Source organism: Alteromonas mediterranea DE (genome assembly GCF_000020585.3).
GTDB classification, from domain to species: Bacteria; Pseudomonadota; Gammaproteobacteria; order Enterobacterales; family Alteromonadaceae; genus Alteromonas; species Alteromonas mediterranea.
On sequence record NC_011138.3, the window covers coordinates 3,399,799 to 3,515,141 of the forward strand.

General features: G+C 45.5%; 104 protein-coding genes and 1 pseudogene (2 of these 105 only partly in view). 64 read left to right on the plus strand and 41 right to left on the minus strand.

The genetic code is table 11. The features are described from left to right. The 4 genes from MADE_RS15055 to ruvX form a co-directional block, all read left to right on the plus strand. A protein-coding gene (locus MADE_RS15055; RefSeq protein ID WP_012519487.1) for a 16S rRNA (uracil(1498)-N(3))-methyltransferase crosses the window boundary here: on the plus strand, window positions 1-137 show its 3' end. It extends 592 nt beyond the left edge of the window; the window shows 137 of its 729 coding nt (coding positions 593-729); its start codon lies beyond the left edge, outside the window; its stop codon occupies window positions 135-137. Window positions 138-356: 219 nt separating this feature from the next. Beyond that, window positions 357-1,307 carry a glutathione synthase gene (gshB, locus tag MADE_RS15060; protein ID WP_012519488.1) on the plus strand — a complete coding sequence of 317 codons (951 nt, stop codon included), beginning with the start codon at window positions 357-359 and terminating at the stop codon, window positions 1,305-1,307. A 111-nt stretch (window positions 1,308-1,418) separates the two neighbouring features. After that, a complete protein-coding gene (locus MADE_RS15065; protein ID WP_041912945.1) occupies window positions 1,419-1,985 on the plus strand; it encodes a YqgE/AlgH family protein in 567 nt (188 codons plus the stop codon). Next, window positions 1,978-2,409: a Holliday junction resolvase RuvX gene (ruvX, locus tag MADE_RS15070; RefSeq protein ID WP_012519490.1), complete on the plus strand. Its 432-nt coding sequence runs from the start codon at window positions 1,978-1,980 to the stop codon at window positions 2,407-2,409. The genes MADE_RS15065 and ruvX overlap by 8 nt, the downstream gene beginning before the upstream one ends. An 89-nt stretch (window positions 2,410-2,498) precedes the next feature. Here ruvX and MADE_RS15075 read toward each other — a convergent pair whose 3' ends face one another. Genes MADE_RS15075 through MADE_RS15085 form a run of 3 tightly spaced genes read right to left on the minus strand, consistent with a single transcriptional unit; the run spans window position 2,499 to window position 5,015 of the window. Further along, the gene (locus MADE_RS15075) at window positions 2,499-2,825 is read right to left on the minus strand and encodes a putative signal transducing protein (protein WP_012519491.1); all 327 of its coding nucleotides are present in this window, start codon (window positions 2,823-2,825) and stop codon (window positions 2,499-2,501) included. 25 nt (window positions 2,826-2,850) lie between these two features. After that, a complete protein-coding gene (locus MADE_RS15080) occupies window positions 2,851-3,963 on the minus strand; it encodes a PilT/PilU family type 4a pilus ATPase (protein WP_012519492.1) in 1,113 nt (370 codons plus the stop codon). An 8-nt stretch (window positions 3,964-3,971) separates the two neighbouring features. After that, entirely contained in the window at window positions 3,972-5,015 is a 1,044-nt protein-coding gene (locus MADE_RS15085) for a type IV pilus twitching motility protein PilT (RefSeq protein ID WP_012519493.1), read from the minus strand. A 27-nt stretch (window positions 5,016-5,042) separates the two neighbouring features. Here MADE_RS15085 and MADE_RS15090 point away from each other — a divergent pair, with 27 nt between their 5' ends. The 5 genes from MADE_RS15090 (at window position 5,043) to MADE_RS15110 (ending at window position 10,025) form a co-directional block, all read left to right on the plus strand. Beyond that, the gene (locus tag MADE_RS15090) at window positions 5,043-5,741 is read left to right on the plus strand and encodes a YggS family pyridoxal phosphate-dependent enzyme (RefSeq protein ID WP_012519494.1); all 699 of its coding nucleotides are present in this window, start codon (window positions 5,043-5,045) and stop codon (window positions 5,739-5,741) included. A gap of 51 nt (window positions 5,742-5,792) precedes the next feature. Then, complete coding sequence (gene proC, locus MADE_RS15095) at window positions 5,793-6,614, plus strand: pyrroline-5-carboxylate reductase (protein WP_012519495.1); 822 nt, start codon at window positions 5,793-5,795, stop codon at window positions 6,612-6,614. Between the two features lie 20 nt (window positions 6,615-6,634). After that, on the plus strand, window positions 6,635-7,171 hold the full coding sequence (locus MADE_RS15100; RefSeq protein WP_012519496.1) for a YggT family protein: 537 nt from the start codon (window positions 6,635-6,637) through the stop codon (window positions 7,169-7,171). An 84-nt stretch (window positions 7,172-7,255) separates the two neighbouring features. Next, the gene (locus tag MADE_RS15105) at window positions 7,256-7,696 is read left to right on the plus strand and encodes a DUF4426 domain-containing protein (RefSeq protein ID WP_015067845.1); all 441 of its coding nucleotides are present in this window, start codon (window positions 7,256-7,258) and stop codon (window positions 7,694-7,696) included. Window positions 7,697-7,982: 286 nt separating this feature from the next. After that, a complete protein-coding gene (locus MADE_RS15110) occupies window positions 7,983-10,025 on the plus strand; it encodes an NADPH-dependent 2,4-dienoyl-CoA reductase (protein WP_012519498.1) in 2,043 nt (680 codons plus the stop codon). Here MADE_RS15110 and MADE_RS15115 read toward each other — a convergent pair. From MADE_RS15115 to MADE_RS15125, 3 genes are all read right to left on the minus strand, one after another. After that, window positions 10,022-10,357: a VOC family protein gene (locus tag MADE_RS15115; protein WP_012519499.1), complete on the minus strand. Its 336-nt coding sequence runs from the start codon at window positions 10,355-10,357 to the stop codon at window positions 10,022-10,024. The genes MADE_RS15110 and MADE_RS15115 overlap by 4 nt on opposite strands. A gap of 158 nt (window positions 10,358-10,515) precedes the next feature. Next, the gene (locus MADE_RS15120; protein WP_012519500.1) at window positions 10,516-12,351 is read right to left on the minus strand and encodes a DUF885 domain-containing protein; all 1,836 of its coding nucleotides are present in this window, start codon (window positions 12,349-12,351) and stop codon (window positions 10,516-10,518) included. A 77-nt stretch (window positions 12,352-12,428) separates the two neighbouring features. Then, complete coding sequence (locus MADE_RS15125) at window positions 12,429-13,061, minus strand: glutathione S-transferase family protein (protein WP_012519501.1); 633 nt, start codon at window positions 13,059-13,061, stop codon at window positions 12,429-12,431. A gap of 355 nt (window positions 13,062-13,416) precedes the next feature. On the opposite strand from MADE_RS15125, the gene sodC reads away from it, so the two are divergent. After that, entirely contained in the window at window positions 13,417-13,962 is a 546-nt protein-coding gene (sodC, locus tag MADE_RS15130) for a superoxide dismutase family protein (protein ID WP_012519502.1), read from the plus strand. Between the two features lie 218 nt (window positions 13,963-14,180). On the opposite strand, the gene MADE_RS15135 is transcribed toward sodC, so the two are convergent. Beyond that, window positions 14,181-14,615 (minus strand): OsmC family protein, encoded by a 435-nt coding sequence (locus MADE_RS15135; RefSeq protein WP_012519503.1) that lies wholly within the window; start codon window positions 14,613-14,615, stop codon window positions 14,181-14,183. Window positions 14,616-15,068: 453 nt separating this feature from the next. On the opposite strand from MADE_RS15135, the pseudogene MADE_RS15140 reads away from it, so the two are divergent. After that, window positions 15,069-15,383: pseudogene (locus MADE_RS15140) on the plus strand (peptide-methionine (S)-S-oxide reductase); the annotation flags it as partial. A gap of 110 nt (window positions 15,384-15,493) precedes the next feature. Further along, on the plus strand, window positions 15,494-16,006 hold the full coding sequence (locus tag MADE_RS15145) for a DUF421 domain-containing protein (RefSeq protein ID WP_012519505.1): 513 nt from the start codon (window positions 15,494-15,496) through the stop codon (window positions 16,004-16,006). 39 nt (window positions 16,007-16,045) lie between these two features. Here MADE_RS15145 and MADE_RS15150 read toward each other — a convergent pair whose 3' ends face one another. From MADE_RS15150 to MADE_RS15160, 3 genes are read right to left on the minus strand one after another with little or no spacing between them, the layout of a single operon-like run. Then, on the minus strand, window positions 16,046-16,393 hold the full coding sequence (locus tag MADE_RS15150) for an AzlD domain-containing protein (protein ID WP_012519506.1): 348 nt from the start codon (window positions 16,391-16,393) through the stop codon (window positions 16,046-16,048). Next, complete coding sequence (locus MADE_RS15155) at window positions 16,383-17,105, minus strand: AzlC family ABC transporter permease (protein WP_012519507.1); 723 nt, start codon at window positions 17,103-17,105, stop codon at window positions 16,383-16,385. The genes MADE_RS15150 and MADE_RS15155 overlap by 11 nt, the downstream gene beginning before the upstream one ends. Beyond that, a complete protein-coding gene (locus tag MADE_RS15160) occupies window positions 17,102-17,629 on the minus strand; it encodes a helix-turn-helix domain-containing protein (protein WP_012519508.1) in 528 nt (175 codons plus the stop codon). The genes MADE_RS15155 and MADE_RS15160 overlap by 4 nt, the downstream gene beginning before the upstream one ends. A gap of 543 nt (window positions 17,630-18,172) precedes the next feature. Between MADE_RS15160 and MADE_RS15165 the strand changes: the two genes are divergently transcribed. Further along, window positions 18,173-19,432 (plus strand): MFS transporter, encoded by a 1,260-nt coding sequence (locus MADE_RS15165; protein ID WP_012519509.1) that lies wholly within the window; start codon window positions 18,173-18,175, stop codon window positions 19,430-19,432. Window positions 19,433-19,489: 57 nt separating this feature from the next. Here MADE_RS15165 and MADE_RS15170 read toward each other — a convergent pair whose 3' ends face one another. After that, on the minus strand, window positions 19,490-19,843 hold the full coding sequence (locus MADE_RS15170) for an RNA recognition motif domain-containing protein (protein WP_012519510.1): 354 nt from the start codon (window positions 19,841-19,843) through the stop codon (window positions 19,490-19,492). 283 nt (window positions 19,844-20,126) lie between these two features. Then, window positions 20,127-20,906 carry a peroxide stress protein YaaA gene (gene yaaA / locus MADE_RS15175; protein ID WP_012519511.1) on the minus strand — a complete coding sequence of 260 codons (780 nt, stop codon included), beginning with the start codon at window positions 20,904-20,906 and terminating at the stop codon, window positions 20,127-20,129. A gap of 649 nt (window positions 20,907-21,555) precedes the next feature. Between yaaA and tal the strand changes: the two genes are divergently transcribed. The 3 genes from tal (at window position 21,556) to MADE_RS20350 (ending at window position 24,720) form a co-directional block, all read left to right on the plus strand. Then, entirely contained in the window at window positions 21,556-22,515 is a 960-nt protein-coding gene (gene tal / locus MADE_RS15185; protein WP_012519514.1) for a transaldolase, read from the plus strand. Window positions 22,516-22,529: 14 nt separating this feature from the next. Then, a complete protein-coding gene (pgi, locus tag MADE_RS15190) occupies window positions 22,530-24,179 on the plus strand; it encodes a glucose-6-phosphate isomerase (protein ID WP_012519515.1) in 1,650 nt (549 codons plus the stop codon). A 364-nt stretch (window positions 24,180-24,543) separates the two neighbouring features. Beyond that, window positions 24,544-24,720, plus strand: a complete 177-nt coding sequence (locus MADE_RS20350) for a DUF3545 family protein (RefSeq protein WP_012519516.1) — start codon at window positions 24,544-24,546, stop codon at window positions 24,718-24,720. A gap of 253 nt (window positions 24,721-24,973) precedes the next feature. On the opposite strand, the gene ung is transcribed toward MADE_RS20350, so the two are convergent. The 6 genes from ung to MADE_RS15220 all read right to left on the minus strand — a co-directional run bounded on the left by ung (window position 24,974) and on the right by MADE_RS15220 (window position 34,539). After that, complete coding sequence (gene ung, locus MADE_RS15195) at window positions 24,974-25,639, minus strand: uracil-DNA glycosylase (RefSeq protein ID WP_012519517.1); 666 nt, start codon at window positions 25,637-25,639, stop codon at window positions 24,974-24,976. Then, window positions 25,639-26,922 carry a threonine synthase gene (gene thrC, locus MADE_RS15200; protein WP_012519518.1) on the minus strand — a complete coding sequence of 428 codons (1,284 nt, stop codon included), beginning with the start codon at window positions 26,920-26,922 and terminating at the stop codon, window positions 25,639-25,641. Before thrC ends, ung begins: the two co-directional genes overlap by 1 nt. Window positions 26,923-27,083: 161 nt before the next feature. Continuing rightward, window positions 27,084-28,031, minus strand: coding sequence for a homoserine kinase (thrB, locus tag MADE_RS15205; RefSeq protein WP_012519519.1), 948 nt, complete (start codon window positions 28,029-28,031; stop codon window positions 27,084-27,086). 125 nt (window positions 28,032-28,156) lie between these two features. Further along, window positions 28,157-30,622 (minus strand): bifunctional aspartate kinase/homoserine dehydrogenase I, encoded by a 2,466-nt coding sequence (gene thrA, locus MADE_RS15210; protein ID WP_012519520.1) that lies wholly within the window; start codon window positions 30,620-30,622, stop codon window positions 28,157-28,159. A 412-nt stretch (window positions 30,623-31,034) separates the two neighbouring features. Beyond that, window positions 31,035-33,539 carry an excinuclease ABC subunit UvrA gene (locus tag MADE_RS15215; RefSeq protein WP_012519521.1) on the minus strand — a complete coding sequence of 835 codons (2,505 nt, stop codon included), beginning with the start codon at window positions 33,537-33,539 and terminating at the stop codon, window positions 31,035-31,037. A gap of 121 nt (window positions 33,540-33,660) precedes the next feature. Beyond that, entirely contained in the window at window positions 33,661-34,539 is an 879-nt protein-coding gene (locus tag MADE_RS15220; RefSeq protein WP_012519522.1) for a LysR substrate-binding domain-containing protein, read from the minus strand. Window positions 34,540-34,730: 191 nt separating this feature from the next. On the opposite strand from MADE_RS15220, the gene MADE_RS15225 reads away from it, so the two are divergent. The 6 genes from MADE_RS15225 to arsB all read left to right on the plus strand — a co-directional run bounded on the left by MADE_RS15225 (window position 34,731) and on the right by arsB (window position 39,666). Then, window positions 34,731-35,888: an S-(hydroxymethyl)glutathione dehydrogenase/class III alcohol dehydrogenase gene (locus MADE_RS15225; protein ID WP_012519523.1), complete on the plus strand. Its 1,158-nt coding sequence runs from the start codon at window positions 34,731-34,733 to the stop codon at window positions 35,886-35,888. A 223-nt stretch (window positions 35,889-36,111) separates the two neighbouring features. After that, window positions 36,112-36,798: a protein-tyrosine phosphatase family protein gene (locus MADE_RS15230; RefSeq protein ID WP_012519524.1), complete on the plus strand. Its 687-nt coding sequence runs from the start codon at window positions 36,112-36,114 to the stop codon at window positions 36,796-36,798. Between the two features lie 138 nt (window positions 36,799-36,936). Then, window positions 36,937-37,269 (plus strand): metalloregulator ArsR/SmtB family transcription factor, encoded by a 333-nt coding sequence (locus tag MADE_RS15235; protein WP_012519525.1) that lies wholly within the window; start codon window positions 36,937-36,939, stop codon window positions 37,267-37,269. A gap of 115 nt (window positions 37,270-37,384) precedes the next feature. Beyond that, complete coding sequence (locus tag MADE_RS15240; protein ID WP_023559869.1) at window positions 37,385-37,852, plus strand: arsenate reductase ArsC; 468 nt, start codon at window positions 37,385-37,387, stop codon at window positions 37,850-37,852. A gap of 62 nt (window positions 37,853-37,914) precedes the next feature. Further along, complete coding sequence (gene arsH / locus MADE_RS15245; protein ID WP_232363126.1) at window positions 37,915-38,598, plus strand: arsenical resistance protein ArsH; 684 nt, start codon at window positions 37,915-37,917, stop codon at window positions 38,596-38,598. Window positions 38,599-38,610: 12 nt separating this feature from the next. Further along, window positions 38,611-39,666 carry an ACR3 family arsenite efflux transporter gene (gene arsB / locus MADE_RS15250; protein WP_012519528.1) on the plus strand — a complete coding sequence of 352 codons (1,056 nt, stop codon included), beginning with the start codon at window positions 38,611-38,613 and terminating at the stop codon, window positions 39,664-39,666. Between the two features lie 146 nt (window positions 39,667-39,812). Here the strand turns inward: arsB and MADE_RS15255 are convergent, their stop codons facing one another. Further along, window positions 39,813-40,211 carry a response regulator gene (locus tag MADE_RS15255; RefSeq protein WP_012519529.1) on the minus strand — a complete coding sequence of 133 codons (399 nt, stop codon included), beginning with the start codon at window positions 40,209-40,211 and terminating at the stop codon, window positions 39,813-39,815. 178 nt (window positions 40,212-40,389) lie between these two features. Here MADE_RS15255 and aceK point away from each other — a divergent pair, with 178 nt between their 5' ends. From aceK to MADE_RS15270, 3 genes are all read left to right on the plus strand, one after another. Continuing rightward, window positions 40,390-42,123 carry a bifunctional isocitrate dehydrogenase kinase/phosphatase gene (gene aceK, locus MADE_RS15260; protein ID WP_012519530.1) on the plus strand — a complete coding sequence of 578 codons (1,734 nt, stop codon included), beginning with the start codon at window positions 40,390-40,392 and terminating at the stop codon, window positions 42,121-42,123. 219 nt (window positions 42,124-42,342) lie between these two features. Then, window positions 42,343-43,023, plus strand: a complete 681-nt coding sequence (locus tag MADE_RS15265; protein WP_012519531.1) for a response regulator transcription factor — start codon at window positions 42,343-42,345, stop codon at window positions 43,021-43,023. After that, on the plus strand, window positions 43,020-44,426 hold the full coding sequence (locus tag MADE_RS15270; RefSeq protein ID WP_012519532.1) for a HAMP domain-containing sensor histidine kinase: 1,407 nt from the start codon (window positions 43,020-43,022) through the stop codon (window positions 44,424-44,426). The genes MADE_RS15265 and MADE_RS15270 overlap by 4 nt, the downstream gene beginning before the upstream one ends. Before the next feature lie 13 nt (window positions 44,427-44,439). Here the strand turns inward: MADE_RS15270 and MADE_RS15275 are convergent, their stop codons facing one another. Together MADE_RS15275 and MADE_RS15280 are read right to left on the minus strand one after the other, a co-directional pair. Beyond that, window positions 44,440-44,997, minus strand: a complete 558-nt coding sequence (locus MADE_RS15275; protein WP_012519533.1) for a DUF3833 domain-containing protein — start codon at window positions 44,995-44,997, stop codon at window positions 44,440-44,442. A gap of 57 nt (window positions 44,998-45,054) precedes the next feature. Further along, window positions 45,055-45,615, minus strand: a complete 561-nt coding sequence (locus MADE_RS15280) for a chalcone isomerase family protein (RefSeq protein ID WP_023559871.1) — start codon at window positions 45,613-45,615, stop codon at window positions 45,055-45,057. A 107-nt stretch (window positions 45,616-45,722) separates the two neighbouring features. Here MADE_RS15280 and MADE_RS15285 point away from each other — a divergent pair, with 107 nt between their 5' ends. Both MADE_RS15285 and MADE_RS15290 read left to right on the plus strand, forming a co-directional pair. Next, window positions 45,723-46,646 carry a 1-aminocyclopropane-1-carboxylate deaminase/D-cysteine desulfhydrase gene (locus tag MADE_RS15285; RefSeq protein WP_012519536.1) on the plus strand — a complete coding sequence of 308 codons (924 nt, stop codon included), beginning with the start codon at window positions 45,723-45,725 and terminating at the stop codon, window positions 46,644-46,646. 173 nt (window positions 46,647-46,819) lie between these two features. Then, window positions 46,820-47,065, plus strand: a complete 246-nt coding sequence (locus MADE_RS15290; protein WP_012519537.1) for a DUF4282 domain-containing protein — start codon at window positions 46,820-46,822, stop codon at window positions 47,063-47,065. Window positions 47,066-47,134: 69 nt separating this feature from the next. Here MADE_RS15290 and add read toward each other — a convergent pair whose 3' ends face one another. From add to MADE_RS20955, 3 genes are all read right to left on the minus strand, one after another. After that, the gene (add, locus tag MADE_RS15295; protein ID WP_012519538.1) at window positions 47,135-48,148 is read right to left on the minus strand and encodes an adenosine deaminase; all 1,014 of its coding nucleotides are present in this window, start codon (window positions 48,146-48,148) and stop codon (window positions 47,135-47,137) included. 287 nt (window positions 48,149-48,435) lie between these two features. After that, window positions 48,436-49,248, minus strand: coding sequence for a sterol desaturase family protein (locus tag MADE_RS15300; protein ID WP_012519539.1), 813 nt, complete (start codon window positions 49,246-49,248; stop codon window positions 48,436-48,438). Continuing rightward, window positions 49,235-49,465: an SRPBCC family protein gene (locus tag MADE_RS20955; RefSeq protein ID WP_012519540.1), complete on the minus strand. Its 231-nt coding sequence runs from the start codon at window positions 49,463-49,465 to the stop codon at window positions 49,235-49,237. Before MADE_RS20955 ends, MADE_RS15300 begins: the two co-directional genes overlap by 14 nt. A 312-nt stretch (window positions 49,466-49,777) precedes the next feature. Between MADE_RS20955 and MADE_RS15310 the strand changes: the two genes are divergently transcribed. From MADE_RS15310 to nspC, 4 genes are all read left to right on the plus strand, one after another. Next, window positions 49,778-50,794, plus strand: coding sequence for an AraC family transcriptional regulator (locus MADE_RS15310; protein ID WP_232363065.1), 1,017 nt, complete (start codon window positions 49,778-49,780; stop codon window positions 50,792-50,794). A gap of 248 nt (window positions 50,795-51,042) precedes the next feature. Then, window positions 51,043-51,453 carry a hypothetical protein gene (locus tag MADE_RS15315; RefSeq protein WP_012519543.1) on the plus strand — a complete coding sequence of 137 codons (411 nt, stop codon included), beginning with the start codon at window positions 51,043-51,045 and terminating at the stop codon, window positions 51,451-51,453. A gap of 140 nt (window positions 51,454-51,593) precedes the next feature. After that, window positions 51,594-52,796 carry a saccharopine dehydrogenase family protein gene (locus tag MADE_RS15320; protein WP_012519544.1) on the plus strand — a complete coding sequence of 401 codons (1,203 nt, stop codon included), beginning with the start codon at window positions 51,594-51,596 and terminating at the stop codon, window positions 52,794-52,796. Window positions 52,797-52,948: 152 nt separating this feature from the next. Then, window positions 52,949-54,079 (plus strand): carboxynorspermidine decarboxylase, encoded by a 1,131-nt coding sequence (gene nspC / locus MADE_RS15325; protein ID WP_012519545.1) that lies wholly within the window; start codon window positions 52,949-52,951, stop codon window positions 54,077-54,079. Window positions 54,080-54,137: 58 nt separating this feature from the next. On the opposite strand, the gene MADE_RS15330 is transcribed toward nspC, so the two are convergent. Together MADE_RS15330 and rsmI are read right to left on the minus strand one after the other, a co-directional pair. After that, window positions 54,138-54,401 carry a hypothetical protein gene (locus MADE_RS15330; protein WP_012519546.1) on the minus strand — a complete coding sequence of 88 codons (264 nt, stop codon included), beginning with the start codon at window positions 54,399-54,401 and terminating at the stop codon, window positions 54,138-54,140. Between the two features lie 106 nt (window positions 54,402-54,507). Beyond that, on the minus strand, window positions 54,508-55,344 hold the full coding sequence (rsmI, locus tag MADE_RS15335) for a 16S rRNA (cytidine(1402)-2'-O)-methyltransferase (protein ID WP_041912949.1): 837 nt from the start codon (window positions 55,342-55,344) through the stop codon (window positions 54,508-54,510). Window positions 55,345-55,485: 141 nt separating this feature from the next. Here rsmI and MADE_RS15340 point away from each other — a divergent pair, with 141 nt between their 5' ends. From MADE_RS15340 to MADE_RS15385, 10 genes are all read left to right on the plus strand, one after another. Continuing rightward, window positions 55,486-57,486 (plus strand): penicillin-binding protein activator, encoded by a 2,001-nt coding sequence (locus tag MADE_RS15340; RefSeq protein WP_012519548.1) that lies wholly within the window; start codon window positions 55,486-55,488, stop codon window positions 57,484-57,486. A 4-nt stretch (window positions 57,487-57,490) separates the two neighbouring features. Then, the gene (locus MADE_RS15345) at window positions 57,491-57,832 is read left to right on the plus strand and encodes a YraN family protein (RefSeq protein ID WP_012519549.1); all 342 of its coding nucleotides are present in this window, start codon (window positions 57,491-57,493) and stop codon (window positions 57,830-57,832) included. A 180-nt stretch (window positions 57,833-58,012) separates the two neighbouring features. Next, window positions 58,013-59,101 (plus strand): glycosyltransferase family 4 protein, encoded by a 1,089-nt coding sequence (locus MADE_RS15350; protein WP_012519551.1) that lies wholly within the window; start codon window positions 58,013-58,015, stop codon window positions 59,099-59,101. A 178-nt stretch (window positions 59,102-59,279) separates the two neighbouring features. Continuing rightward, a complete protein-coding gene (locus MADE_RS15355; protein ID WP_012519552.1) occupies window positions 59,280-59,876 on the plus strand; it encodes a phosphoheptose isomerase in 597 nt (198 codons plus the stop codon). Window positions 59,877-59,899: 23 nt separating this feature from the next. Next, entirely contained in the window at window positions 59,900-60,475 is a 576-nt protein-coding gene (locus MADE_RS15360) for a BON domain-containing protein (RefSeq protein ID WP_020744167.1), read from the plus strand. Window positions 60,476-60,515: 40 nt separating this feature from the next. Next, window positions 60,516-61,880: an MFS transporter gene (locus tag MADE_RS15365; protein ID WP_012519554.1), complete on the plus strand. Its 1,365-nt coding sequence runs from the start codon at window positions 60,516-60,518 to the stop codon at window positions 61,878-61,880. A 189-nt stretch (window positions 61,881-62,069) separates the two neighbouring features. Continuing rightward, entirely contained in the window at window positions 62,070-62,693 is a 624-nt protein-coding gene (locus MADE_RS15370; protein WP_012519555.1) for a DUF7010 family protein, read from the plus strand. Window positions 62,694-62,750: 57 nt separating this feature from the next. Next, window positions 62,751-63,080: a DMT family transporter gene (locus MADE_RS15375; RefSeq protein ID WP_012519556.1), complete on the plus strand. Its 330-nt coding sequence runs from the start codon at window positions 62,751-62,753 to the stop codon at window positions 63,078-63,080. Window positions 63,081-63,096: 16 nt separating this feature from the next. Next, window positions 63,097-64,335: a sensor histidine kinase gene (locus tag MADE_RS15380; RefSeq protein WP_012519557.1), complete on the plus strand. Its 1,239-nt coding sequence runs from the start codon at window positions 63,097-63,099 to the stop codon at window positions 64,333-64,335. Continuing rightward, window positions 64,332-64,949 carry a response regulator transcription factor gene (locus MADE_RS15385; RefSeq protein WP_012519558.1) on the plus strand — a complete coding sequence of 206 codons (618 nt, stop codon included), beginning with the start codon at window positions 64,332-64,334 and terminating at the stop codon, window positions 64,947-64,949. Before MADE_RS15380 ends, MADE_RS15385 begins: the two co-directional genes overlap by 4 nt. Before the next feature lie 21 nt (window positions 64,950-64,970). Here the strand turns inward: MADE_RS15385 and MADE_RS15390 are convergent, their stop codons facing one another. From MADE_RS15390 to MADE_RS15400, 3 genes are all read right to left on the minus strand, one after another. Beyond that, window positions 64,971-65,303, minus strand: a complete 333-nt coding sequence (locus tag MADE_RS15390) for a hypothetical protein (RefSeq protein ID WP_012519559.1) — start codon at window positions 65,301-65,303, stop codon at window positions 64,971-64,973. Between the two features lie 45 nt (window positions 65,304-65,348). Further along, window positions 65,349-65,624 (minus strand): hypothetical protein, encoded by a 276-nt coding sequence (locus tag MADE_RS15395; protein WP_012519560.1) that lies wholly within the window; start codon window positions 65,622-65,624, stop codon window positions 65,349-65,351. Window positions 65,625-65,750: 126 nt separating this feature from the next. Further along, the gene (locus tag MADE_RS15400) at window positions 65,751-68,015 is read right to left on the minus strand and encodes a TonB-dependent receptor (RefSeq protein ID WP_012519561.1); all 2,265 of its coding nucleotides are present in this window, start codon (window positions 68,013-68,015) and stop codon (window positions 65,751-65,753) included. A 796-nt stretch (window positions 68,016-68,811) separates the two neighbouring features. Between MADE_RS15400 and MADE_RS15405 the strand changes: the two genes are divergently transcribed. The 6 genes from MADE_RS15405 to MADE_RS15430 all read left to right on the plus strand — a co-directional run bounded on the left by MADE_RS15405 (window position 68,812) and on the right by MADE_RS15430 (window position 77,221). Then, the gene (locus MADE_RS15405) at window positions 68,812-69,474 is read left to right on the plus strand and encodes a GntR family transcriptional regulator (protein WP_012519562.1); all 663 of its coding nucleotides are present in this window, start codon (window positions 68,812-68,814) and stop codon (window positions 69,472-69,474) included. A 65-nt stretch (window positions 69,475-69,539) separates the two neighbouring features. Continuing rightward, the gene (gene prpB, locus MADE_RS15410; RefSeq protein WP_012519563.1) at window positions 69,540-70,415 is read left to right on the plus strand and encodes a methylisocitrate lyase; all 876 of its coding nucleotides are present in this window, start codon (window positions 69,540-69,542) and stop codon (window positions 70,413-70,415) included. A gap of 237 nt (window positions 70,416-70,652) precedes the next feature. Next, the gene (gene prpC / locus MADE_RS15415; protein WP_012519565.1) at window positions 70,653-71,774 is read left to right on the plus strand and encodes a bifunctional 2-methylcitrate synthase/citrate synthase; all 1,122 of its coding nucleotides are present in this window, start codon (window positions 70,653-70,655) and stop codon (window positions 71,772-71,774) included. Window positions 71,775-71,789: 15 nt separating this feature from the next. After that, window positions 71,790-74,381, plus strand: coding sequence for a Fe/S-dependent 2-methylisocitrate dehydratase AcnD (gene acnD / locus MADE_RS15420; RefSeq protein WP_012519566.1), 2,592 nt, complete (start codon window positions 71,790-71,792; stop codon window positions 74,379-74,381). Window positions 74,382-74,658: 277 nt separating this feature from the next. Continuing rightward, a complete protein-coding gene (prpF, locus tag MADE_RS15425; protein ID WP_012519567.1) occupies window positions 74,659-75,840 on the plus strand; it encodes a 2-methylaconitate cis-trans isomerase PrpF in 1,182 nt (393 codons plus the stop codon). A gap of 121 nt (window positions 75,841-75,961) precedes the next feature. Continuing rightward, a complete protein-coding gene (locus MADE_RS15430) occupies window positions 75,962-77,221 on the plus strand; it encodes a response regulator (protein WP_012519568.1) in 1,260 nt (419 codons plus the stop codon). Between the two features lie 5 nt (window positions 77,222-77,226). On the opposite strand, the gene MADE_RS15435 is transcribed toward MADE_RS15430, so the two are convergent. The 4 genes from MADE_RS15435 to MADE_RS15450 all read right to left on the minus strand — a co-directional run bounded on the left by MADE_RS15435 (window position 77,227) and on the right by MADE_RS15450 (window position 83,825). Then, window positions 77,227-78,390 carry an ROK family transcriptional regulator gene (locus MADE_RS15435; protein WP_232363066.1) on the minus strand — a complete coding sequence of 388 codons (1,164 nt, stop codon included), beginning with the start codon at window positions 78,388-78,390 and terminating at the stop codon, window positions 77,227-77,229. A gap of 62 nt (window positions 78,391-78,452) precedes the next feature. Next, a complete protein-coding gene (locus MADE_RS15440; RefSeq protein WP_015067887.1) occupies window positions 78,453-79,682 on the minus strand; it encodes a glycerate kinase type-2 family protein in 1,230 nt (409 codons plus the stop codon). 35 nt (window positions 79,683-79,717) lie between these two features. After that, window positions 79,718-81,289 carry a sodium:solute symporter family protein gene (locus MADE_RS15445; RefSeq protein WP_015067888.1) on the minus strand — a complete coding sequence of 524 codons (1,572 nt, stop codon included), beginning with the start codon at window positions 81,287-81,289 and terminating at the stop codon, window positions 79,718-79,720. Between the two features lie 85 nt (window positions 81,290-81,374). Then, on the minus strand, window positions 81,375-83,825 hold the full coding sequence (locus tag MADE_RS15450; protein ID WP_020744814.1) for a TonB-dependent receptor: 2,451 nt from the start codon (window positions 83,823-83,825) through the stop codon (window positions 81,375-81,377). 192 nt (window positions 83,826-84,017) lie between these two features. On the opposite strand from MADE_RS15450, the gene MADE_RS15455 reads away from it, so the two are divergent. Beyond that, the gene (locus tag MADE_RS15455) at window positions 84,018-85,319 is read left to right on the plus strand and encodes an MGH1-like glycoside hydrolase domain-containing protein (RefSeq protein ID WP_012519574.1); all 1,302 of its coding nucleotides are present in this window, start codon (window positions 84,018-84,020) and stop codon (window positions 85,317-85,319) included. 12 nt (window positions 85,320-85,331) lie between these two features. Next, window positions 85,332-86,537: an AGE family epimerase/isomerase gene (locus tag MADE_RS15460; protein ID WP_012519575.1), complete on the plus strand. Its 1,206-nt coding sequence runs from the start codon at window positions 85,332-85,334 to the stop codon at window positions 86,535-86,537. A 64-nt stretch (window positions 86,538-86,601) separates the two neighbouring features. Here the strand turns inward: MADE_RS15460 and MADE_RS15465 are convergent, their stop codons facing one another. From MADE_RS15465 to MADE_RS15480, 4 genes are all read right to left on the minus strand, one after another. Further along, window positions 86,602-88,230 carry a PH domain-containing protein gene (locus MADE_RS15465; RefSeq protein ID WP_012519576.1) on the minus strand — a complete coding sequence of 543 codons (1,629 nt, stop codon included), beginning with the start codon at window positions 88,228-88,230 and terminating at the stop codon, window positions 86,602-86,604. Further along, window positions 88,230-88,793 (minus strand): PH domain-containing protein, encoded by a 564-nt coding sequence (locus MADE_RS15470; protein ID WP_012519577.1) that lies wholly within the window; start codon window positions 88,791-88,793, stop codon window positions 88,230-88,232. Before MADE_RS15470 ends, MADE_RS15465 begins: the two co-directional genes overlap by 1 nt. A gap of 123 nt (window positions 88,794-88,916) precedes the next feature. Then, window positions 88,917-91,271: an aerobic respiration two-component sensor histidine kinase ArcB gene (gene arcB / locus MADE_RS15475; RefSeq protein ID WP_012519578.1), complete on the minus strand. Its 2,355-nt coding sequence runs from the start codon at window positions 91,269-91,271 to the stop codon at window positions 88,917-88,919. Window positions 91,272-91,368: 97 nt separating this feature from the next. After that, the gene (locus MADE_RS15480) at window positions 91,369-92,316 is read right to left on the minus strand and encodes an N-acetylmuramoyl-L-alanine amidase (protein WP_012519579.1); all 948 of its coding nucleotides are present in this window, start codon (window positions 92,314-92,316) and stop codon (window positions 91,369-91,371) included. A 674-nt stretch (window positions 92,317-92,990) separates the two neighbouring features. On the opposite strand from MADE_RS15480, the gene gltB reads away from it, so the two are divergent. The 11 genes from gltB to MADE_RS15535 all read left to right on the plus strand — a co-directional run bounded on the left by gltB (window position 92,991) and on the right by MADE_RS15535 (window position 106,256). Beyond that, on the plus strand, window positions 92,991-97,457 hold the full coding sequence (gene gltB / locus MADE_RS15485) for a glutamate synthase large subunit (RefSeq protein WP_015067891.1): 4,467 nt from the start codon (window positions 92,991-92,993) through the stop codon (window positions 97,455-97,457). A gap of 13 nt (window positions 97,458-97,470) precedes the next feature. Next, window positions 97,471-98,886, plus strand: a complete 1,416-nt coding sequence (locus MADE_RS15490) for an FAD-dependent oxidoreductase (protein ID WP_012519580.1) — start codon at window positions 97,471-97,473, stop codon at window positions 98,884-98,886. Between the two features lie 194 nt (window positions 98,887-99,080). Further along, window positions 99,081-99,521, plus strand: coding sequence for a hypothetical protein (locus MADE_RS15495; protein ID WP_012519581.1), 441 nt, complete (start codon window positions 99,081-99,083; stop codon window positions 99,519-99,521). Between the two features lie 211 nt (window positions 99,522-99,732). Then, complete coding sequence (locus MADE_RS15500) at window positions 99,733-100,320, plus strand: DUF2726 domain-containing protein (RefSeq protein WP_012519582.1); 588 nt, start codon at window positions 99,733-99,735, stop codon at window positions 100,318-100,320. Between the two features lie 164 nt (window positions 100,321-100,484). Then, window positions 100,485-101,186, plus strand: a complete 702-nt coding sequence (locus MADE_RS15505; RefSeq protein WP_012519583.1) for a 5'-methylthioadenosine/adenosylhomocysteine nucleosidase — start codon at window positions 100,485-100,487, stop codon at window positions 101,184-101,186. Window position 101,187: 1 nt separating this feature from the next. Further along, complete coding sequence (locus tag MADE_RS15510; RefSeq protein ID WP_012519584.1) at window positions 101,188-102,132, plus strand: cobalamin biosynthesis protein CobD/CbiB; 945 nt, start codon at window positions 101,188-101,190, stop codon at window positions 102,130-102,132. Window positions 102,133-102,207: 75 nt separating this feature from the next. Next, a complete protein-coding gene (locus tag MADE_RS15515; protein ID WP_012519585.1) occupies window positions 102,208-103,134 on the plus strand; it encodes a cobalamin-binding protein in 927 nt (308 codons plus the stop codon). A gap of 163 nt (window positions 103,135-103,297) precedes the next feature. Beyond that, the gene (locus MADE_RS15520) at window positions 103,298-103,708 is read left to right on the plus strand and encodes a rhodanese-like domain-containing protein (protein WP_012519586.1); all 411 of its coding nucleotides are present in this window, start codon (window positions 103,298-103,300) and stop codon (window positions 103,706-103,708) included. Between the two features lie 154 nt (window positions 103,709-103,862). Beyond that, complete coding sequence (locus tag MADE_RS15525; RefSeq protein ID WP_012519587.1) at window positions 103,863-104,264, plus strand: DUF2721 domain-containing protein; 402 nt, start codon at window positions 103,863-103,865, stop codon at window positions 104,262-104,264. A gap of 7 nt (window positions 104,265-104,271) precedes the next feature. Next, window positions 104,272-104,871 (plus strand): GNAT family N-acetyltransferase, encoded by a 600-nt coding sequence (locus tag MADE_RS15530; RefSeq protein WP_012519588.1) that lies wholly within the window; start codon window positions 104,272-104,274, stop codon window positions 104,869-104,871. 26 nt (window positions 104,872-104,897) lie between these two features. Next, complete coding sequence (locus MADE_RS15535) at window positions 104,898-106,256, plus strand: NAD(P)/FAD-dependent oxidoreductase (RefSeq protein ID WP_012519589.1); 1,359 nt, start codon at window positions 104,898-104,900, stop codon at window positions 106,254-106,256. A 179-nt stretch (window positions 106,257-106,435) separates the two neighbouring features. On the opposite strand, the gene tyrS is transcribed toward MADE_RS15535, so the two are convergent. Both tyrS and MADE_RS15545 read right to left on the minus strand, forming a co-directional pair. Continuing rightward, window positions 106,436-107,635: a tyrosine--tRNA ligase gene (tyrS, locus tag MADE_RS15540; RefSeq protein WP_012519590.1), complete on the minus strand. Its 1,200-nt coding sequence runs from the start codon at window positions 107,633-107,635 to the stop codon at window positions 106,436-106,438. Window positions 107,636-107,704: 69 nt separating this feature from the next. Continuing rightward, a complete protein-coding gene (locus MADE_RS15545; RefSeq protein WP_012519591.1) occupies window positions 107,705-107,932 on the minus strand; it encodes a hypothetical protein in 228 nt (75 codons plus the stop codon). 131 nt (window positions 107,933-108,063) lie between these two features. On the opposite strand from MADE_RS15545, the gene MADE_RS15550 reads away from it, so the two are divergent. Then, window positions 108,064-109,389 (plus strand): OapA family protein, encoded by a 1,326-nt coding sequence (locus tag MADE_RS15550; protein ID WP_012519592.1) that lies wholly within the window; start codon window positions 108,064-108,066, stop codon window positions 109,387-109,389. Window positions 109,390-109,396: 7 nt separating this feature from the next. Next, entirely contained in the window at window positions 109,397-110,599 is a 1,203-nt protein-coding gene (locus tag MADE_RS15555; protein ID WP_020744816.1) for an anhydro-N-acetylmuramic acid kinase, read from the plus strand. Window positions 110,600-110,649: 50 nt separating this feature from the next. Here the strand turns inward: MADE_RS15555 and fucP are convergent, their stop codons facing one another. After that, on the minus strand, window positions 110,650-111,987 hold the full coding sequence (gene fucP, locus MADE_RS15560) for an L-fucose:H+ symporter permease (protein WP_023559872.1): 1,338 nt from the start codon (window positions 111,985-111,987) through the stop codon (window positions 110,650-110,652). 501 nt (window positions 111,988-112,488) lie between these two features. Here fucP and MADE_RS15565 point away from each other — a divergent pair. Both MADE_RS15565 and MADE_RS15570 read left to right on the plus strand, forming a co-directional pair. After that, entirely contained in the window at window positions 112,489-113,808 is a 1,320-nt protein-coding gene (locus MADE_RS15565) for a carbohydrate porin (RefSeq protein ID WP_012519595.1), read from the plus strand. 270 nt (window positions 113,809-114,078) lie between these two features. After that, window positions 114,079-115,200, plus strand: a complete 1,122-nt coding sequence (locus MADE_RS15570) for an alkene reductase (RefSeq protein WP_012519596.1) — start codon at window positions 114,079-114,081, stop codon at window positions 115,198-115,200. A gap of 103 nt (window positions 115,201-115,303) precedes the next feature. Here MADE_RS15570 and MADE_RS15575 read toward each other — a convergent pair whose 3' ends face one another. Continuing rightward, window positions 115,304-115,343, minus strand: the 3' portion of a protein-coding gene (locus MADE_RS15575) for an SRPBCC family protein (protein ID WP_012519597.1). 407 nt of this gene lie beyond the right edge of the window; only the last 40 of its 447 coding nucleotides appear in the window; the start codon falls outside the window, past its right edge; the stop codon is at window positions 115,304-115,306.

The window sequence follows — 115,343 nt, forward strand, 5'->3', positions numbered from 1 at the left end:
GGTTATCAGACACGGAAATACATCAAGCCAACGAAAATGGGTACCAATCTGTTAGTTTGGGACCGCGTATTTTGCGAACTGAAACCGCGGCCATAACAAGTTTAAGCATACTTCAAGCGCAGCACGGCGATTTTTAGTTCCCACTATTAGACTGGTGCCCTATCAAGTAAAATAGGGCTTACTCCGTGTTATAAAGAGTGCTATTTTCAACAACTTGATATTTGTTGCTAAGGTACAAAGCGCCCTAACCTTTAGGCGTCACGTATCTTGAAGAATTCAGCTACGTCCCAATATTAACAATCTATCAGATAAGCCCTGTGTGCAGGCACTTTATAAACATTCAAGGTGAAAACATTATGCAATATACCGTTGGCGTAATCATGGACCCCATTGCGAACATTAAGCCACATAAAGATACGAGCTTCGCGATGATGCTTGAAGCACAGCGCCGCGGTGCAAAGGTTGTTTATTTTGAATTGAAAGACTTGTATTTAGACAATGGTAAGCCGATGGGTCTGGCTAAAACCGTATTGGTGAAAGACCAAGCAACCGACTTCTACACCATTGAAGATGAGTCTACCGTTCATTTGGGCGACATTGATGTGCTGCTTATGCGCAAGGATCCGCCGTTTGACAGTGAATTTTTATATGCCACTCAGGTACTCTCATTAGCGCAAGATGCAGGTGCGCTGGTGGTGAATAATCCGCAGGCTCTTCGCGATTACAACGAGAAGTTGTTTACTTCGTATTTTCCAGAGCATATCCCCCATACCATGGTGTCGAACAATCAAGCGTTAATTCGCGAGTTCCACGCTAAGCACCAAGATATTATTTGTAAACCGCTAGATGGCATGGGCGGCGCCTCTATCTTTCGCGTGAAGCCTGATGGCAATAACCTAGGTGTTATTATTGAGACGCTAACTCAGTTGGGCACGCGATATATGATGGTGCAGGAATACTTGCCAGAAATTAAAGATGGCGACAAGCGCGTGCTAATTGTCGATGGCGAAGTGATGCCCTACTGCCTAGCACGCCTGCCCACCAAAGGGGAAACCCGAGGAAACTTGGCCGCAGGGGGTACGGGACGTCCACAGCCAATTTCAGACTCGGATAAAGCGTTAGCAGAAGCGATTGCGCCCACCTTGAAAGAAAACAACATTCTTTTTGTGGGGCTTGATGTTATTGGCAATAAGATTACCGAAATAAACATAACCAGCCCAACGTGCGTAAGAGAAATAGAAGCAGCCTACGACGTTAATATAATGGGTGCATTATTTGACGCCATTGAAAAGCGCTTAGCTAAGTAATAGGTATAAAACTAGTGTCCAGTTGCCACTGCTTATAACGCATAACGAAACATGAGTGTACAAAATGCAGCCGCTATTAATTGGCAGCGAAAGACAAATGAAAGAAGATTTATGACGGAATTGAAAAGCTTACAAAACCACTTTTTAGTCGCGATGCCCAGTTTGGACGATCCGTACTTTTCTCGTTCACTTATTTATGTATGCGAGCACAACGCAGAAGGCGCAATGGGCATAGTGGTAAACCAACCTTCTACGATGAACGTTAAGCAGCTTTTAGAGCAAACAGACAAAGCGCTTATGGTATCTGATGATAAAGCTGAGCAAATAGTGTTAGCCGGCGGCCCGGTAAACCAAGAGCGAGGGTTTGTGCTTCATTCATCCCAAAAAGAATGGGCATCTAGCCTTAAGCTTGCGCCTGGGGTCATGGTGACTACGTCGAAGGACATACTTACCGCTATTGCCAATGACGAAGGCCCAGATGATGTTTTAATTGCCCTTGGGTACGCAGGGTGGACAGCCGGTCAGCTAGAAAAGGAAATGCAGGAGAACGCATGGCTCACCATCGAGGCCGATGAAGAAATCCTCTTTAATACGCCTATGCACAAAAAATGGCAGGCCACTGTGAATAAACTCGGTGTGGATGTTTGGCAGCTAGCACCAGGAGCCGGTCATGCCTGAGTTAGGCAGTCGTACTGTATTAGCGTTCGACTTTGGCACTAAGAGTATTGGTGTGGCAGTTGGCCAAGAAATTACCGGTACAGCCTCACCTCTTCCCGCGTTAAAAGCTCGCGACGGTATTCCAGACTGGAATGTAATTGAAAAGCTTTACGAAGAGTGGCAGCCTCACGTGGTAGTGGTAGGCTTGCCCCTTAATATGGACGGCACCGAACAGGAAATGACGCAGCGTGCGCGAAAGTTCGCTAACCGCCTTCACGGGCGTTTTCGCGTTGCAGTAGAAACGTGTGATGAGCGCCTCACCACAACTGACGCCAAATCTATGCTATTTGAATTAGGTGGGTACAAAAAACTGACAAAAGACAAAGTCGATAGCGTGTCGGCCTGCGTTATTTTCGCCAGTTGGAATGAAAGCCAATACGAGTAGCGTTTAACGCAGCAAAGTTTCACTGCGACATTTCCCTTTTAGCCTTGTAGGCTCACCGGGTATAAACCCTATAACGAATTAGGCCAGAACTATTCAGGCCGCGTTCCCGCATGGCATTGCCAGCAGAGCTCGAACGCGCCGCCGTTTTCCTCACCGCACTGTTGGCAGCGCCAGTCCGATTGGATATCCGCTTTGTCGCTCGTTCGCCCTATCAATGCCTCTACTACTTTTGATGCTCTCGTATACCAAGTATCGTCAACAAGCCATACCTCTTGTTGCGAGTCCTGCCAAGGTAATTCGCCTATTGCCCCACTGGCAAACTCATTTTTTACCATATAAGGAATAGACAACGCATCTAATTCGCTGCGAACAGCTTGTAATTCAAAAGCATCTTGCGAAGAGAACAGTTTTTTCAAAGGCTATATCCACGCTCTACAACCATTAATCGTCCATATCAATCGACACGTTAGACAGCGTACCTAGGCTTGAGCCATCGCTGGTATCCAGCTTAATCATTAAGCGTAAATCATTCGGAGAGTCAGCATGATGCAGCGCCTGATCCATGTCAATTCGGCCGGCCTTGTAAAGGTCGTAGAGCGCCATATCAAAACTTTGCATGCCCTGCTCTTTGCCCTTTTTCATGGCTTCTTTCAACGCGCCTATTTCATTGCGCTGAATAAGGTCACGCACTAATGGTGAATTAAGCAGTATCTCGATGGCAGCCACACGCCCTTTACCGTCTGGCGTCGGCACCAGTTGCTGGGCAACAATAGCACGAATGTTCAAGCTTAAATCAAAGCGCAGCTTGTCGTGCTGATCTTTAGGCGCTAAGTGCATAATACGCTCTATGGCTTGGTTCGCGTTGTTCGCATGCAGCGTTGCCACACACAGGTGGCCCGTATCGGCGAACGACATGGCATATTCCATGGTTTCCATAGACCGAATCTCACCAATTAGAATAACGTCTGGCGCTTGTCGTAACGAGCTCTTAAGCGCATCGTCGAATGACTGGGTATCAATACCCACCTCACGCTGTGTAATCACACAGTTTTTATGCTCGTGTACAAATTCAATAGGGTCCTCAATGGTCAGTATATGCCCGTGAGAGTTTTCATTCCTATGCCCAATAAGTGCAGCTAGCGAGGTTGATTTACCCGTACCTGTCCCACCTACGAATAGAACAAGACCGCGCTTAGACATGATAATTTCTTTTAATACTCGGGGCAGACCCAAGTCATCGGCTTTCGGTATTTGCGTCACAATACGACGGATAACCATACCCGCTTGGTCTCGCTGCCAAAATGCAGAACAGCGAAAACGACCAATGCCATCACGCACGATAGCAAAGTTGCATTCCTTCGACGTATGAAACTCGTCACGCTGCTTATCGGTCATGGCTTCATGAACCAGCGCGAGTGATGCCTCTTCTGACGTTGCGCTATCAGTGACAGGGGTAAGTTTACCGTTTATTTTAGCGCTAACCGGAAAGCCCGCAGTGACAAATAAATCTGACGCGTTGGTATCAACCATTTTTTGAAGTAGTGAATCTAGCATAACGGCCTCTAGAAATTGTTCATCGACTGTTTATCCACTGACTTTGCAGCCGCGTCTTCTTTACTTATAACTCCCATGGCGACCAGGCGCTGTAAGCACTGATCCATGGTTTGCATACCGTGGGCCTGACCGGTTTGGATAACCGAATACATCTGAGGCACTTTATCTTCGCGAATGAGGTTACGAATAGCTGGGATACCTACCATGATTTCGTGAGCCGCCACTCGGCCTCCCCCTACTTTCTTTAGCAGTGTTTGAGAAATAACCGCGCGTAAAGACTCAGATAACATAGAGCGCACCATGGCTTTTTCTTCTGCAGGAAAAACGTCAATAATCCGGTCAATAGTTTTAGGCGCTGAGTTAGTATGTAGCGTACCAAATACTAAGTGACCTGTTTCCGCGGCCGAGATAGCAAGGCGAATGGTTTCGAGGTCACGCAGCTCACCGACAAGAATAACGTCTGGGTCTTCACGTAACGCGGAACGCAATGCATTGTTAAAAGAGTGGGTATCGCGATGCACTTCACGCTGGTTTACCAAACTGAGCTTATTGTCGTGCACGAATTCGATGGGGTCTTCAATGGTCAGAATATGTTCGCGTTTGTGCGTATTAATATGGTCGACCATGGCCGCCAAGGTAGTACTTTTACCCGAACCTGTGGCACCGGTTACCAGCACAATACCTGTAGGCTGATTGATGATCTCTTTAAATATTTCCGGGGCACCAAGGTCGTCTAACGTTAATACTTTGCTGGGGATAGTACGCAGAACAGCGGCGGCACCGCGGTTCTGAACAAAGGCATTGACACGAAAACGAGATAACCCATTCACTTCAAAAGAAAAATCGGTTTCTAAGTTTTCTTCGTATTCTTTGCGCTGCATGTCGTTCATAATCTCGTAAACGAGACTATGTACTTGCTTGTGATCGAGGGCAGGCACGTTCAGTTTACGCATCTCGCCATCTACACGAATAATTGGTGGTAGGCCCGCTGATAAGTGTAAATCTGAGGCGTTATTCTTAACACTGAAAGCCAAAAGTTCGGTAATATCCACAACCACTTCTCCAAAACAAGGTGAATAATGCAAACAATAGCAGAAAGACTAAATTCCGCACGAAAAGGAATAGACCAAGCCGCTAATAGTGCACATCGTCCACCAAATTCCGTTAAATTGCTAGCGGTTAGCAAAACAAAACCCGTATCAGATATCATTGAAGCGTATGAAGCGGGACAACGAATGTTTGGTGAAAACTACGTGCAGGAAGGTGTTGAAAAGGTTCAGGAACTTTCCAACCTCGACAATATCGAGTGGCATATGATTGGCCCTATTCAGTCGAATAAAACTAAAGTAGTAGCCGAACATTTCGATTGGGTACAATCGGTAGACAGAGAAAAGATTGCGCGAAGATTAAATGAACAGCGCCCAGAATCACTGCCGCCCTTAAACGTGTGCATACAGGTTAATGTCGATGACGAAGACAGTAAGTCGGGTGTTTCGCTTAGTGAATTAGCTTCGCTAGTTGAGTTTGTTTCATCGCAAGAGCGCCTTTGTCTGCGAGGGTTGATGGCTATTCCAAAGGCAAACCCTGACGATGAGCAACAGCGTCAAACCCTATCTAAGCTCAAAGAATTATTTGACCACTACCATACATCACTGAGCAATTTTGATACCCTATCCGTAGGAATGAGTAGTGATATGGTAGAGGCCATCCACCATGGGTCGACTATGGTAAGAGTTGGGACGGCTATTTTTGGTAAGCGAGATTACCCAAACCGGTAGCGTAAACTCGTCACTACACAAACTAAAACGCAACCAACAAATAGGATTTACATGCAACAGAAAAAATTAGCATTTATTGGCGCGGGCAATATGAGCCGCAGCATCATCAGTGGTCTTATCAAATCTGGATATGCAAAGGAAAATATTCTTGCTGCCAACCCATCAACGCCCAAGCTTGATGGCTTAAAAGCCGAGTTTGGTATTCACACCACACAGTCAAACGATGAAGCCTGCCAATTCGCTGATGCCATTGTGCTTGCGGTAAAACCACAAATTATGGGTGATATGTGCGGCGAACTGCAAAAGAATAACGATCTATCGGGTAAGTTATTCTTAAGCATTGCAGCCGGTCTACCCGTTGCACGATTGCAAGAAATGCTGGGCGGTGAATACCCTGTTGTTCGCATTATGCCAAATACACCAAGTTTGCTAGGTAAAGGCATGTCGGGTATGTATGCCGATAGCACAGTTTCTGAAGCAGACAGACAATATGTTGACGATGTGATGAACAGCGTTGGCGAAACCGTTTGGGTAAATGAAGAAGCGGGCATTAATGGTGTGATTGCCGCAGCGGGCAGTAGCCCAGCGTATTTCTTCTTGTTCTTACAAAACATGCAAGAAGAAGCCATGAACATGGGCTTTGACAAAGAGCAATCGCGCTTAATGGTGCAGCAAGCGATGCTCGGTGCAGCCGAAATGGTTTGTAACAACCCAGACCTTGAATTAAGCGAGCTTCGCGCCCAAGTTACGTCAAAGGGCGGCACGACAGCAGAAGCCGTCAACACTTTCATTAATGAAGGGTTAAAAGACATTGTCAGCAAGTCAATGCGCGCAGCAGTTGCACGTGCTGACGAAATGGCAAAACAGCTATAACGTTTTAGGAACAACTTAACATGAACGCAACGGTATTTTTGGTTGATACCTTATTCAACCTTTATTTGATGGTGGTTATTCTGCGCCTTTGGTTACAAATGGTACAGGCAGACTTTTATAACCCGCTGAGTCAATTTGTAGTAAAAGCAACCCACCCTATTGTGGGGCCGTTGCGCCGCATCATTCCTTCAATCGGCAGGTTTGACACTGCCACCTTTGTACTTGCCGTAGCTGTTTGCGCGTTAAAATTAGTTACGCTCGGGCTTATGTTTGGTGGTAGTCTTAACCCCATCGGCATTGCTATTTTGTCGGTCATTGGCGTAGTGAAAGAAACCTTGTCTCTGATGTTTTGGGTTTTGCTATTACGCGCCATTTTAAGCTGGGTTTCACAAGGCCAGTCGCCTGTGGACTATGTGCTTTATCAACTTACTGAGCCTTTTTTAGCTCCTATTCGAAAAATCATCCCACCTCTTGGCGGGTTAGATTTATCAGTGCTCATTGCCATTATCGCATTACAGTTTTTACAGCTTCTGATCCAAGACACCTTCCCCATGTAACTAATGGCAAAGGTTATATTCGACAGTACATTAAGCGGTAAAAATTTACGCTTGAATAATGGTAAACGTACAATAGGTTTTATTATGAGTAAGTTGAAATTAGGCTTGGTTGCGCTGCTAGCGGGTATATTATCTGCCCTAAGCGCCTCTGCGTTCGCTGAACAAAAGCAAACGCTTGGAGAGTGGGACGTGCACTACATGGTGGTAAGTACGCCCTTTTTAACACCGGAAGTGGCAGCAAACTACGGCATTGTAAGAAGTAAGTTTAACGCACTGGTTAACATTTCTGTGCTAGACAAAGTTTCAGGGGCGGCCCAGCGCGCTGACGTGACGGGTACGGCGAAGAACTTAATAGGTAACGCCCGTAAGCTCACCTTTAAAAAGGTAGAGGAAGGCGATGCTATTTACTATTTAGCTGTATTGCCGTTTCGCGACCAGGAAACCTTCAGGTTTGAAATTGATGTTCAAAAAGGCTCGAGTAAACAAACCTTAAAATTCCAACAAAAAATGTACGTTGATGAGTAGCCCTTTATTGGCCTTGTGTTACTAACATAGCAACACAAGTCGCAACGTTTAGCGCAAGGATTTGGCGCGTTAATAAGAAAAACCAAACTAAAATAGATAAGCGAGATAACCGTTAAGTGGGTGTCTCGCTTTTTTATTATGTTAAAAATTTGCCAGCTTTGCTTTACCAATTCGTTACAGTAGTAAATAATCAAAACAACTGGTCGGGCAAGTTCACCTACTCACGCGCCATAATAAAACGTTGTGCGCCAACTGCCCTCATAACCAATAACAACAGAGAATAATTATGAGCACGCCCTCACCGCAGCCTTCGCCTTTTTACCCTAACTTATTAGCCCCGCTAGACTTGGGCTTCACCACACTGAAAAACCGCACGCTAATGGGCTCTATGCACTTGGGTCTGGAAGAAGAAAAAGGCGGGTTTGACAAGCTTGCGGCGTTTTACGCCGAGCGAGCTAAAGGAGGCGCAGGTCTTATCGTAACCGGTGGGATAAGCCCTAACATTTCAGGCTGGGTAGCCCCTTTTGCCGGCAGAATGACCCGCTCTCGTCATGCTAAAAAGCACCGCGTAATTACCGATGCCGTGCACCAAGAAGACGGTAAAATCTGTATGCAAATACTGCATTCAGGTCGCTACGGCTATCACCCTTTAGCGGTTTCTGCTTCGCCTATGAAATCGCCTATCACGCCATTTAAACCTCGTGAGCTTTCCTCTCGCGGCGTAAGAGGCACCATTAAAGATTACATTAAGTGCTCAAGCCTTGCGCAAAAGGCGGGGTACGATGGCGTTGAGATCATGGGTTCTGAAGGCTACCTCATTAACCAGTTTTTTTGTGAGCGCACCAACCACAGAAACGATGAGTGGGGCGGCAGTTTAGAAAATCGTGCGCGTTTAGCCCTAGAGATAGTAAAAGGCGTTCGTGAAAAAGTGGGCACTAACTTCATTATAATCTATCGCTTGTCTATGCTGGATTTGGTTGAAGGCGGGGCAAAGTGGGATGAGGTGGTCTACTTAGCCAAAGAAATTGAAAAGGCAGGGGCAACGCTTATTAATACCGGCATTGGCTGGCATGAAGCGCGAGTGCCAACAATTTCGACTTCCGTACCGCGCGCAGCGTTTACCTGGATCACCCAGCGTATGAAAAAGGAAGTGTCTATTCCCCTTGTTACCACTAACCGAATTAATACTCCAGAGGTAGCAGAGTCGGTGTTGGCTGAAGGCCATGCTGACATGGTGTCGATGGCACGACCATTTCTTGCCGATGCACATTTCGTTGCCAAGGCCATGCGCAATGAATCTAAGCTTATCAACACGTGTATTGCATGTAATCAGGCGTGCCTAGACCATGCATTTGAACAAAAACGTGCTAGTTGCCTGGTAAACCCTCAGGCCTGCTATGAAACCGAACTGACCTTTACGCCTACCCAAGCCAAGAAAAAGCTAGCGGTTGTAGGAGCTGGCCCTGCTGGGTTGGCGTTTTCTATGTATGCCGCCGACCGTGGGCACGAGGTACACCTATTTGATAAAGCGAGTGAAATTGGCGGCCAGTTTAATTATGCAAAACAAGTACCTGGCAAAGAAGAGTTTTACGAAACTCTACGCTATTTCGATAACCAGCTAGCTCGCGTTGGCGTGACGATTCATCTTAACCACGAGGTTAATGCTGAAAGCCTTTTAAATATGGGCTTTGATGAAGTTGTGTTGGCAACAGGTATAAACCCACGCAAGCTGACAATTGAAGGGCACGATCACCGAAAAGTAATGAGTTACTTGGATGTGCTTCGCGACCATAAACCGGTTGGAAAAAAAGTCGCAATTATTGGTGCGGGCGGCATAGGCTTTGATGTGGCCGAGTTCTTAGTTGAACATGAGCACTTGGCACAAGACAAGGAAAAATGGCTGGACCATTGGGGAATCGATAAAGGTTATTCAGCGCCTGGCGCGCTAAAAGAAAAAGCCATAGAGCCCTCTGAGCGTGAAGTGTATTTACTACAACGTAAGACCTCAAAAGTCGGAAAAGGACTTGGCAAAACAACGGGCTGGATCCATCGTCAGTCATTGAAACATCACAATGTTCAAATGATAAATGGCGTGAGCTACGAAAAGGTGGACGATGAAGGTCTACACGTCTTTATTAACGACGCGCCGAAGGTGTTGCCTGTAGACAATATTATCGTGTGTGCAGGGCAAGAGCCCTTTAAGCCACTACAGCAACCGCTTGAAGAGGCTGGCGTAAGTGTTCACATTATTGGCGGTGCCGACGTAGCGGCTGAACTCGACGCTAAACGGGCTATTCGCCAAGGCGCTGAGCTAGCAGCCCGAATCTAGAACTGATCGAACATGATAGCGTTGCCGTCTGGGTCTTTGACAATTAAATGCCCAGGGCCGCTATCACCTTTTACAGGAACTTCTAGGGCTAGCCCCTGCTCCACTAAGTTAGCTTGAAGGGCTCTCACGTCATTGGGATTAAAAGTCATGATGTTGTCTTCAAACATCCCCTCAAACAAGCCAATCATGGTAGACCCGTTTTTCATCATTAACCATTTATCTTCAATAGATCCACAGGAGGGCATGGCTTCGAAACCCAGTGCTTCATAAAATGTTTTCGATTTACTGATATCCTTAACGGCCAAACTCAACGAAAAAAGCCCTAATTCCACGTTTTCTCTCCATTACTTTTAGTAAAAAACTGTCTACTAATTACTCTAGTGAAGGGATGCAACAAGATCACTGCCATTGGTCGCAAAAACTAAAAAGCCAGTAAGGTCTATACTTACTGGCTTTAAGATGTTTTAAGATTTACTTATTTTCTCGTTATTTACGCGCTTTTTTGACTCGCGATCCATCGGTCAATTTTCTGCTCTAAAATAGCCAGTGGAATACCGCCTGTGTTGAGCACTTGGGCGTGGAATTCACGAATATCGAAATCATCGCCAAGGGCTTTTTCAGCACGAGCGCGCAGCTCTTGAATCTTAAGTGCGCCAACTTTATAAGACAGCGCTTGCGAAGGAATAGCGATATAACGCTCTACTTCTGCTACCACTTCCGTACGCGTCATACCTGAGTTATCAAGCATGAAGTCGATGGCTTGTTCACGGGTCCAACCTTTAGCATGAATACCGGTATCTACTACCAAACGCATTGCGCGAAGTTGTTCGTCTTGAAGCGTGCCGTAACGGTTCCACGGGTCTTCAAAGAAGCCCATTTCATAGCCTAGCGTTTCAGAATACAGCGCCCACCCCTCGCCAAACGCAGGTAGGAAACTAAAGCGCATGAACGACGGTAGCGCTTCATTTTCTTGCGCAAGACTCACTTGGAAATGATGACCTGGCGCGCCTTCGTGTAGGTATAAGGTAACGTTGCCCGTTGTTAAGCGGCTTGGCAAGTCGTACGCGTTAAAGTAGAAGGTTCCCGGGCGAGAACCATCTGGGGTGCCCGGCTGATAAGAGCCACCCGCGCTAAATTGCTCAATAGCAGGGTCGTAGGGCTTTATTTCTAACTCAGACTTAGGCAGCAATGAAAAGTATTGGTCAATTTTTTCGTCCACTTCACGACCAATATCATAATAGCTCTGGGTTAGCGCCTCACGACTTTCAGGCTTAAACTTGGGATCGGTGCGCACATAGTCGAAGAACTCGTTTAACGTGCCCTCAAATTTCACCTCGTCTTTAATCTCAAGCATGTCATTTTTGATACGCTTAACTTCTTTTAAGCCCAGCTTGTGAAGCTCATCAGGCGTCATTGGCAGTGTCGTTGAACCTTCTACCATCAATTGATAAAGCTTTGCACCACCTTTCATATCGCTAAGGCCAATACTTTCACGGGCAACAGGCAAATACTCATCCCGAAGAAAGTCGCGCATACGCGTGGTTGCATCGTAAATCTCTTGCGTCGCTTTCTCGTAGTCAGCGCTCAAACGCGCTTTTTCCTCGTCGGAAAAGCTCTCTGGAAACATGGTGATTGGTCCCCAGAACTGCGACTCTTTGATAGGGATAGCCAGCTGAGTATCAAACTGTTTTATCACACGGTCGATAGTTAGCTTAGTTTCAAGCACCCCACTTTCCATCCCTTCGCGAAACTTACCAATAGCACGGTCAGAAATCGCGATGTAATCCTTATGGCGAGATAAATTGTTCTCGTAATCTTCTACCGTTTTAAATGGTGCAGCGCCCTTTCCGCTCGCAAACGTAGGGTAAAAGGTATGGAATCCACTGAAGTGGTTCACAGGACGTACTTCTGTAAGCGCTTCAATTTCGTCTGACGACATCTTTAGCGAGCGCTCTTGGTTGTATTTAAATACATCGTAGGCAAGCTTATCAGTATCGCTTAACTTGCTGCGGTCAATTTGTTTAAGTTCTGACAAATTAAGCTGTGTAGCCGTTTTTCCCGCTAATGCGTGGGAGTCTGTCAAGAAGTCACCCATTCTGTCGGCATAGCGCATATCACCACGGAAAATCGCCATAATCGGATTAAGCTCTATATTTCGCTGATCAGCGGCAGCAAACAAGGCGAAGAGCTTCTCATGCTCAGTGTGCGCCGCTTTGGCGACCATTTCATTATCACCCTGATGATTGTGCGCATAGGTAACCGCAAGCGGTGAACTTAACGCAATTGCAACTGCACTGCTAACTAGCAACGTTTTGAATAATTTCATGATATTTCCTTGGATAGGAGCTTTTGCTCTGTCGTAATTATTATTGGCACTATATAGGCTACACAATAAAACCTATCTTATTGAGCGGGTAAGTGCGACATTTCGCCGCGCCACGCACGCTCATAGGCTTCTCGTGACAGTACACGTTGTGCGTAGTCACTTATATTTTGAAAGTCGATTGCTAACTTACTGCCCTTAGCCCACGCTAAAATATGCCCTGCAATAACGTCGGCCATAGTAAACATGTTACCGCAAACAAATTCGTTACCGCCAAGCATAGAAGCAAACACCCTGAGCGCACGCTGAAACTCCCACGCACTAACGCCGTGCATTTCCTCCAATCTTTGCGATTCGGGTAAAGCAAACGTGTGCTTGGCTAAATTCCAAACCGGCTGTTCTAGCTCACTGGTGAGAAATAGCATCATCTCTTCGTACTTAGCCCGCGAGAAACTGCCAGGCTCGGGAATAAATTCTTGCATACCGTGGCGCTCAGCCAAGTAAGTGACAATGGCAGCTGACTCAGACAGTGTGCCCTCGGGGGTTGCCAATACCGGTATTTTCGCCGATGGGCTTACTGCTTTATAGTCATCAGACAAATGCTGACCTTGTTTCAAGTCGATTAGTTTGTATTCGTAAGGTAAACCAATTTCTTCCAGCGCCCACGCTACACGAACCGAGCGGGTTTTAGGGTAACCGTAAAGTGTATACATGCCCTTGCCTCTAATGTGAATTTATATGCGCTAACTGTAAGGCTAATAGGATAAAAGTGCTACTTAGATATTGTTACTGAGTTTTACCGCCGTAACATGAATCTTCCATCTGTACGTCTTCAAAGAAATGAAACGTCCAAGGTAAAGCATACAGTAACTTTTTCATACACAGGGTATAACCCTTTCATTATGCGCTGCGGTTAATTTTGTTTAGCTAAACGCTGGCTTCCTTAGAGTCTACATTGGTAAAGGCCTTAACAGCTTTGCTGTAGAGTTCGCGCAACTGGTTTACTTTATGCTCGTTAAGGTTTGTAGTTTTCAAAAATACGTCATTAATCTAGTGAAGGAGAACACGATGAAAAAACGTTTATTATCTACCCTAGCAGGGTCTATCTCACTGATTCTAAGTGCAGGCAGCTTAGCAGGTCATCACCAACACGAAGGAAAAGAGGTGGTGATGAATAACCTTAAAACCAACCAGAGCATGGGTACTGTAAAGGTAAGCAGTTACGACGATGATGGTGTGGTTTTTACGCCTAACCTTTCCGGTTTAACGCCGGGTATACACGGGTTTCATGTTCATCAAAATGGTGATTGCTCAACGGCTATGAAAGACGGTAAAAAAATACTTGGTGGTGCTGCCGGCGGACACTTCGACCCAGAAGATACCAATAAACACAGAGCTCCATGGTCTGAGAAAGGGCACGAAGGCGATCTTCCCGTGCTGTATGTTGATGAAAACGGAAAAGCCACGCAGCCTATTTTCGCCCCAGAGCTAGAGCTTGAAGATATTGAAGGTCGTGCACTTATGATTCACGCAGGCGGCGACAACTACTCAGACTCCCCTAAAAAACTAGGTGGTGGCGGCGAACGCGTTGCTTGTGGCCTAATCGGTAAATAGGTTAATGGCAGTTAACCGCTAGCTACCCTAACAGAAGCGTTTAAACTAAAAGCCCCCGGTAATCAAACATCTCAATTACTGGGGGCTTTTTACATCTAAATTTTTAAGCGGATATAAATAAAGCTCGCTAACAGAAGCGAGCTTTTTAAAATGTGTTTACTGTTTTCTAGCGCCTAGCGCGTTTACCTCAACGGCCAGTAACCCTCAGTGCTAACACCTCAGCTATTATTTAGCTTATATTCCAACGTAATGTTGGCATTAAGTAATTGAGACACAGGGCAGTTTTCTTTCGCTTCCTGAGCAATCTTCTCAAACTCGTCTTCTGTGATACCTTCAACTTCAGCGTCTAATGTTAACGCCGACTTGGTAATTTCAAAACCGTCATCGCTTTTGTCTAGGCTTATTTTGGCTGTGGTATTTAATTCGCCGTCATCATACCCTGCATCGGATAATGCAAAAGAAAGCGCCATGGTGAAACAACTCGCATGGGCGGCACCAATCAATTCTTCGGGGTTAGTCCCTTTTCCATCTTCAAAACGTGTATTAAAACCATAGGGCTGATTAGATAAGGCGCCCGTTTCCGTGGAAATACTGCCCTTTCCTTCTTTACCCAGCGGTTTGTATGCTGCACTACCTGATTTGACTATCGACATATTATCTTCCTTACTTTCTACTTAATTAAATCTGAGCCAAGCTCTTTTAGAGACCTGAACAAACGACAACCGGCTGCACGAAGTAAAGCAACGCTTGATTAGCGTTAAGCAAAACTGACCTACCTCACAGAGTGAAATCACACGTTGTCGCGTATTTTGACTCACACGTAATTGCTGAGATGCAAATGCTCTGCCGATCGAAAGGCTCTTACTACAGTCCTTGTCATGGCAGGGCTACAGAGCAGTCGGGTGAAAAAAGATGGCGTTCACTTTGCTACCAGTGAACGCAGGCTACAGAGTCTGATGAAAATTTTACTTACCCTCTTTTGGCATTAATTGTTTTTGATTCTAGTGCGATACTGTTAATCGCTAGCTAAGCTTTTTCTTTTATAAGCGAGGAAAAAGAGATGCTACAAACTGCGATAAAATTAATTGCAGCCTAAACCGTTCTTTGACCCTTTTGATGACAGAGGGCAGTTTTGCGACAAAGGTCCCAGCTACCTAAGCGCTATTTTTGTTGCGAACGATAAAGAACGTGCTATCGCCGAAAAAACAAAAGCTGACGTAATCACCCAGTTTCCGAATAAAGACGTGGTAATACCAATACTTGATGCTTCTACTTTTTATCCAATTAAAGGTGATGAAATAGGCCACCAAGATTTCTATAAGAAAAGTCCTGTTCGGTACAAATTCTACCGTTGGAACTGTGGTCGCGATCAGCGCTTAAAAGAAATCTGGGGCGACAAAGCCATGGGAAAAATAAAATAGTGTACAGCGAGTTTGTCTAAGCATAAATCTCAACGCTTCGACTCAACGTATTGCTAATACTCTATGTAAACAAATGGATATTGATGCTATAGCAATATGAGGAGATGTGTATGTTTAGCGCTAGCCCAACGCTCGACTTGATATGTAGAGGCCTTTTTCTTACCACGATGGTAATGGTATGGGTAGTATTGCTGGTTCGTATTAACGGCTTACGTTCTTTCTCGAAAATGACAAACTTCGACTTCGTAATGACGGTAGCGGTAGGCTCATTGCTCGCCAGTGCTTCTCAAACGACCACGTGGGAAGCGTTTTTGCAAGCCATGGTTGCTATGGCCGCCCTATTTATTGTGCAATCGGTTAGCGCCAGACTACGCAGACGGTCTGATAAAATTGAAGCAATAATGCAAAACACGCCGGTTATTTTAATGAGAAACGGCGAAATTATTGACGGCGCGCTTGAAGAAACTCGGGTGGCACGCAGCGATTTGCTCGCTAAGCTTCGGGAAGCTAACGTATTAGACTTAAATGAAGTGAGAGCAGTAGTCCTTGAAACTACTGGCGACATCTCGGTGCTCCATGGCGAGCACTGTTCAGAAGCCTTGCTAAAAGGTACGAAAGCATAAAAAGCTAACTATTTATCTCCCGTTTAGCCTGCGTAATAACTATAAGAAATGCAAAGCGCACCAGTATATTACGCCAAAAACGGCGACGCCGAAGAATACAGGCAGGCCCAATGCCTTGGTCTTACGCCAAACGAGTATTGTTATCACAGTTGCAACGCCTGTGGCTATCCAACTGGCCGCAGACGGGGCTTTAGGAATAAGCGAAGCGCCCAACATAGCTGCAATCATCAATGGACCTAGCACACTTAACCAAGTAGGCAAGCGCGCTTGGGTATTGTTGGCCTTGTGTTTGTTGAAGTGACGCTGTGTCCATAATAACGGCGCTACGCGCAACACGTAGGTGCCTATCGCCGCCACGATAATTGCTATCCAAATATCAGTTTGCATGAGACTGCGTCCTTTCAACATGGGAAGTAAGCAAATAGAACGTGAGCGCACCGCATAGCGCCGCCAGCGGAATAGCTGCATTTTTAAAACTACTAAGCGCAACAAAAAGCGCTATGGATATCGTTACCAGCAAGGTAACGCTCCACAGTTTATTAGAAAATTTTGGCGCTAATAACACAACAAACAACGCCGGTAAGGCAAAGGGCATCACGCTATCAAGAATTGGCCATTTCTGTGTAAGCGAGTCTCCCGCTATACCTCCAAGTGCTGTACCCAGAATCCAACTAAACCACGCCACCATTGATACACCTTTAAACCAATCTACTTTCTTGGTGTCTTCCATAGAAGGTAAACGTGTATGGGCTAGCGCAAAAATTTGATCAGTAAGGCCATGCATTAAATAGGGCCACGCTTTGCTTTGCGGTAAATAAGGCACTAAGTTGGGCGCGTAAACCACATGGCGTACGTTGACCAATAGTGTCATACACACGGCTAGCCAAAGGGGAGCACCTGATGCCACCATGGCAACTAAAAGAAATTGCGACGCACCTGCGTAAATGAACACAGAAATTAGCGTAGCCTCTAATGTTGAAAAGCCAGCTTGAATGGCAATAACGCCGAATGAAATGGCTACCGGGATATACCCTCCGAGCAAGGGTAACCCATCTATGATCCCCTGCTTTAGCCCACTTTTTGATGAAACCTGGCTCATTTTATTGCCTCTTTGTGATAAACGATAGTGATAAGGCACGTTACCCACTCATCTTGAGTTTTGTAGACGTGAGGTAAATCGGCGCTGAAAGCAATACTTTGACCGGGTAGCAGTAGTTGGGTACTGCCAATATTCCCTGCTTCTAACGTACCGCTTATCACGGTAATGGTTTCTTGTGTTTCAGTCGCGTGAGCCTCGGCTTCTCGCCGCGTATTAGGTGCAACAGACATCCAGTAAGCATCGACATTGGGTACTCCCTGCCCTTGCTCAATGAGACGCACTTCTACTCCGTTCTCTCCCACGCTTGTGCTAAGGGGCTGCACAAGTTGACCAAATGGCACGTCTAATTGCTTAGCTAATCGCCAAATAGTATCTAACGTAGGATTACCGTTACCCTGCTCTAGCCTAGAAAGATTTGACTTGGCAATACCTGCCCCTGCGGCTAATTGCGACAGCGAGACACCTTTATCTTGCCTAAGTTTCTTAAGATGCCTACCTAGAATATTAAGGGTGGCTTGATTCACACGGCGCCAACTTATATTTGTTCTATTTATGGAATGTTCTATATATAGAACAATTTAAAGTCAAGAAGTTTGTTTTTTAATGTGATTGTAGGTTTGAAAACATAAACACGAATATAGCGGTTAACCCGACTGAAAATGTTAATAAGCGACTAAATGCCAGCTTTTTCAATCACAAACATTTACGCACAGAAAACAATTACTTTAGTGTTGATAGAAAATCCATGCGCATCGCTAAGCAAATAACGCGACTCAAGTCATTAACAAACACACTACATTTAAATCGTTGAAATGATTAAGAAATCTTATCAGCTACCGTTACTTAACGTTCATTCACTGCTAGGATCTTAAGTAATAGATAAACAAATAAAGCACAAGCTTGGGGCTTTTGGCCTTTCTGAATAGCCAAAGCAATGGCTTTCAAACATAGAAAACCGGCAAACATACCATTTGCCGGTTTTTGTATTTTAATCTTGTGCCAGTGCGCCGTGCTCAAGCAGCTAGCAGGCGACACAATGGTAAGAAATGAAGGAACAAAGCTAGCTTATGACGAATCAAACTGACGATATCACTTCTACTCAGACAGCTTCTCATCGGGTCTGTTCAGAAGAAAGTTCAGCGACGGGAGAATATTCACTGGCAACTATTACATTCTGGCTAGCTTTCGGTACTTTTGTAATAGGTTGCAGCGAATTTGCTGCTATGGGGTTACTGCCCTACTTCGCGGAAGATTTTGGTATTACTGAAAACGTTGCAGGTCATGCAATTAGTGCCTATGCCATTGGCGTTGTAGTAGGCGCACCGCTTATCACTATCTTCTTTTCTCGCCTTGCTAGGCGCACCATGCTTATTTCAATGATGATATTTTATGCCGGTGGGAATCTGCTAACAGCACTAGCATGGTCAGAATGGACAATGAATATAGCGCGCTTTATTGCTGGCCTTCCTCACGGTGCCTATTTCGGTATTGCCATGCTTTTTGCAGCTGACATTGCGGGTAAAAATAAACGGGCCCAGGCGGTGAGTAACGTCATCATGGGTTTAGCTATTGCTAATATTATTGGGGTGCCGTCAATTAGCGGTATCGGGCAAATGTTTGGCTGGAGAACCGGCTTTTTCATGATTTCTGCCTTTGCACTAGCGACCGCTTTAATGGTCTGGAAAACTGCACCTTACCGCGGTCCAAACCCAGATGCCAAGCCTCTAACTGAACTCAAAGCGCTAAAAAATAAAGACGTACTGCTGGTATTGCTCATGGGCGCTATTGGCTTTGGGGGCATGTTCTCGGTGTACTCCTATTTTAGTGCCTCGTACTTAAACACGACCTCGGCACCCGAATGGGGAATTTCTGCAACCTTGCTTATCTATGGCATTGGCGTGACCCTGGGCAACATTATCGCTGGGCGCTATTCTGAAGGCCGACTGCTAACTTCAGCCATCGTTTTTCAGGTTCTACTTGGTTTATCTGCAGCCGCGTACGCCGCGTCTATGGGCCAGCCATATCTAATGGCAGCCTCATTGTTTTTCATCGGCATCGGGGGCGGTATGGTAGTGCCACTGCAAACCCGTTTAATGGATGTGGCGGGCGAAGCGCAAACCTTAGCAGGAGCCATGAACCATGCCGCTTTCAATACGGCAAACGCCTTGGGCCCTTGGCTGGCGGGTATGACGTTGTCAGCCGGCTATGGTTATGCTTCAACAGGTTGGGTAGGTTTAGCGCTGGCCGGTGGTGGCGTGTTGGTATGGCTAGCCATTGTTATGACTGCACGCAATACCCAAGTACAGACAGTAACCGTATCTGGTTGAGCTACCAGTTAGTGCTGACAACCTCAGTTGTCAGCACTAACTCAATTACTCTCAGAACTATTCCGCGTCCTTTTCACTCTCAGAACTGTTACTAGAAGCCGTTCCCCACACATTGTCAGGAATATCTCTTTTAGGCGCAGGCGCATCATCTATCGCTGCAGCTTGCTTTTTCTCTTGATTTGACCACTTAACACGAATTTTCTTACCGTCGATAACCTTGGCGTTAAGCTTTTCAATCGCTTTATCGGTTTCTTCTTGTGTGCTCATTTCAACGAAACCGAAGCCTTTAGATAGGTTTGTAGCCTCATCCATTACCAGATCGCACGATGCTATGGTGCCAAACTCAAAAAACAGATCCTCAAGATTTTCCTGAGTGAATGATTTAGGTAAATTGCGAACTAATATGCTCAAGGTTATGCCCTACTTGGTGGGTGATTGGTAGTGAACATAGTGTAGCATGCAGCAGTGTGTTTGTTTGCTAATCTTATTGTCTGTGAGTAGATGAGGATTCGTTCTGACAAAGAAGCGGGAAGGCATAGCTGGTATCAAATTGGGCTTCAGATTGAATCTGAACATTTACATCACCACCGCAGAAGTGCGATGGCAATGTTTTAGGAGCATAGTGGTTCGAACTCGCGCTAACTTTGCGTGTTAGCGCCAATTTGATTGATTTATCACTATCCGCTGAAACGCGTTATTCGCTTTCTTGATTGCGAAGATACACCAGTTCCGTCGATGAGCTTTGTTCTTCGCTAAACACATAGCCGTCTACATCGAAGTTTTTCAAGCCTTCTACATCTTCAACACGATTTTCAAGGATGTAACGCGCCATAAGACCCCGCGCTTTCTTTGCAAAGAAGCTGATAATTTTATACTGGCCATTTTTGCAATCTTTGAAGGTTGGCGTAATGATCATGCCGTCTAGAGACTTTTTCTTCACGGCTTTGAAGTACTCGTTAGAGGCAAGGTTAATAAGTACATTATCGCCCTGTGCTTCTAATGCTTTATTCAACACATAGGTAATACGATCATCCCAGAACGCATATAAGTCTTTGCCTTCAGGGTTCGCTAATTTAGTGCCCATTTCCAAGCGATAAGCCTGCATCAAATCAAGGGGGCGTAATAAGCCATAGAGGCCTGACAAAATGCGTAAATGTTTCTGTGCGTACGCAACTGTGTCGCTATCTAGCGAGTATGCGTCCAGCCCGGTATACACGTCGCCGTTAAACGCATACATAGCTTGACGCGCGTTGTCAGGAGTAAATGGCGTAGTAAACTCGGCGAAGCGGTTAGCATTTAAGGTGGCTAACTTGTCGCTGATTTTCATTAACGATGATAAATCGGCAGGCGATAACGTGCGACAGACTTCCATCAGCTTTTCCGTGTCTTCGAGCATGGCAGGCTGAGTAAACTGTTTTACTGGAATGTCGCTTTCAAAATCTAGATTTTTCGCTGGGGATACTACAACTAACATTTCGACTCCTTAAATTCTTATACCAATCCGCATAGATCATTGCCGACTCAGAAGGCGCTGGCAAGTTTCCTAGCAAAGCGTGGGAATGCAGGAATGGCTGTTCCCTTTCAAATTCCCAGAATGAAGCTAGGAAGCTTGCCAGACCTTCCCGAAGGGCGAGTTTAAAATGCCCGTACTCTTTGTTGTGCCACCTTGATGTAGGACCACTATACCTGCGGTGACACGCCGCGATTACGAACATTTTAACTCTCGCTGAGTGGGTAATGATCTATGCGGAATGGTATTACCCCATATTGTACCACCTGATACGCTTGAAAAAGCAAAATGGCATAAGAAAGACGCAAATTGGCTTAACAGAGAAATCCGATTAGCCATTTTGTCATTATCTTATGTATGAATTGTCACACGGGTTTGATATAAATAGCATTACAATTAATTATTCAAACAATAATTCAGATACACCTCTGGTTGTGTGTCTTGAAGATCAAAGCGCTATATTCGCATTTGCCCTTTTCCCCATGGGATACAAAAGAGAGCAGAAAGAAAACGCAAGCGCAAAACCCTACACACGCGCAAGCGAACCGTTTTATTCAACTGGCTTTTCCAGCGAGTTGTCCAAACTTATTATTGATAAAGAACAGAGAGAATTATGAGCAATCAGTTAGCTTCATTACGTGATATCACCACCGTAGTTGCCGACACGGGCGACATCGATGCCATTAAAAAATATCAGCCGGTTGATGCCACTACCAACCCGTCGCTACTTTTGAAAGCGGCTGGTCTTCCTCAATATGCAAGCCTAATTGATGACGCTGTAGCATGGGCAAAGCTGCAGTCTAACGATGCAGAACAGCAACTAACAGACGCGTCTGACAAGCTTGCCGTGGCTATTGGTAAAGAAATTTCTGGCACTATCCCGGGCCGAATTTCTACCGAAGTTGATGCTCGCCTATCGTTTGATACCGCAGCAACCATCGAAAAAGCAGAGCGCTTAGTTCAGCTTTATGAAGACGCTGGCATCGATAAGTCACGTATCTTAATTAAAATTGCATCAACGTGGGAAGGTATTCAAGCGGCAGAAGCACTAGAGAAAAAAGGTATTCAATGCAACCTTACTTTGCTATTTAGCTTTGCCCAAGCTCAAGCGTGTGCCGAAGCGGGCGTATACCTTATTTCGCCTTTCGTAGGCCGTATTTTAGACTGGTACAAGAAAGCAACCGGTACCGAATCTTACGCACCAGATGAAGACCCAGGTGTAGTATCTGTAACGAAAATTTACAACTACTACAAAGAACATGGCTACAAGACGGTAGTGATGGGCGCAAGCTTCCGTAACATTGGCGAAATTCAGGCGCTAGCGGGCTGCGACCGCTTAACGATAAGCCCTGCACTACTTGAAGAATTGGCAAACGAGCCAGGCGACTTGGAAGTGAAACTTAAAGACAACGACGCAACCAAAACACCAGGTGAGCGTTTAACTGAAAGCGAATTCCGCTGGGCAATGAACGAAGATGCGATGGCAACTGAAAAGCTATCTGAAGGCATTCGCAACTTTGCTGCCGACCAAGAAAAACTTGAAGCTACGCTTCGCGAAAAACTAAGCGCATAAGGGCTATTGAAACAATGAGTGTTTTAACTTCTCTTCCTGAATGGAAAAACTTATCTGATATTGCTGCATCAGTGAAAAGTGCGCATATGCGCGACTGGTTTGCACAAGACACAAGCCGCGCGGATAAGATGCAGCTAGAAGCTTGCGGTATTTTTCTAGACTACTCGAAAAACCGCGTAAACGAAGACGCGTTAAAAGGCCTATTTGATCTTGCTCGTGCCTGTAAGTTAGAAACCCTTCGCGACGCGATGTTTTCTGGTGAGCAAATCAACTCAACCGAAGGTCGCGCAGTGCTTCACACCGCGCTTCGTAACTTCTCTGACCGCAAAGTGTTGGTAGACGGCGAAGACGTAATGCCTGAAGTACATGCAACGCTTGAAAAAATTGAAGCGTTTACCGCGTCTATTCACAGCGGCGAGCATAAAGGGTACACCGGCAAGCCTATTAAGCACATTGTGGCAATTGGTATTGGAGGCTCGTTCCTTGGGCCTAAAATAATGACCGAGGCGTTAAAACCCCATACGGTTGACGCAGTGAAAGTACACTTCGTTGCCAACGTTGACGGCTGTCATATTCACGACGTGCTATCTAGCATTGATTTTGAAGAGACCTTGGTGGTGATGTCATCGAAGTCTTTCTCTACTCAAGAGACGCTTCAAAATACACTTACAGCTAAAGACTGGTTCTTAAAGTCTGGCGGTACTCAGGAAGATATCGCAAAACACTTTGTAGCAGTGTCTTCAAACGTTAAAGCAGCTACCGACTTCGGTATTAGCGCAGACAACATCTTCCCAATGTGGGACTGGGTAGGCGGGCGCTATTCACTCTGGTCTGCTATTGGCCTGCCTATTTCATTAGCATTGGGTTTTGAAAACTTTAAGGGCTTACTTGAAGGCGCGTTTGAAATGGATAACCATTTCACTACCGCGCCTTTAGAAGAAAACATGCCCGTATTGCTTGGCCTATTAGGTATTTGGTACAGAAACTTTTTCGATGCACAGTCTCATGTATTACTGCCTTATTACCATTACCTGCGCGGTCTACCTGCCTACGTACAGCAGTTAGATATGGAAAGTAACGGTAAAGAAGTGACTCAAGAAGGGGAAAGCGTAGACTACCCTACTGGCCCAATTATTTGGGGTAGTGAAGGGACTAACGGTCAGCATAGCTTCCACCAGCTTATTCACCAAGGTTCAGGCGTTATTCCAGCTGATTTCATGCTGCCGCTTAACGTACCAAACCAAGATGATACGCACCACGCCATGCTCGCGTCTAACTGCTTCGGACAAACTCAGGCACTGATGCAGGGTAAATCCTTTGAAGAGTGTTATGCGGACTTAGATGGCAAGGGCCTAGACGACGCAGAACGTAAGCGTTTAGCGGCTCACAAAACCATGCCGGGTAACAAGCCAAGCAACACCTTCTTGTTTGATTCACTCACGCCTCAAACACTTGGCGCGTTGGTTGCAATGTATGAGCATAAGGTATTCGTTCAGGGTGTTATCTGGAACCTTAACTCATTCGACCAATGGGGCGTAGAGTTAGGTAAAGTATTAGGAAACCAAGTACTTGCTGGCATTCAAGGCGAAGCAGACAAAGACAATTTCGATGCTTCAACACAACAATTGATTGCCAAATTCAGAGCAGCGAATGCACCAAAATAAGGAATGAGAGGTGATGTAAAATCACCCACTTGGTGCAAATAACAAACTGAACGGCCAGCTTTTTCGGAAGCTGGCCGTTTTTTGTTGCGGTATTCATCGGCTATACGACAGACACTTTTTGACATCCGTAACACTGTGTATTTGGTCACTAATAAAACAAATAGGATCATATACATACAGCATTTGTTTACGCTTTAAACACACTGGACATTTTCTTACCGTTGTCATCATATCGTCACAATTTGTTAATAAAAGGTAAATTAAACTATTTTATTTTAGTGACGGCTGTGATACAAAATCGTACAGAGGGAATTAAAAACATAAAACTCTGTATTAGTTGTAGTGGTATAAAAAGGAGATCCCAGTGGATAAATCAGATCTATTTGCCATGTTAGACATCGAAGCAAGCCCAGCAAAAACCAAAAGTAAAAAACGTAAGTGGAGAGAAATCGAAGCGCTACAAGATCGCTACAAATTAGAAAAAGAACTGGCTGAACTCGATTGTGGTTTCGAGTACGAGCTAGAAACACTGGAAAGATAAACTGAAGGCCGCCTGATAAAACAGACGGCCTTTTTACTTTCTGGCTTTGGAAAGCGTGCTGCAGTCATGTGTGCTAGGCATAGCTGTGCTTTGAATAGTGCTACCTATCACTCATGTAAGTACGCATGCAGGTACTTATATAAGCTCATATTTAGCGCTGCATGCTATACCGCAATGTGTAGATGTTCTGCTACCCAAGGTGTTGGTTGCGTTGCTACATATTCTTCTAAATAGAGCACGATGCTAACTAGATTTACACCTGCCAGTTGATTGGGGTTTTGCCTTTCTCAACAAGGTATTCGTTGGTTTGGCTAAAATGCTTACACCCTAGAAAGCCTCTATGGGCTGAAAGCGGCGAAGGGTGCGGTGCGTGTAACACTTTGTGTTTTTCGCGGTCTATATGCTTACCCTTCTTTTGCGCATGACTGCCCCACAAAAGAAATACCACGTTCTCGCAGTTCGCATTTACCACATCGATAACTTTGTCGGTGAAGGTTTCCCACCCCCACTTCGCATGGCTGTGTGCCTTGCCCTGCTCTACGGTAAGTACGGTATTAAGTAACAACACACCTTGCTCTGCCCATGGCGTCAGCGTACCGTGATTAGGCTCGACAAAGCCGTCGATATCGGTCAATAGTTCCTTGTACATGTTTTTAAGCGACGGCGGCGTTTTCACACCTGCTTGAACAGAAAAACAAAGGCCGTGGGCTTGATTAGGGCCGTGATAAGGATCTTGCCCTAGTATCACCACATTAACTTTATCGAGCGGCGTGTATTTTAGCGCATTGAATACATCAGGCTGAGGCGGGTAAATAACACTACCCGCTTCACGCGCTTGCTTTACGCGCTCAAGTAACTCAACAAAGTACTCTTTTTGTTTCTCGTTACCTAGCGCGCTTTGCCATGTTAGTGATGTCATTACTTAAGCAAGTTCATCATGTGCTGCTTAAGCGCATCATAGGACGCAGGTAAGTCTACCGCTAGGCTGTCTTCGCCCGCTACGTCTGCTAACGGCTTTGGCAAGCTTATTGGGTTACCCAATACGTTTTCTACCGTTTCTCTGAACTTAGCTGGGTGAGCAGTACCTAAAAACAGGCCAATTTCACCGTCTTGCAGGTCGTGGCTTACCGCGCGATAGGCAATAGCAGCGTGTGGCTCACTGGTGTAGCCTTGCTGCGCTAGCTGGCGCATGGCAAGCTGAGTATATTCTTCATCAACCATTTCACCCTTAAGGCACGCTTTGTCGATGTAACCACGCTCAATTAACGCTTCAATACGCGGCCAGTTGTTCGGCTGGCTAACATCCATTGCGTTCGACATAGTGGCAACCGTCGCTTTCGGGTCCCACTCCCCCGTTTTTAAGTAACGAGGCACGGTATCGTTTAAGTTAGTTGCGGCAATGAAGCGTTTAATCGGTAGGCCTAACGATTTAGCGATCATGCCTGCCGTAAGATTACCGAAGTTACCGCTAGGTACCGAAATAACAAGCTGGTCGCGCTTCTCTTTGGGCAGTTGGCTAACCGCTTCAAAGTAGTAACATACCTGTGCCAGTAAACGACTTATATTAATGGAGTTCGCAGAGTTGAGGTGAAGACCTTCACGCACATCTGGGTCGTCAAACGCAGTTTTCACAAGGGACTGGCATGCATCAAAATCTGATTCGATTGCTACAGTGTGAATATTACCGCCCAACGTAGTGAAAAGCTTTTCTTGCAACGCGCTGATCTTGCCCTTAGGGAACAAGATAACCACGTTGATATTGTCGATACCGTGGAACGCATGAGCAACAGCTGCACCTGTATCGCCTGACGTGGCGGTTAGGATAGTCACAGGCTTACCTTCGCTTATACGCGAGAGCGTTTGTGCCATAAAACGGCCACCAAAGTCTTTAAACGCAAGGGTTGGGCCGTGGAAAAGCTCTAGGCTATAAACGTTATCGTTAACCTGTTCAACCGGCGCACCAAATGCGAAAGCTGTTTTGACAATTTCTTCAAGCTCGCCGTTATTAAGCTCGTCTCCAATAAGCGCACGAAGCACATCAATGCTGCGCTCTACAAATGGCTTTTCCAGCAATTCGTCAATATTGTCTAAGGTAGGAATATGCTCTGGAAAATAAAGCCCTTGGTTCTTACCTAAACCACGCTTTACCGCTTCAGCAAAGCTCGCTGTGTCCGATGAATCTTTTAAATTTACCAATTCCACTTGCTGTTACCTTTTTTATTGGGCGAATTCTCCGCCCTTTCAAACTTTTAATTTGTTTCTTTGCTTACTCGCATGGCCTGCATTATTCGCGTTGGCTTGCGAGCGTTGCGCTGCCCAGTTTTCTATGTAGTGAAATTAGGCAGATTTAGTTATTGCGTCAATTATTCAGAAATTAGCGTGCCCTGGCTAGGGATTTGGCACACATGACTAAAACCGTCTTCGTTCTGAATGTAGTTCTCAGTTAAATAGGCTGCGACCTTTTCTGCCTGCGCTTTCGATGAGCAAACCGCAAACACCGTTGGGCCTGAGCCGGAAATACCGAACGCCAGCGCGCCGGTTTCTTCGCTAAACGCGCGGGCTTCATCGAAGCCTGGCAGTAGCGACTTTCTGTAGGGCTCGGCGATAACATCTTTCATGACCGACGCAGCTAAGTCAAAGTTGCCTGCATGTAACGCGTGTACAAATACGCCAAGCTGGCGGCCAAACGTAAGTGCTGTTGCCATGTCTACTTGCTTAGGCAATATATCTCGTGCAGCCGCTGTCGACACGCTAATGCCCGAATAACAAATGGCGTAGTACCAGTCGTCGTTCAGAGGTAATGACAGTGTGACAGGCGCCTCGCTCCCCGTCATTAGCGTCATGCCGCCCAAATAACACGGTGCTACGTTGTCATAGTGAACGCTACCGCTAATTTGCCCTTCTAATTCGCCCATCATGATAAGTAACGTATCTTGGTCAAACGGCGTATCGAAGTAAGCATTTAGCGCTGCGAACGCCGCCACTATTGAACTGGCGCTTGATCCTAGGCCACTGCCGATAGGCAAGTTCTTGTGAAGTGTCAGAGCAACCGGCGATGTTGGCTTACCTGCTTTTTCCATTTGCTCACAAAAATAGTGATAGCACTTAGTGACAATATTGCTATCTGTATCACCTGGAAGCTTATGGGCAAAGCGCCCTACTGTTTCTAACGAAAATGATTCAGCGGATGTTATTTCAACCTCGTCACCTAGCTTAGTGCCGTCAACAGGCGCAAGGGCCGCGCCAAGTACGTCAAAGCCTAAGCTTACATTTCCTATTGATGCCGGCGCGAAGGCCTTTAATGCTTTCATATTATTTCTCTTACTTCGCTGGCGACTAAGCATCTGCCACATGCTTTGCTTAGCTCGCCTAATCGAATGACTTACTTAAACCGCTTATTATTTACGTTTCGCTTTTACAAGGCTTCAGTTAGCCTTTAGTGCGCCATTTGCTTCCACGGCATGGTACGCAAAATATCTGCAAACACACCCGCTGCGGTCACCGTACCACCAGCGCCGTAGCCTCTTATCACATAAGGAATTGGGCTATAGTAGTCACTGTTGATAGCCAGCGCGTTTTCACCGTCTTTTACTTGTGAAAGCGGGTTGCTTGCCGGCACAGCCTGAATGCTTACTTTGCACTTACCGTCTTCAATGCTGCCGATATAGCGAAGTACTTTGCCTTCTGCTTTGGCTGCTTCCACTTTTTCATTTATCGCAGCATCTAATTCAGGTAGCTGCTGCATAAATTCGTCAATGGAACAATCTTCAGCAAAACCTGCTGGCAATACTGACTCAATCTCTATATCGGAAAGCTCAAGTTCTAGGTCGGCTTCGCGGGCCATAATAAGCAGCTTACGCGCTACGTCCATACCGCTTAAATCATCGCGAGGATCTGGCTCGGTAAAGCCATTGTCTTTTGCTGTTTGCGTCGCTTGCGACAGGCTCATGCCCTCGTCAAGCTTGCCGAACACGTAAGACAAGCTGCCTGATAAAATACCTTCAAAGCGATGCAGAACGTCACCGGCGCTAAACAGCTTTTGCAGGTTATCAATAACCGGAAGGCCTGCGCCCACTGTCGTCTCATAAAGGTATTGACGGTTAGTAGAAAGTGCCGTTTTGCGCAGCTTACGGTAATAAGCCATGGCGCTGGTATTCGCCTTTTTGTTCGGCGTCACTACGTGGAAACCACTTTCCATCATATCAACGTACTGATTGGCAATAGCTTCATGGCTGGTGCAGTCAACAATAACTGGGTTCACTAAGCTGTTGTCATTAGCAAACTGGTGTAAGCGCTCAACGCTCAACCCTTCGCTCGCTGAATCAAGTGCTGCGCTCCAGTCACCGCTTAAATCTATACCTTGGCTGTTTAACAGTAGCTTACGGCTATTGGCAATACCGTAAACACGCAGCTGAATATTGCGCTTTAACAGTGCCGGCTGCTGCTTTTCAATCTGCCCTAGCAGCTCAGTCCCCACGTTGCCACACCCTACTAGGAATACGTCTATGGTATGACGGTCAGAGAAAAAATTCTGATGAATGACTTTTACCGCTTTTTTCGCACGCTTGCTTTCAATAACCGTAGAGATTGAGCGCTCAGAAGAGCCCTGCGCGATGGCTACGTTGTTAACTCTCGCTTGCGCAAGCGAGTTAAAGAAACGGGCCGCCAAGCCTTTGGTTTGACGCATACCGTCACCCACTAAGGTAACAATGGCAAGATCATGACGCACTTCGATTGGATCAAGCAGCTGATTTTGTAACTCTAGTGCAAACGCATCTTCAAGTAAGGTTAACGCACGCTGGGCGTCCTTGCTTTGAATACAGAAACTGATTGAGTACTCAGAGGAAGACTGAGTAATTAAACTGATAGAGATATTCGCATTCGACATGACTTCAAACACGCGACTTGCCATGCCTACCATGCCTTTAAGACCAGGGCCTGCAACGTTAAACATAGTAACGTTATCAAGCTGTGAAATACCTTTAACCGACGTCCATACTTCACTTTTTTCGTTGCTGATAAGCGTACCCGGCGCCGCTGGATTAAGCGTATTGCGGATTAAACACGGGATGTGATGTTGAGCGATAGGGCCAATGGTTTTCGGGTGAAGTACTTTAGCGCCAAAATAAGACAGTTCCATGGCTTCTTGATAAGTCAATTTATCAAGCAGTACCGCACCTTCTACTTGGTTCGGGTCAGCATTGTAAACACCATCTACGTCTGTCCAAATCTCGCAACAGCTTGCGTCGATACACGCCGCTAAAATTGCTGCGGAATAATCTGAACCGTTGCGTCCCAGCGTTACTTTTTCGCCCGCTTCATTAGCGGCGACGAAACCCGGCATTATTAAGAACTCACTGCCATCGTTTGGTACGTCTGAAAAACGCGCCTTACTTAGCGACACATCGGCAATGCTGTCTAGGTATTCGCCATCGGCAAGCACATATTTTACCGGGTCGATAACGCGGTTAGCGATGCCCTTCGCTGAAAGCATGGCGCTGAAAAGCGTAACCGAAATATATTCACCAATGCTTAGGATACCCGCTGAAACATTATCTGGCGCTACGCCAAGCAACTTTATGCCTTCAAGGTGCTGCTTTAATACACTGAGGTGACTGTTGATGAAATCTACCACGCTTGCGTGGGCAAAGCCGTCGAGTTCTTCGTTAAGGTTGTTGGCAATGCCGGTAACCGTGTCGTTCAGTTTAGTGAATAACGGTTGGAAATCTTCACCCGCGGCTGCTTGTTCACACAATAGTGAAAGCGCGTTCGTTACCCCCTTAGGGGCAGAGAGTACAACCGCAGCACCGTCGGTTTGGTGGGTTGCCGTGCTAATTTCCATAACGCGCATGTATCGCGGTGCATCGGCTAGAGAAGAACCCCCAAACTTTAAGACTTTCATATGCTGCTCCTTAAGGTTACGCATGCTAAAACGTGTGTAAAAAAAAGCCCGCTCTGTGTTAGGCGGGCTTTCGTTGTCTTTTGCTTACTTGCACTAGCCAGCGACCGCCCTTTTTAAGGTGGTAATCGACATCATGGTGGTGCGAGTAAGTAGAATCATTTTCATACAAGCAATTTGCCGTATAGACGTCTATAAGTCAACCGCAGTTTTCACCACACTGTATTGCAAAAAGTGAAACACTCTTTCAAAAACATTTCTTTTTAAGGTACAAACCCGTTTTACCTCACTACGGCGTTTAAGTGTGATACTGCATATTGGCTTCTCCAAGCCCTATTGCACAGTGGTTGCTGCTATGACAAAGATACGGCATGCGAAATGAGTAAACAAATGAGCGACCGGCGGCCTTTGCCGATTAATTTATTTTGCAAGCTTGCTTTAAAAAGGGCGCAGTTGCGCTTTTCTTATTTTTCGCAACGTCTTTTGGTGTGCCCCACGCCACGATTTGTCCACCGTCTTCGCCAGCTCCCGGCCCCATATCAATCACGTGGTCACTAGCGGCGGCCACTTGCATATTATGCTCAACCATCACCACGGTATTACCGCTATCCACAAGCGTACTTAAGTGCTCCAAAAGCAGTGCAGTATCTGAAAGGTGCAAACCTGTGGTTGGTTCGTCCAGCACATAAAGGGTGTTATTGTTTTGCGCACGCTTAAGTTCAGAGGCCAACTTAATACGCTGGGCCTCCCCTCCCGATAGCTCGGTGGCACTTTGCCCCAGTGTAAGATAACCAAGGCCAACGTTAATTAGTGTTTTAAGCCCTCGCAAAACTGCGCTGTTATCCTCAAAGACATCCTGCGCCTCGTTGACTGTAAGAGATAAAATATCGGCAATAGAGTGTTTTTTATAGTGAACATCTAAAACCTCATCCTTAAACCGTGAACCATTACAGACCGAACAAGGTGAATACACACTGGGCATAAATAGTAATTCTACCGACACTACACCTAGTCCTTCACAGTTGGGACATCGGCCTTTGGTCACGTTAAAAGAAAAATGACCGGCATCATACTCACGGCTTTTCGCGTCGTCAGTGGTAGCAAATAAGCGTCTGATTTGGTCGAACATGCCCGTGTAGGTTGCGAGCGTCGAGCGTGGTGTTCTGCCTATAGGAGACTGATCTACAACCACTAAGCGACTTATATTATCTGACCCGCTGGCGATAAAGCCCTCTTGGGTAACCTTATCTTCGGATGAAAGTAACGCGACCTCATTAACTTCACCGTCAGTTTTATCTTTAACGCTACCCAATCCCTCTTTTACTAGCTCCACCAATGCTTGGCTAATAAGACTCGACTTTCCAGAGCCTGAAACGCCAGTAACCGTCGTCATAACACCAAGGGGAATATCAATATCAATGTTGTTTACATTGTTTCTGCTCACGTTTTTAAGACTTAGCGTCAATGATGAGTTACATTTTTCTCTTGATACGAGGGGTTTGTCATTGAAAACAAATTCTGCGGTTGGCGAAGTCTCTACCTTCGCGAGTTCATCAACTGGCCCACTGAATATCAGCTCACCACCCTCTTTACCGGCACTAGGGCCAATATCTACTACCCACTTAGCCCCTTTAATCACATAGGGGTTATGCTCAACAACCAACAGAGAATTACCCGCTTTAGTAATATCATGAAGCGCATTAACTAAGGACTCGACATCGCGAGGGTGCAACCCAGCCGAAGGTTCATCCATAACATAAACCACGCCAAATAAATTGGATTTTAGCTGAGTAGCGAGGCGCAGTCGCTGTAACTCGCCAACCGAAATAGTAGTAGTGCTTCTATCTAATGAAAGGTAATGCAGACCTAGCGCGATAATAGGTTTAATTCTATCGATGACATCGTCCGCTATGTTTCTTATGACTTGTGCCCTTTCTGAGGTATTACCTGCTACTGAACCCCGCAGCTTATTCATTTTTTCATTAACCTCGCGCAGCGGTAGCCTTGAAAAGTCAATAATATCGACACCCTCTACCGTAACGTTAAGGGCTTTTTTCTTAAGCTTTTTACCATGACAACGGGGGCACGGTGTAACGGAGAGGAAACGAGAAATACGCTGCTTAATTTTTTCTTTTTGTGAGGTTTTAAAGGTATCTAAAACGTGACGCCTGGCACTTATAAACTTCCCCTTATAGCTAGCAGGTTCGCCCTCTGCTAGCGCTTTGCGCGTTTGTTCTAGGTTGTAATTTCGATAGACAGGCATCTGTGGCGCCTCGTCTGTATATAAGATCCAATCGCGCGTCGCTTTCGGCAATTCACGCCACGGCACATCCACGTCAATATCAAGAGACAGCAGCACCCGGACAAGATTTTTACCTTGCCACGCACCGGGCCAAGCCGCCACAGCCCCTTCTCGAATGGTTAGAGTATCGTCAGGCACTAAAAGCTGAGCTTGAGTATCAAACACTTTACCGATACCGTCGCACCGCTCGCATGCGCCTTCAGGTGTGTTGGGTGAAAAGCCGTCTGCATAAATAATAGCTTGGCCTTCTGGGTAATCCCCTGCTCGGGAATAAAGCATACGCAGGCTGTTAGAAAGGGTAGTTATACTGCCTATAGATGAACGCACTGACGGCGCTTGGCGACGCTGATGTAAGCCAACGGCTGGCGGTAATCCCTCCAAGGCATCAACTTCTGGCTTTTCGACTTGTTCTATTAGACGCCGGGCGTAGGGCGATATGGAATCTAAATAACGATGCTGCGCCTCGGCGTACAGCGTACCAAACGCCAACGAGGACTTGCCTGAGCCAGATACGCCGGTAAAAACGACAACGCAATCTCGAGGTATATCAACGTTGATATTCTTTAAGTTATGTACGCGAGCACCGCGTATCTGAATTCGCCCTTCATCCTTATGCACCTATTCACCTATATCGTTATTTGCACTGAAACTGCGGCCCTTTTTAACAATGTAAAGACCGACAGACGTTATAGTGTGTAGAGATTTTGGCTTTTTTTCGATCAGTAAATCAGGCAGCTTGCTAACTATCTGAGACGATATGTTGAGCCAAAAAATCCACTAATAATCTAATTTTAGGCGCGACATTACGGTTTGAAGGGAACACCGCCCATATCGCTTCTTGCTTATCTTTGTATTGGGGAAATACTTCAATTAACTTACCCGAAGCCAACGCCTCTCGCACATAAAAGCCAGGCAGCTGGGCGAGCCCTAAACCTGCAATAGCTGCACTGCACAGCGCATTTCCACTGTTGTATCTAACGCGCCCCTGTACCGGTATCGCACGTATGGTTTTATCAACTAGAAAACGCCAATAGGGCTGCGACCCCACCAATAGTGTGTGTTTTTTTAAGTCTTCTAAGGTCTTTGGACGACCATTTTCCTTAAAGTATTGCTCGCTTGCGCACACGTATAAATGACGTGTGGAAAGCTTTTTAGCCACCAGCGTCGAGTCTTCCAACTTTCCAATGCGAATGGCTAAATCGAGGCCCATATCCACGATATCGAGCTTTTCATTCGAGAAAATGCACTGCACGCTAATACCTGAATACTTCTGCATAAATGCATTGAGTAGCGGTGCTATAAATGCTTCGCCAAATGCTACAGGCGCTGTGAGTTTAATTAAACCCTGCGGTGAGTTTTGCAAAGCGCTAACTGATAGCTGGGCATCTTCGAGCGCTTTTAATGCTGGCAGTGCTTGTTCACAATATAAAGTACCGGCTTCGGTGAGTGAAACGCTTCGCGTAGTACGATGCAGTAATTTTACGCCAAGCTGCTTTTCTAAAGACGCCACTTTTCGGCTTATTTGTGCCACCGACGTATCCAGCTTATTGGCAGCACCGGTAAAATTACCTACCTCGGCAACGGCGCAAAACTCCGCTATGCCCTCTAAATATTTCATCAATGCTACCCGTAAATTCGTCAGCCATTAACACGCACGTCGCGCTCCACTCCCCTAATATTATTCATTCGTCGAAATTATTACAAATATGCAAAAGTGATTTACTAAAACTGTATTTATCAATAGTAATCTGTCTCCTATACTTTGGCTTATAAAGCGTTATCAAATAATTGATATAAAGGAGTCATAACATGGCATCGTTCAAAGATTCATTGCAAGAAGGTCAAACCCACATTAAGTCTAAAGCCGCCGTAGCCTGGGCCGCGGGTGAGCCGTTAAAAATGGAGGAAGTTGACGTAGAGCTGCCTAAAAAAGGTGAAGTTCTCGTTCGGATCGTTGCTACTGGCGTATGCCACACTGACGCGTTTACCCTTTCGGGTGACGATCCAGAAGGCGTATTCCCTTCAATTCTGGGTCACGAGGGTGGCGGTATCGTTGAAATGGTCGGTGAAGGTGTTACTAGTGTAAACGTTGGCGATCATGTTATTCCACTTTATACCGCTGAGTGTGGCGAGTGTAAGTTCTGTAAATCAGGCAAAACTAACCTTTGCCAAGCGGTACGCGAAACCCAAGGTAAAGGCCTAATGCCAGACGGCACAAGCCGTTTCTCTAAAGATGGCGAGCCAATTTATCACTATATGGGCTGTTCAACGTTTTCTGAGTACACAGTTCTACCTGAAATATCGCTAGCGAAAGTAAACAAAAATGCCCCGCTGGACGAAGTTTGCCTATTGGGTTGTGGTGTAACTACAGGTATGGGTGCAGTACTTAAAACGGCTAAGGTTCAAGAAGGTGACACGGTTGCTATCTTTGGTTTAGGCGGCATCGGTTTATCAGCCATTATCGGCGCACGTATGGCAGGCGCGGGTCGCATTATTGGTATTGATATCAACGAAAGTAAATTCGACCTAGCCAAACAGCTTGGCGCAACTGATGTAGTAAACCCTAAGAATTTCGACAAGCCTATTCAGGAAGTCATTGTTGAAATGACCGACGGTGGCGTTGACTACTCGTTTGAGTGTATCGGTAATGTGAACGTAATGCGCTCTGCCCTTGAGTGCTGCCACAAAGGCTGGGGCGAGTCAGTAATTATCGGTGTAGCCGGTGCGGGCCAAGAAATTTCAACTCGTCCATTTCAGCTAGTGACAGGTCGTGTATGGCGCGGCTCTGCCTTTGGTGGTGTAAAAGGTCGTTCAGAGCTTCCTGGCATTGTTGAACAATACCTTAATGGTGACTTTGGTCTTCAAGAGTTCATTACTCACACCATGGGCCTTGATGAAATCAATGACGCCTTTGACTTAATGCACAAAGGCGAAAGTATTCGCTCTGTTGTGCATATGGATAAGTAAGCGTTAGCTACTTGTAAGAACGCAAAGGAGAGGTTAGGCCTCTCCTTTTTTTATTCTCTTCAAATCACGCCCTGCTCTAACGCCCCATGGTACTTAATGCTAAAGCCGATAGTAAATACTTAACAATGGCTTTTATACCTTGGACAATAAGTAAGCAAATGTGTAACGTAAGAAGGTATTAACAACGTCACTATTTAGCCGTGTCAGCATTGGGCTTTCCATTATGAAAAAGACCCAACTTGCAGTACTTGCAAAAATGAAAAATACACCATCGCTTCAAAAGTCTAAATTAGGTCGCGTTGTTACTATTGCGTGTATTAGCGTAGGGCTAGGATTGAGTTTATGCGCAAACGCTTATCATGAAGACAGTTCAACACAGCAAGCAGGTGACGAAACGCCGATGAGTACCGCACCGCCCCTTACAACACTCACCAACTACCAACAAAACGCGCCCTTTATGTATTCTTCTGGCTTGCCTGATGCCTCTCATCTTTCTTTGCTAAAGGAGAAAGGGCTAACTCACGTTATAGATTTGATCCCGGGAGATCGAGCGAGTGAGATTTTAACTACCTCAGAATTAGGGCTCGATTACTTTAATGTACCCGTTGATTGGGAAGGCCCTACGCTCGCTAACTTTTTAAATTACGCAGCGTTTATGCAAAACGTAGATGTCAATAAAGATAAGGTACTCACTCACTGTAAACTGAATTGGCGGGGTGCCGCTTTTACCTACCTATACAGAATTAACGTACTTGGAGAAAATGAACAAACTGCCAAGAAAGATCTTATGGCTATTTGGCACCCTAACCCTACGTGGTATGCCTTTATGAATGAAGTTATCACCCACTACAATGGGGTAAACGGTAAACAAGTAGCGATGTCGTTTGAGGCCGCCTCTGAAAGCCAATAAATTTCAGCGCTTCCTTAATTAGTTTTTTAAACCACTTCATTCCTATTACACATATATGAAATTTCAGATACCTTATTGACACATATGAAATTTCATATACGATACATCACATACGAAATTTCATATGTGATGGAACTTATGTCTACGTGCTTACTTTCGCCCTTAACATTTTTTAAGTGCCTGTCAGAAGACACCCGCCTAAAAACGCTTCTTATGCTTAGCGTGAAAGGTGAATTGTGTGTGTGTGACCTTACCGACGCCCTGCAATTAAGCCAGCCAAAAATTTCTCGACATCTTGCAGACCTTCGCAAGTGCGGCTTAGTGCTTGATACGCGTAAAGGTAAATGGGTGTACTACAAACTTCACCCTGAATTACCGTCTTGGGCATTAGAGGTTATAACCAATACAGCCGCACACAACGGTGAGTACATCAACGGCCCATTGGCCAAGTTAACGTGCGCTGACTGTTAATATTTCTACCCACAACATTAACCATAAAACGTTAGTTTAAGACCGGTGTTCACCATCAACCGTTTCATATCTACAAAGGTTACTTCGGTAACACAAGACTATTAAAAGGTGCTTCATGAAGATTCTATATATTTGTACGCATAACCGTTGTCGCAGCATCCTGTGCGAAGCTATCACCAATGCATCTAAAGGTAATGTGGAAGCACGCAGTGCGGGAAGCCAGCCCGTAGGTGAAGTACACCCGCTCTCCCTTAAATATTTGGCCGAGCGTGGGATTGATACCCAGGGCCTTAGAAGCCAATCTTGGGATGAGTTTGAAGACTATAATGCCGACCTTGTGGTGACGGTATGTGACTCGGCAGCAGGCGAATCGTGCCCCGTGTATTTTGGTAAATCACTTAAAGTTCACTGGGGCTTGGAAGACCCTTCGAAACTAAAAGGCACAGAGGAAGAAAAAGCGAAGGCGTTCAATACCACCATCGATATTATCGAAAAGCGTGTTGCCGCGTTAGCTGAGCTTGCTGACAAAAATCTAGATAAAGCCGCGCTTAAAGAGGCGCTATCAAATTTAGGAGCGAATTAATGAGCAAGGAGGTATCAAACAACAGCACACCCTCTGTGCAATCACCGTCTGATAATGCGGTAATGGAACACATGCACAAGCCCATAATGGCAAACTTTGCTTCAACGCTCTCACAGCATAAACCCCGTATTTTATTGCTTTATGGCTCACTTCGCGAACGCTCATACAGCCGCTTGGTCATTGAAGAATCCGCGCGTTTGCTTGAATACTTTGGTGCAGAAGCCAAAATCTTTGATCCTCGCGGTTTACCCCAACCCGACACCGAAGATGATTCACACCCGAAGGTTAAAGAGCTACGGGAATTGATGATGTGGTCTGAAGGGCAAATATGGTGCTCACCAGAGCGTCACGGCAGCATTACTGGGATCATGAAAAGCATTATAGATTGGGTGCCGCTCAGCCTTGGCGGCGTGCGCCCTACGCAAGGTAAAACCTTGGCAATTATGCAGGTCTCAGGGGGGTCTCAATCGTTTAACGCGGTAAACCAAATGCGTATTTTAGGTCGTTGGATGCGTATGTTAACTATTCCTAATCAGTCTTCGGTAGCAAAAGCGTTTCTCGAGTTTGAAGAAGATGGCCGAATGAAACCTTCTCCCTACTACAACCGCATAGTAGACGTGGTGGAGGAGTTAGTTAAATTCACCTTGCTTACCCGCGACAACAAAGCGTTCTTGGTTGATCGCTACTCTGAGCGCGTCGAAAGCGCCGAAGAAGTCAGCAAACGCGTTAACCAAAAATCGATATAAGAGAGTTATAAAATGGGATTTTTTGAACGTTATTTATCGGTATGGGTCGGCCTTTGTATTATAGCCGGGGTTGGCTTAGGCTATGCTGTTCCGGGCCTATTCGAGTCGATTGCGGCGTTAGAATACGCGCATGTTAACTTAGTGGTTGCCGTACTTATTTGGCTAATGATTTACCCGATGATGGTGCAGATTGACTTTGGCTCTATCAAAGACGTGGGTAAAAAGCCAAAAGGCTTAGTGCTTACCCTTGTTGTGAATTGGCTAATCAAACCCTTTACCATGGCCCTTTTAGGCTGGCTATTTTTTAAAGGCATTTTTGCCGACTGGGTAGACCCGCAAACGGCCACTGAATATATCGCCGGTATGATCTTACTTGGTGTAGCACCTTGCACAGCCATGGTATTTGTATGGAGTCATTTAACCAAAGGTGATGCTAACTACACACTGGTTCAGGTGTCGATTAACGACCTTATTATGGTTATTGCGTTTGCGCCACTTACCGCCATGCTGCTGGGCGTAACAGATATTACGGTACCCTGGGATACGCTGCTTCTTTCGGTGGCCCTTTACGTGGTACTTCCCCTTGTAGCTGGCTATATAACCCGTCGTAGTTTAGAAAAGAAGAAGGCGACTACGTCAGGCCAAAATGCTGGCACAGACACAGGCGCTATCGATGCACTGGTAAATAAGTTTAAGCCGTTTTCAGTTATTGGCTTGCTCTTGACCATTGTGATTCTGTTTGGCCTGCAGGCAGAAACTATTCTCTCGCAGCCACAGGATATTGTGCTAATAGCAATACCTTTGCTTATTCAAACCTACGGTATTTTTGCTATCGCCTATTTTGCCGCAAAACGCCTGAAGCTGCCTCACAACATTGCAGCCCCTGCATGCATGATTGGTACGTCTAACTTTTTTGAACTGGCCGTAGCCGTAGCAATTTCCCTGTTCGGGCTACACAGCGGTGCCGCGTTAGCGACCGTAGTGGGCGTTCTGGTTGAAGTACCAGTAATGTTGTCGCTTGTGTGGTTTGCTAACAGAACGCGTCACTGGTTCGATGGGGCGAACTGATATCGTTTCAGACCAGTAAACACTGCGCTGGTGTAACATTGTGGATACCACGCCGATTGTAAAAGCAGCGCTTTAACGAAGAGATAACAAAGAAGGGCGAACCATGGGTTCGCCCTTCTTTTTTAACCAGTTACGCGGTTTTGCAGCTACACAGCAATAGCAGTTTGATAGGTATCAGGAAGAATAAAACCGAAGCGGTGTAACAAGGCTTTTAACTCGTCTTGCTTAATGGGCTTTTCTATAAAGCCCAATGCACCTAACGACATTACCTTTTCTTGCATCATTGGCTGAATGTCGCCGGAAACCACGATGACAAAGGTTTCTAACTGACGGTGTTTAATTTCACTTAGAACACTAATACCACCTAAGATAGGCATGGTGAGGTCGAGCAATACCAAATCTATGGTGTGATGCGCTAGTACTTCTAAAGCGTCCATACCGTTAGACACTTCATAAATGGTTTCAGCAAAGCCCGTAGGTAAATTGCTTCTTGCCATTTTTCGTGCGAGCGCTGAGTCATCACAAATTAATATATTAAAACCCATCAGCTTCAATCGTATAATTGGTTATTAATCCGTCATCAGAATACCTTAAACGAAAGTATAATAAAACAAAAAGTACCTGATTTATGGCTACTTACGCGCTATGTTCAGCAAACTCCCCTCACTTAAGGGCCGGTTTTGTGGTAGATATAACGTGGAGTGAAAAAAGGAATACATGCCCATGCAAGAGTTAGCTGCAAGCCAAGATAAGAATTTGGTGCGAAAGGTGGCCTATCAAATTTTATCCCATTTCGACAAGAGTTATCGGTGGTTCACCCGCATCACCCGTGGCGCTCAAGAGCGGTTTGAAAAGGGCAATTGGAAAGAAACCCAACTCGCCTCAAAAGAACGCATCACCATATACGAGCAAAGTTTATCTGATGCCGTTGCTGAAATTTATCAGTTAACGCAGGTCCATCAAAAAGACGACGCTTTCTGGCAACAGCTTAAAAAAGTGTTCGCCTTACAGCTAGAGGGCCACCCGCAGTTCGAGTTGGCAGAAACCTTTTATAATTCTGTTATCGGCAGACTTTTCAAGCATCGCAAAATTGACAATGACATGATGTTCGTATTGCCCAGCCGTTGCTTTTTACCAGGGCAAGACAGGGACAAGGTAGTTAATAGCTTCGATACAACAACAACCGTGCGTGAGATGTACGAGTCTATTTTCAAAATTTACCGCTACAATATTCCATTCGAGAATTTTGAGCGCGACCTTCAGCACTTAGAAGAAGCTCTTCGCGCACGCCTTGACAAAGCGCAACTAGCAAGTGTTCAGGCAGTAGAAATTCTTAAACCTACGTTTTTCAGAGGTAAAGCAGCTTACCTCATTGGGCGTATTTGCATGCCAGATGAAACCCTGCCTTTTGTTATCGCCATGCGACGATACAATGACCCCAACATGTTCGTTGATGCACTGCTTACCGACCGCAAAGATTTAAGCGTTATATTCGGGTTTGCCCGCAGCTACTTTATGGCTGATACTCAAAACCCTGCAGAAGTGGCTGCCTTTCTTCAAGAACTACTTCCCAACAAAAAGCACTTTGAGCTTTATATGTCGATGGGCCACTACAAACACGGCAAAACGGTTTTCTACCGTAACTTTTTGCAGCACTTGAGTGAGTCAACCGATAAATTTGAAGCGGCCCCGGGAATACGCGGCCTTGTTATGATGGTATTCCACCTACCCTCTTATGGTGTGGTGTTTAAAATCATCAAAGACGAATTCGCTGAAAGTAAAAAGATCACGCGCCAGCACGTTAAAGAATGCTACAAGCTGGTAAAAATGTCAGACCGCGTGGGCCGAATGGCTGACACCCACGAATACGTAAACTTTAGATTTCCGCTAGATAGAATTGAGCCTGAATTAATCGAAGAACTAAAAGAGACGTGCGCCTCGAGCTTAGAATTCACTGAATCTGAACTCATCATTAAACATATGTACATTGAGCGGAAAATGACGCCGCTTAACTTATATCTACAGCAAGAAACAGACGAAGAAAAGGTAACACGAGCGTTAGACGAGTTGGGGCTTTGCATAAAACAAATAGCAATGGCCAATATATTTCCGGGAGACATGCTACACAAAAACTTTGGCATCACCCGTCATGGCCGTGTGATATTTTACGACTATGATGAAATATGTATAATGAACGAGCGTAACTTTAGGGCGTTGCCAAAGTCGGATGACCCATATGCTATTGATACCCTCTCCGTTGCCCCAAACGACGTATTTCCCGAACAATTCGAACACTTCATTGTAGGGAAGCGCAAGTTTAAAGATATTCTAAAGTCGCTACATGGTGATCTTATGACCCCCGAGTACTGGCATGAAGTACAAAAAAAGTGCGCCCGCGGCGATGTTCAACATTTTACGCCATACCGGGCAAACAGGCGATTTGACCGAGACGAGTAAGGCTTAGCCATAAGTCTAAGCCTTGGTAAACACGACTAATTCCGAGCTACATACCAAGGCTTAAAAGTGATCGTTTCATTACTTAACACTCGTAAAAGCATAAGAAAGCTTAATGCTTTGCGACTGTTTGAGTTCGCTTGCTGTAAAATAATCTCCTTTTTAGGGTAGCAGCAATGCCAATCAAGCGTGTGAATGTAGATAAACAAAAGAAGCGTAATAATGAAAGTGCTACTTGTAGAAGATGATCCTAAAGTTGCCTCGCACATTGCAAATGGACTATTGGGTGAAGGGCATGAATGTATTACCGTTGGTGACGGCGCATCAGGCTTCAACGAAGCCTCAAGTAATGAGTTAGATGCGGTAATTTTAGACGTAATGCTGCCGGAACTTGACGGTTTTTCTGTCTTGGAAAAACTACGAGAGGAAGGTAACACCACACCCGTTCTGCTATTAAGTGCCAAGAGCCAAGTTGAAGACAAGGTAAAAGGTCTACGCACAGGCGCAAACGACTACCTGACCAAACCTTTCGCCTTCGAGGAATTGTTGGCGCGTGTTGAAGGTTTAGCTGGTCGCAACAAAGACGGTGAAGATAAAACCCTCATCAAAGTCGGCGATCTCACCCTCGATTTAGTAAATCGCAAAGTGTTGCGAGGCGATCAAGAAATTGATCTTCAATCGAAAGAGTTTCAGCTTTTAGAGTGTTTGCTTCGTCACAAGGGTAAGGTTGTTACCCGGAGCATGCTGCTAGAGCAAGTTTGGAATTATCATTTCGATCCGCAAACCAATGTTATCGACGTGCATATTAGCCGCTTGCGACAAAAAGTTGATAAAGCGTTTAATGTTCCGCTTATTGAAACCGTTCGCGGTACCGGTTATCGCATAGCGGATGGGCTTGCATGATAGCGATACGCGACTTTACGCGTAGCTCCAGTTTTCGCGTAGGCGTATTGCTCACAACCCTAGCTTGCATAGCCATTGTTCTAATTGTTTATTTTTGGCGATTAACGAGTAGCGATTTATTTATTTCCGAATCTAATGCTGCCGTTAACGCCAAAACAAATGCGCTTGTCACCCTGTACGAAAGCCTTGGCATTGAGGCAGTGAGAACGGCTATTGCCTCTAATAGTCTCACATCTGGCGTTACTGCCTCGGATACCGCTCATGGTCAACCCTCTGATAATACACGCTCTTTCGTAGTACTTAGCAAAGATAACCAGATTGTAGCGGGCAATTTATCATCCATTCCATTGGTGTTAGAACGCCATACTGGGGCGAGCTTCGATACCGCAGAAATAGTAATTACCCGCCCTGGTAATGCGGCTCGCAAAACACTCCATCAAGCCCTAATGAGAGAAGAAGCCCTTGGCGACTATACGCTTTATGTTGGACGTGGCATTGATGATTTGTACAGCGCCCAGTGGTTTGGAAAAACCTTCAGCTGGATTATTGTTGTCCTTTTATGCACCTTGAGTATTCTTAGTTTTGCTATTGCGGTTTACGTGGTGAATCGAATAAATCGTATGTCTCAAACTGCAGATAAAATCATTAAAACCGGTAGCCTGCAGGAGCGACTTCAAATTGACAGCAACTGGGATGATTTAAGCAGCCTTTCCATTGTATTCAATCAAATGCTCGATACTATCGAAAGCTCGGTAAACAACATCAAGTCGGTAACCGATAGCATCGCACATGACTTGCGTACCCCGCTTTCAAGACTTCGCAACACCCTAGAAAAAATTGAAGACGACGAACTTCGCACCGACACCACGCAAGAAGCCGACAACTTACTTAACATGTTCAACAGCTTGCTGCGTATTAGTGGACTTGAGACAACAAACAAGAAAGAAGGGTTTTGCACTACCGATGTCCGTGCCATTGTCGAGGACGTTGTCGACCTTTATCATCCACTGGCAGAAGAGCGTAATATTCATTTATCAAGCAGCCTTGCACCGGTCACCATGACGGTGGACCCTAATTTGCTTTTTCAAGCAGTGGCTAACGTACTTGACAACGCCATCAAATACTCTCACGACGATAGCGAAGTAACCGTTGAACTATGTCAAACACCTCACCATTTCGTTATATCTGTTTTTGATGAAGGGGTGGGCGTAGGTGAAAACGAAATTATCAATTTAGAGCGCCGCTTTTATCGCGCAGATGGCAGCAGAACCAGCAAAGGAAATGGGCTGGGCTTATCTCTTGTATCGGCTATTGTAAGGCTTCATGAAGGGAAAACATGGTTCGTTCACGACCCTTTAATGAAAGGGCATGGCCTGGGCGTCGTGTTTACATTCAAACGTTAACGTAGAAGCAGCCTTAAGGCTGCTTTTGCATAAATATGGTCACTTCGGCCATGACAATACCAAACTTACGAATGTACGAGCGGTTCATCATGGTGCTGTCATCAAATGCCCAAAACCAATCGTCAAAGGTCACCGAATAGGTTGTGTCATCCACCGGTAAATCCATTTCGTAGTGAAAGTTAAACGCATTGCCGTAGCTCGTGCCTTTAGCCGGTCCGTCGATGTCACCAGCCCGCCCTACATAGGTATTATCACTCTGTTTCACAATTTTCCAGGTACGTGAACCCGGCCCCTCGCCTACACCGTAATCAAACGTTTCGTCTAGCGTGAGTGTATTGCCGTTAATTGAACCGTCAATATCAACTACAAACCTCTGTACCACCTCGCCTGAGCGATTTTGAACAATACCCCATGCCTTCACATTTCCATCGAAGAACTGTTCAATATTAAACGTAGGGGCTATCGACTGATAATCTTCCCCTTCAACTGACACAGAGCAGCCCGAAAGGCCTAGTACACTTAAACTAGCTATGCTTAAACCCAGCACTACTTTCATCGCATTTTTTATCATTGTTATATTCCTGACATACCAAAAGATCCGCAATATGTTAAAAGGGAGATGATTCTCTTATCCTTCCCCGAGTAACTTTTTCCTAAACTTAGGCTCTGACGTTTTCTCGCTCAGCCAAATATCGAAAAAGCGCTGGGTGAATGTCGCGTCTTGAATTTCATCTGACATTTCCCCATTGACGTAAAACACACTGTTACCGCCTTTTGTCGCAATACCGGTAATGACATCGCCTTCTGTAACATCAGGAAAAATATCTTCCATCAACGCCAGCCATCGCTCGGCATTGTCCGAAGATACATCGCCTTGCTTTTTCATTTCATCAATGGAGCGCTTGGCTATTTTCTTCCCTTCAAGGTCACGCTGATAAGTTAAACGCAACGCAAAGGGCGGTTCGTTGTTGTACGTACCGTTAGGCGCGATTAACTCTCCGGTATAAACATCCCAAAAGTAGTAAGAAAACATTCCTTTGCCCACTAATTTGGCATTAGGCACATACTGCGAAATAGGCTCAGACTGTACTTTTTTTGAGCTCGCTGCTGCCGCAAAAGCGTTATCTTCCATGAACATCGCCCCCGCAATGAGCGCTATAGAAAATATCAACGTCGATTTTATAGCCATAAATTTGCTCGAATTAGGTGTAATAATAGTTAGGTTCTTTTCTTAACTCGCTATCTGGTTATACTCTTTCCACCATGCATTTGATCAATAACAGATAGGCGCTTACCGTGCTATCCCTTGAAGATTTCAAAACTTCACTCACACTTCCTTCGCCTGTAGAACCGTTTTTTCCAAAATGGAAAGGGGCTGAGAAGGTATCGCTCTTCGTTAAGCGAGACGACGCCATACACCCTATTATGTCGGGGAACAAATGGCGCAAGTTAAGTAACGCTCTTCCCCCTTCTCTACCCAAGGCAATAGTGAGTTTCGGGGGCGGTTTCTCTAATCACCTCCACGCCCTAGGCTTTATCTGCTTTAAGTTGGGTATCCCTTTCACCGCGATTATTCGAGGTGACTATTCGGCTACCCCCTCACCGATGATTAAAGACTTGATACAGTGGCAAACTCACATTGAATATGTGGACCGTATAACCTACAAAAAACGTAGCGATAGCGCTTATTTAAATGAACTAAAGCTGCAGTTTCCCGATGCGATTATCATCCCAGAGGGCGGAAGCCAAGCCCAAGCGCTTCAAGGGATAAAAGATTTGGTCGATGAAATCGAGGTAGACTTTGATTTTATCGTCGCGCCAGTCGCAAGCGGCGCAACCTTGGCGGGAATTATAAATGCATTAAATAAACGTAATCGTACAACGGCTACTGACTTTCGTTCTCTTCATAAAGTCATTGGCATAGGCGTACTAAAAGGTGAAGGCTATTTAGAGGGGTTGGTTCAGAAATTTCTTCCGATATCTAAACACCAGACAAGTTGGCATATTGATCATAACTATCATTTTGGTGGCTACGCCAAAGCGCCAAATGAGCTTCAAACCTTTTGCAACGACTTCAATGACAACATGGAATTTAAAATAGAGCCAGTTTACTCAGGCAAAGCCTTCTGGGCAGTTAAAGATATGTTGGCTAAAGGTAAGTTCGAAGACCGTTCTCGCATTGTTGTATTGCACACGGGCGGTTTGCAAGGTGCAAGGTAACGTATTGTTATTACAAAGCATTGTTTTAACTATGTTTGAGTGATACAACTAAGTACGTGGGCTTGCTCACATTACTCGTAAATTATAAACCAACAATAACAAAAAGAAGTTTGTCGCAGGATGCGGTATAAAAACTAAAGCTTGCTACCTGCAAACTTCATCAAGGAATGATTATGAAAGATATTTTCTTTTTCGACTCAATGCTAACCCCTAAAATAATTACTTTTGTCTATTGGCTGCTATTATTGGGCTCTGTAGTCAGTGGCGTATCTACAATGTTTGTTGGATACGATGCGAGTTTCGTATACGGGCTATTTATCGTTGTATCAGGGTGTATTGGTGCAAGAATTTGGTGTGAACTACTTATCGTTCTTTTCAAAATTCACAGTAACCTTCAAAAAATTGCCAATAAAGAGTAACTTTACTTCTGATTAAGGGTGCAGCTCTACGCAGCACCTTTAATCAAAACGAAATACCTGAAGCAAAAATCACGCTACGGCAACAGTCTCCGAATAACGTGTTAGCGTATCCAAGTATTCCAGTTTACGACTTTCAGAAAGCCAACTGGTTTTAAAACTGTTCGCAACGAGCGTAACCAAGTCCTCTTTACTAAATTGCCCTTCTTCTTGTAACGCTATCAGGTTTTCATTTAAGTAAGCTCTAAAATAAGAAGGGTCATCCGAATTGATACTTGGCAGCAACCCTTGTTGCAGCATCTTTTTCAATTCTTTAGAGGTAAGTGATTGAACTACAAACTTGTTCGAAACCGGACACACGGTCAATCCCAAACCTTTCGATTTTGCAAGCTCACATAACGCGTCAGATTCTAGGATATTTACACCATGGTCGATCCTGTCTACTTTAATATCCTCGATAACCTGCCGAATATGCTCTAGCGTATTATTTTGATTAACATCGCAGTGCATCGTCAATTTAAGGCCCCACATTCGTGCCTTTGAAAACACCTCGGCAAACTTCAATGGTGGGTTATTCTTCTCATCGGAATCAAGGCCTACTCCTATTAGTTTGTCAAGATGAGGCTCAGCCATATTTAGGTGCTCCATTGCTGATTCTGCGGACATGTCTCGCAAAAAACATAAGATAAGCTGGCTTTCTATGCCTAATTCAGAATGCGCATCCTTCTGCGCTGCGTGTATTCCACTAATAACGGTATCGAAATGCACGCCTCGTATTGTATGAGCCTGTGGATCAAAGAAGAGTTCTACATAAACTATGTTTTGCGCTGCGGCTCTCTTAAGGTATGCCATAGTGAGTTGGTAGAAGTCGTCCTCTTCTATAAGAACGCTCATACCCGCATAGTAAATATCGAGAAAAGAAGGTAAATCGTAAAAATCATACGCATTTATCATTTCTTCAGGCGACTTTGCTTTCAGTGCAACCTTGTTTTTCTGTGCCAAAGCAAAACTTAGTTCCGGTTCTAACGTGCCTTCGATATGAACGTGAAGCTCAGCTTTTGGCATTTTTTCTATAAACTCTTTCATTGTAACTCCCCTACTACTGAGCGCCTTCTTAATTAATGTAAAAACTTGGCGAGCATAATTTTGTCACCCAGAAAGAAATGAAAGGCAAAAAATGTGCCCGTATAAGAACCAGCTTTGGCTCTTCACCTTTCCTCAGTATTTTAGTTAGGGCTTGAAGAAAGTTTTATTTCCGCTTCGTCGTATCTAGCGCTGCTTTATTGCTTTAATTCGGTGCGTTATTGAACTCTAAATCGTGCAAATTGAAAGTTTTGGCTGTGCTATAACTTTAATGCACTAAAGTTATTTCATCAATTTTCAACAGGGTAACCAAACAGCCTTTTGAGCTTGGCTTTTAATCCTTTATCCTGCTGAAGCTGGTCAACAAGTACGCCAAGCTGACTGAGATTGGCGCTAAGTGGGTTATCCTTCGGCATCTTCCCAACAATGCCGTACTTTATCGTTATCGTTTTGTCTTCACGAACAAAGGTGCCAAATAACTTGTCCCAAATGATAAGCACGCCACCGTAATTTTTATCAATATAGGGAGCGTTCGTCGCGTGGTGAATGCGATGGTGCGTAGGCGTATTGAAAATATGTTCAACCCAGCCTAAATGTCCAATTGTTTGCGTGTGAACAAAAAACTGATAGGCCAAATTTATAGCTACAATGGCAAAAACTAAGCTTGGCGTGAACCCAATTAAAATCATTGGCACCCAAAAGAGCCACATGCCCACAAATGGGTACAAAATGCTTTGCCTAAACGCCGTGGTGAAATTCATTTTTGTTGAGCTGTGATGCACCACATGAGCCAGCCAAAACCAGTGTATGTTGTGTGAAGCCCGGTGAAACCAATAATACAAAAAGTCTTGCAGGATGAAACCTGCAAAAAGTGATAATGCCGTAAGCTCTATGTTAAATAACGAAAACTGGTGTAACCATAGAAACAAAGGCATTAATAGTAGTAATACCAAAGCATCAGAGCCCTGATGAAGCAGTGCAAGTAAGGCATTGTTCACACTGTCTTTTACGTTATAAAACTGCCGTGCCTTGTTAAACTCCACAAAAACACACAGTAAAAAAACCGGGCTTAAACCAAGTAAAATAAGCTCAACGGGAATCAAAACGAGCTCCTAATCTATTCAAACATTGTTCAACATCGTTTTGTAAAAGGCGTTGAAGCAGCCAGCGTGGTATATACCAAGGCGCACGACACCTTATGCGATAAGAAACCAAAGTAGCATTCTCTTGAGGCACAAACTCGATAGACCCTGTATGCGCTTTTACGGGGAAATCACCGACAACACGATATTCAATACGCTTATCATCAGCGTGAACCATTTCCTCTTTAAACCGAACGCCTAGTATTGATACTTCTCGAACGCAGCCTTTCCCCCCCGCTTATTTCATTTGTATTTTCTTGCCGTAACACGCTAAAAGAGGCGTTGAAAAAATCACTCAAGTTGTGGTGGTCTAGCAAAATATCACGCAGCGCTTGGGGTTTCGCTGCTATTTTCTTCTGGTAATAAACATTGACCATTTGACACTTATCTTCTTTTCTTATTGTGACACCAACGCTATCAAGCATAATTTGACATTCACTATTTATCTTGCGCTAATGCGTCAGTGTTTTTGTTATTTTGCGACAAGCCTATGCCATCAGTTTCACCGCCTTATGCACAAAGTATAGTGAACTATCTTGTAAGTTTAGGGTTTAATGAAATAGAAATTACAACCCAAGTCAGCGCGCCAGCAGTTTCCCCTTCTTCCTCTCGGGTTTCTATGCAGGACTATGTTTCGCTATTAAACAAAGGCGCATTACTTACCAATAATTCCCTGTTCGGCTTTGAGCTAGGTAAACATATTCAAGCGAAAGACTACGGCGTACTCGGCTACTTGGTGGAAAGTTGTGAAAATTTAGCTCAGGCCATTCAAGCGTTAACTCGCTTCGACGCATTGGTGGCAAACATAGGTAACACCACCGTCGTTAATGAATCGACCAACGTGCATATCAATTGGAAACCAAAAAGTGACGATTGCAAACAAATGGTATTGCGCAATACAACCGCTTGGGTTGCCACCGTCTACAAAATATTGGGGCAGGCGTGCCAAATACATGCTATCACGTTTACCTTTCCGCTCAGTGTTCGTGAACGGGGCACGCTGGAAGCGTGGTTCAACTGCGATGTGATGGGTGAAGCTGATACCAATGCCATCATTTTCCCCCAGTCGCTATTACATATACCCTTTACTAGCGAAAATAGGGCAATGTTTAGCGCGCTTATAGCAGTAACAGAGACAGAACTTCGTCGATGCTATCAGCAGGGTAATTCACCGGGTGAAACTGATGTATTTGAACACATTAGAGTTAGCGTTGAGGCACTATTAAAAGCCCAGCCGACGTTAAAAGAGTGCAACCAACAGCGTATTGCTAGCGCACTTTTCATTAGCCCTCGCACCTTACAACGAAAACTAAAGCTAAGCGGAACTAGTTTTCAACAGTTGCTTAACGATGAAAGAAAATGTCGCTTAGACGAACTGCTAAAGCACCACTCCATTGCTGACACCGCAGATTTACTTGGATTTAAGGAGCAGTCCTCGTTTACTCACGCATTTAAAAAGTGGTATTCAACTACTCCTTTGCGGTATCAAAAGCAATTAGTGAAATAAGCGCTAACACGAAACCTGCGTGTCAGGAGTACTGTGCTTTAGCGTTGCGTTGCATTGTTTTGGTTGCGCACATATTAAAAACGCTAATCAAAGTTTCCCAAAAGTCACAGAACAGGGCAAAAAACACGGGTTGCCGACCAAAAATAAGACTGATTTCACTATCGCTTAAGCGATTATTAAACTAATGTGTCAGTGGAAGCGTAGGAATTGGTAAGTGTCAAGCAACGCTAACTCAAAGGAGATACGCTATGATCGACCGTCCAGTTACATTGCCAACGCCTTTAAATACACTGGTGACAAAGTCACTAGAGTTGTGTGAGCTCATGCTACCCGTATGTGATGTGTTTTACCCCTTTGCCGCTATTTACGAGAATGGTCGGGTTGGCTGTATTTTTGCCGATGAAACCGGCAAAAAAAAGCGAGAGTCTCAGCTTATAGAGCAGCTGCAATGGCGCATTATTGATACTACCACTGATACAAATAGTTACAGTGTGTTGGTATACGCTGCAACAGTGAATACACAGGACAGCAAAACCTTAGACGCCATTGCTATCGCAACAGCTACCCCTAATCACGAGGAACGCCTTATCCTTTACCCTTACTATAGAGTAGATGATAAGATAGTTATCTCACCCCCCATTGACACAGTAACGCGTTAACGTTTACACAGCAGGGTGTGTACTACCTTTTACATTCGTTGTTACGATTAAAATTTTTTGGGCTGTCTTTGCTTGCCAAATCCCCTTGGTCTGCTAGCATTCAGCCCAAATTTCATTAGCCAAATTAGGGATTAGTTATTATGTCTCGCGTTTTAATTATTGGTGCTGGCGGCGTTGCGTCGGTAACTGTGAAAAAATGTGCACGTTTACCGCAGCATTTCGACGAAATTTACTTAGCCAGTCGCACAGTATCTAAGTGTGAAGCACTTCAACAAGAAGTGGGTGCCGACCGCGTAAAAGGCGTTTTCGCTGTTGATGCCGACAATGCAAAAGAAGTTGAAGCACTGATCAACGAAGTAAAACCAGACCTAGTAATCAACCTTGCGTTGCCTTACCAAGACCTTCCTATTATGGACGCGTGTCTTGCGACCAATACGCATTACCTTGATACTGCTAACTACGAGCCTAAAGACGTAGCGAAATTCGAATATTCGTGGCAGTGGGCTTACCAAGACAAATTCAAAGATGCAGGTATTATGGCGCTGCTAGGCAGCGGCTTTGATCCAGGCGTAACTAACGTTTACACGGCATATGCAGCGAAGCACTACTTCGACGAAATCCACTACCTTGATATCGTAGACTGTAATGGCGGCGACCACGGTCAGGCTTTTGCGACTAACTTCAATCCAGAGATCAACATTCGTGAAATTACCCAGCGCGGTCGTTTCTGGGAAAATGGCGAGTGGAAAGAAACCGATCCGCTAAGCGTTCGTGAAGATCTGGATTATCAGAACATTGGTGTTCGCGCATCTTACCTAATGTTCCACGAAGAGCTGGAATCTATTGTTAAGCACTTCCCTACCCTTAAGCGTGCACGCTTCTGGATGACATTTGGCGATGCTTACTTAAACCACCTGCGTGTACTTGAAGGCATTGGTATGACGAGCATTGAGCCCGTGGAATTCCAAGGTCAACAGATTGTGCCGTTAGAGTTCTTAAAAGCGGTACTTCCTAACCCAGGTTCACTTGCTGAAGGCTATAGCGGCATGACGTGCATTGGCACCTACATCACGGGTATTAAAGATGGCAAAGAAAAGACCATCTTTATTTATAACAACTGTGAGCATGCTAAGTGCAACGAAGAAGTAGGCGCACAAGCGGTGTCTTACACCACGGGCGTACCGGCCATGATTGGCGCAGCACTTATGCTTAACGGTACTTGGAAAGAAGCCGGTGTTTGGAACATGGAGCAATTCGATCCAGACCCATTCATGGATATGCTTAACGAGCACGGCCTACCATGGCACGTACTTGAGTGTGAAAGCAGCCCTTTCACCAAATAAGTAAGACATAAGGGCGCTTTATTAAGCGCCCTTTTTAATTGAAGCCTCAGATATTAATCTCACTCATTGTCACTTTGAGCTATGAGAAAAGGTGTAATACAGTAGTGCTTCTTAAATGTTAAAAGCAGTTTTATTTTTGGAGCTTTACCCCATTGACCGATTTAACCCAACGCACTGATATCCCTTCTCCTTGCTACGTGTTAGAGGAAGCTAAACTAATTCGAAACCTTGAGCTTATGAAACGAGTTCAAGAGGAGTCTGGTGCCCGCATTATTTTAGCGCTGAAAGGCTTTTCGATGTGGTCATGCTTCGACATTATTAAACAGTATTTACACGGTGCGACGGCGAGTTCGGTATGGGAAGCTAAACTTGCCGCTGAAATGGGGAAAGAGGTGCATGCTTACTCTCCAGCGTATAAAGCAAACGACGCAAAAGAACTAGCAGGCTTAGTTAATCACTTATCGTTCAATAGCCTTAGTCAATGGAACACGCATAAAGAAGCCTTAGCTAATGTTTCACTAGGTCTTCGCATCAATCCAGAGCATCAAGAAGCCGATACACCCTTGTACGACCCAGCGGCGCCAGGTTCGCGCTTAGGCATACGCGCTAGCGAGCTAGAAGATGTGGATCTGACGGGTATAGAGGGCTTTCACTGCCACAATCTTTGTGAGTGTGATTCTTTTGCCACGGCACGCACCCTTGAAGCTATCGAAAAGCGCTTTGGCAAATGGCTCGGTCAATTGAAATGGTTGAACCTAGGTGGCGGACACTTAATGACGAGCGAAGGTTACGATGTTGACCACCTTATATCTACTTTGAAAGATTTCAAAACGCGCTACTCTCATTTAGATGTGATTTTAGAGCCAGGGTCTGCCGTTGCGTGGCAAACAGGCCCGCTTATTTGTGAGGTCGTGGATATGGTGGAAAACGACGGGGATATCGCTATTTTGGACATTTCAGCGACAGCACACATGCCAGACGTACTGGAAATGCCCTACCGCCCTACAATTCTGGGCGCCGGAATGCCCGATGAAAAAGCGTATAACGTGAAGCTTGGTGGTAATTCGTGCCTTGCAGGCGATGTTATTGATACCTACTCCTTCGACGAGCCGCTAAAAGCCGGTGACCGCTTGCAGTTTGAAGATATGATGCACTACACCATGGTAAAAACCACGTTCTTTAACGGTGTAGAGCACCCTGCTATTGGTATTTTACGTGCTAATGGCGACTTTGAACTGGTTCGCGAATTCAGCTACGAAGACTTTAAAGGACGTTTGTCGTAAACACGTTACAAACACAAAACCCGCCAGTTGGCGGGTTTTGTTTGTCTAAGCTTTACGACTAAACCACGCCGCTTCCCGACGCGGTTTCAGAGTTATCAATCTCGCCTTCAGCTAACACTTCATTATCTAGCTCGATTTTGAAAGATGTACCTGGCTTGCCTTGTAGGCTATAGCGAAATCCGTACATCTCACCTTCGTTTAATGAAACGTCCGTAACACCGTTTGGATGGATTAAATCGTAAACGCCAGAGTCGTTGGCTTGAGAAAATATATCTACCAGCCATTTACCGTCAGGCATGGTAATTTTAAGTGTCTTTGTCATCTGCATCTCCTTTAGCACTTAGCCTTTTATTTACCGAGGGCTAACGTAGAACGTACTACTTTGTATTTTGCCAAAGGCACTTAAGATCAATCTTGCTTAACAGGGCTTATGCTTTTGCATCGAGTCCTGCTTGATACAGCGCATTCTTTTTTAAATCGTAATGGCTGGCTACCACGGCTGCCGCTTTTTTAAGCGGCATATGTTCACATAACGTGTTTAATAGCGACATTGCTTCGCTTGGAATTGCCTGTTCATTTATTTGAGCCGGCGCAATCATCACCACGAACTCTCCCTTTTGGTGCGCAGGTTCTGCGGTTAGATAGTCGATGACATCTTGCGCACTACCACTAGCGTAGGTTTCAAATGTCTTAGTAAGCTCTTTAGCGACTACTATATTGCGCTCTCCCAATACCCGCTGAATATCGGTAACCGTATCGAGAATACGGCGAGGGGCTTCGTAGAAAACCGTGGTAAAAGGTCTGTCTAAAAGCGCTGACAATGCGCCTTCTCGCGCCTGGGTTTTAACCGGTAAGAAGCCTTCAAATATAAATTTATCTGTGGGTAGGCCCGAAGCACTTAACGCCGTAATTGCCGCACACGGGCCGGGAAGCGCACTCACTGAGATACCCAGCTCTCTGCACTTACGCACCAAAACAAAGCCGGGATCGCTAATTAAAGGGGTACCTGCATCACTAATAAGCGCCACAGACTCGCCGCCCTTCAACCGCTCACAAAGCATGGCCGTTCGCTTATCTTCGTTGTGTTCATGAAGCGAAAGGGTTTTGGTTCCAATACTAAAATGTTGTAACAGACGAGCGCTATGGCGAGTGTCTTCAGCAGCAATCCAGTTAACTTCACTAAGTACACGAATTGCTCGTGCGCTCATGTCGTCTAAATTGCCGATTGGCGTAGGAACAATATATAAGGTGGCGGTGTCTGTCATAGCAGTGGTGTAGTCTTTCGTTAAATATGAAGATAATGCCACAAGTGTAACACGCCATTAGTCCAGATTATGCTGGCAAGCGTAGATTTTCACAGTGGTTAAGATAAACTTGGCCTATAACGATGTAAAAGGAATGAAACTGTGCGTCATCTCGGACAAGCTGGAAAAATTTTTACGCTATCAGCCGTTGCTTCTGTGTTGGTATTATCGGGCTGTGGCAGCACCCCAAAGCCGCAATCTAAACCTGTGGCGGTAAATCCTACGCCTATTGAAACTACAAAGGTTGAAGAAAACGTCACGCCAGAGCACAAACTTCTTGAAGCCAAAAAAGCTTGGGAACGCACTCGCGACAAAAATAAGCGCGATGCACTTTTACTTCAAGCGGCGGATTTATACATTCAAAATAATCAGCCTGTTTTAGCACAACAAGTGCTTTATGAAGTGAAAGAAGACGGGGTTTCAAATGCGAACAACGCTTACTATTCCTTACTGGTAACGAGAACATATGCTGGCATGCCTGATGCATCACCTGATGCATTACTTGCGATGTTAGACAGTGTGGATAGCACTGGCGAAACTGGTTACGAAAAAGCACAGTTGCAAGCACAGCTTTATTCACAGCAGGGTAATTTGGCTGCGGCAGCAAATAGTGTACTAAAAACCAATATGCCTGATGCGCAAAAAGTAGAGCAAGTGTGGCAATGGGTAACGGCAATACCCAAAGAGTCTCTAGCGCAGGTAGGAGAAACGTACCCGGCACTTTCGCCCTTTATAACACTGCGCAAACTGACCGAAGAAAATGCCGCATCACCCGCTGAGTTAGCGCGAAACCTACAGCAATTCCAACAAGTATTTCGTGGCCACGTGCTAGCGACATCGTTACCAGAAAACGTTCTTGAAGCAACCCAGCTTACCGAAGCTGGCGCGAATGACATTGCAGTGCTTCTTCCTCTTTCAGGAAGGTTAGCTCGCACCGGCCAAGTGGTGAAAAACGGCATTATGGCCGCATATTATACCGATGTAGAAAAACGCCAAGATGAAAAGCTTCTACCTAGATTGCGATTTATTGACACTCACGGGGCAGATAGCCAACAGCTCGTCGACGAGATTGGTTCCACCAAGTTCGTCATTGGCCCGCTTTTAAAAGATACTATCGAGCATTTAGTGCCTAATTTACCCATTGGCGTCAATGTACTGGCTTTGAATCGCCCCGATGACTTACCAGTACATGGTGAGTTAAAAAGCCCACTGGATGCTTCAGCAACACAGGTATTACGTTCAGATAATAAAGCCGAAGCCACCGCGCTTAAACAGCCAAGCATGCAAAGTGAATTCAGTGAATTAGGTTTACCCACCTCTTTGAACTACTACGGGCTTGCGCCCGAGGATGAAGCAAAGCAGCTTGCCGAATTTATCTTTAATAAGGGGTATAGAGCCCCCATCGTTATTGCTGCGCAAAGTAGCTTGTACCAGCGAATGGATGATACGTTCAAGAAACACTGGAAAACCTTAAATAGCGCAGAGAACAAGCAGCGTACGAATATTACCTCTGTTACGTTTAACGACAGTAATTCACTTCGAGAGGGTATTACCCAAGCGCTAGACGTTGCGCAAAGTAACGAACGCATTAATCAAATTGAGTACATGACCAACGACGAAGTGTATAACATGCCTCGTAGTCGCCGTGACATCGACGCTATCGTTGCTTTTGCTTCACCGCAAGACACCGAACTGCTCAACCCAATTATTGAAGCAAGCCTAAACCCCTACGACGGTAAACAAGTGCCTGTTTATGCTACTTCTCGCTCAATGGATTACGATAGTGGTAAAAACCAGTGGCGGGATTTGCAAAACGTTCACTTTATTGATATGCCATGGTTAATGCCTTCACATAAGTGGCAGCCGTTGCAAAAAGAAGTTGAGCAAGCGTGGGATAATCAAAATACTATGCAAAAGCGTTTGTTTGCGTTCGGCTTTGATGCCTACAAACTCCTTCCACAGCTAGGCATGCTTAACACGCTGAATTATTTATCCCACGACGGGCTGACAGGAACACTTTCACTCAACCAGAAAGGCGAAGTGATACGCAAACAACCTCAAGCCATTATTCGTAACGAAAAAGTGCAAATGCTTTCGGAGTAAAGAAATGTCTAAACTGCAAGGGAATGCAGCGGAAGACAAGGCCTGTGAATATTTACTTCAACAAGGCCTCACTCTTCGTTGTCGCAACTACCATACAAGGCGTGGTGAACTCGATATTGTAATGCAAGACGGGAATACCATAGTGTGTATTGAAGTGAAATATCGAAAGCAAAATCGCTTTGGCAGTGCAGTGGAATTTGTCACGGCCAAAAAACTTCAGCGAATTCAGGCTGCGTTTGGTTTCTATTTGTTAGATAATGGTCTAAATCCAGCGTCTACCCCCTTAAGGATAGACGTTATTGCCATAGACGGAGACAACCTCGAATGGCTGAAGAGCGTAGGCTAAAGGCTGACAACATAAGCACTATGGCTGACGTTGCCGAAAGCGAACTGAATGCGTATGCCAAAGGTAATCGCGTTCGAGAATCAATGAAAACGTCTTTATGCTAGTAATATTTCGTTTTTTTATCTTATGATTTGCACCCTTTTGTCTGTTTGATGAAAGTATCTTAGGTTCCCACAAATAATGAGTCATCCCAATAACAAGACTTCGCTAAGCAGCGTTGATAACCAAGAAATTGAATTGATAGTCGGCAACTCCAGCGCCAACTTTTCTGGTGTAACGTCTACCATGCTGCAAGTGACATCGCTTCAAAAACACATGATTAATTTGCGAATAATGGGCAAGCATTTTGTTCCAGACCCATCAATGACTATTACTTTTTGGGAGGTCGCCAAGATGTGTCGACGCCCGCTTAGTAATGGTAAGTGGCGAATTTTTCATGCGCGTCGCGTTGACGAGATGATTCAGGGTGTGATCCTCAAATACGTGTTTCGCGCCAAGATAAAGCTTGTATTTAGCTCTGCCGCTCAGCGAAAGCGTTCGGCTTCTACGGTGTGGTTAAGCAATAAAATGGATGCGGTGATTGCGATGAGTAATCGCTCTGCAAAATATCTAAATAAGCCCCCCGCCAAGATAAATCTCCACGGTGTGCAAATAGACAACTACACGCCAGCAGAAAACAAGCAAGAAGCATGGCAAGCATTAGGGTACGGCGGCAAGTACGGCATTGGTATTCTGGGCAGAGTGAGAGAGCAAAAAGGCGTTCACCTATTTGTTGACGCGTGTATCAAAGTATTGCCCAAATACCCTGACGTGAACGCGGTAGTTGTAGGTGCCATATCCTCGAGTAACCAAGAATTTGTAAACGAGCTTAAAGAAAAAATTTCTAAAGCCGGGTTAACTGACCGAATTGTTTTCACCGGTGAGTTGCCGTTTGAGCAAATTCCTAAAATCTTCAGTGCACTGTCATTAGTAAGTGCACTTAGCTATAACGAAGGGTTTGGATTAACTGTACCTGAAGCCATGAGTGCTGGAGCTGCGGTATTAGCTACTCAGGCGGGCGCATGGGAAGACATCATTAGGCCAGGCGTTGATGGGTATATTGTACCGACCAAAGATCAGCAAGCTGTCACAGAAAAGATGGATTTACTGCTTTCAGATATGGACAAACTTGCAGAAATGGGCAAAGCCGGACGCGAACACGTTGTGAAAAATTTTAAAGTTGAAGATGAAGCAAGAAACCTGGTTGAGTTTTTTCGCACGCTTCAATAGCAAATGCGGGTTGATTATCGCGAGCGATAAACGTTAGGCCGTTTCTCTCTCGCGCTGAGGCCACAGTTTAAACCTCTGACTTTCAGATACTGGCCATTACAAAAATCAAGACGCTGTAATGCAGCGCAAAAAATTTCACTAAATGGTCTGCCGTTTGGTGAAAACAAAGAGATGACACATGATTGAACAGATAAAAGCGAATTTTACCGAGAGCATACAAACCAAAATAGCGGCATCGGAAATATTGCCAGAGCATATTGAGAAAGCGGCGTACATGATCGTTGAAGCCTTAATTAGAGGGAATAAAGTATTGAGCTGTGGTAATGGCGGGTCTGCAGGTGATGCGCAACATTTTGCTTCCAACATGCTCAATCGCTACGAGCGCGACCGACCGAGCCTACCGGCCATTGCGTTAAGTACAGATACTTCGACAATTACATCTATCGCCAACGATTACAGCTACGACGAGATTTTTGCTAAGCAAGTTCGCGCGCTTGGTCAGCCTGGCGATATCCTTCTAGCTATCTCAACTAGCGGTAATTCGCGTAACGTTATTGCGGCAATGGAAGCTGCCCTTTCCCGTGATATGACAATTGTTGCGCTTACCGGTAAAGACGGCGGTGAAATGGCGGGCTTTTTAAGCGAACACGATGTGGAAATTCGCGTTCCTTCTAACCGTACCGCGCGTATACAAGAAGTGCACTTGTTGGTCATTCACAACTTATGTGAATGTATTGATGACAGTTTGTTCCCTGCCGATCACGGCGATGAGTAAATAAGTAGACTATGAGGAAACATGTGAAAAATTTAGGACTACTGGGTTCTTTATTAGCCCTGATTCTTACATTACAAGGGTGCGTTGTGGCCGTAGGTGCTGCCGGAGCCATGGCTGCAAAAGTCGCTAATGACAGACGTACTGTGGGTACGCAGCTTGACGATCAAAACGCCGATGCAGCGGTATCCTATCAATGGTCTAAAAGCGACGCACTGAAAGAGCAAGCCAACCTTCAAGTGGACTTATATAACGGCGTAGCGCTGTTAACTGGGCAAGCGCCAAGTCAAAGTCTCATCGATGAAGCCGTTAGGCGCGCTCAGGAAGTAAGTTATATTAAGAAGATACACAATCAAATTCGCATAGGCGACCCCATCGGCGCGGGAACACAAGCTAACGATATTTGGCTAGCATCAAAGGTGCGCACCAAAATTGTGGCAGATGAGCGCGTTCCTGCTCTTCAAATTAAAGTGGTTGTGCAAGATTCAGAAGTCTTTTTAATGGGCAGATTAACTAACCTTGAAGCCACTGCCGCTGTAGATATTGCTCGCAATATCACGGGTGTCGCGCGAGTCGTCAGAGCCTTTGAAATTGTTCAATAGAGAGTTAGCCACTGCCCTTCTGGTTGCAGGGGCACTCTTTATGGAAATTTTAGATGCCACGGTTATTACCACTGCGCTTCCCGTTATTGCTGCTGACTTTAATGTACCGGCAGCCCACCTTTCTATTGGCGTGTCGGCCTATTTAGTGGCCGTTACGCTCTTCATTCCTTTAAGCGGCTACGCTGCTGACAAATTTGGTGCTCGCACAATATTTATAGCGGCGATTGCCATTTTTACTTTGGCGTCGGTGCTGTGTGGCTTAAGCACAACCTTATTCGAATTTACCCTATCTCGAATTCTGCAGGGCTTAGGCGGCGCCATGATGGTCCCCGTGGGCAGGTTAGTGGTTCTGCGGGATTTGCCCAAAGAAAAACTAGTAAAAACCGTAGCCATTATCACATGGCCCGCCTTGAGTGCACCGCTATTAGGCCCCGTGTTAGGCGGCTATATAGCGACTCACTTTAGCTGGCAGTGGATTTTTTATATGAATATTCCACTGGGTATCATTGCCATCATCGCGTCTCTCTATCTGCTTAGAAATACCAAAGGCGATGTGGGTAAATTCGACGTTAAAGGTTTTCTACTTACCGGCGTCGGCTTCGCGCTGTTTATGGCAGGCATTGAATTTCTTGCCAGCACCAGCGATAAACTTCTTCAATCGCTAGGCATCATCGCCATTGGCCTAGTGCTCATGGTATTTGCAATACGGCATGTCAAAAAAGCCAAAAAACCACTATTTTCATTTGATGCCATGCAGCACAAAACGTTCAGGCTTTCTGTTTACGGTGGTTCTGTTGTGCGTGTAGCACTTGGCAGCGCCCCGTTTCTTGTGCCGCTAATGCTACAGCTAGGGCTAGGCTACTCGCCTGTAGAGGCTGGCTCTTTGTTGCTATGGCTTTTTGCTGGAAACCTAGCAATAAAGCCAGCGACAACGTGGATCATGAATACCTTCGGATTCAAACGCGTACTTGTAGTAAACGGCGTACTGATTGCTCTTGGCTTTGTCGCATTTGCTTTTGTTAACCAAAATACTTCTTCCTTCGCTATTGCCACAATACTGTTTGTAAATGGCATGACTCGCTCAATGCACTTAACGCTGTTAAACACCATAGCCTTCGCCGATGTCCCTCCAAACAAAATGCGAGATGCGAACACGCTAGGCGCTATTTTAATGCAGATGAATCGAGGCTTAGGGATCACGCTCTCAGCCCTTGCTATCGCTGTTGCGGCGCTTATATTGAAACAGAGCCCTGATACACCTAACTTGCAGACATTCTCTATTGCCATGATGTTTATGGGAGCGATAGCCCTTGTCAGTATTTATGACAGCCTATTATTGTCAAAAGAAGACGGTGTGTCTGTGTTAAATAAACGCAAAGCAAAGAAAAAGCAGCAAACGCAATAATCTTTAAAGTACTTGCAGTAACTTAAACTAAGCAATTATTTATTCTCGCCATTCGACCTTTTTCAATTAGCCTGTTCTGCGCATTTGGTGACAAATGTCACATACTATTGATGATTTTTGTGACTAACCCAAAGCACAACACTCACGCATACTTGCCCTATCGAAATAACCAAGAAAGGTAAGAAAGAAATGGAACAGGTATCGTCATCTCGCACAGCTGTTAGCTTAAAAAGAACTCAGCCAACGCTTGAACAGCAACGCGAAAGCTTCAAACAGAACAGGTTCATCGCAATGCCGCTGGCCGGTACTATTGTTTGGGCAATATTAGGCGCGAGCGCTCCCTTTGTATCAGAATTAACAATCACGTGGATGCTGTATATCGGTACTGGCGCTATTTTTTACTTAGGTGCTGGTCTTTCATACCTCACTGGCGAGCGATTTTTTGCTAAAAAGGCCACATCAAATAGCTTCGATCGCCTTTTTTTCGTTGGCATGCTAATGAGCCTTTTGGTGTTTGCCATCGCACTTCCGGTTGCGGCGATAGACCATACAACGGTTTCTCTTAGCATAGGAATTTTAGCTGGACTGATGTGGATGCCATTATCTTGGGCTATTGAACACTGGGTAGGTTATTTCCACACTATCGCAAGAACCTTTGGCATTGTTGGCGCTTGGTATCTGTTCCCGGATGCTCGTGTCGAAGCCATATCTGCGGTCATAGTTTCAGTTTATATCGTCTCTTTAATTGCACTCGAACGTCGCTTTCAAACCTGCAGTGAGAAGAAAAGAGCAAATGCTCAGATATCAATTTAAGCACGATTTACCGCAATAGAATACGCTCTACAACAAAACAACCAAAAGGAATTCATCATGACTTACTTATTATTAGCCATTGCTATCGTTACGGAAGTTACCGCTACCCTGCTACTTAAAATGTCTAATGGCTGGGAAAAGTGGGCGTTCGGCTACGGCGCTATCTTTTTCTACACCGTCTCAGGGATGCTCTTTGCGATGGTACTAAAGAATATGGGAATTGGCGTTGCCTATGCGATTTGGTCAGGTATGGGTATCGCGCTAATCACCGCTGCATCAGTGGTATTTTGGAAACAAACTTTCGACATTTATGCCGTGCTAGGTATTATGTTAATTATCTCGGGCACCTTGCTTATCACTAGCAAGTCAGCCGTTGTATTTCAGTAAGGACGAAATACTCGCAATGCGCAGCCAAAACCACATAATAAATAACACCAGCGCAGTGCCTACCGCTCATGTAGGTGAAGGCACTGCGAAAATGGGTGAATCTATAAGCCATGTAGACAAGAACGAAATGGCGCCGGTCATGCCGCTTTTGGGAAATGGACGCAAAAAACGCTGGTCGCACGGCAGTTTGTTTTTTTCGCTGTTTTTCTTTGTCCCACTAATTATTTCACGCCCACTACCTGTTGAAACATGGATATTTCAATCAGCAGGATATATTTGCTTCGTTACTCTTTACATTAAAGCTATAAAACAACCCGCTAAAACACTGCCGAGCTATTTGCTTCTGATGTTTTTATTATCAGTGGCTTGCAGCTTCCAAAATCCAGGAGCTGCAACAATTGTAGGTTTTATTGCTTTCATCGTCGGGTACTATAACTCGCTGAGAACGGGCATACTTACCATCAGCACCATGATGGTACTACTTACATCGTTAAACTTTTCCGTATTTGACGGTGCTGGTTTCCTCCTTCTTGCCTCCTTGTTGAACAGCATCGTTCTATTTGGCTTTGGCGTTATGGAGCGAAAAGAAACGCTTCACGGCTTAAAAGAAAGTCAGCAGGCGGAAGCCCTTCGGGTTCTATCAGCGATAGCCGAGCGTGAGCGTATAGGTCGAGATTTACATGATGTAGCAGGACACGCTCTCAGCTCCATTTCCTTGAAGGCACAGTTGGCCGATAAACTGATAAGTAAAGACAAAATTGAAGAGGCTCATCGTGAAGTGAGAGCATTAGCCCAGCTTTCGCAGTCTTTGTTAAGCGATATTCGCCAAGCAGTATCAGATATTAAGCAGCTTTCGCTTTGCGATGAAATAGCCAAAGATAAGGCGCTTTTAGAAGAAAATGGCTTTACCGTCATTACCAATATTGAAGACAAAGTAGACGCACGTTTAAGTGCAAAACAAGAAAGTCAGCTCTCTCTTATTATCAAGGAACTGACGACAAATACACTGCGCTACTCAACAGGAAATACGGTGTCACTCAATGTTGAAGTTAACGAGCAGACAGTGAAAGTGACTTATAAAGACCATGGCATTATTGAGAGCAATGGGTCGATAAAAGAAGGGAACGGCCTAATGGGAATTAGAGAGCGCGCCGCATCTATCCATGCCAATGTGGACATTTCCTTTGCTCCCCACCCTATTGTGATTCTCCAACTCAATGTTGATCAAATTTCGTCGAGGAAGGCTGCGCTATGAATTCAAAAGTCACTACTATTTTGATTGTTGAAGATCAGTCTTTGGTTCGCGATGCCATAGCCATGCTTTTGTCATTAGAAGACGACCTAACTGTTGTCGATAAGTACAGCAATGGACAAGAAGCGATTAATTACTTAAATGAACACCCTGCGCCCGATATCATTTTAAGCGATATAGAAATGCCGCTGGTATCTGGACTAGATTTAGCGGCTCATATCGCCAATGGAAGCCTCAGTACCAAGATGGTCCTTATGACCACGTTTTCAAAACCAGGTTATATCAAGCGGGCGTTAAGTTTAGGGGTTAAAGGGTTTATTTTAAAAGAATCGGATAGCGACTATCTAATAAAGGCAATTCACGATGTATCTGCCGGAAAAAAGGTAATTTCCACCGAGCTTGCGATCATGGCATTAGATGACAACAACCCGCTGTCAAAAAAAGAAATGTCGGCTCTTAAGCTGGCATCAGAAGGGCTGAAAACTCAAGATATAGCCCGGTCGCTGTTTTTATCTGAAGGAACCGTAAGAAACTACTTGTCAGAAGCGATATCTAAGCTAGACGCCACAAACCGAGTAGACGCTGCCCGCATAGCGAAACAAAAAGGCTGGCTCTAATCGATGGCCAAAAATGCTAGTTTAAAACCAAGGTGTCGTGATAGTTTTAGATGTAGAGACTTTTAGCTTTTCAGATAGTCCTGTAAGCACCCGTTCAGGCCCATATACAATACCTTGGTGGTTAGCTGTCCAAATGCAGGTGAGAATACTGGTTCCTTTGCGTAATTCGCATTGCCAATTTGACGTATTTTCTGCCAGCCTTTCATAGTCATCCTCAATCTCCCAACCACTGTCAACATGGTCGATAATAAGTTGTTCAAATTGAGCGAATGGAATAGGCTGAATAATTACCCATTCCTTTTTCTTGAATTTGTTCTCTAATCTCGATTTCTTAAAACTGGTAAACAACCCCACGCTTCAACTCCGTATGATTGATAGGTCTCACGACTATAAGCGCTTTTAGTATTTCGACACCGTTCCCATAATTTGCCCTGACGGTGTGGGGCACGAACACGAAGTTCCTACCATTTCACCATTTGACGTAGGGCATACGCCGTATTCGCCATCACCACTATAGCGACATTGATTACCAAACTCTGGTTTAGCAGTCGCGACTCTTTCACCCCTAGTGGTGTTATCCTCTTCATCGTCAGGTAAATACACAGTGTAAGTGCAGCCAAATACAAGCATAGATACTGCAAGTAAAGTAATGCCGTAGAGCGCTCTTTTTTTCATAGATAATCGTCGGACATTGCTAGAACAGTTTTAAAATTATGCCAATAATGAAGATAAAACAAGAAAAAATAAGCAAAAAAAAGCCAGTCGGAAGACTGGCTTTTTAATCATAACTCGTTGTAGCTATTAGAATTCAGTGGTGAATCTAACACCGAACTCGCTCGCGTCATTGCTTAGAATTTGCAGGATATAGTCACCTGTATTCAAGCGCGCGTTGTCGTAACGCTCATCGAAAATGTTGCGACCGTAAAGTGCGACTGTGTACGCTTCATTCGCTGGCGTATACGCAATATCAAAGTTAACTAACGCTCGGCTATCAAGCTCTGTCATACGCTCTGGTGCAGATGTTGGCTCACCGTACATTTCTGAACGGTAAGAGTAATCAGCACGCACGCGAATTGAATCGCCACCATCGAGTTCGAAGGTGTACTGAGGACCAATTGCTAGCGTAAGGTCTGGAGTCAGTGGTGCTACCGGGTTAAATCCATCTTGCTCTTCCACATCAACATCCATGTAACCAATGCTGGTCATCATGCTGAAGTTGCCATAGCTAAACGTTGCATCTGCTTCAATACCACGAGAAGTTTGTTCAACAACAAGGTTTGCTGTGTCGAAACCGCCTTCACTTACGCGACTTACTTGGTAAGGCAGATCTTCAAACTCAGTGTTAAAGACAGCAACACTGATATCGAAGTAATCGTTAACGCGACCTTTAATACCTACTTCATAGTTAGTAGCGGTAATGTTGTCAGATGCCGTAAAGCAGTTATTTGCGCGAACGGCTGCTTGTGCGCCTTCGATATCATCGAAGCCACCCGCACCGAAAAACTGGCCGATTAGACAGTAAGGACGCGCTGGGAACTGACCAGACTGGTAGCCCGACTGAATAGTCGCATATCCTGTCATGCCATTATCAAAAGTATAGTTAGTAGCAAACTCCCAGGTTACTTCATCCCATTCGTTTGAGTCGAAGATAGTTCCAAGTGCTGAGAATACGTTCGCAGAGGCTTCTTTCTCGTCTTCGGTGTAACGAATACCACCTGACACACTTAGCTCATCAGTTAAGTCATGACGCACGTTCACGTATACCGCTTTCGACGTGGTTTCTTGGTCTAGCTCAAGTAAGTTTGGGCCGCCGTCGAAGTTAGAATCATCGCCCTGGCGGTTGCTCCCTTCTTCATTGAAGTAGTAAAGGCCCGTTACGAAGTCAGTATATTCGTTAATATAACCATTAAGCTGAAGTTCGATTGACGTTTGGTCTGCTTCGCCACGCTCCGGGAACTGGTCTAGTGAGAATACTGTACCGTCATCATCAAGGCCTGCTTTATATTTAGATGTACGCTGGCTAGCAACAACCTTCGCCGTATAGTCGTCATTGATATCCCACTCAGTCGTTAGTGAAAGGCCGCGCGCTTCATTAGACACGCCAGTGACTGCTTCAGTACCTGTTGCGTTATCATAAATGTCTGCACCTTCAGGCGTTACGTCAGTATTACGCAACTCAACACCTAAGCCGTTACCACCACCAAAGTAGCGCGCAGAACCCACTTCATCAATAAGCACAGTGTAAGGACGTAAACCACCGTCACCGTTGTTAGCATCTGCGGTTAGCACCATGCGGAAATCGTTTGAAGGCTCCCACTTAAGTGATACACGACCAGAAATATCTTCAGTCTCACCTACATCGTATTCAGCATTTGGTACGTTAATGAACTCACCAAGGCCGTCGCGTTTGTTGAACGCTAGGTTCATGTTAAACGCAACAGTTTCAGATAGACCATGGTTAACAAAAATATCGGCTTTAACACGGCCGCGCGTGCCGAACTCGGTGTTTACTTTAGTTACATCACCTTGATCTGGCTCTTTAGTAATGATGTTAATTGCACCACCAATTGAGTTACGACCATAAAGGGTACCTTGAGGACCACGAAGTACCTCAATACGCTCAATATTGTTTAAGCTCCAGTTTTGACCTACTTGACGGCCTAGGTAAACGCCATCAACGTAAACACTAACACCAGGGTCGGTAGTGATAAGGTGATCTTGAAGACCGATACCACGAATGAAAGGGTTTACAGAAGACGTGTGGCCCGCAGAGAAACCCGTAACGTTAAGGTTTGGAACGAACTTACCAACGTCGGTTAGGTCTGTAATACCTTGGGCAGCTAGCTTGTCACCATCAAAAGCACTGATAGCGATAGGAACTTCATAAATAACTTGAGGGCGTTTTGTTGCGGTAACGGTAATGGCTTCAAACTGTTGTTCTTCTGTTGCTTCGGCTTCTTGAGCAACCGCAATGTTTGAAAGAGCTGGAACGGTCATCGCTACTGCTAGTGCGACAGGTGAAAGCTTACTGGCGAGTGTCTTAGACACGTCAGTATTGGTTTTCATGGTGTAACCCCTTTGCGTGAGTGTTAGGTGTAATAATATTTTTAGGCCGCTTCAAGTTCTTCTTTGGAACTTTGAAAGACTAAACTCACTAATTTGAGAGGCGCACATAACCTTGTGCTTATACTGGATTACAGGCAATAAAAAAGTAAGTCGCAATAAAACATTACAAACTTACTTTCAATGAAACTCTGCTTTAAAAGTAGAACTTACTTTCCCAGCCCTCTAAAATTCAGTAGAAGAATTTAGGCTTGAAGACTGGAACGATATGTTACCGTTAGATTACGATCTTGCAAAGTAAAATATTACACTTTTACTAAAATAAGACTTCAAAATTAGACTAATTGGTTAGGTTAAGCATCAAACACAAAGTATGTATAAATTTCAAAAAAACAAATAGATATCATAAAGATAATTTACTCTATCTCTTCACAACACCTAAGCGAATAAAGTAAAGAAGACCTAGACCAGATGGACAAACTTTAAACAAATTACCACTAACTTGAATCATTCTTTAGCTCAGAACCTCTGTATGTAACTTTCGTTACCAAATTCCCTCCTCCGTCCGGGCAGTAGCTATCAATATGGTTGCGCAAGGTTCGCCTAATAGACGTAAGCTGACACATGGCTCTGTTTGCGTATGCCATTAAACCATTGCACAACTGTCAACACAGGCCGCTAAACAAGACTATCAGACTAATATCTTACTCTCGTTGTCGACAATCCAAACCTTTTAAGGTTGAAAAAACGCCAAAATGGGCATATATTGTCGACATTAGTCATTTAAAGATTCTATACAGTGTTAGTAAAAAGCGAACAAGCCATCACCAATGCCGACCGTACCTTCTTTCAATTAAGGAAGGATATCGTTGAGGGCATCATTCCAGCAGGCAGTAAGCTGAGTGAAATGGAATTGTCGACAAAGTACGAAGTCAGCCGTGCAGTTATTCGCGAGGCAATTAATCGCTTAGCCACCTGCCATCTTGTCGAACGCAAAGCGAATGTAGGTGCGCGGGTGGTGGAGCTTTCGCCTGCAGGGCTTATCCAACTATATCAAGTGCGCGAAGCGCTAGAAGGTATGGCTGCGCGCTTAGCCGCTCGTTATATGAGTGATGATGAAATTGCCGACATGCAGGCGCTGCTAGACAGCCACTTCGACAAAGTTAAAGATAGCCACAGCTATTATCAAGAAGCCGGCGATGTAGACTTTCACTACCGAATTGTAACTGGCAGCAAAAACGATCACCTTATTAGCGTGCTTATTGATGGGCTCTACCATTTAGTTCGTATGTACCGCGTACAGCTTGGTATGGCAGGACCTCGGGTAAGCACGGCGTTTGATGAGCACAGACACATTGTTAACGCCATTGCCAATCGTGACGAAGAGTTAGCAGAAATGCTCATGCGTCGCCACATTCTTTATTCAAAAAATAATATCGAGAAGAAGCTCAACAATGACTAATACACATAAGGCTTCTCCTTACCTATTACACCTCTACCCTACTTTCAATTAAGCGAGTGACTATCATGAGTGCAGGAAAGAAATTCAGAACCGCGTTAGAGAATAACAAACCTCTTCAAATCGTAGGCACTATTAATGCCTACACGGCCATGATGGCGAAGACCATTGGTCATCAAGCTATTTACCTTTCAGGTGGCGGCGTAGCTAACGCCTCGTATGGCTTGCCAGATTTAGGCATGACCTCGCTCAATGACGTGATTGCTGATGTTCAGCGTATTACCAGTGCGTGTGACCTACCGCTTATGGTGGATATCGACACAGGCTGGGGCGGTGCATTTAACATTGCCAAAACCATTCGCGATATGGAAAAAGCCGGCGCGGCCGCGGTACATATGGAAGACCAAGTCGCACAAAAGCGCTGTGGTCACCGCCCTAATAAAGAAATTGTGAGTACAGCGGAAATGGTAGATCGCATTAAAGCTGCCGTTGATGCCAGAACCGACCCTGACTTTTTCATTATGGCGCGCACCGACGCATTCGCGCAAGAAGGCTTAGAAAAAGCCATTGAACGCGCAAAAGCCTACGTTGAAGCGGGCGCAGACGGTATTTTTGCAGAAGCAGTGCAGACCGAAGAACACTATCGCGCATTTGCAGAAGCACTAGACGTTCCTATTCTTGCCAATATCACTGAGTTCGGCAAAACCGAACTATGGAACAAAGAAGAACTTGGTGAATGGGGTGCTGATATGGTGCTTTACCCGCTAAGTGCGTTCCGCGCCATGAATAAAGCAGCAGAAATGGTGTACAAATCTATACTTGAAAATGGCGATCAAAAGGCTGTCGTCGACACCATGCAAACACGCATGGAGCTATACGATTACCTTGGCTACCACGAATACGAGCAAAAGCTAGATGCGCTATTTGCCGACGGCAAAAACTAAGTAAATAAACGATTGCAGCTTGAAGTTGGCGAGCACGAGGATGCAGGGGTGAAGTACAGTTCCCTGCCCCTCTTAAGGCATGGATGCCGAAGCGGAGCCCCCATGGATGGGTTTACGGCGTGGCAGGGAACTGTGCTTTGCTCCTGCAGCCAATGTGCCCGCAACTTCAAGCGCCAAATGTCGAAGATATCACACTAAAAAGTACCTTACATATTATACAAGACCGGAGACAACAAGATGGCTAAACAGTTAAGTGGCGCGGGTTTACGCGGCCAAGTTGCAGGTAAAACAGCTTTATCAACGGTAGGTAAATCAGGTTCAGGTTTAACCTATCGCGGCTACGACGTGAAAGATTTAGCAGAAAAGTGTCAGTTTGAAGAAGTCGCTTATCTTATCCTAAAGGGTCACTTGCCAAATCAAGCTGAGCTTGATGACTATAAAACCAAACTTCGCGGTATGCGCGGCCTTCCTGACGCACTGAAAGACGTGCTTGAACGCATTCCTAAAAACGCCCACCCTATGGACGTGCTTCGCACTGGCTGTTCAATGCTAGGTAACCTTGAAATGGAAACTAGCTTTGATGAGCAGCAAGATGTGACGGATCGCATGTTAGCGTGCTTCCCAAGTATTATTTGTTACTGGTATCGCTTCTCACACGATGGTGTGCGCATTGATGTGGAAACCGATGACGACTCCATTGGCGGTCACTTCCTTCACATGCTTCACGGCGAAAAGCCACGTGAGCTTCACGAACAAGTGATGCATGTGTCTCTCATTCTTTATGCCGAGCACGAGTTCAATGCGTCTACATTCACAGCGCGCGTATGTGCCTCTACCCTTTCTGATATGCATTCATGTGTAACCGGCGCGATTGGCTCTCTTCGCGGGCCACTTCACGGCGGTGCAAACGAAGCCGCAATGGAAATGATAGAAGGCTTCACGTCAGCCGATGACGCAGAAGAAAAAATGATGGGCATGCTAGAGCGCAAAGAGAAAATCATGGGCTTTGGTCACGCGATTTATTCAGACTCTGACCCACGTAACGAAATTATTAAGCAATGGTCTAAAAAGCTAGCGACCGATGTAGGCGATGAGGTGCTTTACCCTGTATCTGTGCGCTGTGAAGAAGTCATGTGGCGCGAGAAGAAGCTTTTCTGTAATGCAGACTTTTTCCACGCCTCTGCCTATAACTTCATGGGAATCCCTACGCCGCTGTTTACCCCAATATTCGTTATGTCTCGCCTTACAGGCTGGGCTGCACATGTAATGGAACAGCGCGCTGATAACCGTATTATTCGTCCATCGGCAGAATACACAGGCGAAGAATTACGCCCTGTTCCTGCAATCAGCGAACGCTAAGAGAATAGGTGGTTTATGAATATTGATTACCGTAAACCGCTTCCAAATGCGGGTATCGATTTTTTCGATACCCGTGAAGCGGTTGATGCCATAGAGCCAGGTGCATACGCCAAGCTGCCTTACACGTCACGTGTATTGGCTGAAAACTTGGTACGTAAATGCGACCCTGCCATGCTAAACGATTCACTCAAACAGCTGATATACCGCAAGCGCGACCTCGATTTTCCGTGGTTCCCAGCACGTGTGGTATGTCACGACATTTTGGGTCAAACCGCACTGGTTGATTTAGCGGGCCTTCGCGATGCCATTGCGGCGAAAGGCGGCGACCCGGCGAAAGTAAACCCGGTTGTGCCTACTCAGCTAATAGTGGACCACTCCCTCGCCGTAGAGCACGCAGGCTTCGAAAAAGACGCGTTTGAAAAGAACCGTGCTATTGAAGACAGACGAAACGATGACCGTTTTCACTTCATCAACTGGACAAAAACCGCGTTTAAAAACGTAGATGTTATTCCGCCGGGTAACGGCATTATGCATCAGATTAACTTGGAGCGTATGTCGCCAGTTATTCAAAACCGTGACGGCGTAGCCTTCCCTGACACACTAGTAGGTACCGACAGCCACACGCCGCACGTTGATGCACTTGGTGTAATTGCGGTAGGCGTGGGCGGCCTTGAAGCAGAAAGCGTTATGCTAGGTCGTGCGTCTTACATGCGTTTGCCTGATATTGTAGGGGTCGAACTTACCGGTAAGCCTCAGCCAGGTATTACGGCTACCGACATTGTATTAGCGCTTACTGAATTCTTGCGTAAAGAGCGTGTAGTATCTGCGTATCTTGAATTCTATGGTGAAGGTGCATCCCACTTAACCCTTGGCGACCGTGCCACCATTTCGAACATGACACCAGAATACGGCGCAACAGCGGCCATGTTCTATATTGATCAGCAAACTATTGATTACTTGCGATTAACGGGTCGTGAAGAAAAGCAAATTGCGCTTGTAGAGCAGTACGCTAAACACACAGGTTTATGGGCAGATGACTTAGAAACTGCCGAGTACGAACGCGTGCTTACGTTTGATTTGTCTGCAGTAGGCAGAAACATGGCCGGGCCGTCTAACCCACATGCACGCTTACCTACCAGCGACTTAGAAAGCCGCGGTATCGCAGCAAAATGGGAAGAGGAAGACGGTAAAATGCCAGATGGCGCGGTGATTATCGCGGCTATCACCAGCTGTACTAATACCTCTAACCCGCGCAATGTTATTGCAGCAGGCTTACTTGCCAGAAACGCAAACGCGCGCGGTTTAACCCGCAAGCCATGGGTGAAAAGCTCTCTGGCGCCAGGTTCTAAAGCTGTTAAGTTATACCTTGAAGAAGCCAACTTAATGAGCGAGTTGGAAGACTTAGGCTTCGGGGTTGTGGCATTTGCATGTACCACCTGTAACGGTATGAGTGGCGCGCTAGACCCTAAAATTCAGCAAGAAATTATCGACCGCGATTTATACGCCACGGCGGTACTTTCGGGCAACCGTAACTTCGATGGGCGTATTCATCCCTATGCGAAGCAAGCCTTCTTGGCATCACCACCCTTGGTCGTTGCATACGCCATAGCCGGTACCATTCGCTTTGATATCGAAAAGGACGTGTTAGGCACCGATAAAGATGGCAACCCAGTAACGCTTAAAGATATCTGGCCAAGCGATGAAGAGATTGACGCTATTGTTGCTAAATCTGTCAAGCCTGAGCATTTCAGAAAAGTGTACGAGCCAATGTTCGACTTGAGTGTGGATTACGGTAAAGACATTAACCCGCTCTACGACTGGCGTGAAATGAGCACCTACATTCGCCGCCCACCTTACTGGGAAGGCGCAATGGATGCCGAGCGTACCATGAAAGGTATGCGACCGCTGGCCATTTTGGGTGACAACATCACCACCGATCACCTATCACCTTCGAACGCCATTATGGCAAGCAGTGCCGCCGGGGAATACTTAGCGAAAATGGGGTTACCTGAGGAAGACTTCAACTCCTACGCCACCCACCGAGGCGATCACTTAACGGCGCAGCGCGCTACCCTTGCGAACCCCAAAGTGTTCAACGAAATGGTGCTGGAAAACGGCGAAGTTAAGCAAGGATCGCTTGCCCGCGTAGAGCCAGAAGGCAAAGTCGTGCGCATGTGGGAAGCCATTGAAACCTATATGAACCGCAAACAGCCGCTCATCATTGTAGCGGGCGCGGACTACGGTCAGGGTTCATCGCGAGACTGGGCAGCGAAAGGCGTGCGTCTTGCGGGCGTTGAAGTCATTGTAGCTGAAGGTTTTGAGCGTATTCACCGTACTAACCTTATTGGTATGGGCGTTTTACCGCTAGAGTTTAAGCCTGGCACAACCCGAAAAACCCTTGAGCTAGACGGTACAGAAACCTACGACGTAAGCGGAGAACCTTCGCCGGGCGCAACACTGACGCTGGTAGTAAACCGTAAAAACGGCGAGCAACTAGAAGTGCCCGTAACCTGTCGTTTAGATACAGGTGAGGAAGTCTCAATTTACAGCGCAGGCGGCGTATTACAACGCTTCGCAAAGGACTTCTTAGAAGCAGAAGCTAGCTGATTCGGCTGGGAAGAACTGAGCCGGTTGCAGGACACGCCGTGAATACATCCATGTAGGCTCCCAATTCGCATCCATGCGAATTGAGGGTCCCACCCCCAACTCAGTTTTCCCTAAACAAGCTAACTTCTTTTGGCAGGATTTGTTACTTTTNGGCAGGAGGTNGNTTGNGATTTGAAACCTTCCAGCCGCATGGATGCGGCTGGGGAGCGCACACGGACGTGTTCACAGCGTGTTTCAAATCGCAACCAACTTCCGCTCACCACAACAAGGAAAAAACATGACAAAGTATGCGCCACAACTTCGAGTACCGGCTACCTACATGCGTGGCGGTACTAGCAAGGGTGTGTTTTTTAATTTATCCGACTTACCAGAGGCAGCACAAAAACCGGGACCAGCCCGTGATGCGCTGCTTCTTCGGGTGATAGGTAGCCCAGACCCGTACGGTAAACAAACCGACGGTATGGGCGGTGCTACCTCTAGCACCAGTAAAACCGTGATTTTAAGTAAAAGCGAGCGTGAAGGTTACGATGTAGACTACTTGTTTGGCCAAGTTGCCATCGACAAGCCTTTCGTAGATTGGAGCGGTAACTGCGGTAACCTAACCGCGGCCGTTGGCGCTTTTGCCATTAGCAATGGATTGGTTGATGCCAGCAAAATTCCACAAAACGGTGTTGCTACGGTAAATATTTGGCAGGCCAATATCAACAAAGCGATTATTGCTAACGTGCCAATTACTGATGGTGAAGTACAGGAAACTGGCGATTTTGAGCTTGATGGTGTGACCTTTCCTGCTGCAGAAGTCGAGGTCGCATTTGTGGACCCTGCCGATGGCGAGGGCGCGATATTCCCAACTGGACGTTTAGTCGACACCTTGGAAGTGCCGGGCGTTGGTAGCTTGCAGGCCACCATGATCAACGCAGGTATCCCTACTATTTTTATCAACGCTGAAGATATCGGTTACACAGGAACCGAACTTCAAGATGATATAAATAGTGATGCCGAAGCACTTGGGAAATTTGAAGCTATTCGTGCACATGGCGCTGTGCAAATGGGTTTGATAAAAGATATTGGCGAAGCTGCAACGCGCCAACATACTCCTAAAGTGGCTTTTGTAGCAACGCCTAAAGGCTACAAAGCGTCTAGCGGCAAAGACATATTGGGCTCTGATATTGATGTACTCGTTCGCGCCCTGTCTATGGGTAAACTGCACCATGCGATGATGGGCACGGCAGCCGTTGCTATAGCTGCAGCAGCCGCTATTCCCGGCACGCTGGTTAATCTAGCGGCAGGTGGGGAGAACAGAGAGTCGGTTACCTTTGGCCATCCCTCTGGTACTTTACGGGTTGGCGCGAAAGCGACTTTTGATAATAACCAATGGCATATTCAACAAGCTGTCATGAGCCGAAGTGCACGAGTTTTAATGGAAGGCTTTGTTCGCGTCCCCGTTGAGCAAAGTTAATACAACCTAGTGATTCCACTTTACCAATTGATTTAGACATAAGTATGAAACGCCCTCTGTAAGAGGGCTTTTTTTTCTTTTATTGGTTATTATCAAAGCTAAGATATTAAGAGTAGATCTCATGTATAAAGTTCTTGTAGTAGAAGACAGCTCGACTGTCCGAAAGATAGTTAATAAACTTATTGAGGATAATCCTCACTTTACGTGTGATCTGTGTGAAGATCTGGCTGAGGCGAAAAGTGCTCTTGAAAGTGACAATGAATATTTAGCGGCTATTGTTGATTTAAACCTTCCCGATGCGCCTAACGGCGAAAGCGTTGAGTTAGCCCTTTCTTATAACTTACCAACGATTGTATTGACTGGTAATTTCGATGAGTTCACCCGCGCACAATTGCTCGATCAAGGGGTATTAGACTACATAACCAAAGAGTCTCGCTATTCATACCTTCAAGTTTCTAAACTTGTGGATCGCTTAAGAAAGAACTTAACCACAAAAGTACTCGTGGTAGAAGATTCAAAAACCAGCCGTAACCACATTTGCTCGTTACTCCGTAAATTTCAATTTCAGGTGCACGAAGCCAACGATGGTTTAGAAGCGCTGGAAGTGCTAGATAACCATCGAGATATTAAAATGGTCATTGCTGACCACCGTATGCCTAATATGGATGGCTATGAGCTTGTTAGGACAATTCGTCACGAAAAACGCTTACAGGATTTGGTTTTCATCGGTCTGTCCGCTTCCGGTGACAGCGTTTTAACTTCTAAGTTTATCAAGAGCGGCGCGAACGATTTTCTTTCTAAGCCTTTTTATCACGAAGAATTCTACTGCCGAATCATGCAGAACCTTGAGTCTCAGGAAATGATTCAAACTATTCGCAATTCGGCTAATTTAGATCCGCTAACCAAGGTCTACAATCGTCGCTTTCTTTATGAAAAAGCAGACGAGCTCTTCTCCCGCAAGGCCACGAGAAGCAATGTGATTGTTTCAATGATTGATGCTGATAATTTTAAAGGCGTTAATGATACCTACGGACACAAAACCGGTGACGTGCTTTTACAAGAGTTCTCGGCCTTGATGAAGGACTATTTCCCAGACGATCTTATTGTGCGTTACGGCGGAGAGGAGTTTACGGTGGTGTCAGTGAGACCGCCCAAAGTTTACCTTTCTGCGCTCTCTGCATTTATGGATGCAGTTCGCACAACACAATTCACCAATCACAAATTCAACATTACCTGTAGTATTGGCGTTTGCGCTGAAGAACACCCGAGCTTAGAGTCACAATTAGAGGTGGCTGATGCCCGTTTATACAATGCGAAACGTGCAGGCCGAGATCAAATAATGCTCAGGGATACTGCTTCTAAATCCGCTCAGTTAGTCTAACCCTATTACAAAAACCAATCTCTAATTGGTAAGGTAGCTGCCCCAACGGCTACCGGGCATTCGGTTACGCCGGCACACACTATTTCAGGCATGGGGCGCTTCGCGCCTCGTCTAAATTGTGCATAAACATCTATTCTAGGAATAACTTTTTCAGCCAGTTTAGTGGGAATATGCCCACCAATGATAATAGCTTGGCTGTCCAGTAATGCTGAACTTGCGGTAGCAACCAAATCAAATGAGTCCTGAACTTTATAAATCCATTCATCAACCCCGGGCCAATTTGGATCGAAGACTTCATTTAATCGGTACATCGACGGTACTTCTACGCCATGTTTTAAGAGTATGCGCTCTAAAAGCTGGAGATTAGGATGACTGTAGAGTTTGGCAGGTAACATATCGCCGAGTTCTCCAGCGTTTCCATGAGTTCCGCGGATCATATCGCCATTGTTAATAAGGCCACCACCAAAGGCACTCGATACAAAGAAGTACACAAAGTTTTTGTACTTCCTGCCCACTCCAGCTATTCCCTCACCCGCTGCTGCGCCTGTACCGTCGTTTACCACCCAAGAGGGTAAATTAAACGCCTCGGCAACGGTATCGGCAATATTAATATCTGCCCACTCTTCTATGGCATGGTGCGTATTCATTCTACCATCTGTGGAACTGAAGAAGCCTGATATACCCACGCCAATACCCAGTATACGAGCACTATCAATATTAAACTTAGTGGACATCGACTCTACCTCTGAAGCCGCTTTAGATAGGACCGATGCAATGCCCATGTCATCTAATTCCACATGCTTTGTCGCAACGACTTCGCCTTTAAGATTCATTAACGCTATCGATATTGCGTCTAACAGCACCGATAGCCCATAGCAATAAGCAAAGTCTGGGTTAGGCTCTAAACCTGATGAAGGCTTGCCTGAGTCGCTTACACTATGAATAAGGCCGTCTTCCACTAGACTGTTTACCAATCGTGAAACGGTTTGCTGAGGAATTTTAGTACGGCTTGATATTTCCCGTTGGGTAATGCCGTGTGTCCAAAACACCTCTTTCACAATGGCTTTCTGGTTATCTTGAAGCAACTTATCCCCCTTTCCTAGGGTAAAGGCGCTGCGCAATAACTGATTATTTCTCGCCGATGTAAGCATAGATTTTACTTTCAACATGTTCGAATTAAGCTAGCGCTATTATACGTAAGTGATAGGCAGATCTCACCAACATAGCGCACTTAAGCAATACAAATCACTCTAAAATCATTTACGTTAGTGCGTGTAGGGCCAATTTTGATATGGCTGCCCAACGCATCAAAAAAGCCAAAACTATCGTGTTCCGCTAATAGTGCGTTTATATCTAGTCCATTTTGCGTCGCTCGGGTAAGGGTATGCTCGTCTATGAAACCACCGGCAACGTCTTTACTTCCATCTACACCATCAGTGTCGGCAGCTAGTGCACAGATACCTGCTTCACCTTTAAGCGCGTTTGCTAGCGCCATAAGGTACTCTTGGTTTGGTCCGCCTTCACCTTGGGAATCGCCCAATGTCACGGTAAGTTCACCACCGGAGAGTAATAAAATAGGCTTACCCGCTTTTTTATGTTCAAGGGCGATCTCTGCATGACGTTTTGCTACCTTCTGCGCCTCGCCCTTTTCAGTGTAACTAATAATATGGGTGTCCCAACCATTAGCATTGGCTTTTTTGACCGCAGCATCAATCGCGCTTTGTGCATTAGCCACTAGTGTATAATCGCCAGTAACCCTAGGGAGTTCAGGAGCGCGAGCTAAATATCCTCGAATGTTCGATGAAGTATCGAACCCGTATTTGTCTAAAATGGCAAGGGCATCGTGTGGCGTTGATGTATCTTGTACGGTAAGACCCGAAGCGATAAATGCCGGGTCATCACCGACGACATCTGAAATAACCAAGCTGGTGTTATGGCCTTTAGATGCGGCAGCTAACCTTCCGCCTTTTATCACTGACACATGCTTTCGCACCGTATTCATTTCTTCAATGCTAGCGCCACTTCGCAGTAAAAATTTGTGCAGTGCCAATTTATCGTCAAGGGAAATAGTACTTGGCGGCGCGCAAGCTAATGAGGAGCCACCACCAGAGATAAGAAAAATCACTTTGTCGGTAGGTGCTACACGAGAAGCCATGGCAAGGAGTGCTTTGGCGCCTTCAACACTGTTTTCATCGGGTACTGGGTGCGCAGCAAGACGCACTTCGATATTCCCTGTAGGCGCTGTATTTTCATAGCCGTAACGGGTAACAACTAAGCCGTAGGCGTTGTCGCCGAAATAGTTATATGCCTCTACCGCCATATCGGCAGCCGCTTTACCTGCACCTAAAATGCACACGCGCTCGCCCTTTGAAAAAGTCGAAAAATAATCAGGCAAGCAATGCTTTGGTTTACTTACCCGAACCGCTTCTTCATACAGTGAAAAGAGAAATGTTTTATTCATGAAAAAACCTTTTATAAAAGCCCTCTAAAAGGGCTTTATGAAAACAGCGATGGCATTAGTAAGCATACTGCCAGCATGATAATAAAAAAGCCTACTAGGATAACAACGTCTTTCGTAGTAAGAATTGAGTGGAATTTAAGTTGTTTAACGTTTTCTGCTAGCGTTGCTGACGGCCAAACATAGCGCGCGACCAAGGCGACGGCGCACGTTACAACAAAACCAATAACGTTCCACCAAAACCAAAAGATATCAGGTACAGAGAGCCAAATTACAATATTCGTACTTACGCCGGCAATCAGCCCTAAATTTACGTGTTTTCCAACCAGCGCCTTGCTCGCCACCGCTAATAAGAACAAGGCCAGAATAGGACCGTAAAAAACAGAGCCTACTTTGTTGATAGCCTCAATAATAGTAGGAGCAATATTGCCCGCATACAACGACAGAACAAGGGTAACGCCACCCCAAATAAGCCCGGTGATTTTTGCCACTTTTAAATAGCTTTGATGCTCAAGCTGTTTATTTGTAATACGGCAGTAATCCTCAACGGTAACCGCTGATAATGAGTTGATAGCGGAACTAAGAGAAGACATCGCAGCAGATAAAATAGCCACAATTAAAAGGCCAATTAAGCCATGAGGGAGATAGTTAAGAATAAACGTAGGCATCAACCAATCCGGATTATCAGCGGGGATTTTATTGAAAAACTCGGTATTGGTTAGCGCTAGAGTACCTACTATAAGCCCAGAGAAACAGTACAATAAGGTAATTGGAAAACGGATGATGCCGTTAGCCACAATCATTTTTCGCAAGTCGTTTTCATTTCTTGCCGATAACGCGCGCTGTGCTTGAGTTTGGTCACAACCATAATAGGACGCGTACAATATGATACCGCCAAATAGCATTGGCAAGAAGCCAAAACCATCGCCGCTGAACCCCAAAGAAGAAAAATCGATGGCGGTTAAACGCTCTTTAGGCGCTTGTTCAACTAGTACGTCCACACCGCCTAACGCGTGTAAGCCTATGGCAATGCACGCGATAGTACCAAGTACAATGATAATCATTTGGATAGCATCAGCATAAACCACTGCCTTCATACCACCTTGAAGAGAATAAAGCACTGTTATGATGCCGGTAAGTACGACCGCCTGCCAAGCTTCAATCCCCATTGTTCCTTGTAAAATAATGGAGACTGCATAAATCATAATGCCAGTAGCAAACGCGCGGCTAAATTGAAAAACGATACTAATAAGAACACGGGTTAAACGGCCGAAACGCTGCTCTAAGAAATCATAAATACTCACGACACCTGATTTGTACAATGAAGGAAGAATGGTGCCGAGCAGCAGGATCATGGCAATGGGAATTCCCAGCTCATAAGACAACCAAATCATACCGCCACCATCGCGAAGGCCAACGAAAGCAGGGGCAGATATAAAGCTAATTGCAGAGAGCTGAGTGGCCATTACAGATAACGTCAACGGCTTCCAGCCCAATGTTCTACCACCTAAAAAATAATCACCTTTATTTTCTTGCTGACGCAGGGCAAAGCCCATGTAAAGCAAGATAGCTAGGTAACCAATCACTACAATATAATCTAGAAAATTCATAAGTTGTTCTTATTATGTACGTGGCGAAATAAAAAACTGATAGCCCCTAATTGAGACTATCAGCGAGGGGGAGTGTCAACGTCGACTAAAAATCATAACGCAAGCGAAGCGATACGCGGCGCGGCAATATAGGGCGACCTACAAAATAAGATTCACCCGCTGTTTGACTGTTTCCTAGTCGAGGAGACCCTTCAGTAATACCATCTGAATCGAACAGATTCCATACGGCAATACTGGCACGTAAGCGTTCGCCTTGTCCAAACTCCCAGGTATAGCCTGTGTCTAAGCGAAATACATGAAAGTCATCCAATTCAACCGAATTAGCATCGTTGGTGTAATTTTTACCGTGATAGTTGTGATAGAAAGAAATATCCCAATCGTCTAGGGTGTAGCGTAAAGAAGAATTAAACATAATCTTTGGCTTTCTTCTCAATTCATTACCGATAACAGAAGGATCTGAATCGTATTCGGTGAATTCGTGGTCGGTGTAAGTAAAGTTTGCATCAAAGATAAGGTCATCAGTAATGTTGTAGCTACCCACCAACTCCACGCCATAGGCCTCGGTAGATTGAAAAACAGGAACTTCAACAGCAACCCCATTTTCGTCGTTCACAAAGTCTACCGAACGTCTGTCTTCAAGATCGGTTTTGAACAAAGCCATGGTTCCAATGAAGTCATTAAAGAAGAACTTCGCGCCTATTTCAGCCTGCTTAACAATTTCACTTTCATAACTGCCCGGCTCACCATTAGGGTTAAACGCCACACCGCGCAACTCGGGGAAAAAGAACCCGCGAGAATAGTTGGCATAAACATTAAAGTTATCGGCCATTTTATAGAGGGCTGCAATTGAATAAGCTAATTCTGAGTTATCGACTTTACCGTGAGTAAGCACACCGTTCCCTGTGACATTCACCTGTAAGTCTTCGTACAGTATAGGGTCGTCATTAACTACCACAGTTTCGCTGCCCTCACGGGTAATGGTACCGTCGATTTCCTCCCAGCGAAGACCCACGTCAATGATCCAGTCGTCGTTTTGCATTTGGTCAGCTATATAGAATGCCGTTCTTCTTGCAGAAATAGTCGTATCAGAAAAACTAATACCCGGGCCTGTCACGCCGTTTTGGCTAACTATGACACTGTTATCATCGGCGTCAGTAATGGTTAGATCAACCAATCTGGCCTGATTATTAAATTCGCCGAGGTAGCGGGTTATTACATTATTATCTTCTGCTTCGGCGCTTGAAAAGAAGGTGCCCACGGTAATGCTATGAGAGAAATCCCCCACATCCAGGTATTTGACGACATTAAGCTCTGAAGAAAAATCGGTTGCCGGCCGGTCTCTGTCTAGTATTCGGTTAGCAAATAGTAAATCGCCTTCAGGTAATACTACGTCCGTTCCCGCATAGGTAAATTCAGCGGCGCCAAGGTCGTCGAGCCCTCTGTTCGCTAAATATTCGCTTTGTGTTTCTGGCACATTGATAATACCGTCACCGTCTAGAAACAAGTTAAATTGGTGGTCGTAACTGGCGTACTTTGCTCGTGCTAAAACACTGTAGTCATTACCTAAATCCTTTGAGAACTCCATGGAAATAGAGCCTCCACGAGTGGCTACCCCCTCTTCAATAGGCGTGCGATAACGCCCATCTGCGGTGTCATAAGACAAGCCAGATGCATAAAATGTTTGGGTAGATTCAACTTCTCTGCCATCGTTGCCGGCAACACGCTCTCGGCTTTGTGAATCAAGAGGCAATGGAAGGAAAAATTGTACCTCATCATCAATAGCTTGGCCGTATATAGTAAAGTAGCCACTGCCATCGTCGAATTCTTTGTGAATGTTGCCTCGCAGTTGATAACCTTCCGTAGGCAACCCTGTATCAATTGGGCCTTCATCGTAACGATAAAAACCGGACATGGCATAGTACATGCCTTTTTCATTCAGTGGGCCGCTGGTGGCAAAATCTATACGCTTGCGGTTGTTATCAGAAAGCTCTAATTGCACCGTACTTTCCGATAGTTCCGTGCCTTTCTTCGATAGGTAGTTGATAACGCCCGCCACCGAACCTTGCCCGAATAAGTTAGATACACCGCCGCGAACAAACTCAACCCGCTCAATACCTAGATCGTTTCGGTAATACACATCGTAAGCCGACGAGTTAAGACCAAACGCACTCAAAGTGGGTGAACCGTCGTACAAAAGTGGGGTGAACTGAAACTGCCCTGAAGATGGTAACCCACGGACTTGGAGATTTGTGGCCACTTCACCACCGCCACCTTCTACTTTAATACCAGGAACATAACGAAGCACGTCTGCTTGGCTACTCATGGATAATTTTGCTACCTCCTGCGCCCCCATAGACGTAGTCGATTGTGGCGTTTCAGCCACCAATCGCGCTCGGCTCGTACCCGTAACTACGATTTTTTCATAGTCTTTCTTTGTTTCTGCCGCGTCTTGTGTATCAGCTTGAGCGTTGTCCTGAGCCAAAGCGTTTCCGGCTAAAAGCGACGAAATAGTCGTCGCAAGAAGTAGTTTTTTCACTGTGTATCTCCAACCGTTTGTCATTTTATTAGGTGTTCTATTACGGATTCCCACTATGCCGTACGCAACACCACCATTTAACTTCCCATTTACAATAAAACACAATTTTATCACTTTCAACCCAAAATGAGTTTTATTTGTAAATTTTTGTGTAATAATTGCCATATCACTAACTCATATTGGGTAAACATAATGACAGAGACTAATCAGCGCGACGCGCAATTAATTGAAGATGCAAAAGCAACGCTAGTTAAAAACGACCTCGGAGGCTATACAGTCCCAACACATGGGCTTTATCCGTTTCAATGGAACTGGGACTCAGCGATAGTAGCCTTGGGCTGGCTACCATTCGATGAACCCAGAGCCTGGGAAGAAGCGACATCATTACTCAGCGCCCAATGGAAGTCGGGAATGGTGCCTCACGTTGTTTTTCATCAACACTCTGACACGTATTTTCCCGGCCCCGACATTTGGGGCGTAAAGAACATACCCGATAGCACCTCGATTACGCAGCCCCCTGTGCTAGCAACGGTCATCAAATCATTGTTTGAAGAATGTAAAGATAGAGCATTAGCCGAAGCCCAGATAAACACTATAGTGCCTCAACTTATCGACTCTCATTTGTGGTGGTATAAACAACGCGACCCTGAAAATACGGGGCTAGTGGTAAGCTACCACCCATGGGAATCAGGCATGGACAATAGCCCTGCATGGGACGCCGCATTAGAAGCCGTACCCTGCGTAGATTGGGAATATACCCGCCGGGACACTAGTCATATTGATGCGTCAGAACGCCCACACAAAAAAGAATATGATCGCTTTTTGTATCTTGTAGATTTTTTCCGCAAGATGAATTTTGACGATACGTTAATTTATCAAGACTGCCCCTATCGCGTGAACGATGTCAGTATTATTTCCATACTGCACCGTGGTACGAAAGATTTACTAGAAGTGTGCGAAAAAATTGGAGTAAGTAACGAGCAAACCGCCTACCTTGAAAAACGCTTAAGCCTTACCGAAGAAGCGATACAAAAGTTGTGGTGTGCAGAAACCAACCTATTTCATAGCTTCGATACCCGCAGCAATAGCTTGTGTAAAGCACGTACATCGGCGGGATTACTGCCGTTTTTCGCTGGTCTTGTTGGTGAGCACCAAACACAACCGCTTATTTCCGAACTAGATAAATGGCTTGAGCACAGTGAATATGCCATTTCTTCTACTCACCCTGAAGATCCTAATTACGAGCCTCAACGTTATTGGCGCGGGCCTATATGGCTTCATATTAACTGGATGATAGCCCTTGGCTTACAAGATTACGGCTTTGCTCATCAAGCTCAACGTATTACCCACGGGAGCCGAGCGTGTATATATACCAGTGGCTTTAACGAGTCTTTTCACGCTGAAACAGGTGCGCGAAGTGGCGGTGCAGACTTTTCATGGACCGCAGCCATGGCTTTATATTGGCTACTACCTAACACCTCAGAAAAGGATTAAGGAGCGAAGGGTATGACCACGCAACCAAATTTTGCATCAAACGATTTTCTGCATGATCACATCAAGAGCATTTTGGCTTTTTACGAGCCCAATGTTGATGCCGTCTCAGGTGGCTTCCATCAAAATTTTATGGACGATGGAAGCATATTTGATGAGAAAACACGTCACCTAGTTAGCTCTACGCGTTTCGTTTTTAACTACGCGAGAGCCTATTTAGCTTATGGCGATACTCGATACAAAGCCCGTGTTGAGTCTGGCATTCAATTTTTGCGAGATTATCATTTACAAGAAGATACTGGCGGCTACGCTTGGTTACTTGATGTAAACGGTAAGGCCTGTAAAGTCGTTGATGCCACTAATCACTGCTACGGCTTGGCCTTTGTTATTTTGGATTACAGCTGGGCACTGCGAGCTGGCGTTAAAGAAGCTGAGCTGTATATTCATGATGCCTTCGAATTAATGGAAACCCATTTCTGGGATGCTGAGTACGGCTTGTACAAAGATGAGTTTAACGCAGATTTTTCTCGCTGCAGTGATTACCGCGGTCAAAATGCCAATATGCACAGCTGCGAAGCGCTTATTGCGGCGTTTGAGGCCACCGGTCACGGTCCGTTTTTAGAACGCGCCTTGCTGCTCGCTCACAATATCACCGAGCGCCAAGCGGATAAAGCTGACGGTCGAATTTGGGAACACTATACCAAAACTTGGGAAGTTGATTGGGAATACAATAAGAATGATCCTAAAAACCTTTTTCGCCCTTGGGGATTCCAACCAGGCCACCATACTGAATGGGCAAAACTACTACTACAAATTCATCAGTATCAGCCACAGGATTGGTTAGTCGCACGCGCCCGCTCACTATTTGACGCTGTCATTGATATTAGCTGGGATAATGAAAACGGTGGCTTGTATTACGGTTTCGCACCGGATAGCCGTATCTGTGATGATGAAAAATACTTCTGGGTGCAGGCTGAATCTTTTGCGTGCGCGGCGCGTTTAGCCCTAGAAACAGGGGAAGATAAATACTGGCAGTGGTACCACCGAATTTGGGACTATGCATGGTCATATATGGTCGACCACAAATATGGGGCATGGTTTAGGATTTTATCAGCCAAAAATCAAAAGCTAGAGACCACAAAAAGCCCTGTAGGCAAAACCGATTATCACACAATGGGCGCATGTTATGACGTTCTCGATGCACTAAGCTTTTATAAATAAGCGTGAATAAACAATATAAGCGCCATCCCCCTTTTGTGGGCGGTGGCGCTTTATTTAAACGCCATTACATCCAAGACTTTCGCGTAGACTCAACTTCGAACAACACGTTATTTGCAAGCGTAAAGACATATTGTTCAGGTAAAAAAGGAACAGTTACAGCGCCAGACGCCAGCACAAACTTAATTGTTGCTAGTTTCCTTCTCTTCATGAACACACTTTGCTTTACGATGACCTGCTGCACCTTGTGAGGTTCGAAACACTGATAGTCAATTCCAATCCGACCGCTTCTTATATACACGTATTTATTGTCGTAAGAGATTCCCCACCGCCACCACCTTAACGTGAGCAATAGTCCAATTACGCTATAAATAACCAAAGCCCCCACAACGATATCTAAATGAAGGGATATGGCGCCAATAGCAAAGAAAACTAAGAAGGGGATGGACCAAACAGCAAGCAGCCAATGCTGAATAAATCGCTTACTAATAACCTGATACGACTGGCCCTTTAAATCGCAACCTGGCATCACTTCTTGGCTTAGTTCAATAGCCTCGGTTTCGGTAACTGACGGCACAATGAGCTTATTAGGCGACATCAACTCTTGCACTTGCTGACTTGCGGTAGAGTTTTGCTCGAAGTATAAATTTACCCGTTTTAGTATTTTATCTAACCAGTCTTGTTTCGCGGTGATCATCTGAATGCGCGATGAACGCATGCTAACTTCCAGCTTATTTAAAAGTCCGCTGCGGCGAATATACCTGTCCTCAGCGCGAGAAAGGGTGTAGCCATAGAACGTAAATAAAGCACCGCCTACGCTTAATAGTGCAACTAACGCCATTAACATCATTAGCAGCACAAAGGCATACAGCCCAAATTGCCACCACGCAACGGTTTGCTCACCCACCAGTTGATTAAGCTGTAGCCCTTTATCAGCAAGCCACTCAGACACTATACCAAAGAGATCATCGTAAAACGGAGCGGCGACACCCAGAATGATCCATACGCGGTTGTTGGTAATGCCGTGAATAATAATATCTTTAACTGAACGACGATTTAACACCTCTTCTGTGGCATCATTCCTATGCTCAGCGCTTGCCAAGATGGGAACTTCAGCCCCTGACATGCTTCTACCCTGACTATCACCATAGCTAATCGTTCGTTCAGGGCTTGGCGAATCGTGCGCTTTTTTCTCGTACAGTACTTGTTTTTTAAGCGCTTCAGCATAGGATTCAGGCACAGCAACTATCTTAGCTTCTTCCTTGCCACTGCCTGCGGTATCCAACACCACCAGTGCATATCCGAATGGGCGATAATAGAAGGGGCGTTCAATTTTCACATTTTGAATTCGCCATAACGGTAAGTTGGTATAGCGACGCTGAAACACGCCATGATGTATTTCTACATGCTGCTTATGCACCCGAAACTTGTACATTAGGAAACTAATGACGCCGCTCCCTCCCGTAGAAAGTAGCAAAAAGCCAGCAACGGCTAATACTTCTGGCGAGAAAAGGTTGTCCCAAATATTAAAGGATACGGCCAACGCTGGTACCGCGTATATCAATCCCTGCCCTGCGTTACTGATATTACGTACCGTAAAATATAAAATGGATATAAGTGCAAGGCGCTGCCATTCGCCACCCGTCTCTACTTTAACATTCGGTTGTGACACCGCAGAGGATACCGGCTCAGACATTAGCGAGCTCCTATATCCTTGTGTGCTAAAATAAATTCCCGTAGCTGTTCCGCTTTGTCCAACGTAAGCCCTGGTATCTCAAAGGTGTGCATTTCTCCACCGGCTGAAAACACTTGTAAAGAAGCAAGCCCAGCCCATCTATCTAACGGCCCTCTATTTACTTCAACGTGCTGAACGCGCAAAATAGGTTGGCAAGAAAGTTTGCGAAAAATGAGCCCTGATTGTTTACTGATGTCCTGCTCTCTTATTGCATAGAATATTCGGACATCTGCAAAAACGTGGTAGAGCGCCCAGATAGTCGCTAAAGCAACGATAGCCGTGACAATGTATGGGTAGGCCTTCAGTAAATCCTCAGGTATCGACCAAAATGGTTGGTATTTAAGCCCAGTAGCAATGCTTAGTAAAACAAGCGCAATTAGCCCAATAGAGAAAATATTCATAGCACGGTACTTTTTAGAAATAGGCAATAACGCTAACGTTTGAAGGTTAGGAATATCTTCTACATTAAGCTGGTTATTTGAAAACACGGGGTTTTGAGCCGTACTTTGAACGCTATCTGTCATAACAATAATTCCTTTTACCTTGATTAAAACGCGCAAAAATAACCTACTCGTTTCAATAAAAGACTAATAACAAAAAAGAGGGCGAACCCTCTTTTCTTTAAATGCTAACGGGCCTACAGCCGCTTAGTCATCGACTTGCTGTTCGTTCAACCAATCGTGTAGGGCCTTCATGTCGTGTTGAACTGCCATTTGCAATTCTTCCACCCAATCATGCACGTTCTCCCACCATGTAGGGTGGTCACCTTGTTGAATTTGGTTAGCAATACGCTGAACGCGAGCTAAGCCCACAGAGCCAGCTGCCCCCTTTATTTTATGGGCTTGAGAGCACACTTCTGACTTTTCGTCCGCACTTAAGCTGAGCTGCAGTATTTCCATGTACTCGGGCATTTTTTCTTGGAAAACTTTAACACTCGCGCGCACCATTTCGTCCCCTATTGTATCTACCAACATCTGCAATAAGTCCATATCTAAAATGTTACTTAATGTTTTGGTTGGCTCAGGGCGCTCTACTTCACCGTCTACCTCAAGCGGCGCTGGCGGTGCGTGGAATAGGTCGTTAAACACTTCAATGACACGAGATTTTTTGATGGGTTTAGCGATGACATCGTCCATCCCGTTTTCAAGATACTCGTCGCGCTTTTTAATCACGTTAGCCGTTAATGCCACAATAGGCGTCTGCATGACCAAATCTTCTTCAATCAAAGTACTCGCCACGTCAAAGCCCGTCATATCTGGCAATTGAATATCAAGTAAAATAAGGTCGTATTGATTAGCTCTTGCTTTATCAATCGCCTCTTGACCCGTCATAGCGACATCCACTTTTTGACCCAGTTTTTCAAGCAACGCTTTAGCCACCATTACGTTCAGCTCGATATCTTCTACCAGTAAGATATTTAACCCTGTAACTTGAAGCTGCGCCACTTTCATTGGGCTATTAGAAATTTGTACTGGCAGTACAATCTCAAAACGGGTGCCTTTACCCTCTTTACTCGAAACGTGAATTTCGCCGTTCATTAAATCGACCATTTGCTTACAAATGGCTAAGCCAATGCCTGTTCCCGTAGCCGACTGATGATCCGGGTGGTCTACCTGGTAGTACATGGCAAAAATTTTATCAATTTCGCTTTCAGGAATACCAACACCTGTATCTTCAATAACAAAGGTGACGTAGGCCTTGTCACCATCGGGTTTAGTCGATGACACCGATAAACTCACATGGCCTTTTTGCGTGAACTTCACCGCATTAAACAATATATTCCAGAGTATTTGGCGAAGGCGTGTCCCGTCTATTTCAACGAGACGTGGCAGCGGTTCATTAATACTGGTTTTAAGCTCTAGCTGCTTATCTGCAGCCAGTAAGCGGATAATACTGCTAAGTTCTTCAGTGAAGTCTTTGAGCGAAATTGTTTTAAGGCTTAATTCAAGTTTGTCCCTATCTAACTTATCAAGGTCGATAATGTCATTGAAAATATTGCCCAAAGTAATCGCACTTGCATAAATAGTGCTTACCCAGCTGAACTGCTCATCTGACAATTCTGTGTCGCGCAACATTCGGCTTAAGCCCACAATACCGTTTAGCGGCGTGCGAAGCTCGTGACTAATCGTGGCAATAAAACGGGTTTTGTCAGTACTGGCTTTAGCAGCGGCATTTTCGGCTTGTTTGCGTTCCGTCATGTCTCGACCAAACGACAATAACCCCAAACGATTACCTTCTTTGTCGAAGAAAGGCACGCGCTTCATTTCGAAGTAGCGTCGGCGGCCATCGGCGAAGCGCAGCCATAACTCTTCCGTAATACTTGCGTTGGTTTCGAGTACCTCGTGATCACTGGCAACAATTTGTCGGGCCAGTTCTTCTTCGTACACGTCTTTAGGGGTTAACCCCAGAAGCTCTTGCTCAGTTTTCCCCGTCATTAACTCTGCAATGCGGTTACAACCTGCAAAACGGCCCTCTTCGTTGCGGTAATAAATGAGGTCGGGAGAGGCATCAATAATTGAACGCAATAAAGTAGATAAGCGGCGTGCTTGTGCCTCTTGCTCTGACTTGTCTTGAATCTCTCTTTCTAAGTCTTTGAACAGCGCTTCGCGCTCTTCTTGCGCCTGTTTCCTCTGCTCTATCTCGTGATTAAGCTGGCGAATATTACTTTGAAGTTCTCGATTAAGGAAAACATCCTCTTCGCGCAAGCTCTCTAGTTGACTCACTACCTCTTTAAGATTGGTACGTGAGTTTTCTAACTGTTTAATTAATTCACTAAAGAAATACAGCACCCACGGTGCCGACAGCATAGTTAGAATAACTGCGCTGATGAAGTCATCAGGCTGAACTTGGCTGCCCATGCTAACGCGAATTACGTATGAGCCGCCTAGCGTAAATACAAGCGAAAGAACAACAAATAGTATGCTGAGCTTTAGCGTGCCGAAACGCTGCACAAATTGAGCAAAACGAATTGCCCAAGAATCGTTGGGTGAATCTGAATGCATGTACGTCTAATATAAGCTTATTTTGCCTTTATCCTATCAGGCTTTCACCACTACGGGAATGCGTTAAACACGCTAACTGTAACCTCATAACGTAACGCTACGTTTTAAACGGCGACTTTTCTGTAATCTCATTAATATAACGGGTGTTAACCCAACCTACTTTTGTAAAGGAGACTTTCGCCCACTCTCCCTGCTTTTCTAGCACCTTTAATACTTCACCTTTGTGCAACCCATTTTCAATAAGAGGAAAAGAGACATTTGGCCCTTTACGCACATTGAGTGCGTTAGCACTTACGTTAGCCACGCGATTTACCGGGCTGGCAATATGTCGCGGCACGGCATCGTGCGCTTCTCTTTGTAAGCTGCCCGTATGGACACCGTTACTTTCCGTGTGCGTTTCGTCTTCACTTATTTCAAGCAGTACCTGTTCTCTGATTTGATGCATCGGAAATGCCGGACCAGGGTCTACTTTACGCGAAGGCGCTATCTCATCGTGACCTACCACAACAGAAATTGGGTAGTGTTCGCAAAGCACTTTGCACAGGCTTATTGTGGAGGCAATCTGAATATCAGTATATTTATGCCAATAGCCTAAAACTGATTGGTTGGGGTGTTGTGCAGCTATCACTTCACTTTCTCTATAAACGTTCCCAAACCAGCTTTCATAGGTGCCGTCGCCTCTAGGCTTTAGTTGCCCGGCATTATCTAGCTCTATTCCTATGGAGTATCTGTTTAGCCCGCTTCGCCCCTTGTAATGACTTTTGCCAGCGTGCCACCCTATTTTGTTGGTGGGCAACATTTGAACGATATCGCCGTTACGCCCTAAAGCGAAGTGCGCTGAAACACCACTTTCAGCATTAGTTAAGACGTTGACAGAGGAGTCTAAACTACTTCCAGCAGTGAAATGAATGACAATGGTATCGGGAGCGCCAGTCTGAAACGCCCCAGAAGTATTCGGTGAAGCAGTAAATTTGACATTTTCACCAATGAGGCGGTGTTCGTATACATCAAATGAGAGCCTAGGTGTCGCGTGTAGGATAGTCATTCAATATTCCTTATTGATTAGTTTGCACGCGACTACAGTGAATTTTTATTCTTTTCATATCACCAGAGCTTACGCATTGTTTGCACTCTCAGCGTGCGTGAGCATACTGCGAACTACAGGCTATGTTTTTACCTAGCCTTACATTTGAACAACTTTTAACCAATATAGCAAACAGCTAATATTTGTGGAATCATAACTTTACAATTTAATAAAAATACACAGCAAACCCACATTGACAACATAAAACAACGAAAATAAAGAATATTTATTCACCATTAAAATTCAAATGAGAACTAATATCATTTATGTACTGGTGAATTATTAATTTTTTCACTTGATAACATTTTTATTACAATTGTAAGCAACGGGATATAAATACATGTATTTAAAGAAATTAATTATATTTATACAAAAACTATATAACGCTTACAATTTTAGCGTTTGATTTTAGTTTTCAATGTGGGTATTTTGTACGGCCCGCATGGCAATAATGCATAAAAATGCGGAAACGACTGGTATCCTCTAATAATAAATAAACGACAAGAAAGACGCATATTGCGAGCAATACCGCGCGCAAGCAAAAAAGACGTCTAACAATGTTGTGATACGCACACCTAGGCGCATCTACACGCAACGCATACCTTGCCCAGTCTTAAGGTTGAAGGAGTTAAGAGATGAGTTTATATAATCCCAATGATTCCCGGGACAACTGTGGGTTTGGCTTAATCGCTCACACTCACGGGGAAGCCAGTCATGAATTGGTAACCACTGCAATACACGGCCTTGACCGTATGCAGCATCGTGGCGGTATCGCCGCAGACGGGAAAACCGGTGACGGCTGTGGTTTATTACTACAGAAGCCGGATGCGTTCTTCCATGCAATCGCCGAAGATAATGGCTGGAAACTCAGCAAAAAATACGGCGTGGGCATGATTTTCTTAAGTCAGGACCCTGTACTTGCGCAAGCCGCGCGTGAAGTACTTAATGAAGAACTTGAAAAAGAAACACTTTCAGTAGTGGGCTGGCGCGAAGTGCCTGTTGACCGCTCGGTACTGGGTGAATTAGCGCTTACAGGCGTTCCACAAATTGAACAAGTATTTGTGAACGCACCAGCGGGCTGGAGAAAACGCGACCTTGAGCGTCGCTTATATATGATCCGTCGCCGCGCTGAAAAACGCCTTGAAGCAGATCCAGATTTTTACGTAGCGTGTTTATCAGGCTTAGTAACGATCTATAAAGGCTTGGTGATGCCAAAAGACTTGCCAGCCTTCTATCACGATCTTGCCGATGAGCGCATGCAAAGCGCGATCTGCGTTTTCCACCAGCGCTTCTCGACAAACACGTTACCACGCTGGCCGCTAGCTCAACCCTTCCGTTTCCTTGCGCATAATGGTGAAATTAACACCATCAAAGGCAACCGCGACTGGGCAATGGCACGTGCCGCGAAATTTTCAACGCCACTTATTCCAGATTTAAAAGACGCCGCCCCTTTCGTGAATACCGAAGGGTCTGATTCGTCATCGCTGGATAACATGCTAGAGCTATTTCTAGCTGGCGGTATGGATTTATTCCGTGCCATGCGTTTACTGGTTCCACCAGCCTATCAAAACAACAAAACCATGGATGATGACCTTCGTGCATTCTACGAGTTTAACTCAATGCACATGGAACCATGGGATGGCCCTGCCGGTATCGTTTTAACCAACGGCCGTCACGTAGCCTGTAACCTTGATAGAAACGGCTTGCGTCCAGCTCGCTATGTCATTACCAAAAATGGGTTTATTACTCTAGCCTCAGAAGTAGGTATTTGGGATTACGAGCAAGCTGACGTGATTGAGAAAGGCCGCGTTGGTCCAGGTGAAATGCTTGCCGTAGATACTTACACGGGCAAAATCTGGCGCTCTACAGAAATTGATGATGACCTTAAAGCTCGCCACCCTTATAAAGAGTGGTTAGATAAGCACATTCGTCACCTTACGCCAATTGAGCAGCTTGATGCCTCGCTTATTGGTAAGCGCGTATTTGATGACGATGCCATGGCGGTCTACCACAAGCTACACGCCTACAGCTACGAAGAAATTCAACAAGTTGTAAAAGTTCTCGCGAAAGACGGTCAAGAAGCCGTTGGCTCTATGGGCGACGATACGCCAATGGCGGTAATGTCATCGCGCCAGCGCACGGTTTACGATTACTTCCGTCAGCAGTTTGCCCAGGTAACCAATCCACCTATCGACCCGCTACGTGAAAACCACGTCATGTCGTTGGCAACCTGTATTGGCCGCGAGCAAAACGTATTTAGCGAAACATCGGGTTACGCTGACCGCGTGTTATTCGACTCGCCGGTATTAATGTATACCGACCTTAAACAATTGCGTGAATTTAACCCAGACAACTACTACTCAGAAGTAGTAGAGCTTCAATACGCGCCGCAAGAGGGCTTGAAAAAAGCCATTGAGCGCGTGTGTAACGAAGTAGAGATGCTGGTTAAAAATAAGCGGGCTGCGTTTGTTATTCTGTCTGACAGAAACATCAAGCAAAACCGCTTGGTGATCCCAGCCGCGATGGCCGTGGGTGCGGTACAGCGACGACTGGTTGAAAAATCACTGCGCTGCGACGCGAACGTTGTTATAGAAACAGCGAGTGCCCGTGACCCGCATCACTTTGCCGTACTTATTGGCCTTGGTGCAACGGCGGTTTACCCATTCCTTGCCTATGAAACTATCGAGCAGCTTTGCGAAAAAGGCGAGTTAGATATTTCTCCTATGCAGGCTACGTTGAACTACCGTAAAGGTATCAACAAAGGCTTGTATAAGATCATGTCTAAGATGGGTATCAGTACAGTCGCGAGCTACCGTAGCTCTAAGCTCTTCGAAGCCGTGGGGATTAACAATGAAGTAATGAATCTTTGCTTCAAAGGCGTGACCTCACGTATTCAGGGCGCAGGCTTTGATGATTTCCACCAAGATCTCATCAACCTGAATCGCATTGCATGGCTTAAGCGTAAGTCTGTTGATCACGGTGGCTTACTTAAATATGTGCACGGTGGCGAATATCACGCCTATAACCCAGACGTAGTTAGCACGCTGCAAAAAGCGGTTGTGTCGGGTAACTATGACGACTACCAGCAATACGCCAAGCTTGTTAACGAGCGTGCCCCTGCACACATTCGCGACTTGCTGGCCATTAATCCAGACTGCGATCCTATTGATATTAGCGAAGTAGAAGCACCGGAGAACTTGTTCCCACGTTTCGATACTGCGGCTATGTCAATTGGTGCATTAAGCCCAGAAGCCCACGAAGCGCTGGCTATTGCAATGAACCGTTTGGGCGGTCAGTCTAACTCGGGCGAAGGTGGCGAACACCCTTCTCGTTTTGGGACTGAAAAGAACTCTAAGATTAAGCAGGTTGCGTCAGGACGCTTCGGTGTGACACCTCACTATTTGGTTAACGCTAACGTTATTCAAATTAAAGTGGCGCAAGGTGCTAAACCGGGTGAAGGCGGTCAGCTTCCTGGTGATAAAGTCAATAAATACATCGCACAGCTTCGTTTCTCTGTGCCAGGTGTAACCCTTATTTCACCACCACCGCACCACGATATCTATTCAATTGAAGATTTGGCTCAGCTAATTTTCGATTTGAAGCAGGTTAACCCAACGGCGCTAATATCAGTAAAACTGGTATCTGAACCGGGTGTAGGTACTATCGCAACGGGCGTAGCAAAAGCCTATGCAGACCTTATTACCGTATCAGGGTACGACGGCGGAACAGGTGCAAGCCCATTAACGTCAGTTAAATATGCGGGTAGCCCGTTCGAACTAGGTCTTTCTGAAACGCAACAAGCCCTTATCGAAAACGGCCTACGTCATAAAGTACGCGTTCAAACCGACGGTGGTTTGAAAACTGGCCTTGATGTGGTTAAAGCGGGTATTTTAGGTGCCGAAAGCTTTGGCTTTGGTACTGGCCCAATGGTAGCACTAGGTTGTAAATACCTACGTATTTGCCACTTAAACAACTGTGCGACCGGTGTTGCAACCCAAGACCAAAAATTGCGTGATGATCACTTCATCGGCTTGCCTGACATGGTAATGAACTACTTTAAGTTTATTGCTCAGGAAGTACGTGAAATCATGGCATCTATGGGTGTTGCTAAGTTCGACGATCTTGTTGGCCGCACAGAGCTACTTAAAGTATTAGATGGCATTACTGCTAAGCAAAACCGTTTAGATCTATCGCCTCTACTTGCGCAGCCTAAGGCCGGTGAACATACCCGTTTGTTCTGTTCACAAACCACAAACGCGCCTATTGATAAGGGTGAGTTAAATGCACAGATGCTTAAAGATGCCCAGCAAGCAGTGGTAGACGGTGAGTCTATTACGCTTAAATACCCTGTACGCAATACCGACCGCTCTGTAGGCGCGTTGCTATCAGGTGAAATTGCTAAACATCACGGTAATCACGATTTTGAAGATACCCCAATCAAAGTTGAACTTACCGGTACGGCAGGTCAAAGCTTCGGTGTGTGGAACGCTGGCGGTTTACACATGCATCTTGAAGGCGATGCCAACGATTATGTAGGCAAAGGCATGACAGGCGGCAAGCTTGTTATCCACCCGCCGCGCGACATCTCTTATGATGCCCACGACAGTGCCATTATGGGTAATACCTGCCTATACGGCGCCACTGGCGGTAAGCTCTTTGCGGCAGGCCGTGCAGGCGAACGCTTTGGTGTACGTAACTCAGGCGCCATCGCGGTAGTTGAAGGTATTGGCGATAACGGCTGTGAATATATGACAGGCGGTATTGTAGCTGTACTTGGCCCAGTTGGCGTTAACTTCGGTGCCGGTATGACAGGTGGTTTTGCCTATCTTATGGATGATGGCGACGACCTCGATAACCGCGTAAACGCCGAACTCGTTGATGTTATGCCAATTGAAGATAAAGCGATTCTTGCTGAACACTTACGCGGCTTAATTAACCAGCACTACGAAGAAACCGGTAGCGATCACTCGTTGTCTCTGCTTACTGATTTCGCCGCAACGCTGAAACGCTTTAAGCTTATTAAGCCAAAAACCAGTGATGTGAAAAACTTGCTTGGTCACATCAGTCGTTCAAGTGCTGAATTACGCATTCAGGCTCAGTAGGAGGATTTAGTTTATGGCAAAGAACGTATATCAATTTGTCGACGTTGAACGTATCGATCCGCCGAAAAAGCCGATCATGGTACGTAAACAAGAGTTCGCGGAAATTTATCAACCGCTCAGCCAATCTCAAACCGAAGGCCAAGCAGACCGCTGCTTGGACTGCGGCAACCCGTATTGTGAATGGAAGTGCCCCGTGCACAACTACATTCCTCAGTGGTTAAGCTTGGCAAACGAAGGCCGTATTTTAGAAGCTGCGGAGCTTTCTCATAAAACCAACAGTTTGCCGGAAGTATGTGGTCGCGTATGTCCACAAGACAGACTGTGCGAAGGTGCGTGTACACTGAATGACGATTTTGGTGCGGTAACCATTGGTAGTATTGAGAAGTACATTACTGATACAGCCTTCAAAATGGGCTGGCGTCCAGATATGTCTGACGTGGTATGGACCGACAAGAAAGTCGCCATTGTTGGTGCTGGCCCGGCAGGGCTTGCTTGTGCTGATATATTAGTACGTAACGGTGTTAAACCTGTTGTTTACGATAAGTACGAAGAAATTGGCGGCCTACTCACGTTTGGTATTCCGTCTTTTAAATTAGAGAAAGACGTTATCAAGCTACGCCGCCAAATCTTTACCGAAATGGGCGTTGAGTTCGTACTTAACACCGAAATTGGAAAAGACATCCAGTTCCAGGACTTAATCGATAAGTACGACGCGGTGTTCTTAGGCATGGGTACATACAAGTCTATGCAAGGTGGGTTCGACAATGAGCACGTAGAAGGGGTATACGATGCCCTTCCATTCCTTATTGCCAATACCAACCGCGTAATGGGACTTGAAAAAGACCCAGCCGATTTTGTTGATATGAAAGGTAAGCGCGTTGTGGTGTTAGGTGGTGGTGATACCACCATGGACTGCGTGCGTACCTCTATTCGTCAGGAAGCGGCGCAGGTAACCTGTGCATATCGTCGTGACGAAGAAAGTATGCCGGGTTCACGCCGCGAAGTAGTTAACGCTAAAGAAGAAGGTGTTGAGTTTAAATTCAATCTTCAACCTTTGGACATCGCCGTTGATGAAAACGGAAAAGCCTGTGGCGTTAAGTTCGTTAAAACCGAGATGGGACCACCGGATGTTAACGGTCGCCGCCGTCCTGTTGAAGTAGAAGGTTCAGAACATGTTCTAGAGGCTGATGCGGTTATTATCGCGTTTGGTTTCCAACCGAGTCCTGCGCCATGGTTTGCCGACTTTGGCATTATGCTTGACGAAAAAGGCCGCGTTCGCGCACCTTCAGCAGGTAAGTTTGCATTCCAGACTTCGCACCCACAAGTGTTTGCGGGCGGTGATATGGTACGTGGCAGTGACTTGGTTGTGACCGCAATCGACGAAGGCCGTAAAGCCGCAGAAGGTATAATGGACTACATTGGCGTTTAAGCTACGCTAACAAGACCTTTGACAAAAGCTCGATAGCCCTGCTATCGAGCTTTTTTAGTTTTGGCTCACTCAGGAAATACGGAAAACGTCGATGGCATACGTTAATAGACCAAGGTTTAGTTGAACCGAAGGTGCGACGGCTCTACTATCGTACGAACAACAAAATATCATTACGTAATTGATAGAGCGGCCCCATGAAGAACGTCGACATAAAAACACTCACCCTTTGTCTTGCATTGAACTGTGCGGTGAGTAATGTGTGTTTTGCCGATACCATTTCGGTAGAAGCATCCTCGGTGAACGCGCCTGCTAAAGGACAAAGTTTGCCGACATCAGTGTCTAAACCTAATACTGTCTCTTGTCCTGCCCATTTTCAACAGGTGAAAATTGCCAGTGATGCTCGTCAATGCCAGTCGTTTGACGAAAGCATGACGGCGGTGATGGTGTATCACTCCCCCGCTGAGCCTGGTGAAGTGGTAAACCTTTATCAAACAACGCATCCGGCCCTTAAGGCTCATTCTCCAGTAAACGGCCGTACCTTACTCTCTTCTAGCGATAAAGCCATTAGAGTCATTGTTAGCCCAGATAAAACAGGCTCTCAAGTGGATATCCTAGTCACATCAAAATCAAAGTAACTTGCGACTTTTTAAAATACCGATATAGATTGCTCATGTTGGCATCTGCTTTGCAATTTCATCAATAACAACACCATGACTACGCCAGGTGTCATTTTTCTGACACCTGCAGAGTTGCAAGAAGTACGCTAATTACTGATACATAAGCTAGTGCGCTTCACGTTGCTGTGCCTGTCATGGGCTTTAACTAATGATTTTTGCGAGGGTTACGATGGAATTGGCAATTATTCTAATGATGTTACTTATAGTCGTTGCGCTAGGTGCCATAAAGTTGTCAGACGGTGGTGTCGCATTTCCATTTAGGCGGAAGCCACAGCTATTTACACCAGTAGAAAACACCTTTTTAAACCTGATTGAACAGGCTATGGGAAAAGAGTTTCGGATAGTATGCCGCGTACGTCTTAACGACTTAGTGTCGGTTCGGCAGTCGGCCAGCAAGAAAACGGCGAGCCAAGCCCTTAGCAGAGCGTCAAGCCGACATCTCGACTTTGTATTAGTAAACAAGCACGATATGAGCCCCGTCATGGCTATTGATCTTGTTCATAGCCAAGGTAAAGACGGCTACAAAACCCAAAAGGACTGGTTTGTAACCGGCGCGCTCGATGCGGCTGGCCTTCCTCACGCAAGAATAAAAGTGAAATCTGGTTATACCGTTGATGATATTCGCGAGTGCTTGGAAAACAAACTGATTCCTTATCGCCGTTTACAAAATAAAATGGCGCAGCTTCCTACTCATAACCCAGAGCCGCCTAAGCGCCCTACTCGCCCCGTGCGCTCGAGTAGACCTGCTGCGGCATAAAGTACTCGTCCCCACTTCCCCTAGCCTTTGTTGCTTTGCTATTTTCTTACTCTCTGTAGCAGCAACAAAGGCATTTTTCTGTCAGTTTTTCATATTTCCTTATACAATTACGTCAAACACATGCGTGTTCACGCAAAGAAACCCACAACACCGTCGGTAGAGTTATGAAAAAAATTGGTATTTTAGGTGCAATGGACGAAGAAGTAGCGCTACTTAAAGCGTCTCTTTGGAATGTGAAAGAAACAAAGTGGAAGCACCTTACGTTTTATGAAGGCACACTAAACGATATGGAAGTGGTGTTAGTAAAATGCGGTATTGGTAAAGTTGCTGCGGCTATCGCGACTACCGTACTTATTGAGCAATTTGCGCCAGATGCAGTCGTTAACACCGGATCCGCAGGTGGCTTCGACAAGAATTTAAACATTGGTGATTTAGTGATAGCAAGTCACGTTATTCACCACGATGCAGACCTTACCCATTTCGGTTACAAATTAGGGCAGTGTGCTGGCATGCCAGAGGATTTCCGCTGTGATACTCACTTAATGGAAACCGCGCGTACCGCGGCTGCAAGCATTGTCTCGCTGCAATCTACAACGGGTTTAATTTGTACCGGCGATGCGTTTATCGGTAGCGATGAAGCAGTGGCAGAACTACGTGAAAACTTCCCTGATATGAAAGCGGTAGAAATGGAAGGCGCAGCAATAGGCCAAACTTGTCACATGCTCGACACGCCGTTCCTTGTTATTCGCTCGCTGTCGGATATCGCAGGAAAAACGTCATCTGTAAGCTTTAAAGAGTATTTAGAGACTGCCGCTAAGCATTCAGCACAGCTTGTAATGGCAATGATAAAGACCCTCGCTAAGTAAGATGACAAGCCTATTTAGCGACCCGCGTTTGCAGTCGCTACTCGTACTTTGGTTGGCTATCGCTGTCGACGCTTTGTGGCGCTGGCCTCAAAGCACTCACCCTCTAACACTTATGCGATACCTTGTTCAGCAAATGGGGCGCAAAGTCGTCCCTTCTCGCGAGTACGGGCCTGGCCAGCACTATATTTCTGGCTCACTGGCTCCGTTGGTATTGTTAGCCCCACTGGTTATTTGTTTAGCCATCTTGGTATATATGGCTCAATACCCCGTTTTTTTTGAAGCGCTCATTCTTGTGGCGCTACTCGATTTTGGGTACCAGCGTCAGCAGTACAAAAAGGTACTGGCTAGCGTAGGTAGAAACAAAAAGTCACTTGCCCGAGAAATGGTGCAAACCATCACCGCCCGACAATGCCATTCGCTTACGGATATAGGTATCGCCAAAGCCGCTATAGAGTCGTTATGGCTGAAGTTTCTTTACCTTTATTGCGGTGTTATTTTTTATTTTGTCGTTACCGGGCCAATAGGCGCGCTGATATACCGCTTACTTCTTCTTACGTCTTGGCAATGGCATTACCGAACTCCCAACATGGTTTTCTTTGCCCAACCCGTGCGCAAACTCATTTCAATACTGGTGGTACCTCCGGCGGTGATCGGCGGATTTATTACACTGCTGGTAAGTCACCCTTTAAAAGGCTTTCGTGCAATCAAGCATTCGCCGGTTAAAGATAAAACGTCGCTGTTACTTGCGCTTATGGGCGGAGTTCTTAACGTGAAACTTGGGGGCCCTGCAATGTATGCAAACAAAAAGTACCGATACACGCGCGTAGGAGGCGTTAACGACGTGAAGTACTCCCATATGTTAGCTGCAAAGAGCACGATTACCTATGCCATGATAGCGACATCCGCTTTCGCATCTTTAGCCATGTTGGGGCTGGCGCTTGTTTAACGTTGCTTTATTTATTAACTACTGTTTAAGGCAAAACAGCATGCGATCTGTATTTACACTTAGAGAGCCATAATAATGCGCTATCAATACATCACAATGAAACGAGGCAAGAGCGCTTTGCCATGCCGCATTTGTAGTTTTTGTCTTAAAAAAGCGCTGGCACTTGCCTTATTAGCTCTCACATTGTCGCTTACTTCAATAATGACGCACGCTGCACATTCAACCGCGACGGCGCAGGAAGTCACTGAACAGGCCCCCCAGCAACCTTTGAGAATTGTAAGTTTAGCTCCCCACCTAACTGAATGGGCCTTTAGTTTAGGTTTGGGTGATAATTTGGTTGGCGTAAGCGATTACAGTGACTACCCCGAACAGGCTAAAACCATACAGCGAGTCGCTGACTTCCAAGGCGCTGACATAGCACGCATAGTCGCACTTAAACCCGACTTAATTCTTGCTTGGGATGGAGGGAATAAACCGCAGGATATTCACAAACTTTCTTCCATGGGCCTTAAAGTATTTAAGAGTAAGGTTGAAAATATCGCAGACATCGCTAGCGAAATTAAGAAGCTTGGCGCTATCACCAACAGTCAGAAAAAAGCGTCGACCCTTGCCGATAATTTTATACAAAAGCTCACTGCGCTAAATCACGAGTATGCAAAAACAACATTAACACCTGTTTTTTATTATTCTTGGACTACGCCACTGATGACCGTTGGTCCAGACGCATGGGCAAATAAGTTACTACATGTGTGCGGCGCGCAAACCCTTTTTTATGACAGCCCTGTCGACTACCCACAGGTCGCATTAAAGGACGTGCTTACCCGACAACCTCAGGCACTGGTAGCCGCATCTAAAAGTGCACGAGCAGACCTTGAAGGCTTTTGGGCAGATCACCGCAGCTTTTTAAACGCACCTTTAATTGTAGTAAACCCTGATATTACCAGTCGATTTTCACTGCGATTAATAAATGAACTAAAACTGCTTTGTGAAGGTATAAATTGACGTTCTCGCGCGTTATACTTAAGTCTAGGTAATGGCAGCTTGTGCTCACAAAAGCACGCTATGTTGCAAAAGCATTCGGGGTGCTATGCGCCCATTGTACAAAGCGAATGTTTAAAGGTTCAGTGGCTCTAATATTTCATTATTACGGTAAGAGTTTCTTTTCATGCGGATTGTTGTTGCGGTTTTTCTTGTTGTGGTCGGTATTGCACTTTTCGTGTCGCTTCAATGTACGGCAAAAGCAACTTCTCAATCTCAGGCATCGGTTGCCGCATCACCTTATCTAATTGAACGAGTTGCCAACAACGACTGGCTGCTCATTGACGTGCGTTCCCCAAAAGAGTTTGCGGATGGTCATATACCCGGCGCGGTAAACATGCCTCACGAGAACATTAATGACTATTTGAGTGAGTTAGAAGGCCATAAAGATAAGCCTATTATTATCTATTGCCGTTCAGGTCGAAGAGCCAAGCTAGCAATGAAGGTTCTCGAAGATTTAGACTTTTCAGAAGTCATGCATCTAGAGGGTGACATGTTGGGCTGGAGCGCGGCAGGAATGACGGTAGATAGAATGTAAGTGCTTAGTATTTGTCTAGTGCCGATAGGTCCCCCTCCTTCTGTATTCTTACACACCCCTTATTTTTCTTACGTATTACGCTGTACACCACACCCTGTGTGATAATAAAAGCGTATGATACACTTAATAAAACTGACGCTTGTACGAACCTCTTATGAAAATAGATATCGCCACACCAGCCATGTTATTCCCTGCTATTTCTTTACTGCTCTTAGCTTACACAAATCGCTTTTTAACGTTGGCGACGATTATCAGAAACTTTTCTAAAGAAGAGCGCGACGACAATACCCAGGCACAAATCAAAAACCTGCGTTTGCGTATACAGCTTATAAAGCGCATGCAAATTGCGGGGGTTGGCAGCTTTTTTCTATGTGTCGTTTCTATGCTGGCCATTTACCTTACTTATCAGCAAATCGGTAATTGGGTGTTCGCGGCAAGTTTAGTCTCTCTACTCTACTCTTTATGGATGTCGGTGAGAGAAATACTCATCTCAGTAGAAGCATTAGATGTTCACTTAGATGGCATTAAACACAGCCCTAGTAACGAGAAAAAATAGGCAAGTTATGACGCATACTGATACGCATCAATCGGTCATGGCACGCTTTGATATAAGCTATGCCCCTCTCGCCCCTGAACATTTTTCTGGCGTAATTTCTCTTGGAAATAAGGTGCAAGGCGATAATTATCTCACACAAGCACTGTTGGCCGACTATTACGCGAAGAGCTTTGTCGGTGATATAAACGCCAGTTGGGTAGCACTTAACCGAGGTAAAGTTGTTGGCTTTCGCCTAACCTTTGCCCATACCCAGTGGCAGTTTGATAAGTGGTGCACGCCGTCGCTATGGCCCGATATGATAGAGCACGTATGTTATTTTAAGTGCAATACCGTAGACCCTGCCATGCAAGGTGAGGGCATTGGCAGCGAATTGCTGCGCAAGTCTATTTCATGCGCTAAAGCACAAGGCGCAGACGCCGGGTTAGCCCATATCTGGCTGGCGAGCCCCAGCAACAGTGCGTTTAAATATTTCACAAAAAATGGCGGGCAGTTAATTAAAAAACATGCCAATAAATGGCGCTATGCGTCTATTCACGAAGGCTATGACTGCCCGGTTTGTTCAGGATATTGTGAGTGTGAAGGCGCAGAGATGCTCCTTTCATTCTAAGCGCTGTTTTGTATTAAGCCCTCTTTATGACCTACGACCCGCTTATTTCCCGTGGTGTTTCATCATCGCTTCCGGCAGCATTAAGCTACTGGCACGCCACACATCAGCCTATGGCACAGCCTCCCCTACACAAAAAAATAAGTACTGATTATTTGATCATAGGTGGCGGCTACACCGGGCTGTCTGCTGCAATCACGCTAGCTCAAGCTAAGCAGGACGTTACGCTACTTGATGCAAATTCTCTCGGGTTCGGCTGTGCAGGCCGCAATGGCGGTTTTATCCTTTCTGGAAGCGGCCGACTGTCTTTGAGCGCCATTGAAAATAAATGGGGATATGCGGTTGCTAAGGGTATGCAGGGAGAGTTCGATGAGGCGGTGAGCTTGCTCAATCAGCGTATTACAGACTTTAATATGCAGGTCGATTTAGTAGAAGGGCCTTATTTAAAATTGGCCCATAACGTCAAGCAAGCCGAGCAACTATGCGCCAGTGCTAAACATCTTGCATCAAACTTCAATGTACCAAGCACTACCCTCACTCCAAAAGACCTAAGCGCGCGCTTTGGTATAGAAGGGGCTTACGGTGGCGTTGAGCTTGAAGGCGCATGTTTACACCCTTTAAAACTGGCGAGCGAATATGCAAGAGTCGCTAAAGAACTTGGTGCCACGCTTTTCTACGACTCGCCTGCCATTCGCATTGAAAAGCAAAAAACAGGGTACCTTGTCACCACGCCAAGCGGTTCAGTATCAGCTAAGCATATACTTATTGCAACAAACGCCTATACACCTAAACGCTTTCATGAAAGCGTAGACAATAAGCAGTTCCCCGTACAGTCGAGTATCTTTGTTACCGCTCCTTTAAATGATGAACAACGCGCTTCAACCGGGTTAACCACACCCATGAGTTTTATGGATACGCGGATGATGAAATACTACTACCGGGTGTTGCCAGACGGTCGATTGTTGTTTGGCGGCCGTGGGGCAGTAAAAGGCAAAGATGCAGATAACGCGACAGAGAAAAAGCGCCTTTACGACGCCATGGTAAAAAGCTTTCCAGCACTTAAAGGTATCGCCATGGACTATTTCTGGAGTGGTTGGGTGAGCGTGTCGCTAGATAGCATGCCACGTATTTTCGTAAACAGTGAAGCGAGCAGTAATAACGCAAAGCGCTCTGCTTATTCTATCGGTTATGCTATGGGATATTGTGGTTCAGGGGTTTCCTTTGCCGCTTTTGCCGGGCAACGCCTCGCTCAACGAATGATGGGTACAAGCGACGTCGATTTATCTCTTCCTATTTATCAATCACCACTTAAAACATACCCGTTTCCCAAGGCAAGAAGACTAGCGCTGCACGGCTTATATCAATGGGCAAAAATTGCAGAGCGTTAGTCTTAGTGAATTATTACGGTAAGTCTGCCGTATTCACCATTGTATGCAGGAAAGCGAAAACCCCATGCCATTCGACGGTAAGCGCCTTATTTATGGCGGCTTCGTTCCTATGTTGGAATTATAGGTAAAAAAAAGCCCGCTTAAATAAGCGGGCTTTCAAATACTAGTTTAGTGAGGCTTTAAGCTAGCGTGATACGGGCAAACTTGCGTTTACCTACCTGATACACGTTTTCACCTTTTTCGGTAATCACTAAACGGGTGTCTTCCACCTTATCGCCATTTATTTTAACTGCGCCTTGTTTAATCATGCGCATGGCATCTGACGTTGAACCAACAAGTTTCGCTTCTTTTAATAAATTGCCGATAGCGATGCCTTCGTCGCTTAGTGCTATTTCAAGCTCGGGCATGTCATCAGGGATGGCATTTTTCTGGAAGCGTTGAATAAAGTCTTGGTGTGCGCCTTCAGCGGCTGCATCGTCGTGGAAACGGGCAATGATTTCTTTTGCCAACATGATTTTAATATCACGCGGGTTTTCACCGCCTTCAACGCGCGCTTTAAGCTCTGCAATTTCCTCAAGAGGACGGAAGCTAACCAGGTCGTAGTAGCGCCACATCAAATCATCAGAAATAGACATCACCTTACCGAACATCTCATTAGGCGTATCTGTAATACCAATGTAGTTGTTCAACGACTTTGACATCTTTTGAACGCCATCTAAACCTTCAAGCAACGGAACCATGACAATAGACTGCTGCTTTTGGCCCTGCTCTTTTTGAAGCTCACGACCCATAAGTAGGTTAAAGCGCTGATCGGTACCGCCTAATTCAACATCTGACTCAAGAGCCACAGAGTCCCAACCTTGCACCAGCGGGTACAAGAACTCGTGAATAGCGATAGGCTGGCCGTTGTTGTAACGCTTTTTAAAGTCATCACGCTCTAGCATACGGGCCACGGTTTGGCTTGCCGCAAGTTTGATCATGCCTGCTGCACCAAGTCCGTCCATCCATTCAGAATTAAAACGAATTTCCGTTTTCTCTTCATCAAGGATCTTGAACACTTGTTCTTGATACGTTTTCGCGTTTTCTAATACCTGTTCTTTACTTAAAGGCTTGCGTGTGACATTTTTACCTGTAGGATCGCCAATAAGGCCGGTAAAATCACCAATAAGAAAAACAACTTTATGGCCTAGTTGCTGGAATGTACGCAACTTGTTGATCAACACAGTGTGACCAAGATGCAGATCAGGCGCAGTTGGATCAAAACCCGCTTTAATGGTTAGGGTTTTGCCGGATTTTAGTTTTTCAATTAAATCCTCTTCGGGGAGTATTTCATCGACGCCCCGTTTAATCTCAGCTAGCGCTGTTTGCCAATCTTTCATTTGTTAATCACACTCTTTGATAACACTACATTCAATATTGGCGGGCATTTTACGCGTACAACGGAACCATTAAAAGGTTTGCGCGTCAAAAAACGGATTACAAACAGTCATGTTGTTAAACCCAACAGCTTTGAACGCAAAATTAGCGTATTGAATAACGTTGGACTGAATGTAAGGGGGAGGGCTTTCGCAAACACGCGGTAAACCCATCCATGGGCGCTCCGCCACCGCTTCCCTGCGGTGGAGGGTTTGCTCCAGCCCTCCCCCCTCACACTCACCAATATTTAGATAACGCATAATATAATCGCGTGTTTAAGAGCTATTGGGTGTAACAATTTGCGCTAACAAAATAATGAGAAAAGTTGCATTTTTAAGCAACGTATGTGAAATAGTGCTGTGCACATAACATTTCTCAGGTGGGCTGTAGTATGAGAAAGAAATTAGACGCTTCAAAAGCGCTACATTTATATAAAAATTTACCTAAGCAACATAGAACAGGCATTGCTATCGCAAGCTTGTTTCTTGGTGGGCTTATCCTTTTGCCGTCGGAGCCCGTCGAGGCTAGCCGTCATCAAGAGGCACATATTCTAGACGCGGGGGTTCGTTACCCTGTAGATCTTCACATTACGCCTTCAACAGACGTATTTTCCGGTGAAGAAGAGTCTACGTGGCAAACCTATAAGGTTCGTAGTGGCGACACTTTAGCTAAGCTTTTTAAACGGGCGGGTTTTACCTCTCGCGACGTTTACAATGTAACGCGAGCTGGCGAGCTAAGTAAAACCTTAGTGACCTTGCTACCGGGCGATGAGCTATCGTTTAAAGCGAATAACGACGGCAGTTTTGGCGAGCTTAAATACAAGTTATCGTCAACAGAAACCTTATTTGTTCGCCCTGACACGTCAGAAGAAAACAGTAGCTTAGTGGCTGAAGTTGAAAAACGGGCCGTCGATATTCGCTATAACTTCGCCCAAGGTGAAATTCACTCAAGCTTTTGGAATGCAGCCCGCGATGCCGGGTTAACCAGCAACCAAATCATGAATTTGGCAGGTATTTTTGGCTGGGATATCGACTTTGCAATGGAAATTCGCTCTGGCGACACCTTCAATGTCGTGTTTGAAGAACAATATATCGATGGCGAATTTGTTGGTTACGGCGATATTGTTGCAGCGGAATTCACTAACCAAGGCGAACATTTTAGCGCCATTCTTCACGAAGATGGCACATATTACACGCCTGAAGGACGCAGTATGCGTAAGAGCTTCTTGCGCGCGCCGGTTAACTTCAGATACGTAAGCTCTAACTTTACTAAAGCCCGTTTCCATCCGGTACAAAAGCGTTGGAAAGCCCACCGAGGCACAGACTATGTGGCTGCCGTTGGCACCCCTATAATGGCGGCAGGGGATGGTAAAGTTATCAAAGCAGGCTATGATAAATATAACGGACATCACGTTTTCATCCAGCATGGTGAAAAATACACCACCAAGTACCTACACTTTAAGAAGCGTGCTGTTAAAGTGGGCGATGTCGTTAAGCAGGGTCAAACGGTAGGCTATCTCGGTAGTTCGGGTATGGTAACCGGTGCTCACTTGCACTATGAATTCTTAGTAGATGGTGTGCATAGAAACCCTCGTACAGTAGAACTACCAAAAGCATTACCGATAGCAAAGGAAGAGCGAGAAAGATTTATGGAAATAGCTAAACTGCGCCAGCAGCAACTTAATAACAACAAACGTATTATGCTTGCGATGAAATAGCGGCACGATGGCAAAATATATCGGCCTAATGTCAGGCACTAGCATGGACGGCGTTGACGCCGTCCTATGCGATATTACGCATACCTCTTGTAACACTCTCGCCGCCCATTCCATTCCCTACCCGACAGAATTGCTCTCAGCACTAAACGTGCTTTGCAGTGAAGGCCCTGACGAGCTTAATACGTTTAGTATTGCCGACCGACTGGTAGCGGAAGTCTTTGCGCAAGTTACTCTAGAGCTATTGGAAAAAAGCAGCCTCACAGCATCAGACATTACCGCTATAGGGTCGCATGGACAGACAGTACGTCACCACCCTAATTCAGATGTGTTGTCTGCACAGTTTTCAAATTCATCGATTCGCGGCTTTACCTGTCAACTTGGCGACCCTAATACGATTGCCGTGCTTACGGGCATAGATGTTATCGCCGACTTTAGGCGTAAAGATATCGCACTAGGGGGGCAAGGTGCCCCCTTGGTTCCAGCGTTCCACAATACGGTATTTGCTTCTAATCACAGCCATCGTGCACTGGTCAATATTGGGGGCATAGCGAATATCTCTTTGCTAGCACCAGAGCGTGATAACGTCCCCCCTAAGGGTTTCGATACAGGCCCTGGCAACACGTTAATGGACCAGTGGATTAGCCTTCACTGTAATAAACCTTTCGATAAAGACGGGGCTTGGGCTGCATCTGGCAACCCGCATAATGGGTTGCTTCAGCAACTTTTACTCGACAAATATTTCAGTTTGCCCGCCCCCAAAAGTACTGGAAGGGAGTATTTTAATATTGATTGGCTTAGCAATACGCTTGCTGACTACTTCCCTTCTAGTGCCCATTTAGAAAGTGAAGAAACAGACCTTAACTTAGCCCCGCAAGACGTTCAGGCTACCTTACTCGTTTTAACAGGCGAGACTATTGCTACTGAAATTAAGCGACACTTACCCGCGAAGAACGCCGATGGCGATGTCAGCGAAGTTATTGTTTGTGGCGGCGGTGCATTCAATAAATCGTTAGTGAAATACCTTGAAGATACATTAAGTCACTACCGCGTTTCAGACAGCTTTACCCTAGGCATTCACCCACAGCATGTAGAGGGGGCAGCGTTTGCTTGGCTCGCACACGCTTATATACATGATATACCGGGTAATGTCCCTGAAGTCACTGGCGCATCGAAACCGTCAGTGTTGGGGGCCATGTATAAAAAGACATAGAAAAAGGGCCAATGGTTATCCATTGGCCCTATCGTCGTACATCTCAGTAATTACTTAGCGATCCCCATCTCCATATCTTTGACCGCTTGAAGCTTTACATCGGCCTGCGGTTTAGCGCTCACCTTCTTAGCACGCATGTCGAAGAATCCGTAACTGCCTACAAGAAGGAAGCAAATAGCGGGAACAACATAAGAGATTACGATACCAGCGCTATCAATAATGGCTGCTTGGAAAAGCGGCATAATTGCCCCCCCTAAGATAGCCATGACCAATCCCGCCGCCCCTAGCTTAGTGTCTTCGCCTAAGCCTTCAAGAGCAATACCGTAGATGGTAGGAAACATCAGAGATAAACAAGCAGAAATTGAAACAAGTGCAATTACCCCTGCCAAGTTAGGTGACTGTGTCATGAAAATACACAATGCCATTGCAACTAGCGACATGATCATCAGTAGTCTTGCTGGATAGAGATACTGCATTAGCCACGTCATCACAAAGCGCGAAATAAGAAATACAATCATGCTGTATTGTAAAATCTCACCGCCGCTAACTTCATTGCCGCCAGTCGCTTCCATTGCATACTGAATGGTAAACGTCCATACACAAGTCTGTGCGCCAACATTGAAAAACTGAGCAAGGACACCAAAGCGGTAATGCTTATTAGCAACTAAGCGCTTCAGGGATGCACCTAAGTTCACGTCTTCCGCGCGAGCCTCTACCGACTCTTGAATTGGCGCTTTAGTAAGCGCAATCGCAATCCATACAACAACCAGCACGCAAGCCATACCAACATAAGGCAACATAACTGCATCAAGCTCTGAACCTATCACAGATTTAAGTTCACCTACCGACATAGCAGCACGCTCTTCTGCCGACGCTTGATTGAGATTGGGCAGAATAAGTGTGGCAGCCAGAAATACCCCAAGGTTTGTGCCTACCGGATTAAATGCTTGCGCCAAATTTAAGCGGCGAGTGGCACTTTTTTCGTTGCCCATCGCCATTACGTAGGGGTTTGCAGACGTTTCAAGGATCGAAAGCCCCCCTGCTAGTACAAAAAGTGCGGCCAAGAAAAAACCGTACGTCATGGTTTGACTTGCAGGGTAAAACAAAAAGGCACCGGCCGCTGCGCAACCTAAACCGGTAAGTACACCAGTTTTATACGAAAAACGTTTATTGATAAACGCAGCAGGAATTGCCAAACAAAAATAAGCACCATAATAAGCAAANTGAACAAGTGCAGATTGCAAAGACGACATAGTAAATATCTTACTAAACACCTTCACCAGAGGATCTGTCATATTTGCAGCCACCCCCCATGCAGCAAAGCAAATCGTTAACAATATAAAAGGGAGCAATGTGTCTTTGGAAACCAAAGGGGCGTTGTTTTTCATAAGAACGGCCTTTCGCTTGTAAATAATTAGTTAAGCAATTTAATCACTGCCCAGCACACCTGTCAATAAATCAATTTAATTTACTTATTAGGAATTATGCTTAAAATTATACTTTTGATGTAGAAAGGTTTTAACAATCCAGCTCTGACTTATTCGTCACCCTTTAACTATTCAAAGATAAATTCATAAATTTCATACAGATAACTCACCTATAGATTCAATAAAACTTAGCACAACGAGGTGACTAGAGTTATCAAAAACAGAAAACCCCGTTAACCAAAAAACAACACAATCTGTAAATAATTTAAATAAACAAGGTTGATTTAAATAGAAAGGTCAGATAAATTTCGCTCNAAAGCCACAAATGTTAATGCGTTGTAATCTTGCTAACTTCCAGTTTAGTTAGTTTCAACAAAGAGTTAGCAAAAACGTATTGGTGTCTGCGTTCCCTAACTAACACAAGTTTGGGTTAAACGAGCAATTTTGACAGAGAGAATAATGATGAGAAAACCTACGCGAATTAAAAATACCGGAGGCTTTCAGCAAAACCTGAGTGCAGCTTTACTATCAACCACTCTTTTGGTGTCTGGCACAGCCCAGGCCGACCAAGGCAAGTGGCAAGATGCTTTCGACTTTCAAGCAAGCTACACCGGGGAATCGGCAACTAACGTCGAAGGCGGTGAGCGCAGAGGCAGTGCATACGCAGGGCAGCTTTTTGTAGGAGGGGAGCTCGATCTAAATACCCTGTTCAACTGGGAAGATACAAAAATTCATGTTGCGATGACCAACCGACACGGTAAAAATTTAGCAGAACATTATATTGGTAACAGTACGTCGGTACAGGAAATCTTTGGCGGTCAAAACACCCGCCTCGCTCGGTTCACCATTGCCTCGACCTTTTTGGATGGCGATTTAGAACTGGAAGGCGGCCGTACCGTAGCTAATATTAGTTTCTTAGGATCTGAACTGTGTCAGTATTTTCAGACCAACGCGGCATGCGGAAACCCTACTTTTGTATTTAGAACCAGTAACTTTACTTGGTGGCCTGTGTCTAGCTGGGGTGGTCACGCAAAATATTGGCTATCATCAAACACGTATTTCCACACGGGTATTTATGAAGATAACACAAGCCATCAGGACTTAGGCGACCATGGTTTTGACTGGGCTACGAATGAAGCCACAGGCGTTGTTGTCCCTTTTACGCTAGGCTACCAGACAACGTGGGATAACGATGCGTTACCAAGAAGATATGAAATTGGCGGCTGGTATGACGGTGCTGACTACACCGACCCAGTTTTTGACGAGCAAGGAAATTATGCCGCCTTATCGGGAAATGACTACGCCGTTCGAAATGGTCGCTCCGGTGTGTTTGCTCGCTTCGAGCAGACCGTCACTCGCCCCAACCCGTCCACTAAAGAAGGGTTAACCTTATTTGGCGCTGTGCTTACCGGCACGTCGGGGGAACTGATTGAAGACTATTATCTTAAAGCGGGTTTAGTAATGCGCGGAACGCTTGCTTCTCGACCTAACGATACTGTTGGATTCGTCTTCACCCGACAGCAGTACACCGATGAGGCCTTAGAAGACCAACGTATATTGCGAGCGATGAATGGCGGTGTGGGCACCCCACCGAGTAGTCAAACAATGTTGGAGTTGAGCTACGGTTATCAGTTAAACCAACACGTTCGCATTCAGCCAAATGTACACTATATTATTAACCCCGATCAGTTCGCAGAACGCGACAGAGTTAGCGAGCTTGATGATGCGATTGTATTGGGCCTAAGGTTTGACGTAAATCTTGCGGGTCTTCTCATACAATAGTCTGTACTATTTCCCGTCAATAAAATAAGAGCGCATTAAGCGCTCTTATCAATGTAATCACCGTCATTATTATAAAGTACGGTTTAAGCAATCCAACCGCGTACAAATTGTGTATTCACTACTACTGCACATCGCTTAATGGTTACATCGTGGTGTTGTTTTGGTCAGCTGTCCATTTTTGCATACCGAAATAAGGGCCCACATGGTCATTGGTCTTATCACCAGATGAATCTTTGCGACAACGTATTACACATAAAATAAGGATAGTGAATGACAGATTCAGTACTTTTTAGCTCGTTTGATTGGGCCAGCAACACATTGCAAAACCGCATGGTATTAGCGCCAATGACGCGAGGGCGTGCGGGTGAAGACCGCATACCGAATAAAATCATGGGCGATCACTACGTTCAACGTGCCGATGCAGGTCTTATCATCACAGAGGCAACCGCCATTTCAGAAGAAGGCATTGGCTGGGTTGATACCCCTGGAATTTATACCGACGACATGGTTGAAGGTTGGCGTTCTATTGTAAATCGCGTTCACGAGGCGGGTGGCAAAATTGTTCTTCAACTGTGGCACACTGGCAGGGCCTCTCACAGCGATTTTCACAACGGAGATTTGCCCTTGTCGGCCTCGGCCATAAAAATCGAAGGTGACGAGATACACACGCCCAAAGGCAAGAAGCCTTACGAAGTGCCAAAAGCGATGACGTTAGACGATATTAAACGCACCGTGGAAGACTACAAAAAAGCAGCCATTAACGCCAAAACCGCAGGGTTCGATGGCGTAGAGGTTCACGCTGCGAATGGCTATCTTATCAATCAATTTTTAGATAGCCGTAGCAATCAACGAGAAGACAGCTATGGCGGTAATCTAGAAAATCGCTACCGCTTTTTAGCTGAGGTAATGGACGCCGTGTTAGGCGTGTGGCCAGAGGAAAACGTAGGGGTCAGATTATCGCCAAATGGCGCCTTTAATGATATGGGCGCAGATGATTTCCGCGAGACCTTTACCTATGTCGCACAACAGTTAAATAAGTTGAAAGTGGGCTATCTTCACGTTATGGACGGCTTAGCATTTGGCTTTCATGAGCGCGGTGAAGCCATGACGTTAGCCGAGTTCAGAGCGCTGTACGATGGCATGTTAATGGGTAACTGTGGCTACACGAAAGAAGACGCTGAGAAGCGACTGGCTGACGGCGATGCGGACATGATTGCCTTTGGTAGACCTTGGATCACCAACCCGGATTTGCCTACCCGTTTCAAGCATGACTACCCTCTTGCCTCATTTGACGACCCGTCGACGTGGTATGGTGGTGGCGAGGAAGGCTACAACGACTACGAGACTTACCAAGAGAAGAGTGGAAAAGAAGCAATGACATCGTTGACCTAACCAAAGGGCAGCGAGCGTTAATGTAAAAGGCAGAGCAACGCCTCTGCCTTTTAAACACGCTATTTATTACTTGAAAGCGCGCATACCTAATAGCACATAGGTTTTAGCTGAACGTTTTTTTCTTTTTCGATAGCACAGCCAAT

Bases quoted from the DNA above. Each gene is read 5' to 3' on its own strand.
- add (WP_012519538.1), bottom strand. From the start codon at position 48,148: ATGAAAGAGTTTATAGAAAAAATGCCAAAAGCTGAGCTTCACGTTCAT.
- aceK (WP_012519530.1), top strand. From the start codon at position 40,390: ATGCAAGAGTTAGCTGCAAGCCAAGATAAGAATTTGGTGCGAAAGGTG.
- MADE_RS15135 (WP_012519503.1), bottom strand. From the start codon at position 14,615: ATGTCGATAGTCAAATCAGGTAGTGCAGCATACAAACCGCTGGGTAAA.
- MADE_RS15235 (WP_012519525.1), top strand. From the start codon at position 36,937: ATGTCTACGTGCTTACTTTCGCCCTTAACATTTTTTAAGTGCCTGTCA.
- tal (WP_012519514.1), top strand. From the start codon at position 21,556: ATGAGCAATCAGTTAGCTTCATTACGTGATATCACCACCGTAGTTGCC.
- MADE_RS15220 (WP_012519522.1), bottom strand. From the start codon at position 34,539: ATGAAATATTTAGAGGGCATAGCGGAGTTTTGCGCCGTTGCCGAGGTA.
- proC (WP_012519495.1), top strand. From the start codon at position 5,793: ATGCAACAGAAAAAATTAGCATTTATTGGCGCGGGCAATATGAGCCGC.
- MADE_RS15455 (WP_012519574.1), top strand. From the start codon at position 84,018: ATGACAGAGACTAATCAGCGCGACGCGCAATTAATTGAAGATGCAAAA.
- MADE_RS15480 (WP_012519579.1), bottom strand. From the start codon at position 92,316: ATGACTATCCTACACGCGACACCTAGGCTCTCATTTGATGTATACGAA.
- MADE_RS15090 (WP_012519494.1), top strand. From the start codon at position 5,043: ATGCAAACAATAGCAGAAAGACTAAATTCCGCACGAAAAGGAATAGAC.
- gshB (WP_012519488.1), top strand. From the start codon at position 357: ATGCAATATACCGTTGGCGTAATCATGGACCCCATTGCGAACATTAAG.
- MADE_RS15280 (WP_023559871.1), bottom strand. From the start codon at position 45,615: ATGGCTATAAAATCGACGTTGATATTTTCTATAGCGCTCATTGCGGGG.
- MADE_RS15065 (WP_041912945.1), top strand. From the start codon at position 1,419: ATGACGGAATTGAAAAGCTTACAAAACCACTTTTTAGTCGCGATGCCC.
- MADE_RS15290 (WP_012519537.1), top strand. From the start codon at position 46,820: ATGAAAGATATTTTCTTTTTCGACTCAATGCTAACCCCTAAAATAATT.
- MADE_RS15105 (WP_015067845.1), top strand. From the start codon at position 7,256: ATGAGTAAGTTGAAATTAGGCTTGGTTGCGCTGCTAGCGGGTATATTA.
- MADE_RS15165 (WP_012519509.1), top strand. From the start codon at position 18,173: ATGACGAATCAAACTGACGATATCACTTCTACTCAGACAGCTTCTCAT.
- MADE_RS15145 (WP_012519505.1), top strand. From the start codon at position 15,494: ATGTTTAGCGCTAGCCCAACGCTCGACTTGATATGTAGAGGCCTTTTT.
- MADE_RS15565 (WP_012519595.1), top strand. From the start codon at position 112,489: ATGAGAAAACCTACGCGAATTAAAAATACCGGAGGCTTTCAGCAAAAC.
- prpB (WP_012519563.1), top strand. From the start codon at position 69,540: ATGAGTGCAGGAAAGAAATTCAGAACCGCGTTAGAGAATAACAAACCT.
- MADE_RS15440 (WP_015067887.1), bottom strand. From the start codon at position 79,682: ATGAATAAAACATTTCTCTTTTCACTGTATGAAGAAGCGGTTCGGGTA.
- MADE_RS15570 (WP_012519596.1), top strand. From the start codon at position 114,079: ATGACAGATTCAGTACTTTTTAGCTCGTTTGATTGGGCCAGCAACACA.
- MADE_RS15430 (WP_012519568.1), top strand. From the start codon at position 75,962: ATGTATAAAGTTCTTGTAGTAGAAGACAGCTCGACTGTCCGAAAGATA.
- MADE_RS15150 (WP_012519506.1), bottom strand. From the start codon at position 16,393: ATGCAAACTGATATTTGGATAGCAATTATCGTGGCGGCGATAGGCACC.
- prpF (WP_012519567.1), top strand. From the start codon at position 74,659: ATGACAAAGTATGCGCCACAACTTCGAGTACCGGCTACCTACATGCGT.
- MADE_RS15400 (WP_012519561.1), bottom strand. From the start codon at position 68,015: ATGAAAACCAATACTGACGTGTCTAAGACACTCGCCAGTAAGCTTTCA.
- MADE_RS15110 (WP_012519498.1), top strand. From the start codon at position 7,983: ATGAGCACGCCCTCACCGCAGCCTTCGCCTTTTTACCCTAACTTATTA.
- MADE_RS15125 (WP_012519501.1), bottom strand. From the start codon at position 13,061: ATGTATACACTTTACGGTTACCCTAAAACCCGCTCGGTTCGTGTAGCG.
- MADE_RS15490 (WP_012519580.1), top strand. From the start codon at position 97,471: ATGGCAAAGAACGTATATCAATTTGTCGACGTTGAACGTATCGATCCG.
- MADE_RS15315 (WP_012519543.1), top strand. From the start codon at position 51,043: ATGATCGACCGTCCAGTTACATTGCCAACGCCTTTAAATACACTGGTG.
- MADE_RS15510 (WP_012519584.1), top strand. From the start codon at position 101,188: ATGACAAGCCTATTTAGCGACCCGCGTTTGCAGTCGCTACTCGTACTT.
- thrA (WP_012519520.1), bottom strand. From the start codon at position 30,622: ATGAAAGTCTTAAAGTTTGGGGGTTCTTCTCTAGCCGATGCACCGCGA.
- thrB (WP_012519519.1), bottom strand. From the start codon at position 28,031: ATGAAAGCATTAAAGGCCTTCGCGCCGGCATCAATAGGAAATGTAAGC.
- MADE_RS15155 (WP_012519507.1), bottom strand. From the start codon at position 17,105: ATGAGCCAGGTTTCATCAAAAAGTGGGCTAAAGCAGGGGATCATAGAT.
- MADE_RS15320 (WP_012519544.1), top strand. From the start codon at position 51,594: ATGTCTCGCGTTTTAATTATTGGTGCTGGCGGCGTTGCGTCGGTAACT.
- MADE_RS15230 (WP_012519524.1), top strand. From the start codon at position 36,112: ATGAAAAAGACCCAACTTGCAGTACTTGCAAAAATGAAAAATACACCA.
- ruvX (WP_012519490.1), top strand. From the start codon at position 1,978: ATGCCTGAGTTAGGCAGTCGTACTGTATTAGCGTTCGACTTTGGCACT.
- MADE_RS15530 (WP_012519588.1), top strand. From the start codon at position 104,272: ATGACGCATACTGATACGCATCAATCGGTCATGGCACGCTTTGATATA.
- prpC (WP_012519565.1), top strand. From the start codon at position 70,653: ATGGCTAAACAGTTAAGTGGCGCGGGTTTACGCGGCCAAGTTGCAGGT.
- arcB (WP_012519578.1), bottom strand. From the start codon at position 91,271: ATGCATTCAGATTCACCCAACGATTCTTGGGCAATTCGTTTTGCTCAA.
- MADE_RS15275 (WP_012519533.1), bottom strand. From the start codon at position 44,997: ATGATAAAAAATGCGATGAAAGTAGTGCTGGGTTTAAGCATAGCTAGT.
- pgi (WP_012519515.1), top strand. From the start codon at position 22,530: ATGAGTGTTTTAACTTCTCTTCCTGAATGGAAAAACTTATCTGATATT.
- MADE_RS15330 (WP_012519546.1), bottom strand. From the start codon at position 54,401: ATGACAAAGACACTTAAAATTACCATGCCTGACGGTAAATGGCTGGTA.
- MADE_RS15495 (WP_012519581.1), top strand. From the start codon at position 99,081: ATGAAGAACGTCGACATAAAAACACTCACCCTTTGTCTTGCATTGAAC.
- ung (WP_012519517.1), bottom strand. From the start codon at position 25,639: ATGACATCACTAACATGGCAAAGCGCGCTAGGTAACGAGAAACAAAAA.
- MADE_RS15470 (WP_012519577.1), bottom strand. From the start codon at position 88,793: ATGACAGATAGCGTTCAAAGTACGGCTCAAAACCCCGTGTTTTCAAAT.
- MADE_RS15465 (WP_012519576.1), bottom strand. From the start codon at position 88,230: ATGTCTGAGCCGGTATCCTCTGCGGTGTCACAACCGAATGTTAAAGTA.
- MADE_RS15080 (WP_012519492.1), bottom strand. From the start codon at position 3,963: ATGCTAGATTCACTACTTCAAAAAATGGTTGATACCAACGCGTCAGAT.
- MADE_RS15435 (WP_232363066.1), bottom strand. From the start codon at position 78,390: ATGTTGAAAGTAAAATCTATGCTTACATCGGCGAGAAATAATCAGTTA.
- MADE_RS15120 (WP_012519500.1), bottom strand. From the start codon at position 12,351: ATGAAATTATTCAAAACGTTGCTAGTTAGCAGTGCAGTTGCAATTGCG.
- MADE_RS15445 (WP_015067888.1), bottom strand. From the start codon at position 81,289: ATGAATTTTCTAGATTATATTGTAGTGATTGGTTACCTAGCTATCTTG.
- MADE_RS15545 (WP_012519591.1), bottom strand. From the start codon at position 107,932: ATGCGTTATCTAAATATTGGTGAGTGTGAGGGGGGAGGGCTGGAGCAA.
- MADE_RS15240 (WP_023559869.1), top strand. From the start codon at position 37,385: ATGAAGATTCTATATATTTGTACGCATAACCGTTGTCGCAGCATCCTG.
- MADE_RS15535 (WP_012519589.1), top strand. From the start codon at position 104,898: ATGACCTACGACCCGCTTATTTCCCGTGGTGTTTCATCATCGCTTCCG.
- acnD (WP_012519566.1), top strand. From the start codon at position 71,790: ATGAATATTGATTACCGTAAACCGCTTCCAAATGCGGGTATCGATTTT.
- MADE_RS15460 (WP_012519575.1), top strand. From the start codon at position 85,332: ATGACCACGCAACCAAATTTTGCATCAAACGATTTTCTGCATGATCAC.
- MADE_RS15375 (WP_012519556.1), top strand. From the start codon at position 62,751: ATGACTTACTTATTATTAGCCATTGCTATCGTTACGGAAGTTACCGCT.
- MADE_RS15550 (WP_012519592.1), top strand. From the start codon at position 108,064: ATGAGAAAGAAATTAGACGCTTCAAAAGCGCTACATTTATATAAAAAT.
- MADE_RS15345 (WP_012519549.1), top strand. From the start codon at position 57,491: ATGTCTAAACTGCAAGGGAATGCAGCGGAAGACAAGGCCTGTGAATAT.
- MADE_RS15520 (WP_012519586.1), top strand. From the start codon at position 103,298: ATGCGGATTGTTGTTGCGGTTTTTCTTGTTGTGGTCGGTATTGCACTT.
- MADE_RS15255 (WP_012519529.1), bottom strand. From the start codon at position 40,211: ATGGGTTTTAATATATTAATTTGTGATGACTCAGCGCTCGCACGAAAA.
- MADE_RS15355 (WP_012519552.1), top strand. From the start codon at position 59,280: ATGATTGAACAGATAAAAGCGAATTTTACCGAGAGCATACAAACCAAA.
- MADE_RS15505 (WP_012519583.1), top strand. From the start codon at position 100,485: ATGAAAAAAATTGGTATTTTAGGTGCAATGGACGAAGAAGTAGCGCTA.
- rsmI (WP_041912949.1), bottom strand. From the start codon at position 55,344: ATGACAGACACCGCCACCTTATATATTGTTCCTACGCCAATCGGCAAT.
- yaaA (WP_012519511.1), bottom strand. From the start codon at position 20,906: ATGTTAGTTGTAGTATCCCCAGCGAAAAATCTAGATTTTGAAAGCGAC.
- MADE_RS15525 (WP_012519587.1), top strand. From the start codon at position 103,863: ATGAAAATAGATATCGCCACACCAGCCATGTTATTCCCTGCTATTTCT.
- MADE_RS15370 (WP_012519555.1), top strand. From the start codon at position 62,070: ATGGAACAGGTATCGTCATCTCGCACAGCTGTTAGCTTAAAAAGAACT.
- MADE_RS15515 (WP_012519585.1), top strand. From the start codon at position 102,208: ATGCGCTATCAATACATCACAATGAAACGAGGCAAGAGCGCTTTGCCA.
- MADE_RS15270 (WP_012519532.1), top strand. From the start codon at position 43,020: ATGATAGCGATACGCGACTTTACGCGTAGCTCCAGTTTTCGCGTAGGC.
- arsB (WP_012519528.1), top strand. From the start codon at position 38,611: ATGGGATTTTTTGAACGTTATTTATCGGTATGGGTCGGCCTTTGTATT.
- MADE_RS15100 (WP_012519496.1), top strand. From the start codon at position 6,635: ATGAACGCAACGGTATTTTTGGTTGATACCTTATTCAACCTTTATTTG.
- MADE_RS15350 (WP_012519551.1), top strand. From the start codon at position 58,013: ATGAGTCATCCCAATAACAAGACTTCGCTAAGCAGCGTTGATAACCAA.
- sodC (WP_012519502.1), top strand. From the start codon at position 13,417: ATGAAAAAACGTTTATTATCTACCCTAGCAGGGTCTATCTCACTGATT.
- MADE_RS15380 (WP_012519557.1), top strand. From the start codon at position 63,097: ATGCGCAGCCAAAACCACATAATAAATAACACCAGCGCAGTGCCTACC.
- MADE_RS15385 (WP_012519558.1), top strand. From the start codon at position 64,332: ATGAATTCAAAAGTCACTACTATTTTGATTGTTGAAGATCAGTCTTTG.
- arsH (WP_232363126.1), top strand. From the start codon at position 37,915: ATGGAACACATGCACAAGCCCATAATGGCAAACTTTGCTTCAACGCTC.
- MADE_RS15365 (WP_012519554.1), top strand. From the start codon at position 60,516: ATGGAAATTTTAGATGCCACGGTTATTACCACTGCGCTTCCCGTTATT.
- MADE_RS15395 (WP_012519560.1), bottom strand. From the start codon at position 65,624: ATGAAAAAAAGAGCGCTCTACGGCATTACTTTACTTGCAGTATCTATG.
- MADE_RS15265 (WP_012519531.1), top strand. From the start codon at position 42,343: ATGAAAGTGCTACTTGTAGAAGATGATCCTAAAGTTGCCTCGCACATT.
- MADE_RS15555 (WP_020744816.1), top strand. From the start codon at position 109,397: ATGGCAAAATATATCGGCCTAATGTCAGGCACTAGCATGGACGGCGTT.
- MADE_RS20955 (WP_012519540.1), bottom strand. From the start codon at position 49,465: ATGGTTCACGCTGATGATAAGCGTATTGAATATCGTGTTGTCGGTGAT.
- tyrS (WP_012519590.1), bottom strand. From the start codon at position 107,635: ATGAAAGATTGGCAAACAGCGCTAGCTGAGATTAAACGGGGCGTCGAT.
- MADE_RS15225 (WP_012519523.1), top strand. From the start codon at position 34,731: ATGGCATCGTTCAAAGATTCATTGCAAGAAGGTCAAACCCACATTAAG.
- gltB (WP_015067891.1), top strand. From the start codon at position 92,991: ATGAGTTTATATAATCCCAATGATTCCCGGGACAACTGTGGGTTTGGC.
- MADE_RS15310 (WP_232363065.1), top strand. From the start codon at position 49,778: ATGCCATCAGTTTCACCGCCTTATGCACAAAGTATAGTGAACTATCTT.
- MADE_RS15500 (WP_012519582.1), top strand. From the start codon at position 99,733: ATGGAATTGGCAATTATTCTAATGATGTTACTTATAGTCGTTGCGCTA.